The sequence below is a fragment of the Bradyrhizobium sp. A5 genome, from assembly GCF_042076515.1.
Taxonomy (GTDB): Bacteria; Pseudomonadota; Alphaproteobacteria; order Rhizobiales; family Xanthobacteraceae; genus Bradyrhizobium; species Bradyrhizobium cosmicum.
The window spans coordinates 5817303-5929060 of record NZ_CP148990.1 but is presented as its reverse complement, the minus strand read 5'-3'; the positions used below and the strand labels follow the sequence as shown (position 1 = coordinate 5929060).

Sequence of the window (111758 nt, the reverse complement as noted above, 5' to 3'; positions counted from 1 at the left end):
CGCACCGGGCGTCGCGGCCATGTTCACCGTCTCGATATCTTCGTCGTTGGTGCCGACATTGCCGATATGCGGGAAGGTGAAGGTGATGAGCTGCCCGGCATAGGAGGGGTCGGTGAGAATCTCCTCATAGCCGGTCATCGCCGTGTTGAAGCAGACTTCACCCACGGCATGGCCTTCGGCGCCAAGACCGAAGCCTTCGAGCACCGTGCCATCGGCGAGCACGAGGAGCGCGGTCGGTTTATGGTCCGGCCAGGCGGTATCGTTTTCATGTTGTGTCATGAGCCCGCTTCATAGTCTCCGCGAGCGCCGCCGTCAAAGCGCAGATGCGCCGATTCACATGCGTTTTTGCATATTTGACAGGTGGTCTCAGGCACTTAAGCTCGGCCGGAATAATTTCCGGCAAATCCTGGGGCTTGCGAGGCAATAATGGACCAGACCGTCCCCATCCTGCTGGTTCCGGGGCTGGCGTCCTCGGCCCGGATTTATGCCCCGGTGATCCCGGCGTTGTGGCGGTTCGGCCCAGTGATGGTCGCCAACCATATCCGCGACGACAGCATGGCGGCGATCGCCCGCCGGGTCCTGAGCGAGGCGCCGCCGCGCTTCGCGCTCGCCGGCCATTCCATGGGCGGCTACATCGCGTTCGAGATCATGCGCCAGGCGCCCGAGCGGGTCGTCAAGCTCGCGCTCATCAACACCCAGGCGCGGCCTGACACGCCTGAGGCGACCGCGCGCCGCCGCGGCCTGATGGAGCGGGCGAGACGCGGTGAGCTGCGCGCGGCACGCGAGGAGATGTTTCCCGAACTGGTGCATCACTCGCGCCGCGACGATTCCGGCATTCGCCGGCTCGTGGATGAGCAGGGCGAGGATGTCGGCGTGGAAGGCTATTTGCGCCAGCAGACCGCGATCATCGCGCGGGTGGATTCGCGGCCCACGCTGGCGACGATCAAATGCCCGACGCTGGTGCTGACTGGCGATCAGGACAACACCATTCCCAATGCGTTCTCTAAGGAGATGGCGGAGGGCATTGTCGGCGCGAGGCTGGTGATCCTCGAGTGTTGCGGACATCTGCCGCAGCCGGAACAGCCCGAGGCGACGGCGCGAGCGCTGGCCGAATGGCTTCAAACCCAGGTTGTCTCGGGGGCGCGAACGGCCTAGATCAGGCCTCGGATATACGAAGGGATCACGATCATGCTGCGCGACGACATCAACAATGCGGTCAAGGAGGCCATGAAGGCCAAGGACGAGCGCAAGCTGTCCACGCTGCGCATGGTCAACTCGACCATCAAGAACGCCGACATCGAAGCCCGCGGCAACGGCAAGCCCCCGCTCTCCGATGCCGACCTGCTTGGCGTCTTTCAGAAGATGATCAAGCAGCGCCAGGAGTCGGTCGAGCTCTACGAAAAGGGCGGCCGCGCCGAGCTCGCCGCGCAGGAGCGCGAGGAGATCGCGGTGATCTCGGCGTACCTGCCGAAGCAGATGTCGGACGATGAGGTCAAGAAGGCGATCGCAGACGCGATCGCCGAGACGGGCGCTGCCGGCATGAAGGACATGGGTAAGGTGATCGCAATGTTGCGGGCGAAATACGCTGGCCAGATGGATTTCGGCAAGGCCAGCGGCTTGGTGAAGGCCGCGCTGACGGGCTAGGCCGTCATTCCGGGGCACGCGAAGCGTGAACTATGATGCGCAATTGCGCATCAGAGAATCCATCGTGCCGCCGGGCTCTGTTGCGAAATGGATTCCGGGCTCGCGCCAAGCGGCGCGCCCCGGAATGACAAAAAGAACATGGGGATGCAACCGATGACCGCCATCAAGCCGTTCCGCATCGCCGTCAGCGAGGACGTCCTCACCGACCTCAAATCGCGCTTGGCCCGCACACGCTGGCCGGAGGCTGAGCTGGTCGATGACTGGAGTCAGGGCGCGCCGCTGAAATGGATTCAGGATATCTGCGCCTACTGGGTTGATGGTTACGACTGGCGCGCCCGCGAGGCCAAGCTCAACCGCTTCGAGCAGTTCACCACCGAGATCGACGGGCTCGACATCCACTTCCTGCATGCGCGCTCGAAGGAGCCTTCGGCGCTGCCGCTGATCATCACCCATGGCTGGCCCGGCTCAATCGTGGAATTCCAGAAGGTGATCGCGCCGCTGGTCGATCCCGCCGCACATGGCGGCGATACCGCGGATGCCTTCCACGTTGTCTGTCCGTCGCTGCCGGGTTTCGGGTTCTCCGCCAAGCCCAAGACCACCGGCTGGGGCGTCGATCGCATCGCTGCAACCTGGGCCGGGCTGATGGACCGTCTCGGCTACGCGCGTTACGGCGCGCAAGGTGGCGACTGGGGCTCGGCGGTGACGACCTCGCTCGGCATGCAGGATCCCGACCACTGCGCCGGCATCCACATCACGCTCGCCTTCAACGCCGCGCCGAAGGTCGAGGGCGAGCCGACGCCGGAGGAGAAGCGCGCGCTCGCCGGCCTCAAGCACTATGTCGATCTCGACTCCGGCTATTCAAAGCAGCAATCGACGCGGCCGCAGACACTTGGCTATGGCCTGACGGATTCGCCGAGCGGGCAGGCGGCCTGGATCCTGGAAAAATTCTGGGCCTGGACCGATTGCGACGGCCATCCCGAGAACATCTTCAGCAAGGACGAACTGCTCGACAACGTCATGCTCTATTGGACGACCGAGACGGCGACGTCATCGGCGCGGCTGTATTGGGAGAGCTTTGGCAAGCGCCGGACGACGCCAAAGGTCAACGTGCCCACAGGCGTTGCAGTGTTCCCCAAGGAGATCATCACGCCGGTGCGGCGCTGGATGGAGCCGAACTTCTCCAGCATCACGCATTGGAGCGAGATGGGGAAGGGCGGTCATTTCGCCGCATTCGAGCAGCCGGAGCTGTTCGTGCGCGATGTCAGGAAGTTCTTCGCGACGGTGCGGTGAAACGCTCTCTTCGTCATGCCCGGGCTTGTCCCGGGCGTCCACGCCCTTAAACTCAGGGCCAAACAAGAACGTGGATGGCCGGGACAAGCCCGGCCATGACGCCGCTGCCGGGAAACGACCATGCTCACCGAAGCCGCCACCTACGACGAACTCTACCGCAATTTCCGCTGGGACGTCCCGGCGCGCTTCAACATGGCGGAGGCGTGCTGCGACCGCCATGCCGACGGGACCGGCCGCCTCGCGCTGGTCTATGTCGACGAGAACGGCGCTACCACGCGCACTTCCTTCGACGAGGTCGCGGAGATGTCGCGCCGCTTCGCCAATGTGCTGAAGGCCGACGGCCTCGCGCGCGGCGACCGCGTTGCGGTGTTCCTGTCGCAATCGCTGGAATTGCCGGTCGCGCACATGGCGGCGTTCCGTTCGGCGATGATCTCGATCCCGCTGTTCGCATTGTTCGGTGAGGACGCGCTGGAATTCCGTCTGTCGAACTCGCAGGCCAAGGCGATCGTCACCGACGAAGCGGGCTGGGAGAAGCTGGCAAAAATCCGCGATCGCCTGCCGGACCTGAAGAACGTCTATGTCGTCGGTGAAAGCGCGCCGGCTGGTACGAAATCATTTTGGAATGCAGTCAAGGCCGCATCGCCCGACTTCGCGCGGGTCGACACCTCGGCCGACGATCCCGCACTGATCATTTACACCTCGGGCACGACAGGCAATCCGAAGGGCGCGCTGCACGCGCACCGCGTCGTGCTCGGTCATCTGCCGAACGTCGAGATGTGTCACAACTTTTTGCCGCGCCCCGGCGATCTCATGTGGACGCCGGCGGACTGGGCCTGGATCGGCGGCCTCGTCAACGGGCTGTTCGCGTTCTGGTATCACGGCATTCCGCTGGTCGGTCATCGCGCGCGAAAATTCGAGCCGCAGGCGGCGATGCAGATGATGGCCGATCTCGGCGTCCGCAACGTCTTCCTGCCGCCGACCGCGCTCAAGCTGATGCGGCAGGCCGGCGTGAAGCATTCCGGTGTCAGGCTGCGCAGCATCTTTACCGGCGGCGAGTCCCTCGGCGGCGAACTGCTCGGCTGGGTGCGCGAGACCTTCGGCATCGATGCGCATGAAGTGTTCGGCCAGACCGAATGCAACCTCGTGATCGGCAGCAACTCGAACCTCTTTCCGATCCGCCCCGGCTCGATGGGCAAGGCGACGCCGGGCTTCGACGTCCGCATCGTCAACGACAAGGGCGAGGAACAGCCACGCGGCCAGCGCGGCATCATTGGAGTGCGCCAGCCATGCCCCTGTACGATGATCGAATACTGGCGCAATCCCGAGGCGACGGCGAAGAAATATGCCGGCGAGTTCCTGCTGACGGGCGATCTCGGCGTGCAGGATGAGGACGGCTATTTCTGGTACGTCAGCCGCGAAGACGACGTCATCACCACCGCCGGCTATCGTGTCGGCCCGTCCGAGATCGAGCACACGCTGATGAAGCATCCGTCGGTTGCGATGGCTGCGGTGGTCGGCATTCCCGATCCGATCCGCACCGAATCGATCAAGGCCTGGATCGTGCTGCGCCCCGGCTTTACGCCTGGCGACAAGCTCGCGCGCGAGATCCAGGAGTTCGTCAAGGTGCAGCTCGCCGCGCACGAATATCCGCGCTTCGTGGAGTTCGCCGAGACGCTGCCGATGACGGCGACGGGGAAGGTGCTGCGGCGCGAGCTGCGGGCCAAGGGGTAAGAAAGGGCAGGGGCGTCGTTCATCGCGGCGGCGCCGACAGGGCGGACCGCAGCATCGCGGCAAGATCCTGCCGCTTGAACGGCTTTGTCAGAATGCGGGCATCGACCCCGTCAGGCGTCTTGACGGAATTCTGGCTGTTGCCGGAGGTGAACAGCACCTTGAGAGCGGGCCGCAGGACGATGGCTTGTTTTGCAAGCTCCGGCCCGAACATGCCGCCGGGCATCACGACGTCGGTGAACAGCAGATGGATGTCTCCGGGCTGGCGCAGCACGTCCAGCGCCGCGGGCCCGTTCGATGTCGCGATGACACGGTAGCCGAGCATCTTCAGCTCGCTCGCGACATAGGCTCGGACCATGTCGTCGTCCTCGACCAGGAGAACGGTTTCGCTTCCATCGGGGATGGTGAGCCGCTCCGCTCGTGGCGGATCCTCGCTCAGCGTCGCTGCAATGCGAGGAAAGAACAGCCTGACGACGCTGCCTTGCCCCGGTTCGGACTGCAACTGCACGAGCCCGCCGGATTGTTGCGCAAACCCGTAGACCATGCTCAAGCCGAGGCCGGTACCCTTGCCGACCTCCTTGGTGGTGAAGAACGGCTCGAACGCGCGGCTTGCCACCTCGCCGGTCATGCCGCTGCCGGTATCGGTCACGGCCACCATGACGTAGTCGCCTGGCCGCGGCTCGCCGTTGACGTCGAGGTCGGATGCACTGAGCGAGTTGTTGCGGACCTCGACCGTCAGCTTGCCGCCGTCGGGCATCGCGTCGCGCGCGTTGAGCACGAGGTTGAGCAGGGCCGTTGCCAGCTGGCCGGGATCGACGCTGGTCAACCACAGATCTGGTCCGAACACGAAGCTGCACTCGATGTGCTCGCCCAGCGAGCGGCGCAACAACTGCTCCATGCCGACGACCTTCTCGGCGATGTCGATCTCTCGCGGTCGCAGCGGCTGCTTGCGCGCGAAGGCCAGCAGGCTCCGTGTCAGGTCGGCCCCGCGCTCGGCGGCGGTCGCGATGTCGCTGGCGATCCGGTGCAGTTCCTTGTTTCCCGCCAGCCTGTCGGCAAGATGCTCCGAATTACCGAGGATGACGGTCAGCAGATTATTGAAATCGTGCGCCACGCCGCCGGTGAGCTGGCCCATCGCTTCCATCTTCTGGGACTGGCTGAGCTTGTGGCTGAGGTCGGCAATGGCGGCACGTTGCTGCTCGAGCGACTCGGCGGTGCCGTTGAGCAGGGTCATCAATCCGCCGAGCTCGCCGCGCGGATAAGGAGGCGGAATTCGTGCGCTGAGATCGCCGCGCCCGAGCCTTTTCGCCATCGTGGCGAGCCGTCCGACCTGGCGCCCGACGCTCATGGTCGCAAGGATCCAGACTCCGGCCAAAAGCAACAGCGAGGCGACGGCGAGGATCGCCATGTCCTCGTAAAGCCGGCGGTTGCCGGCCGCGACCAGTCCGTCCTTGGAGCGCCCGACCATGATGGCGAGGCCGGCGTTGCGGATCGAAGGCGAGCGGGCGACGGCCCAGACCTGGGTGCGGCCCTCGCGATCGGTCACCTCCCGAAACCCCTCGCGATCGGGGTTTGCGGCGAACCGGAACAGGTCGGTCCCTGCGATCGAGGCGCCGACGGGCTCGCTCCAGCCGCCTCCCTTGGGGGCGACCAGAACAGTCCCCTTGCTGTCCGTGAGCAGGATCTCCTTATCGGTGAGCAGTCGCTTGTGGTGGTATTCCGCGAATTTGTTGAGGTTGAAGGAAGCAAGCAGGACGAATTTCAGCGCACCCGCCTCCGATCGCACCGGGTATGCGATCTGGAGCACCGATATCCCGGTCAGGCGGCCGAACACCGGCTCAAGCGCGACGACGCCGTGCAAGCCCTGGACCTGCTTGAAATAGGCGCGATCCCTCAGATCGAGGGTGCGGTCGGTCCGCAGCGAGTCGCAGAACAGGCTGCCGTCCGGATCGATGGTCAGGATTCCCGTGAACTGCGGGTATTCTTCGCGCACGTCCGACAGAAACGCCGAGCACGCCGCCTTGTCGCGCGTGTCGAGGTCGCGTGCACGGGCGAGACCATAGTGAAGCTGGGCGGTGCCCTGGATCTTCTCCTCCAGATCGCCGGCGATGTCGTCGGCCGTCGCAGCCAGATTGGCCAGGGCCGCGTTGATCTCGCTGCTCCTGTTCTGCACGAAGCGCAGCCCGACCAGGCTCGCCGGCACCAGCATGGCCGCGATCACGAGTATCAGTAGCCGGGTACGCAAGCTCATCGGTCGGGTGGTCCGCTCTGGTCATCGCGCGTGCTGGTCGGAACGGACAATCTGCGGCACCATCCTCTGCTCAGTCCATAGGCATCGTGCCGAAACGCCCCCCATGGGGAAAGATTCTGAAGTCGCGCGCGGCGCCCGAGGGCGCTACTATCGAGTTCGAACCGCGTGCGACGAAGATCGCACCGGAAGAGGAGGAGGGAGCCGATGTCCATCTCGGGCAAGGTCGATCCGGTGGTGCGCGCCGTTGCGACGACCGACATTGCCGAGGCGCTGGTCGAGGGCCTGCGCGATTTCCAGGCGGTGCCGCTTTACGGGCTCTGCTTCGGTGGGCTCTACGCGGCCGGCGGTATCGCCATCATGCTCTGCCTCACCGCCTTCGGCATGGTCTATCTGGTCTACCCCCTCGCGGCGGGTTTCGCGCTGATCGGCCCGTTCGTGGCGATCGGCCTCTACGAAGTCAGCCGCCGGCGCGAGCGCGGCGAGCCGGTCTCGTTTGCTGCGATCTGGTCGGCGATACGCTCACGCAGCGAGATCGGCTGGATGGCGTTCGTCACGCTGTTCGTGTTCGTGATCTGGATGTACCAGGTGCGGCTCCTGATCGCGCTGCTGCTCGGCCTGCACGCCTCGTTCTCGAGCCTCCAGGAATTCATGACGGTGGTTCTGACGACCAACGAGGGCCTGCTGTTCCTCGCGATCGGCAATGCCGTCGGCGCGGCGCTGTCGCTGATTTTGTTTTCGCTGACCGTGGTCTCGTTTCCGCTGCTGCTCGACCGCGAGGTCGATTTCGTCACCGCCATGGTCACGAGCGTGCGCGCAGTGGTGACGAGCCCGCTGCCGATGATCGGCTGGGCCGCCGTGATCGTGATCCTGCTGATCGTCTCGGCGCTGCCGTATTTCCTGGGGCTGATCGTGACGCTGCCGGTGCTCGGGCATGCGACGTGGCATCTCTATCGGCGGCTGGTGGCGCCGATGGCTTAGAGGGAGCCGGACGCATCGGCAGCGAGCTATTTGCCCCTGGGCGAGAAAACGATAGCTAATTGCCGTGATTGCGCGCACGGTGTGCCAATGTCGGAAAGAGCGGTCGTCTCCGCGCCCACGTGGCGCCACGATTACACGCGCGCGACGTGAAATGGCGCAATCCCCGCACCTCGTGCCCGGATGCCTGAAAGATCCCCCGCGGTTCGATATGAGATCGAACGCCAACCGAAAGCACCTGATGCAAGCTCAACCGATGCAAGCTCTCTCCCCACGGCACGTCAAGACAGACGAAGCGCTCCGGCTCGGCGTGGAGTCAGGCTGGTACGCGATCAAGGTCAGCGGGACCTTCGTCTCGGGCCCGCACGATTCGGAAGGGGATTGCCGCAACAAGATCGACGAGATTCAGCCGCCGGTGAAGAAGAAGCGATGAAGGCGCGGGTTCCAATCGCTACGGCGTCCTGATCCCCATCGCCTTCAACGCCGCCAGCATCTGCGCTGGCGGCGCCATCTTTATCTGCGGCGCCTTCCCCGTCTCGAGCAGGCTCTTGAGCCCGGACAGGATCGCCGGCCAGCCCGTGCGGCCGCCGGAAAGGATATCGTCGCTCAGCGGACGGTCGTGGCGCTCGCTCATGGTGAGGCGGACGGCTTCGCCGGCTTGCTCGATCTCGTAGGTGACGAGCGTGGTGCCGAGCTTTGCGACGAGGTCGGGCCAGTTGACGTCCCAGGTTACCGTCAATTTATTTGGCGGGTCGTATTCGAACACCTCGCCGGAGATGTGCTCGGAACCGTCGGGCGCGCGCACGATGAAGCTGCCGCCGAGCTTCGGCTCCATCTCCACCGCAAAGCCGGAAAAGTATCTGCGGCTGAACTCGGCCGATGTCAGCGCCTCCCATACCTCTTCCGGCGTCGAGGCGATGTAGATGGTGTAGACCGTCAGCGGCTTGAACTGTTCGAGATTCATGTTGCGTCGAATCCCTTGTTGAGGGCTGCTCGCGGGATGGCGAGCACTTGGCCCCTCTCAAGCAAGCTCTTGAGCCCGGACAGGATCGCCGGCCAGCCATTGGATACGGCGCCGAGGTATTTGCCGCCCTCGACAAAGCCGTCATGCAGCACGGTCAAACGCACGAGCGAGCCGAACGGTTCGATGGTGAAGACGACGCGCGAGATCGGCTCGCCGCGGAGCTCTTCGAACTTCTGGTGCTTGAAGCTGTAGGACAGGCGCCGCGGCGGATCGGCCTCGAGGATTTCGCCGGAATCGGTGATCTCGCCATCGAGCGTCAGCGCGAAGGGGGAGCCGGCCTTCCAGTCGGACCGGACCTCGGCCCCGAACCAGTATTGCTTTGTGAACTCGCTCGACGTCAGCGCTTCCCACAGTTTTTCCGGCGTGGTTTCGATATAGCTCACATAGACGAATTGCGGCTTACTCATCGCGCTTCTCCAACTGGCGTTTCAACTCGCCGAGCGCGGCGAGCTTGCTGCGCTCGAATTTCCTGATCCAGCGTTCGCCGATCTGATGGATCGGCACCGGGTTGAGATAGTGCAGCTTCTCGCGGCCGTGCCTGATCGTCGTGACCAGGTTGGCCTCTTCCAGAACGACAAGGTGTTTGGTCACCGCCTGGCGCGTCATCGCGAGGCCCTCGCAGAGTTCGTTCAGCGTCTGGCCGTTCCTGGCGTGAAGCCTGTCGAGCAGCGACCGTCGTGACGCATCGGCGAGCGCTTTGAAGACCTCATCCATGGCAGCGATAATAGGCAACCAAAAGGTTGCATGTCAAGTGCGAGGTCGTGACTTCCGTTCCCGCCTTCGCCATGCATTAATGTCCCCGAACCGCCCTCAGCGAGTCCTTCTCATGATGTCCATGCAAGCCTATCTCGCCTTCGTCGCCGCCTGCGTTGCGCTGGCGCTGCTGCCGGGGCCGATCGTGACCCTCGTCATCGCCAACGGCCTGCGCCACGGTACGCGCGCGGCGCTGACCAATGTCGCGGGCGCGCAGGCGGGCCTTGCCATCGTCATTGGCATCGTCGCGGTCGGCCTGACCTCGCTGATGGCGACCATGGGCTACTGGTTCGACTGGGTGCGCTTCGCAGGCGCGGCCTACCTGATCTGGCTCGGAATCAGGCTGATCTGGGCGCCGGTCGAAGGGCTCAATGTCGATCAGCCGCCGGCGCCGCCGCGCGGCGGGTTCTTCCTGCAAGGCTTTCTGGTGCTGCTGTCGAACCCGAAGGTCCTGATTTTCTTCGGCGCCTTCATTCCGCAGTTCATGGACATGAACCGCGACCACTTCCCGCAGGTCGCGCTGCTGGGCGCTACCTTCATGGTCACTGCGGCGATGACCGATGCGCTCTACGCCATCGCGGCCGGGCGTGCGCGAAAGTTCTTCTCCGCCCGCCGCACCCGTCTGATGTCGCGCGTCTCCGGCGGCTTCATGATCGGCGGCGGTATCTGGCTGGCGCTGACCAGGGCGAAGTAGTCCGCTTTCGAGCTTGTCCGGCTTGAACCTTTGTCGGCGGCGATGCGTCCAATCGGGCATTGCCGCCGACGAAGGATTTTGCCGTGCCCGATCTGCCCTGGTTCGTCTATGCGATGTTGCTTGCACCGCTCGGACTCATCCTGGTCGCCGCAATCGTCAAGACCTGGCAGGTGCGCGAGGCGCGAAGCTGGCTGCAAGCGCCGGGCAAGGTCGTCACCTCGGTCGCCGAGATGCGCGACGTCAAAGTGCTCGACGACGATCGCGAGGGCGGCTCTCGCCTCGAGAGCCGTAATTTTGCGAATGTGACTTACGAGTATTCGGTGGGTGGGAGGAAGCTGCGCAACAACCGCATCTCCATCGGCGAGGACCTCGGCAATTTCCAGATCGCCGAAAAACTCGCGAAATATCCGGCAGGCAGCATCGTCACGGTCTATTACAATCCCCGCCATCCCGATCAGGCCGTGCTGGAACGCGATATGCCCAAGGGTCTGTGGGGCTGTCTCGGCATCGGCACGGTGATCGTGTTTGCCATCGTGTTCGGCTCGGCGTTCGGGTTCAATCAGGGCTATGCTTATCTCGCGCACCATATCGGACGGCCTGATCTCGCGGGCCTCGTCGTCGGCTTCGGCGCATTCGGTCTCGTCATCGCGCTGATGGGGTTTGCCGTGCGAAAGCAGGCATCGATGGCGACGCGCTGGCCGGTGGTGCCGGGCACGGTCAAGCTGTCGGGAATCGAGGAATATCATGCGGCCAGCGAGCCTGGTGAGGCGCGCGGCGTCGAGATGTTCGGCAAACGCGTGACCTATACCTACCTCTATCAGAACGTCAGCTACACCAATGAATGCGCGCGGGCCGCGGCCGGAACGCCGTCGGCGTCCGACGAGATGCTGCGGAAGCTGATGTCGCGCTATCAGGACGGCGCGACCGTCGAGGTCCATGTCAATCCCGACAACCCGGCCGAGGCGACGCTGGATGCCCGCGGCGACGGCCGCATGGCCTGGGTACTGTGGGGCCTCGCCGCGATCTTCGCCACGCTGGCGCTGTTCGTCGCGACGCGCGGCGGCTAGTCGACCACTCTCTCCGCCCTCAGCTCCACCTCGATCTCCGCGAAGATCCGCGCCAGCCGCTCGGCCCATTGCTGCTCGCCGGACTGATCCGCGATCAGATCCTGGCGGATCTCGATGCCGGTGTTGACGAGGCCGCGGGCTTCGCCGTGCACGGGGATGGTGTAGTCGGTGAGGTCGTTCACCGCATAAGGCTCGTTGTCGCCGACGACGAGATCGCTCTCGGCGCGGAGATGTTTCAGCAGAAGGTGCGGCAGCACCGTGTCGCGGTTGTAGAGCGTGCCGATGTGCCAGGGCCGCTCCACCCCGGCATAGACCGGCGTGAAGCTGTGGAGCGACACCAGCACCGTCGGTCGCTTGTCGTGCAGCCGGCCGTCGATGACGGCGTTGATGCGGTGATGATAGGGCTCGAAAATCTCGCGCCGCCGCGCCCCGCGCTCGTGCTCCGAAATGTCCTCGTTGCGCGGGATTGCCGTTGCCTCCGAAATGACCGGAATCGAACTCGCTGCGCCCGGCGGGCGGTTGCAGTCGATCACGAGTCGCGAATAGCGCTGCGCGATCAGATGTGCGTCGAGCATCCTTGCCAGCCGTTCGGCGACACCGGCGATGCCGATGTCCCAGGCGATGTGCCGCGTCAGCTCGGCCTCGGCGACGCCGAGATCGCCGAGCGCACCTGGCAGAACCCGCCCGTAGTGGTCCGAGGTGAGCAGAAAGGGTGATGCTCCCCCGGCATTCACCTCATGCACCGGCGGAATGTCGCCCTCATCCAGCAGTTGATCGGTCGCGTCAGCCGTGTCTAAAGCCATCCAGATTGCCTATGGAAAGAGCAGTCACCCTCACAATTGGGCAGAATCGCTATAGATTGATCCCCCCAATATCACCATGATTGCCTCACGATGCCGCTGCTGACGATTCATCACAAGACCGAATATCGCTACAACCGCCCCGTGGCGTTCGGCGAACACCGTATCATGCTGCGTCCGCGCGACGGGCACGATCTGCGTGTGCTCGACTCCAGGCTCGATATCTCGCCCACGCCGATGTCGCTGCACTGGATTCACGACGTGTTCGGCAACTCGGTCGCGATCGCCAATTTCGACGAACGGGCGGAGACGCTGAGCTTCGAGTGGCATGTCACCGTCGAGCACAACCCGGTCGAGGAATTCGCGCTGACGCCGGACGATACCGCCTATTTCTACCCCTTCGTCTACGACGACGAGGAATTCCCCGATCTCGTCCAGTACATCACGCCGCAATACACCGATCCCGACGGCGAGATAGCGGAATGGGCACGGGGCTTCCTCGACGAGGACGCGCCGACGCCGACTTTCAAGATCCTGAGCGGCATGACGCACGGCATCCGCAAGCAGTTCAAATACCGCAAGCGCCACGAGCTCGGCACGCAGCATCCGCTCGATACTTTGCAGTCGGGCACGGGAACTTGTCGGGACTATGCGCTGTTTATGATCGAAGCTTTGCGCCACCTCGGCATCGCCGCGCGATTTGTCTCCGGCTACATCTTCGTGCCGGAGGATATCGAGCAGCGTCACGTCGGCGGCGGATCGACCCACGCATGGGTGCAGGTCTATCTGCCGAGTGCGGGCTGGATCGAGTTCGATCCGACCAACGGCATCGTCGGCACCCGCGATCTCATTCGCGTCGCGGTCGCCCGCGATCCGCGCCAGGCGATCCCGTTGCACGGCGTCTATATCGGCGCCGGGAATGCCTTCGAGGCCATGGACGTGAACATCAGGGTGGTCTCGGACGACCAGCAGAGCGACGAAGAGATGGAGGCAGAAGTCTCATAGATGGAAATCAGTGTCGGCTTCGAGATCACCTACGCGGCAGAGCAGCCGACACCGATGGTGATCATGCTCAACATCCACCCCTCGCGGCAGGCCGACATCATCGGCAAGGAGACGGTGGTCGCTGAGCCCGACGTTCCGATCCGCTTCTATCACGATAGCTTCGGCAACGTCTGCGGCCGCCTCGTCGCTCCCGCCGGCGGCGTGGCCCTGAAGGGCCGCGCGCTGGTGCGTGACACCGGCCTGCCCGACGAGGTGATGCCGACCGCGCAGCAATTCCCCATCGAGCAATTGCCGAACGAGCTGATGCTCTATCTGATGCCGAGTCGCTATTGCGAGACCGACAAGCTCACCGACATCGCCTGGTCGCTGTTCGCCAAGACCCAACCTGGCTGGGCGCGTGTCTGCGCGATCACCGAGTTCGTGCACAAGCACGTCACGTTCGGCTACGAGCACGCCCATCACATGAAATCGGCGCACGACGTCTATGAGCAGAAGACCGGCGTCTGCCGCGACTTCGCCCATCTCGCGCTGGCCTTCTGCCGTTGCATGGGCATCCCCGCGCGCTACTGCACCGGCTATATGGGCGACATCGGCATCCCGCCGGATCCGGCCCCGATGGATTTTTCCGGCTGGTTTCAGGTCTGGCTGTCAGGCAAATGGTTCACCTTCGACGCCCGCCACAACATTCCCCGCAGGGGCCGGATCCTGATGGCCACGGGCCGCGACGCCGCCGACGTCGCGCTGTCGACCAGCTTTGGCCGGATGGAGTTGAAGAAGTTCGTGGTGGTGAGTGATGAGGTTGTGAAGGCGGGGTGAGCCGTTGCTGCAGGTTCGTCGCAACGGCTCCTCGCAATGACGGTGGCGAGAGGTTATAGAGCCTCATGACCTCTGATCGTCTCTTCGTCTACGGCACCCTGATGCGCGGTTTCGACCATCCGATGGCGCGGCTACTCGCGGGCCACGCGGATTTCCTTGGCGAGGCGACCTGTCGCGGCCGGCTCGTTCTGGTGAAGCATTATCCGGGATTGCTGTTGTCGGACGCCAACGCCGAGGTCGTCCATGGCGAGCTGTTTCGCCTCCACGTGCCGGAGGAATTGCTGCGCGAACTCGACATGTACGAAGCCTGCGGCGAGGGCTTTGCGGAGCCGACGGAATATCTGCGCAAGCTGATCGACGTGACAGGCGCGGACGGCGTTGCGGAGAAGGCCTGGACCTATATCTATAATTGGCCCGTCACCGATCTGCCCCACATCGAGTCAGGCCGCTTCCTCGATCATTAAGCCGACAGCACTTCCTTGACCACGCGAACGTCGACCTCGCGCTCGACGTAAGTCCACTCTTCGGTTCGCCTCAGCAGCCCCACCAGCTCCTCAAACAGCGAGGCGTGCGCGGGGGCGAATTCGAACCAGGTGAGAAAATCGAAGGGCTCGCCGAGGTCGCGGCAATGATAGAGCTGCCGCGCGATTGCGGGAAGGAAGCGCAGGCTGCCGGCGATGTGGTGCGACTTGTCCTCGAAGATCCTGCGCCGTTCTTCCTGTGTCAGCTCCCACCAGGCCTGCGATTTGCGGATCGGGATCAGCGCCGCGGAGGTCGCCTCCAGCCGGCCGAGTCCGGCCTGCACCGCGGTGAGCTGCTGCTTCTCGGCGCGCTCGGTATAGCGGAGCGAGCTCGGCGCGCCGACCAGCCGCCACGCATTGCGCGAGGGCACCAGCGGCAATGAGATGGCCTCGCTGTCGGTGACTGACAGCGCCGGCATGAAGGGCAGGGGCTCGCCCGTCACGGGCGAAATCGAGATCACGCGCCAGCCCCCGCTCTGGCCGCCTCGAAACGTCCTGAACATGGCGGTATGGAAGCGTGGAACTGGGCGCGGTTCAAGGGGCTCTGTCCACCGTCATTCCGTGCCCATCCGCTCCGTCATCCCGAGGTGCGAGTGGCGCGATGCAAAGCATCGCGCCGGGAGCCTCGAAGGATGAACGGCCGGGAGCGGCTGCCAGCCGGGCCGTCGCCCTTCGAGGCCCGCCGAAGAGGCGCGCGCCTCAGGGCGACGGGATAGGCGGCTCGGCATGACGGGAGGCCCTGTGCATAGGTCGAATAACTCGGATAACCCGCCTAAACCTAACTTCTGGGCAGGCCGCACCTATATCCCTGATCCTTCGCCCGACTCACCCTGGTTCGCGCTAGACACAGCCCATGCGCTTCACGCCCCAATTCCTCGACGAGCTTCGTGCCCGGCTTTCGGTCTCCGAAGTCGTGGGCAAGCGCGTCAAGCTGAAGAAGGCGGGGCGGGAGTGGAAGGGGCTGTCGCCGTTCCAGCAGGAGAAGACGCCGTCCTTCTACGTCAACGACCAGAAGGGTTTTTACCACGACTTCTCCTCCGGCAAGCACGGCGACATCATCACCTTCGTGATGGAGACCGACGGCCTGCCGTTCGCCGAGGCGGTCGAGCGGCTCGCCAGCATCGCGGGCCTGCCGCTGCCGGCGGTGACGCCGGACGCGGCGCGGCACGAGCAGCGGCGTCGGACGCTGCACGACGTCATGGATCTCGCCGCGAAATATTTCGCGGAAACGCTGGCCTCGCGCGTCGGCGCCAAGGCGCGCGGCTATCTCGCCGACCGCGCGATCTCGCCGGCGACGCAAGTGCAGTTTCGCCTCGGCTATGCCTCGCCCGATCGCTTCGCGCTGAAGGAGCATCTCGGCAAGCTCGGCATCTCCGTCGACGACATGGTCGAGACCGGCTTGCTCGTTGCCGGCAACGACATTCCCGTGCCCTATGACCGCTTCCGCGACCGCGTGATGTTTCCGATCACGGACTTGCGCGGCCGCGTCATCGCCTTCGGCGGACGCGCGCTGGAGAAGGACGTTCCGGCCAAATATCTCAACTCGCCGGAGACGCCGCTCTTCCACAAGGGCGACAATCTCTACAATCACCAGACCGCGCGCGCTGCCGCGCATAACGGTGCTTCGCTGATTGTGGTCGAAGGTTATGTCGACGTCATCGCCATGGTTACCGCGGGCTTTGCGGGCAGCGTGGCGCCGCTCGGCACTGCGCTGACCGAAAACCAGCTTCAACTGCTCTGGAAGATGGCGGACGAGCCGATCCTCTGCTTCGACGGCGACAAGGCCGGGCAGAAGGCGGCCTATCGCGCCGCTGATCTCGCGCTGCCCTTCCTCGCGCCGGGCAAGAGCCTGCGCTTTGCGTTGCTGCCGGAAGGGCAGGACCCCGACGATCTCGTGCGCTCCGGCGGCCGCGGGGCGGTCGAGGAGGTGATCGCGGCGGCGCGGCCGCTTGCCGACATGCTTTGGTCGCGCGAGCTCGAAGGCGGCAATTTTGCCACCCCCGAGCGCCGCGCCGCGCTGGAGGCACGCATCAAGGAGCTCGCGGGCGGTATCCGTGACGAGGTGGTACGGCGCTATTATCGCCAGGATCTCGCCGAGCGGCTTCAGCGCACCTTTGCGCCGGAGAGCGGCCGCGGCGGCTTTGCCGGCCGCGGCAATTTCCGCCCAGGTGGCGGCGGCCGCCCGTTCCAGCCCCGCGGCGGGGGGCAGGCGAATCGATTCGGCGGCCAGGGATTCGGTAGTCAGGGACGTCGCGGCCCGCCCGGTCCCGTCATGCTGCCCTCCGGCCCCTACCAGGCGGCCAGCCCCCAGCTGGCGGCCAGCCCGATCATGCAGGGTCAGCGCAGCGCCATTTCCCGGCGCGAGGCGCTGATCCTGCAAATTCTGATCAACCACCCCTGGCTGCTGCACGAGCACCTCGAGGAGGCCGCAGCCCTGGAGTTCATCCACTCCGACGTCCACAAGCTCCGGGCCGGCATCATCGCCGCCTTCGCCAACGACCATCACCACAGCCCGGACCCCTCCGAGCAGGCCGAGAAGATGCGCGACGATCTCGAGAAGGGCGGATTTTCACAGCTTATTCAAAAGGTTGAGGGGCGTATCACGACCCAGGCGGTATGGGGCGCCCGCGAGGGCGCTGCGCAGGACGACGTTCTCGCCACCTGGCACCAGCTCGTTGCCTTGCATCGGCAGTACCATTCACTACTTAGAGAATTGAAGGACGCCGAGCTGGCCTTAGGGGAGGATCCCAGCGAGGCCAATATGGCGTGGCTTCGTGACGTGAAGGCTCGGTTGGCCGAAGTTGACGGCACCGAGGCCCTGATCGAGGGTTTTGGCGAGCTGTCGGGCCGGTTCCAGAAGAGCGTGTGATGAAAGAATCATGCGGACGGCCGGGGCCGGAACCGCTAAAAGACTCGCCAAATCCAAGGTTTGGCGGCAAAAACAGGGTTAATCGAGGCTTAACGGTCTTGTAGCACTTTGGCCCCCAGGCGGCCGCAGGCAGAACAGACGCGTCAGGAATGAATCCGCGCAATAGCTGTTGGCACTTCACCTGCATCCGCTGTGACAAAGAGGCTCACGAAGCGTTAGGCAAATCCGGCGAGAGAAAGGTCGGGGTGGCGAGAGACATGCGCGCCGCCCTTTCCGTGTCGAGATCTGGCGAAGCGAGAGCGTCGAGCAACAGGTTCAAGTGATTTCACGCGGGCGGGCCGATGTGCCTTCCGCATGAAGCGCGTTTAGGAGCAATGGATGGCCACCAAGGCAAAGACGCTGCAGGCGAAGGACAAGGAAAAAGACGACAAGGCAGCGGACGCTCCGGAGAAGGATTCCCAGGACGCGCCGTCGCCGTTGCTCGATCTGTCCGACGCGGCAGTGAAGAAGATGATCAAGCAGGCCAAGAAGCGCGGCTTCGTGACCTTCGATCAGCTCAACGAAGTTTTGCCGTCCGACCAGACCTCCCCCGAGCAGATCGAGGACATCATGTCCATGCTCTCCGACATGGGCATCAACGTCACCGAAGCCGACGATAGCGAAGGCGAAGAGGACAAGGACGAGGGCGGCGAGGACGAGACCGACAACGAACTCGTCGAGGTCACGCAAAAGGCCGTCACCGAGGTCAAGAAGAGCGAGCCGGGCGAGCGCACCGACGATCCCGTCCGCATGTATCTGCGCGAGATGGGCACGGTCGAGCTCTTGTCCCGCGAAGGCGAAATCGCGATCGCCAAGCGCATCGAGGCCGGTCGCGAGGCGATGATCGCGGGACTGTGCGAAAGCCCGCTGACCTTCCAGGCCATCATCATCTGGCGCGACGAGCTCAACGAAGGCAAGATCTTCCTCCGCGACATCATCGATCTCGAAGCGACCTATGCCGGCCCCGATGCCAAGGCCGGCATGAACACCGCGATGATCGCCGGTCCCAACGGCGAAGCGTCGGCCGAAGGCGGCCAGGCCGCCGCGGCCGTGGGCGCGCATGTCGCGCCGCCCGCCGCACCGCCGGCGCCGACCCCGTTCCGCGCCGCGCCTGCGCCGGGCAATGCCGGCGAAGCCGAGAAGGATCCGGGCGAGGCCGCCGCCGAAGCCGACATGGACGATGACGACGAGTTCGAGAACCAGATGTCGCTTGCGGCAATCGAGGCCGAGCTCAAGCCGAAGGTCGTCGAGATCTTCGACAAGATCGCCGAGAGCTACAAGAAGCTGCGCAAGCTGCAAGAGCAGGACATCCAGAACCAGCTCGAGAGCACCTCGCATGGTCCCTCGCTCTCCCCGCACCAGGAGCGCAAGTACCGCAAGCTCAAGGACGAGATCATCGTCGAGGTGAAGTCGCTGCGCCTGAACCAGGCGCGTATCGACAGCCTCGTCGAGCAGCTCTACGACATCAACAAGCGCCTCGTCTCGCACGAGGGCCGCCTGATGCGCCTGGCCGACAGTCACGGCGTCGCGCGCGAAGACTTCCTGCGCAACTACACCGGCTCGGAGCTTGATCCGCGCTGGCTCAACCGTGTCTCGAAGCTCTCGGCCAAGGGCTGGAAGAATTTCGTCCACCACGAGAAGGACCGCATCAAGGACCTGCGCCACGAGGTGCATCAACTCGCTGCGCTCACGGGCCTCGAGATCGTCGAGTTCCGCAAGATCGTGCACTCGGTGCAGAAGGGCGAGCGCGAAGCCCGTCAGGCCAAGAAGGAGATGGTGGAAGCCAACCTCCGTCTCGTGATCTCGATCGCAAAGAAATACACCAACCGCGGCCTGCAGTTCCTCGACCTGATCCAGGAAGGCAACATCGGCCTGATGAAGGCGGTCGACAAGTTCGAGTACCGCCGCGGCTACAAGTTCTCGACCTACGCCACGTGGTGGATTCGGCAGGCGATCACCCGCTCGATCGCCGACCAGGCGCGCACCATCCGCATCCCCGTGCACATGATCGAGACGATCAACAAGATCGTGCGCACCTCGCGCCAGATGCTCAACGAGATCGGCCGCGAGCCGACCCCGGAAGAGCTCGCCGAAAAGCTCGGCATGCCCTTGGAGAAGGTCCGCAAGGTCCTCAAGATCGCCAAGGAGCCGCTCTCGCTCGAAACCCCCGTCGGTGACGAAGAGGATTCACACCTCGGCGATTTCATCGAGGACAAGAACGCGATCCTGCCGATCGACGCCGCGATCCAGTCGAACCTGCGCGAGACCACCACGCGCGTGCTCGCCTCGCTCACCCCGCGCGAGGAACGCGTGCTGCGCATGCGCTTCGGCATCGGCATGAACACCGACCACACGCTGGAAGAAGTCGGCCAGCAGTTCAGCGTGACGCGTGAGCGTATTCGCCAGATCGAGGCCAAGGCGCTGCGCAAGCTGAAGCATCCGTCAAGGAGCCGGAAGCTGCGGAGCTTCCTGGACAACTAGTTCAGGCGTGCCGGGACTCGATCCGGCATCCATCCAAACGAAAACGGCGGGTCGAAAGCCCGCCGTTTTTCTTTTGGGATGATGTCGCGTGGCCGGCGCGCGGCGCCTATTTCTTCTTCGCGCCGACCCGCTCCAGGTCCTTGATGGCCAGCGGCGGGCGGCCGGATTTTTCAGCGATCTCGCGGTCCTGCTCCATGATGAAGGCACGGGCTGGCTCGTCGCCGTCGAGGCCTCCGAGCAATTCCGAAGGCACGCGGCGGTTGGAGCGCTGGGAGCCGTCTTCATAGAAGACGTTGAAAAAGGCGAATTCGCCTTTGGGATTGGTTCCGGGTTTTTTGGCCATGGCGGGCTTGTCGTCGATCAGGGCGCCATAGTCAAATGACTTTGGCGGGTTTCCGGTAGTCAGCCACGGCCTTTGCGGCGCCGGAACCGGTTGCGGGATCGAGCGACGACGTCCGTTGGCAATTCGGGCAGGATGGAAGCGTCCAGCGCTTCGCAAAATCCGATGCTTCCGGTTGACGCGGCCCCGACCTCAATAAACGGCGGGCCGCAAAGCCCGCCGTTTATTTTTGGTCTTCAGCGTCGCCCGGGGCTGGTAGGGCAACAACCTAAAATAGAAGGCTAATAGCATCGCCTTGCCATGGCAAGGCAAATCATGACGGCATTGATGTCGCAGCGTGCGCATCAGATATGCGTCGATGGCGAGCGCCGCCTCCACGAATTTTCGAAGCAGATGATTGGATAGTCAAAACACTTTGTTCAGCACTTCGCCCTCGCGATGCAGCGAGAACTCGCGCGGGATGTGTTGAAACGCGTAGAGCTGCATCTTTTCCGAATGCATGCGGAGGGCTCTCGTTCCCTGCACGCGAACGTATTCCAACTCGCAGTGCACATCTCAGCGCGTGTGCGCACGCTGCGTCAGTTCCTGTACGGCGAGCCGCGATCCGTGTCCGCCGCCGCGCTGGCCGTCATCCTCTTTATCTTCCTTGCGTCCCTGCAGCATAATCGCGCTGCCCATCGCGGCGGAGCCGAAAGTGATGAGGAAGGAGCCGAGCAGGACGAGAAGCGCAATGCCGGGGGCGCGGTCGGCGAAGATCAGCTCACGCAGATGACCGGGGTTGAGCCAGAGCAGCCCGCCGACGAGCAGTGCCGCGGCGCAGGCGCCGATCGCAAGGTTGATGGCGAGCAGGCGAAACAGGGGGATGCGGAGCAGGGCGGGGCGTGGTGGAAGAGAATGCTGATTGTCGGGCATGGCGTTTCGCCTCCTGCGCAAGCATCGACATCATAGCAGCAGCGTCCGGGAATGACGAGCAAGGCCTCACGGCGCCACCAGTTCCACCCGCCGGTTCAGCGCGCGGCCGCTATCGCTTGCATTCGAGCCGACCGGGGCCAGCAATCCGACGCCGGCGGTGCGCAGCCGTGTTTGGGCGATGCGAAAGTTCTTCACCAGCTCTGCGGCGACCGCGTCGGCGCGGCGCTTCGAGAGGTCGAGATTGTACTCATAGGCGCCCTGGCTGTCGGTGTGGCCGACGATGAAGACGTTGAGCTGGGGCTGGCTGGCCAGCAGCTTGGCGATCTGCTCCAGCGTCGGGCGGCTCTCGCGTTTCAGCACGGCCTTGTCGGTGTCGAAATAGATGCCGTAGAGCGCGATGTGGCCGGTCTCGCCGAGGCCCTTGGCCATCGCGGCGGCATCGACCATCTTGTTCGCGATCGCCCCCAGCTCCGCGACGGTGACCTGCGCATAGATTTCCTGGTTGTTCTGGCTGACGAGGACGCTGGCCCAAATCTCGCGCCCGCCCTCGGTCTTGCGGCCGGCAACATAGCGGTAGCTGAAGCCGTCGACCCACATTTGGGGGATCGGCAGCGTGTCGATGCTTTCCGTGAACGGAATCGCGCCGCAGGCGTCGGTGTCGCAGGCCAGCAAGGTCTCGAAGCCGGCCTTGGCAAGCTGCATCTCGAAATTGCGCGACACTTCCAGAATCGAAGGGCCTGGATTGGTGCGGTAGGCGATGCGGACGATGCGGCCCTCGAGCCGCCGCGCGTCGGTCGGCTGGCCGTCCTTGAAGCTTGCCGCCTGCATCCGCGCCGCGTCAAAATCGTTCACGACATAGCCGGTGATGGCACTGCCGCTGAACCGGCCGATGCCGGGATAATCTCGGCTGCCGGCAACGTCACGCGTCTGTGCCGAGACGGTGACCGTGTGAAAGGAGAGCAGGGCGAGGACAGCGAACATCCGGCAGGGAATGGGCATGGTCATCTCGATCGGGTGGGACGGGGGGAGCGCTGCTCGTTAGTCGCGCACACGGCCGGATCGGTTCTGGCGAGATTTTGCCGCTTTGACGTGAATCCTGTTCCCGGGCATGATCGCGCGTGGCATCCCACGCACATTGTTCAAAGGATTTTCCCGCATGCTGAGACACGCCCTGATGTTTGGACGAGGCTTGGCCACCGCCTTTATCGTCTGTCTGGCCGGCGGCTCGGCCGAGGCCGCGCGCTGCGGCGGCGACTTCAACAGCTTCGTCGCCAGCATGGCCTCGGAGGCGCAGGCGGCCGGTGTCTCGGCGAGCGTGACCAATGCGGCGCTCAGCGGCGTGCAGCAGGACGGCGCGGTGCTCGCCTTCGACCGGCGCCAGCGCCACACCTTCAACAAGAGTTTTGAGCAGTACGTCTCGACCCGCGTTGGCCCCGGCCGCATCAATGGCGGCAAGGCGCTGTTGCAGCGTCACGCCGCGCTGCTCTCGCGCATCGAGCAGCAGTTCGGCGTGCCTCGCACTATCCTGGTTGCGATCTGGGGCCTGGAGAGCGATTTCGGCAAGGGCGACATTGGCAAGATGCCGGTGGTCCGCACGCTGGCGACGCTCGCGCATGACTGCCGCCGCACCGAGCTATTCCAGGGCGAGCTGCTCGCAGCCCTCAAGATCGTGCAGCGCGGCGATCTGCCGCTGCGCGACCTGATCGGCGCCTTTGCCGGTGAGATCGGCCAGACCCAGTTCCTGCCGTCGTCCTACATCAAGTACGGTGTCGATTTCGACGGCGACGGCCACGTCGACCTCCGCCACAGCGTCCCCGACGTGCTCGCCTCGACCGCGAACCTGCTCCACAGCAACGGCTTCAAGATGGGTCAGCCCTATGGCGAAGGCACCGCCAATTTCGAGGCGATGCGGGAGTGGAACCGGGCCGTGATCTACCGCAAGACGATCGGGTATTTTGCGGATCGGCTGGCGGGGCAGTGAGAGGCGGCATCGTTCTTGTAGGGTGGGCAAAGGCGCGCAGCGCCGTGCCCACCATCCTTTGCGTTGTCAGAAGTGGTGGGCACGCTTCGCTTTGCCCACCCTACGAATTCACTTCCCCTTCGCCATCTTCTCCAGCTTCCGCTGCAGCGGCCCCCAATAGGTCCCCGGGCGAAAACGCTGCAGCAGGTCCATGAAGCGGGCGTCGTTGCCGATCAGGATGCGCGGCTCGTTTCTCTCGATGCCCCCGATGATGCGCAGCGCGGCTTGCTTTGGTGTCGTCCTCGCCGCCGTCTCGAACCGTTCGATCGATTGCGCGCGGCGGGCGTTGTCGGTGACGCCGACCCCGGTGCGCGAGTTGCGCGCGATGGCGGTGGCGACGCCGCCGGGATGCACGACCGAGAGCCTCACCGGGCTGCCCGCGACTGCAAGCTCATGGCGCACGCTCTCGGAAAAACCACGCACCGCGAACTTGGCCGCCGCATAGGCCGACTGTCCCGGCGGCGCGATGATGCCGAAGATCGAGGAGAGGTTGACGATGTGCGCCTCGCCTCGCGTCTTCAAATGTGGCAGGAAGGCGCGCGTGCCGTGCACGACGCCCCAGAAATTGATGTCGAACAGCCACTCCATCTGCGCCTGGTCGATCTCCTCGAACGATCCCATCAGCGCCACCCCGGCATTGTTGATGACGATGCCGAGCGTGGGATGTGCCGCGATCGCATCGGCGGCGAACTGCGCGATGTCGCCGGCTTCGCCGACATCGACGCGATGCACGCTGATCTTGTGATCCCGTCCGATCTCGGCGGCGAGCGTCTTCAGCCCAGCCTCGTCGCGATCGGCGAGCGCAAGGTCGCAGCCGCGGCTTGCGAGTTCGAAGGCGAGGGCGCGACCGATGCCGCTGGCCGCTCCCGTGATGGCGGCCGCGCCGCGAATCGTCGTCATGGTTGGCTCCGTCAATCGCGAGATGGGAACTTCTATCGACACATTTTTCAGTCTGGAACCGAACCATATCGCGTCTCGTCCCCTTAACCCACGCCACTTGAGCGGAGGCGAGCATTTTGGGAGCAGTCAAATGGGACAGGCGCAGCCATATCAAGCGACCGCGTTGATCGTTGAGGACGACGCCATGCAGCGGGAGATGCTGAGTCTCCTGCTGGAAGAGAGCGGCTACCTGGTCATCCAGTGCGAAAGCGCGGAGGCTGCCGAACGCGTGCTGGACAAGAACGCCGGCGCGCTGTGCCTGATGCTCACCGACGTGCAGCTCGCGGGCCGCATGACCGGGGTCGAGTTGGCGCACGTCGCCAAGGGCCGCAATCCCAGGCTCGATGTCGTCGTCACCTCCGGTCGCCCGCTGATGCAGCGCTTGCCCGATGGCGCCAAATTCTGGGCCAAGCCATGGGCGCCGCTGGACGTCCTGCGCGAGGCCGAGATCGCCCAGTTGAATTAGCGCAGCGCCACCCCGCGGTCGGTCGATCCACGCCGGCCCGCTGACCGGGTCGTGATTTCCCGGTCAGCCTCGGGGGTGGTAGCGACGAGACCATGTCCTGGTCGTTCCTGCTCACCTCGCTCATCGTCGTCGCTTCGCCCGGCACCGGCGTGCTCTACACGCTGGCTGCGGCGCTTACGCGCGGCTCGCGTGCCAGCGTCGCGGCGGCGTTCGGCTGCACTCTCGGGATCGTGCCGCACATGATCGCGGCGATGCTGGGCCTCGCCGCCGTGCTGCACACCAGCGCGCTCGCCTTTGCAGCGTTGAAATGGGGCGGGGTGCTCTATCTGCTCTATATGTCCTGGCAGGCGCTGCGCGAGACCGGCGCGCTTTCGGTCGAGGGTGCGATCAAGGAACGCTCCAGCGGCCGGGTCATCGTGACCGGCTTCCTGATCAACATCCTCAACCCGAAGCTCTCGATCTTCTTCCTCGCCTTCCTGCCGCAATTCGTCGCGGTGGACGAGGCCCATGTGCTGGCGCGGATGCTGGAATTGAGCGGCGCCTTCATGGCGATGACCTTTGCCGTGTTCGTCGTCTACGGCCTCTGTGCTGCCTCCGTGCGCGAACGTGTCATCTCGCGGCCCCGCGTCATGGCGTGGCTGCGCCGTAGCTTTGCCGCGGGCTTTGCCGCCCTCGGCGCCAAGCTGGCGTTCGCGGAGCGGTAGGCTCTCTCACCCTTGATATCGAAAGGTCGTCGTGCCCGGGACAAGCCCGGCCATGAGGCTGTGGAGCGTTCGTGTCTCCACCACTCAGGCAACAAAAAAGCGGGCCTCGGGCCCGCCATCTTCAAACTCGCTTACCCGACGCCCGGGCGGAGCGAGACTCCACCCGGGCAAAGAACATGCTGGCTACTTCTTCTTCGCGGCCTTCTTGGCCTTCTTCTTCGTCGCCTTCTTCGCCTTCTTCGCTTTCTTAGCCATAGTATCCTCTCAAGGGTTCATGGTTAAACGCGACACGAGGGATGCTCGGCGGAGGGCCAGCCTCGCAACATCCTCGACGACAAGCTCAGCAGATTCGCAGGTCTCTGCCCCGCACTGTCACATCTGTGTCATTACGTTATCCACAGTTCAGATGCATTTTCGGGTGATTTTTGCCCGTGAATCCGCCTCGCAGCGCGCTCGCGGCGGGCCAGGCGACATGGCTAACGATCCGGCAATCACCGCGCGCCGTTCATGAATCCAAAACCAAGGGCGGACTTTCGCAGATCGCAGTGAGGTTCCGTTAAGTGCAACCCGCGCATTCTTTGCCGCAAGAAAACGGGGACGGGTCATGGACGAACGGCTGCCAGAGACGGGGGGCGCGACGCTGCGCGGGCTGCGGTCGCCATGCTGAACTTGCCGACACTCTGGACCGTCTTCGTCGTCAACTTCCTGGCGCTCGGCCTGATCTGGGCCTACGTGACGCGCTCCTATCCGAAATTCGCGGCTGCGCGGTTCTGGATGGCATCGTGCTTCGTCGGCGCGACGGGTGCGATGACGGCACTGGTCCGCCTGTTCGTCGACTCCCCCCTGCCGCTTCTGATTGGCGCTGCCGGTGTCATTGCGGCGAGTTGCCTCGCCGCCATGGGCATTCAGCGGTTCTACGATCGGCCGGTCTCATGGCGAGTCCTGACCGCAACGGGATGCGCGAGCCTCGCCGGCGTCGCGGTCTTCATGGTCGGCTTCGAACAGATGCAGCTGCGCATGCTCAGCTACACGCTCGGTCAGGCGCTGCCGCTGGTGCTGGCGCTGGGTCTGCTGTTGTCGCCGCCGAAGGGCCGCGTCAGTCCGGGCGCCCGGCTGTCCGGCATCGTGATCCTCATCATGATCGCGATCTTCGCGGCGCGTTCAGTCGGCAACCTGCTCGGCGGCGACTTCTCCTCGGTGGCCGGCGGCCAGGCCCATGCCGTGATGGTGCTGGGGCTCCTGTTCCTGTCGATGACGCTCAATTTCGGCTTCCTGCTGATGGCGATGGACCGGCTGCGCAACGAGGTCGCCGACCTCGCGCTGCTCGACGACCTCACCGGTGTCGCCAACCGGCGGCATCTGCTGCAGCGCCTGTCCGAGGAATGCGCCCGCTCGGAGCGCAGCGGCGAGCCGTTCTCGCTGCTGGTGATCGACCTCGACGGCTTCAAGACCATCAACGACACCCACGGCCACGCCGCCGGCGACGACTGCCTCCGGCACTTCACCCTGATGGCGCAGACGCGGCTGCGGCCGGGCGACATGCTCGCCCGCACCGGCGGTGACGAGTTCTGCATCGTGCTGCCGTCATCGTCCTTGCGCGAGGCCGCAATGATCGCCCGCCGCGTGCTCGAGGTCTGCCGTCAGGATGCCGTGGCTTGCGCCGGCAAGGACATCGCGATCGCGATCTCGATCGGCGCCGCCGAATGGGACCGCGGCATCGGCCAATTCCCGGACCGGCTCATCGCGCACGCCGACCATGCCCTCTATGCCGCCAAGAAGAACGGCAAGAACGACTTTGCCGTGTACGATCCGGCACCCCCGCTTTCGCCCGAGCCGCCCGGGCTCGGCGAGGCCGCACGCAAATTCGCGTAGAGCCGTGCTAGGCTCGGTCCGTGATTGGACCCGCATGATGATGTCTCGCCTGCGTCTCGCGGCTGTTCTCGCTGCATTCGCCCTGGTCGTTCCCGCAGCCGCAACCGACGCCGGGCTCGTAAAGCTCGCGCGCAGCCCCGGCACGCCCGATATTCCCGGGCTGAAAATCGTCTGGCTTGCGTCGTGGGGCGATCTTCAGAACGCCCACCCCTGGCGCAACATCATCGTGCACCAGACCGAGGGACCGGCAGGCTCGGCGCGCGGCGGCGCGCAGCAGCAGTCCAAGAATCCGACGCGGCGCGGCGTCACGGTGTGGGTCGAGACCGACGGCACGGTCTATTGGGCGGTCGCGGAGAATCTGGTGCCGACCCATGGCGACGGCGCCAATCGCAACGACAACAAATATATCGACAACAAGCCGACCTACCGCCAGGTCGTGCGCGGCAATTCGATCGGCGTCGAGTTCGCGGGTAACTATCCCGATGTCACCGCCGGTCCGACCGAGGCGCAGGTCGCGGCGTGGAAGATCCTCGTCGAGGTCCTGCGCGCGCGCTACGGCATCCCGCTCGACCACGTCTATGCGCACAACTGGATCGACTACAAGGACGCGCGCTATTGCGAAGGCTGCTCGCTCGCGACCTTGGCGAGGACCTGGGGGGAGTGAAGGTTAAACCGGCTCCGACATCCAGCCGAACAACCGCCGGATCAATCCCGGTCGCCGCGGCACTTCCGGCGGTCCGTCCGCCGCCAGCACGCGCTTGAAGAAGTAGTCCAGGAACACCATGTCGTTCGGCTCGGTGACGGTGAATGTCTCCTCGCCGAAAAACACGCTGTAGTTGAAGAAGAACGGACCCATGATCGGGATCGTCGCCGTGCTCGCATAGTCCTTCGAGATCACGAACTCCGCGGGGTCGAGCCCGTGCTCGCGCATCGCCTGCTCGACCAGCGGCAGCTTGCGCATGAACTGGGCGGAGAAGCCGCCGACGGTGGATTGCAGGATGATCGACACGATGGTGTCCGTTCGATTGATGCGGATCGCTCATTTGGGTCGGTTGACCGGACGCGAGGGTTCAAGGCAAGCTCGGTTCCGAATGATGTTGGGTGAGGTTGATCACCCAAGCCGGCAGCAGATCGGCAGGCTCGACTCGATATAGGCATCAGGGATGGGAACACCGACATTCGAAGAAAGCGCTGTGGAATATCAGTGGGCCAGCGATATAGATTTCGACGGTATCCGATTGGAAGTTCTTTCGAGCGGAGGGGATGTGATCTTCGACGTTAGCGTGCCGGACGGAGGTCCGATCACGGTCAACACGTTCGGCAAGGATGTCGCCGCAAACCTGCTGATGGTAGCGATCGAGTTTGCACAACGTCCGCGATAGTCACCCCCGCCGCGCCAGGAGCGGACGGGCGCTAACACCATATCCGGCGATCGCCCGGAAATCTGCGCGTCTGCCACTCAACAAAAAAGCCGGCGTCACCGCCGGCTTTTCCGTCTCATTCGATCCGCCAATCTCTGGTGCCGAAGCCTCGCTTAGTGCGCGGCTTCCAGCGCGGCCTGTTCGGCCTTTGCGATCGTGCCCTTAACCGCGGCCTGCACCTTTTCGAAGGCGCGGACCTCGATCTGGCGGACGCGCTCGCGCGACACGCCGAACTCGGCGGCAAGGTCTTCCAGCGTCATCGGATCATCGGCGAGGCGGCGGGCCTCGAAGATGCGGCGTTCGCGCGGGTTGAGCACGCTCATGGCGCCGTTCAGGGCGTCGCGGCGTTCGTCATATTCCTCGTGCTCGGCCAGCATGGCTTCCTGGTTGGGCGTATTGTCGACCAGCCAGTCCTGCCATTCGCCGGCTTCGCCGTCGTCGCGGATCGGCGCGTTGAGCGACGCGTCGCCACCGAGGCGGCGGTTCATGTCGATCACGTCCTGATCGGTGACGCCGAGGCGCTTGGCGATGATCTTCACCTGGTCGGGGCGGAGATCGCCTTCGTCCAGCGCGTTGATCTTGCTCTTCGCCTTGCGCAGGTTGAAGAACAGCTTCTTCTGGTTCGCGGTGGTGCCCATCTTCACGAGCGACCAGGAACGCAGGATGTACTCTTGAATCGACGCCTTGATCCACCACATCGCGTAGGTAGCGAGACGGAACCCCTTCTCGGGTTCGAAACGCTTCACTGCCTGCATCAGGCCGACATTGCCTTCCGAGACGACCTCGGAGATCGGCAGGCCGTAGCCGCGATAGCCCATGGCGATCTTGGCCACGAGGCGGAGATGGCTGGTGACGAGTTGGTGCGCCGCGTCGCGATCGTCATGCTCGCGCCAACGCTTGGCGAGCATGTATTCCTGCTGGGGTTCCAGCATCGGGAACTTGCGGATCTCGGCGAGGTAGCGAGAGAGGCCGGATTCTCCATTGAGCACCGGCAAAGCAGCGGTACGGGCCATAGGCGAGCCCTCCAAAGGTTCAGGCCCCCGATAGCGGCGGGCCAGGCAGACGACCGCTTTGTTAAAGCCGGCCGTAGCTGCGATGTTCCGCGTTGGTCATTTCCAACGCAGGCGCAATATACCCCATCGGGGGGCAAAAAGGGAAGGATTGCTGACGTCACGTCCCCGTGTGGCAGCTATAACTTTTTGTAATGTAACGCTTTTCCAAAGGGGGCTGCGTCATAGCGCCGCTTTCAGGGCTCCCTGCAAGAGAAGCAAATCCTCCGGCAGAGCCGCCTCCCAGTGAAGAAGTTCTCCGGTCCTCGGGTGCTCCAATACCAGAAGATAGGCGTGCAGGGCCTGCCGTCCAAGGCTGTCCAGGGCGGCCTGCGATTCCGGCCCGAGCTGGTTCGCCTTGGTCTTGAAATGCGGGCCATAGATCGCGTCGCCCATCAGAGGGTGCCCGATATGAGCGAGGTGAACGCGGATCTGGTGGGTGCGGCCGGTCTCGAGCTCGCAGGCGAGCAGCGTCGCGATCGGCTTTCCGTCGCGCCCGGCAAAGCTCTCGAGGATCTCCCAATGGGTCACCGCCTCGCGGCCGCTCTGGCGCACCGCCATCTTCTCGCGCGCATATGGGTGGCGGTCGATCGGTGCATCGACGGTGCCGCGGTGCCGGCCGGGCACGCCCCAGGCAAAGGCCATGTAGCCGCGCCGCATCGGTCCGGTGCGGCCGTGATCGGCGAATTGCGCGGTGAGCGAGGCATGGGCGAGGTCGTTCTTGGCGACCACCATCAGCCCCGTCGTGTCCTTGTCCAGCCGGTGCACGATGCCGGGCCGGCGCACCCCGCCGATGCCCGACAGCGACGTTCCGCAATGGGCGATCAGCGCATTCACCAGCGTGCCGGTTTCGTGGCCGGCCGCGGGGTGCACCACCAGCCCCTTCGGCTTGTTGAGGACCACGATGTCGTCGTCCTCGAACACGATATCGAGCGCGATATCCTCACCCTTGGGCTCGGCGGGCGCTGCCTCCGGCACGTCGATTATGATCGTATCGCCGGAACTGACGTGATAAGCGGGGTCGCGGATCGCTGAGGCCTTGAGGGTCACCGCTCCCGCCAGAATCAGGGCTTTCAGCCTCGATCGCGACAGCTCGGTGAGATGCACCGCCAGCACGCGGTCGAGCCGGGTCGAGCCCTCGGAGCCTTCGACGACAACCTCCAACCTTTGCGCAGAGCCTGAGTTTTCCATGACGACGTCTGATACCGCTGTTCCCGAACCGAGCCCCGAGCAAGCCGCGCTGTTTGCGCGGGTGCGGCGGATGATGCTGATCGCGGGGTTGACCACGGCGCTGGCAATCTGCGCCGTCCTGATCGCGGTGGGCTACCGCCTTTTCAAGTCCGAGGGAAGGGCGCCCGAGCCGGTGGGCGACGTCACCGCCACCCTGCCGAAGGGCGCCAGGATCGTCTCGACCGGGGTTGCCGGCGACCGCCTCGTCGTTACCCTCGATGTCGGCGGGGTCATCGAGATCCGCACCTTCGACGCCCACACCCTGAAGCCGGCTGGAAAGCTGAAATTTGCCAATGAGCCGTAAAAGGCCCGCCCGGGTCCTTGCGGCGGACAAATTTCGAGGTTATTGGCTAGCCCGCACGCTCCCTTCGTCTAGCGGTTAGGACGCGGCCCTCTCAAGGCTGAAACAGGGGTTCGATTCCCCTAGGGAGCGCCATCCGGCTCCATCGAGCGTTGAACTTTCCGCTGTCCGCCGGTCCCAGCCTCTCGCCACAAAACGCGATCTAGGTCGTGGACTCATAAGCTCGGAGCCAAAGTCTCGTTGATGCCAGCAGAACGGCGGCGAGGAAGTTTCTAGCGAGTTTGTCGAAGCGCGTAGCGACGCGGCGGAAGTGTTTGAGTTTGCAGAAGAAGCGCTCGATCATATTGCGCTGGCGATAAAGACCCGGATCGACCGAGCGCTGAACTTTACGGTCCCGCTGGGTCGGGATGTGCGCCTCGCTGCCGCGCTGGCGAACCAGTTCGACGATGGCCTGAGCGTCGTAGCCGCGATCGGCAATGAGCGCGCGGGCCGGCGGCAGTCCCTCAAGCAGGGCTGCCACGGCGGCCTTGTCAGATGCCTGTCCGGCGGAGAGCACGATCCGCAATGGAAGGCCATTCTCATCCACGACGGCGTTGATCTTGGTGCTCAGTCCTCCACGAGAACGGCCAATGGCGTGATCCGGGCCCCCTTTTTACCGCCGGCTGCATGCTGGTGAGCGCGAATGATCGAAGAGTCTATGAGGTGCAGGGATCCGGGTGATTGCGCCGCAAGTGTCTCGAAAATCCGCAGCCAGACGCCAGCCTTCGACCAGCGGTTATAGCGATTATAGGCGGTCGTATAAGGCCCGTAGCGACTGGGCAGATCGCGCCAGGGCGAGCCCGTCCTCAAAACATAAAAGATCGCATTGATGATGCGTCGGTCGTCCACCCGTGCCACGCCCCGCGGTTTGTTGGGCAGCAGCGGTGCGATCAAACGCCACTCGGTCTCCGAAACATCGTACCGGGCCATGATCAAGGTCCTCCTGGGACCTTGAATCACGACAAACCCAAACGCTCAATGGTTATGGGTACAGAACCTAATCCCTGGGAGCCCACCGCAGCCGGTCGTCTCGAAGCAGGGCCGCAGCCGGGCTTCAGCCCCGCTTGTCTTCCTCTGCGATCACCAGCCTCGTCGCCCCGCGACGTGAGCGACAATTTTTTGCCTGTCGCGACCGAGGTGATCGCCGTCACAGCTGTCATCTGGCGTGCGCGCGCATCCTGCGCGTGCTTGCGGGATGGCCCGCATCACCAACTGGAGACGCCAATGAAAAATCCTGACGACGCCGGTTTTGAGAACCGCGAACTGTCCATCGAAGAACTCGACGCCATTGCCGGAGGCGGCGTCTGGGGCTGGATCAAGCATGAAGTTCATTCGGCTGCGAAGTGGGTCGGCGAACAATGGGGCAAAGGCATCGAAGCCCTGGGCAGTCTCGGCGGCGGCGGCCACATCAACATCACCGTCCACCGGCAGAACTGAGCGGACGGCTTGTCCGGCATGCGACCTCCGGGCCTTCGGGTCCGGAGGCTTGGACTGCTTGGTCAATCAACCGACGATTTCGATCTCATTCAGCGCACACCAGTCGCGCAACGCTTGCTCCGTGGCTTTCGCCTCGAACACATGCCAGCGATCGATCGCACCTCGTCTGGCGAGCAGCGCCTTGAATTTCGGATAGGCGCCCCGCTTGCTGAAGAAATAGCGGGCGTCGTCAAAATCGTTCGGCAGGAATTCGCGGGCAAAGTCGAGCACCAGCGGCTTGCCCAGGCCGAGTTCACGCTTGTCCGGGAGCGGAATGTACTTGTCCTCGTCGTCAATGTCCTCGGGCAGTTCGTCCTTCAACTCAGAGCCGTCAATGAAATCGGTTTGATAATGGATATTTCCGGTCTGCCTGCAGACGAACGCGCGAAATTCTCCCATGTCGCCATTGGTGTTGGCGAATTCGAAGGCTTAGGTGATGTCTCCGAAACTCACTGGCATGGGATCGTCGGTATTCGCGATTGCGTTGCTCTCAAACCGCTTCGTAAGTTGCAATCTTCCTGATCTGCGGCGCAAGCACATCTTCCGCCATTTCGAGGTCGAAGCGCGTCTGAATGTTCATCCAGAACGCTGCGCCGGTCTTGAAAAACTTGCCGAGCCGTAGCGCGGTGTCGGCTGTAACGGGCTTTTCCTCGCGCGCAATGCGTTCGATCCGGGTGCGCGGCACGTTCAGGGCGGCCGCGACCGCATAGGGCGTCAGCTTGAGCGGAACGAGAAATTCTTCGCGCAGGATTTCGCCAGGGTGAATCGGCGGAAGTTTCTTTGTCATCTGCAAACTCCTTTCAGTCGGTGGCGGTCGTCCGAGCTAGTGATAGTCCAGGATCTCGACGTCTTCGGGGCCTGTATCGGTCCATTTGAACACGATCCGCCATTGATCGTTGATCCGGATCGAGTACTTGCCCGCCAAATCTCCCTTGAGAGCTTCAAGACGATTGCCGGGAGGCGATTTCAGGGCATCGAGAACATCGGCGGCGTCCACCATGATCAGCTTTCGGCGTGCAACCTTCGCGATGGCTGCCGGGAAGCACTTAAGGATCGTATCGGGGGGACGAGAGGCACGTGACTCGGGCAGATCCTGCCGCGAGACTGCCGGTGTGGTCGCGCCTGCGCGCGTCGATCGTACCATGCCGATCAACAGAGGGTCCCACGATGGGCCCGACGCCCACCCGAAACAGAATCTCAACCCAAACCGCCTAGGCTGTCACGTCCTCATTCAACGGTTCTTTTGCATGAAATTGGTTCGATGCTTCTCGCTGCTGCTTCTTGTCCAGCTCTTCCCGGGATTTTCGGCCCGGGCGCAGGACAGCCAGATCGTCAAATTGTCGGCAAACATCGAATACCAGCGCATCGGCCGCTGGGATGCCGCTCAGCTGAACAAGATCCTCCAGGTCGATACCCCGGCCTTCGCCGGTATCACCGTAACCTATAGCCCGGCGCGAAATGCCGTCAGCCTCTATCGCGTGACCTACGCGTCCGTGGTGCCGGAGCGTGGCAACAAGCCGACGGTCACGTCCGGACTGGTGGCCGTTCCCGACGTCGAGGGGACGTCGTTTCCCATGGTGACGTACCAGCACGGCACGGTTTACGGGAAGCAGGAAGTCCCGTCGTTTCCCGAACAGTCACCGGAGACGCAACTGATGATCGCGCAGTTCGCAGGCCAGGGATATGTCGTGATCGGCGCCGACTATTTCGGGCTTGGCACGTCGACCGAGCCGGAAGGCTATATGGTCAAGGCGAGCCACCAGCAGGCGACCTACGACATGCTGATCGCAAGCCGCGCCGTGCTCGATCACCTCAAGCTCACCACGACAAAACTGTTTCTCGCCGGCTGGTCGCAAGGCGGGTTCGTGACCATGGCCATGCTCGAGAAGCTCGAGCAATCCGGCATCAAGGTCGACGCCGCCGCAACCGCGAGCGCGCCGGTCGACGCGTTCGTGGCGCTGAACGGCTTTCTCAGCTTCCCGCGCAAGAACGATGCGAGCTGGGTGAATTCGCTGTTCATACTGACGGCGTTCTCCTTCGAGAATTATTACGGCGTGCCAGGGCTCGCGCGCTCGCTGATCGCGGATGCCTATTACGACGTGTCGCGCAAGGCCTACATGCGCGAGCCTTTCAACGCCGCGGACGTGCCGACCGATCTGCACAAGCTGATCCGTGCCGACTATTTCGATCCGCAGTTCTTCGCAACTTCGGCCTACGGGCGGCTCGTCGCGCAGACACAGGCGTATCGCTGGCTCGTCAAGAGCCCGGTGCGCAACTATTACGGAGAGACCGACGAAGCGATCAGCGTCGGGCTCGGCCAGCTCGCCATGACCTACCAGCGCGCGATCGGCAGCGGCAACCCGGCCGTCGAAGCCGTCTCGACCGGTAGTACGAGCCATCGCGGCACCTTTGCGACGGCGGTGCCGAAATGGAAATCGTGGTTTGACGGGCTCTGACCGCGCGCGCGATTCCGCATGATGCGTCGGCATCAACGGCGGTAGTCGTTCCCCCCAAAATCTGCATCTATGCGCGCCGGGACGGTGCGCGATGCGGCCGGTCTCCGCTTCCAAAGCTGCTGCCGGGCCTTTGGAGGTTTTGGCAATAGCTTTTCGGAGTGACGATATGAGCGGTTTGGTGATCAGCGGCGGCCGGGTGGTGGATCCCGCGAGCGGGATGGACGCCGTTGGCGATGTGGCGGTGGTGGACGGCAGGATCGCTGCCGTCGGCACGGGCCTCGGCGGCGCCGAGCGGGTGATCGACGCGACCGGCCTCGTGGTCGCCCCTGGTTTCATCGATTTGCATGCCCACGGCCAGTCGATCCCGGCCGATCGCATGCAGGCGTTCGACGGCGTGACGACGACGCTCGATCTCGAGGCCGGCGTGCTGCCGGTCGGGTCGTGGTATGAGCGGCAGGCCAGGAAAGGCCGTGTGCTGAACTATGGGGCCGCCACCAACTGGGCCTTTGCGCGCATCGGCGCGATGACGGGCTCCAATGCGGAGAGCTCGCTGGAGGCGTTCGGCAACGCCATGCGCGACCGGCGCTGGATCGACAACGTGGCGAGTGATGCGGAGGTCGCCGGCATTCTCGAACGTCTCGAGCGCGGCCTGAACGAGGGCGGCATCGGCATCGGCATTTTGAACGCCTACGCGCCGGGCGCCGGCGTGCAGGAATTGACCGCGGTCTGCCAGCTCGCCGCAAAGCAGGACGTGCCGACCTTCACCCACGTCGCCTACATGTCGCGCGTCGACCCCGAGAGCGCGGCCGAAGCCTATATCCGCCTGATCGGCTATGCCGGCGCCACCGGCGCGCACATGCACATCTGCCATTTCAATTCGTCGAGCAAGACCGACATCGAGCGTTGCCGGGTGCTGATCGCGAAGGCGCAGGCGCAGGGCCTGCCCATCACGGTCGAGGCTTATCCTTACGGCACCGGCTCGACCGTGCTGGCCGCGGCCTTCTTCAGCGATCCTGAATTCGTCGAGCGCAACGGTACCGGCTATGATTCAGTGCAGCGCGTGACCGACGGCTACCGTTTCCACGACCGCGAAGAGCTGCTCAAGGCGCAGGCCGAGGAGCCGTCCTCGCTGGTGCTCTGGCACATCCTCGACACCGAGAACAACGCGCATCACCGCGACCTCCTCGACATGTCGGTGCTGTATCCCGGCGGGGCCATCGCCTCCGACGCGATGCCGTGGACCACGTCGGACGGCAAGACCTACACCGGTGACGCCTGGCCGCTGCCCGATGACGCCACGTCGCACCCGCGCTCGGCCGGCTGCTTCACGAAATTCATTCGCGAATGGGTGCGCGAGCGCAAGACCGTGTCGCTGCTGGAAGGCGTGCGCAAATGCGCGCTGATCCCGGCGGAGATCCTGTCGCAGAGCACGCCGGCGATGCGCGCCAAGGGAAGGCTCACGAAGGACGCCGATGCCGACATCGTCGTGTTCGACTACGAGAAGCTCAGCGACTGCGCGACCTTCACGGCGATGAACCGTCCGTCGGCGGGCGTGCGGCATCTGGTGGTCAGCGGCCAGCCGTTGATCAGCGACGGCATCCTCGATGTCGCGGCGCGGCCCGGAAAGCCCGTCCGCCGTCCCGTCGTCGAGGGTTGAGACATGCCGGTCCCCGTTGTCCTGGTGACGGGCTTTCTGGGGGCCGGCAAGACCACGGTCGTGAACCATCTGCTGGCGCATGCGGAAGGCCGCCGCATCGCCGCAATCGTCAACGACTTCGGTGCGATCAACATCGATGCGGAGCTGGTCGCGGGCGCCAGCGACGGCGTGGTGAGCCTTGCCAATGGCTGCATCTGCTGCTCTCTCGAAGGCGATCTGCTCCGCACGCTCTCGACGCTGCTGCGGCGCGATCCGAAGCCGGAATATATCGTCATCGAGACCAGCGGCGTCGCCGATCCCGCCGACATCGTCCGCAACCTGATGGACCCGGTGATCCTGCGCGAGGCGCCGCTGGAAACCGTGCTCTGCGTGATGGACGCGGGCACGCCGCCGGCCGCCCTGGACGACGCGCTGATGCGCTCGCAATTGCGCGTCGCCGACATCGTGGCGCTGAGCAAGCTGGATCTGGCGGAGGAGGGCGCGGGTGGGCGGCTGCGTGAAGCCATCCGCGCCCTGCGCGTCCCCGCCGTGGTGGTGGATGCGAAACACGGCGAGATCCCATCCGCGCTGCTGTTCCCTGCGACCGTCGATCGCGCGCCGACGCCGCGGGAGCCGGGGCCGAAACGCCCGGCGGAGGAGCGCTTCGAGACGCTGAGCTGGACCTCGGACCAGCCGCTCTCGTTGCCGCGCCTGCAGCAGGCCATCGGTCGGCTTGCGCCCAAGCTTGCGCGCGCGAAGGGCCTGTTCGAGACCGTCGAGCAGCCGGGACGCCTGATGGTGTTTCAATTCGCCGGCGGCCGCGCCACGCTCGCGCCCGGCGATGCGCCCGCCCCTGGCGTGCCGCGCGCGAGGATCGTCTTTATCGCCGAGCTCGGCGTGCTGTCGAAGGCCGAGCTCGACGGGGTCATGGAGACGTGCGTTGCAGGCTAAATCGACAGCGCGCGTCGCCTCATGCGAATTGCGCGATGCCGTGGCCGACGGACCAGTTCTCCGCGGGGGCGTCGAGCACGTTCACGAACACGTCTTCGGGGCGGATGCCCGGGTTTTCGCCGAGCAGGTCCGCGATCCGGCGGTATAGCGCCTTCTTCTGCTGCGCGGTGCGCGTCGCGAACACCGTGATCTGGATCAGCACGGCGTCCTCGCTGCGCTTGACGCCATAGGCATTGCCGCAACGGAAGTTTGCAGGCGAAAGCTCGCTGATGGTCATGAACTCGTCGCCTTCAGGCACGTTCAGCGCCTCGCGCATGGCGCGATAGAGGCCGTCGAGGATCGCCTGCCGGTAGGCTTCCGGCCTCCCGGCGCGCATCGAGATGTGAAGGAGAGGCATCGCGAGACCCTTTGCATGCTGTCCGGCCGGACAAGGCAAATCGCCCGCGCCGGCGGTTCAACCCATTGACGAAACGGGCTATCAAGCCCAATTAGTTTTTGACAGGATGTCTAGAAACCACGTTCTTGACGTCGTGTCAAATACTGCGAGCCAAAACCCTTCAAGCCAGGAAACGACATTGAGACCGCGCGAATTCGACCACGACGACGTCCTGCGCATCGCGTTCGAGCAGTTCTGGCGCAAGGGCGTGCGCGGCAGCTCGCTGTCGGATATCGCGCGCGACGCCGGTGTCCAACGCGGCAGCCTCTACAATGCCTTTGGCAGCAAGGAGGCGCTGTTCCTCCAGGCCTATGAACGCTACGCGGACGATTATCTCCTCGCCCTGCGAAAAGCGCTCGGTGCCGGCAGCTTGCGAAAACGTCTCACCGCGTTCTTCGACCTGACCATCACCAATTTTCGCTCCGGCACGCCACCCCGGGGATGTCCGACCACGCGCGGCCTGATGGAGCTCGGTGCGGTCGAAGGCGAGGGGCTGGACGAAGAGGCGCGTCGGACCTTCGCGAACCTGATCTCGCGCATCACCGCCCTGGTTCAGGACACGTTGTCGGCAGGCGCCGAACGCGGCGAATTCAGCGGCAACGCCGCAGCCGCAGCACTGCACATCATCACGGTGACGCGGGGCCTTGGGGTGCTCGAACGTGCCTATGGCGACGAGCCGCAGCTGCGCAAGATTGCCGCGCACACGATCGATCTCGTGCTCGGCAAGAAGGGTGGCTAGCAGACCGCGAGCGCGTTGACCGCCCGCGTCGTCGCAATCTCGTTCTCGTTGCCGACGAATTGGCAGACGACAGATTCGAGTTCACCCGGCTGCTTGCCGCGGGCGACCGCGAGCAGTCGCATCAATTCCGCCTCGTCCTTCGACAGGCGCCGGCAGGACGGCGGCATGAAGCAGAGATCGCATGGCCGGCCGCTGCGCAGGATCCTGACAAGCGCGGCCGCCCGCGCGACCAGCAGCGGGCTGTCGGCAATGCCGGGCGCCTCGTCGGCAAAGCGATAGGCCGCTTCCCAGCAATCGGAGGCGCCGGTCGCATAGGCGGCGCCGATGAAGCGGAACAGCGACAGCGCAACGCGGCAAAAATCATCGTAGTTCTCGACGCAGGGGCGCGTCGCAAGCGCGGCCTGGAGCGGACAGAGCCGCGACTTGCCGTCGTCTGGGACTGGCACAAAGCCGCACGCATCCTGCGTCATGAAGGATCTCGTCAGTGCAGGGTGGGGCTTCCGACCAGCCAGCTCTTCATCGCCATCGTCCGGCCATGGTCGAAAGACGGAACCTGCCGCTCGGGCAGGATGAGACCGGCCATGCGGAAGATCGTTGCAAGACCCCGGACCGGCGCCAGCGCCCAGTCGACGCCGACAGGCGGTAGCCAGCTCTCGAATTGCGCGCGCGCAACATCGATGCGGTCCTGCTGTGCCGCGGCGATGGCGTGCAGGATTCCGTGCTCGCTGTCCGACATCTTCGGACAGGTCGGGCAATGAACCTCGATGGCCGTATGCCCCGTGCAGGCAAAGATCTCGATGATGGAATCCAGTGAAGGCACGGCATCGCCGACGCGAAAATAATCATACACCTCCTGGATGTCGGCCGCCGTCGGAGCGGCGCCTCCGCTGCGGGCCTTCGCCCGAAATCCCCAGATGAACAATCGCTCCGCGGCGCTCAGCGCGGGGAGGTCGAGGGATTTGGCGTATGTCGATTGGTGCATGGAGCCTCTGCTCGCTGGCTGCGCTCACGACCCTGCTGGCGCAAAATTTCTGCGCCGATCGTTCCGCCAGAGGCTGATGCAAGTCAACGCTGGGAAGGCCGATATCGAGGTCTTCTAGATTTGGCAGCCACGTGAATGTCGACGAATTCTAAAGCCCGACGTGCAGCGCGGAGCGTCCGAGACGGGCGCGGGTCGTCGCAGGTTCTGTCGGCGGCCCGATCGCTGGCGGCCGACAGCGTCAGCCTGAAGCAGAAGGTGAGCGCGTTCATGACCACGTCCGCGCGGCCTGACGAGGCTGGACTTCCGCTCCGGAGCGCTGCATGAGAGCTGGGGCACGCCGGCCAAGGGAGCGCGCCGTCGCGAAGGTGGGTCTTGAATGTCATCGAACAGCGCCGCATCCTCCTGATCAATTCGAACAGTCTCGATGCGACCACCGCGATGATGGTCGCCATCGCGAAGTCCGTCGTTGCGGACGGCTTCGACGTCGTCGGCGCAACGGCGACGCGCGCGCCGAAGATGATCGTGTCGGCAGAGGCGCTGGAGGCGGCTGCACCTGAGGTCGAAGAGATTGCGCTGGCCCGCAGTGCCGGGTGCGACGGCATCATCGTTGCCGCGTTCGGCGATCCCGGTCTCGCCGGGATCAAGGCGGCATTGAGCTTGCCCGCGGTCGGCATCGGAGAGTCCGCAATGCTCGCGGCTGCGGAAGATGGCCGCCGCTTTGGCGTCGCGACCACGACGCCGCTGCTGGAAGCCAAGATCGATGCGCTGCCGGAAGCGCTGGGATTGCGATCGCGTTACACCGGCACGCGCTTTGCCGAGGGCGATGCGCAAGAGCTGATGCGCGATCCGGCGCGGCTGTGCGGAGCCCTCGCCGGTGCGGTTGAGGCCTGCATCGCGCAAGATGGCGCCGAGGCCGTCATCATCGGCGGTGGGCCGCTCGGCGAGGCCGCGCGCGAGCTGCAGCCGATGTTCACAGTCCCCGTCATCGCGCCGATCACGTCTGCCGTGGCGCGGATTATTCGCCTCATCAGGGCGCGCGAGGCCGTCTGATATTCCGGCCGACGGGAGCGGTCATCGCGTCCGGTATTCCCTCTCTTGACGGCTGCAGCCAAAGCGAAGATGCAGGACCATCGAACCTGCCACCCCCGTTCGGCTGCGGGCATGGAGATCGCTGCATGTCGTTCAAGAAACTCCTGATCGCCAACCGTGGCGAGATCGCCATCCGCATCGCACGCGCGGCGGCCGATGCAGGCATCGCGACGGTTGCGGTCCACCCCGCGGATGACGCGCTGTCGCTGCATGCTCGTGTTGCCGACGAGGCGGTCGAAATCCCCGGCCGCGGTGCGCGGGCCTATCTCGACATCGAGGCGGTGGTGAAGGCGGCCGGGAGTGCCGGCTGCGATGCCCTGCATCCCGGCTACGGCTTCCTCAGCGAGAACGCGGCATTCGCCAACGCCTGCGCGGAGGCGCGCATCGCCTTCGTCGGGCCGAAGGTGACGGCGCTCGAGCTGTTCGGCGACAAGGTCGCGGCGCGGCAATTGGCAAAGCGCTGCGGCGTGCCGATCATCGCCGGCACCAGCGGCCCGTCGAGCCTCGAGGAGATCACCGCATTCTTCGAATCCCTGGGCAAGGGCGCCGCGATCGTGATCAAGGCGATCGCCGGCGGCGGTGGCCGCGGCATGCGTGTCGTGGAGAACGTGGCCAATCTCGCCGAAGCCTATGCGCGCTGCCAGTCCGAAGCCAAGGCGGCATTCGGCTTCGACGGCGTCTATGCCGAGCGGCTGATCCGGCAGGCGCGCCACATCGAGGTGCAAATCATCGGCGACCGTCATGGCGCGATCTCCCATCTCTGGGAGCGTGAATGCACCATCCAGCGCCGGCACCAGAAGCTGATCGAGGTGGCGCCGAGCCCGTCCCTGAGCGAGTCCTTGCGCGGCCGCATCATCGAGGCGGCGAAGCAGCTCGCGGCTGCGGCGTCGTATGACAATCTCGGCACGTTTGAGTTCCTGGTCGACGGCACGGCCGAGGACAGCTTTGCGTTCATCGAGGCCAATCCCCGGCTCCAGGTCGAGCATACCGTGACGGAAGAAGTGCTTGGACTCGACCTCGTCCGTGCCCAGCTCGCGGTCGCATCAGGCGCGACGCTGGCCTCGCTCGGCCTCGCGCAGGGATCGATTCCGAAGCCGCGCGGCTATGCCATGCAGCTCCGCGTCAACATGGAGACGCTGGACGCTACGGGCGCGACGCATCCGACCGGTGGCGTGCTCGCATTGTTCGAGCCGCCATCGGGACCCGGCGTCCGCGTCGATAGTTTTGGCTATGCCGGCTACAAGACCAGCGCGGCGTTCGACTCGCTGCTGGCCAAGGTCGTCGTTCATACGCCGGGCGAGGCCTGGCATGACGTCGTAGCGAAAGCCTCGCGCGCCCTTCGCGAGTTCCGGATCGACGGCGTCGTCACCAACATTGCTTTCCTCCAGGCGGTGCTCGCGCATCCCGATTTCAGGACCAACCGCATCGCGACCGACTTCATCGATCGCAACATCGCAAAGCTCGTCGAGGCCGCCGATGGCGCGGCCAAGCCGCTGTATTTTGCCGCAACTGAGCGCAGCAGCGCTCACGTCACTGAGGCACACGTCGCGCAGGTGGTGCCGGAAGGCGCACTGATGGTCGCGGCGCCCTTGCAGGGGACCATCGTCACCATCCAGGTCAAGGAGGGCGAGATCGTGCGCCCCGGCCAGCAGCTCGCCGTGATCGAGTCCATGAAGATGGAGCATCTCGTCACGGCCGAGCAGGGCGGCCGCGTCATGAAGCTCGTCGCCGGCGACGGCGTCACCTTGATGCATGGCGAGCCGATCCTGTATCTGGAGCCGCTCGACGTCGCGGCCGACGCGTCGGCGGCGGAGGCAGAGATCGATCTCGACCACATCCGTCCTGATCTGGCTGAGCTGATCGCGCGCCAGGCCAATACGCTCGATGCCAATCGGCCGGCCTCGGTCGAGCGCCGCCGCAACACGAACCAGCGCACCGCGCGCGAAAATGTCGCCCAGCTCGTCGACGATGGCTCGTTCATGGAATATGGCAGCCTCGCCATCGCGGCGCAGCGCCGCCGGCGCAAGGTCGACGATCTCGTCAAGAACACGCCGGCCGATGGTCTCGTCATGGGCGTTGCCACGGTGAATGCCGATAAGTTTGGCGCTGAAAGCGGCCGCTGCATCGTCGTGGCCTATGACTACACCGTGCTCGCGGGCACGCAGGGCCACATGAACCACAAGAAGATCGACCGCATGCTGACGCTGGCGGAAGACTGGCGCGTGCCGCTGGTGTTTTATGCTGAGGGTGGTGGCGGCCGGCCCGGTGACACCGACCGGCTCGGCATGACCGGCCTCGACGGTCCGTCCTTCGTGCAGTTCGCACGGCTCTCCGGCCTGGTGCCTGTGATCGGTGTGGTCTCCGGCTATTGCTTTGCCGGCAACGCCGCGATGCTCGGCTGCTGCGACGTCATCATCGCCACCAGGAACGCCTCGATCGGCATGGGCGGCCCGGCGATGATCGAAGGCGGCGGGCTCGGCGTCTACCATCCAGCCGAGGTCGGCCCGGTCTCCTTCCAGTCGCCCAACGGCGTCATCGACATCCTCGTCGAGGATGAGGCGGAGGCGACGTCCGTCGCGCAAAAATATCTGTCCTATTTCCAGGGCGCGGTGACGGAGTGGCAGGCCGCCGACCAGCGCCTGCTTCGCCGCGCGATCCCCGAGAACCGTCTGCGCGTCTACGACATCCGCAGCGTGATCGACCTCCTCGCGGACAAGGACAGCGTGCTGGAGCTGCGCCGGGAGTTCGGCGTCGGCATGGTCACTGCGCTGATCCGGATCGAGGGCAGGCCGTTCGGCCTGATCGCCAACAATCCGCGCCATCTCGGCGGCGCGATCGATGCCGATGCCGGCGACAAGGCCGCGCGCTTCCTGCAGCTCTGCGACGCCTTCGACCTGCCCATCGTCTCGCTCTGCGACACGCCCGGCTTCATGGTCGGTCCCGAAGCCGAGAAGACCGCGATCGTGCGCCACGTCTCGCGCATGTTCGTCACCGGTGCGAGCCTTACCGTGCCGCTGTTCGGCATCGTGCTGCGCAAGGGCTATGGTCTCGGCGCGCAGTCGATGATCGGCGGCGGCTTCCACGCCTCGTTCTTCACCGCGGCCTGGCCGACCGGCGAGTTCGGTGGCATGGGCCTGGAGGGTTATGTCCGGCTCGGCTTCCGCAAGGAGATGGAGGCGATCGCCGACCCCGAGGAGCGTGAGACCTACTACCGCAACAAGGTCGCCGAGCTCTACGCGAACGGCAAGGCGGTCTCGATCGCCTCGGTGTTCGAGATCGACAATGTCATCGACCCCTCCGAGACGCGGCGCTGGATCATGGCGGGGCTGCGCTCCGTGCCGAAGCCACCGGCGCGGACGGAGAAGAAGCGGCCCTGTATCGATACTTGGTGAGGCAGGTCAGGCGCTGACGACCGTGCCGGCCTGAGCGAGGCTCTCAGCATAGGCGGACAGTTGCTTGGCATAGGCCGACGCTGCTGCGTCGCCGGATGGGGCGTTGCCGTCCTGATGGGTCGCGGCGGCGCCGAGGCCACTTAGCAGCTTGCTGAGTTCCTCTGCGGCGCTGAGCAGGCTCTTCAGCGCGTCGTCGCTGCTTTCGCCATCGCTCGGCGTGTGACTGAGATCGAACTTGGCGCCATTCGGCAATTCGACGTGAATGAAGTCGATGGCCACGCGCTTGCCGGATTCGCTCGTGGTTCCCGTCGTCGGGGCCGGGCTGGCGTGGCTGTCGGCCGGAGGGGTTGGCGCTGATGAGGACGAGTCGGACGAGGCCGTATCGGTGAGCGCAGTCAGGGTCGAAGCGTCGAGCAGATCGTGTCCCGCCCCCCGGATGCGCTGGTTGAAGGCTACGCCTCGATCATTTGTTGCGGTGGCGCCGTCCTTCGACTGCTGATCCGAGGTCCTGGCAATGTCTCCAGCCATCGGCCGGGGCGATGGACCGACAACACTCAGGGGCGAGGGGGTGTGACTGGCGATGCCGATACTCATGACGAAACTCCTGCTCTGGAGGCATTCCGAACCGCCTGAAGGGCGATGCGGCGCAATGGAAGCAAGCCCCAGGCCATTTCCATGATGATCGTCATTTCAAAGAGTTGCAGGGCGTTTCGGGACGTCTCCGGACCGCACCAGGGTGAGATTCTGCCGGGGTGGCCGGCAGATCCTGCCGAGGGCGTCGGCCGCAGGCGGGGCCCTGACCGCTTCCCGATTGACATCCCCGCCCGTGGTGCCAGACTTTGCACAATAATACAGGGTGGAGACGTCCGCGATGGCCAGCCTTTCGGCCTCGAACCATGTCGCCCGTGTCTTGTCGGTCGCCAATCGGGTTACAGACCGCTTGGCCGACGTCGATGCCACGTCGCGCATCGCCAATTCCTGGCGGCGGTGCGTCATCAGCCACAAGCTCGATCCCGCCCGCCAGGGCCCGCCACAGACGTTGACTGAGGCCGAAATCCGCCATGTCGCCGAGCCCATGGAGGAGACGATCAGGTTCGTCACGCCCGAGCTCGATGATCTCGCCCGCGTGCTGCGCGACGCCGGCTATTGCGTCAATCTGGCTGATGCGAACGCGACCATGCTGTTCAGCCGTCTGCCGGGCGAGGCCGACGCGAGACTGTTCATGGACTGGAAGATCTACACCGGCTCGAACTTCGCCGAGGCTTTCGAAGGCACCAACGGGCTAGGCACCGCGCTGGCCGAGCAGAAGCCGATCCTGGTGCATCGCGACGAGCATTTTCGCGCGCAGTGGCACATGTTCTCCTGCGCCGTGGCGCCGCTGTTCGACCAGGCGGGCCGGCTCGCCGGCGCCGTCAACATCACTTCATGCCGCGAGGATCTCGAACGTACCGCGCACCAGCTCGCGCTCGCGGTGACCATGGAGGCGACCCGGCGGATGGAGGGCGCGATCTTCCGCGGTCATTTCCGTAACGCCTGGATCGCCACCGTACCGGGGGATGGCGGCAGTGGCCTGCTCGCCTATGACGACGACCGCCGCATCGTCGGCGCCTGCCGCTCGGCGCGGGCGCTCCTGGGCCTCACTGACGGCCTGATCGCATCCGGCATCGATCTGTCGCGCTACGTCAAGTTCGACCATCACGCCGCGCGTGGCGCGGACGAGACTGTCGAGCTGCGCCGTGCCGATGGCCGCGCATTGGGGCGGGGACATGTCGCGCCGCCGCTGCGCGCAAGATCACCTGCGCCGCGTCGTGACGCGCCTGTCGATCGCTACGACGCGATGCACCGGCTTGCCGGCCGCGATCCCGGCCTGGTCAAAAGCGTCAAACGGCTGCGAAGCATCGGCGATCACAATCTGCCGGTGCTGCTGCACGGCGAGACCGGCGTCGGCAAGGACGTATTCGCACGCGCCATTCACGCCGCCAGCAGCCGCGCCCGCAACAACTACGTCGCGCTGAACTGCGCAGCGATGCCGGAGAGCCTGATCGACGCCGAGCTGTTCGGCTACGAGGCGGGCGCCTTCACCGGCGCGCGGCGCGACGGTTCGAAGGGCCTGATCGTGCAGGCCGACGGCGGCACGCTGTTCCTTGACGAGATCGGCGACATGCCGATCGCGCTGCAGACGCGTCTCTTGCGCGTACTGGAGAACCGCGAGGTCTGGCCGCTCGGTGCGCTCAAGCCGGTGCCTGTGGACATCCGCCTGATCAGCGCCACCCACCGCGATCTCGGTCGCATGGCCGAAGAGGGCGCTTTCCGCGCCGACCTCTATTTTCGTCTGCGCGGCATGGAGGTACGATTGCCGAGCTTGCGCGAGCGCGCCGATCGCGACGACATCATTCGCCAGATCGCGCGCGAGGAGGCGCCGGACTGCCGCCTGTCTAACGAGGCGTGGGTGTTGCTCTCGGCCTATCCCTATCCCGGCAATATGCGCCAGCTCCGCCATGTGCTGCGGCTTGCCGGCTGCACGGCGGAGGGCGGCGTCATCGTGGATGCAGATCTTGATCTACCACCATTCGGCGGCCGAACGCCGGAGCCGGATCTCGCTGCAGCCGAGCGCGCGACGATCGTCGAGGCGCTGCGCAAGCATGGCGGCCGGGTGACGGAAGCGGCGCGTGCGTTGAAGCTCAGCCGCGCGACGCTGTATCGGAAGATCAAGCAACTGAAGATCGAGACGACGCAGTAGGCGCTCTTTCTTTCGCCTCTCCCCGCGTGCGGGGAGAGGGAACGTACCGCCGCCGCTCCTTACGAAAAATCGCTCCAGCTCAGATGCCGCGAATCGCGGTCGCCGACCGTCACGGTGCCGCGGATTTCGTGGGGGACGTGGAAGCTGCTGCGCAGATACACGAGCGGCGAAGCCCCGTCGAAATGCGACACGCCGCGAACCTCGCCGACGAAGATCGAATGTGTCCTGGTCTCAAACTCCTGCGCCAGCGCGCAGTCGAATGCCGCCACCGCATCCGTCAACACCGGCGCGCCGGTCGCGCCGCGCGTCCATTGGCCGAAAGCAAAACGGTCATCGCCGTTGACGCCTTTCTGGCCGCTGAAGGTCAGCGCCAGCGCCGCGTGGTCCTCGTGCAGGAAGTTGATCGCAAACGCTCCTTCCTCGCGGATGCGCGCATGCGCGCTGGCGTTGCGGTTGACGCAGACGATCAGCGACGGCGGATTGTCCGACAGCGAACAGGCCGACGTGACCGTCAGTCCCGTGCGCTTGCCGTGTTCGGCGCCCACCGTGACCAGTGCGACCGCGCCGGCGCATTGGCGCATCGCCTGCTTGAATTCCTTCGCGTCCACGCTCACGCCAAAAATCTCCGAAATGAATGCGGGTGCGGCACGATCGCGCCGCACCCGCTGTCGGTCAAGCTGCCTTCTTCGCGGAGCCGAGATGCTTCAGGCGCGGCATCACTTCGTTCTTGAGCAGCGAGAGCGAGTGGTGCCAGGCTTCCGGCTTGTGCTTGTAGTCGAAGCCGAACACGCAGAGCACGCCGAAGCCGCCGACCTCGTCGTAGATCTTCTCGATCTTCTCGGCGACGGTTGCCGGCGAGCCGACGATCCAGTTCCGTTTGGCGCAATATTCGACGGTGACGTCGCTATCGGGCACGTCGGGCGCGTGCTTCAGATAGTCCTTGAAGCCGAAATGGCCCAGCAGCGGCAGGAAATACTCGCCCATCATCCGGCCCATCATGTCCCCGGTCGAGAGCTTCCAGGCCTCCTCGTCGGTGTCGGCCACGAACACCTCGCGCACCAGGCGCCAATCCGCGCGGTTCGGCTTGCGCCCGGTCTTGGCGGCGCCGATCTCGACCGAGTCCCAATGGCTGCCGACATAGGCCGGGTTGAGGTTGAGGCTCATCGGGATGAAGCCGCGCTCGCCGGCAAGCTTCAGCGTGTCCGAGTTCTTCGACAGGCCGGCGACGCCGATCGGCGGATGTGGTGTCTGCAATGGCTTGATGTGCGGCTTGAGGAAGTCGAACATCGTGTCCGGCTTGGAGACCGTCCAGAACTTGCCCTTGTAGGTCCAGGGCGCGGGATCGCTCCACATCTTCAGGATGATCTCCAGTGCCTCGCGGGTCATGTCGCGGTTCTGCCCGCTCATGCCGTCGACGTTGAACATCGCCCAGTCGCTCGGCAGGCCGGATGCGGCGACGCCGAAATTGAGCCGGCCTTCGGAGAGGTGGTCGAGCATGGCGACGCGGTTGGCGAGCTCGGCCGGGTGATGGTAGGGCAGCAGGAACCCGCCCGGCCCGATGCGGATATTCTTGGTCTGCATCAGCGCCTGCGCGATCAGCAGGTCGGGGGTGGGATTGGGTTCCCAGGGCGCGGTGTGGTGCTCGCCGATCCAGGCTTCCTGATAGCCGAGCTCGTCGAGCCAGCGCAGGACCTGCAGGTCCCAGTCGTGTCCTTCCTTCAGGCCGCACTCCGGCGGATGCGAAGGCATCGTGAAATAGCCGATCTCCATGGGTTTCCTCATCTGATGTTGACGCGTCTTGCTGCGCGGTTCACGGACGTGAGCGGAGGCAATTCAGCAAGCGCTGTGCCAGCGCGGCGGGCGGCTCAGACCTGCGAGAAAGCGCTGGTTTGCGGCGGCAATTGCCGATATTCCGGGGCGGATTTGCAAGACGCCGTCTCATTGTCGCGAGACGGCGTCTTGCCGGTGAGACGAGGACACACGTCGAGATGACCGAACCCGCCTATGTCGCGGTGGACTGGGGCACCAGCAGCTTTCGGCTGTGGCTGGTCGATCGCGCCGGCCAGGTGCTGGCGGCGCGACGCAGCGACGAAGGCATGCTGGCCGCGGCCAAGGTGGGTTTTGCCGGCGTGCTGCAGTCGCATCTGGCGGCCGTCGAGGCTCCCGTCGGGCTGCCGGTTCTCATCTGCGGCATGGCCGGCGCCAAGACCGGCTGGGTCGAGGCCGGCTATGTCGACACGCCGGCGCCGCTCGCTGCGGTCCTGAAGCAGGCCGCGCGCGTGCCCGGCGAGGCGCGCGAAATCCGCATCCTGCCTGGCATCGCGCAGCGCGACGCCAACGCACCTGACGTGATGCGCGGCGAGGAGACGCAACTGCTCGGTGCGCTCGGTCTCGATGCCGCCGGCGAAGCGCTGGTCTGCATGCCCGGCACGCATTCGAAATGGGTGCGGGTGAAGGACGGCACCGTCGAGCATTTCTCCACCTTCATGACCGGCGAGCTCTTCAGCGTGGTCTCGCGCGAGACGATCCTGTCGCTCGCGGTCGCCGGCGCCGATGACGCCGAGGATGTCTCGAGCTTCAAGGCGGCGGTGAGAGCCGCGTATGATGCGCCGGCCTTCGCGGCCAACCTGTTGTTCGGCGCGCGATCGCGGCAGCTCCTGTTCGGCGGCACCCCGGCCGCCGCGCGCGAAACGCTGTCAGGCACGTTGATCGGTGTCGAGCTGGCGGCGGGGCTTTCGGGCACGGTGCCGAAAGCCGGCATCACCCTGATTGCATCGGGGCGGCTTGCGGCGTTGTACCGGCTCGCCTTCGACGCGGTGTCGGTGGCCGTGAATCCGATCGATGCTGATGAAGCCGTCCGCCGCGGCCTGTCGATGGCGGCGGCCGCGATCTGGACGACATAGAAGGACACCGAAGATGAGCGTTCCCTTTCCGCCGATGAAGCGACCGCTGGTCGCGATCCTGCGCGGCGTCAAGCCAGATGAGACCGAGGCCATCGTCGGCGTGCTGATCGAGGCCGGCATGACCGCGATCGAGATTCCCCTGAACTCGCCCGATCCGTTCCGCTCGATTGCGACCGCCGTGAGGCTGGCGCCATCAGGCGTGCTGATCGGCGCAGGCACCGTGCTGACCACCTCGGATGTCGATCGCCTCAATGACGTCGGCGGCAAGCTGATGGTCTCGCCGAATGTGGATACGCAGGTGCTGACGCGGGCACATCAATACGCCATGGTGACGTTGCCGGGCGTGTTCTCGCCGACCGAAGCGCTGCTCGCGGCGCGCTCCGGCGCCTCTGGCCTGAAGTTCTTCCCGGCCAGCGTGCTCGGCGCCTCGGGCATCGCCGCGATCCGCGCCGTGCTGCCACCAGGCGTGCTGATCGCCGCCGTCGGCGGCGTCTCCGACCAGAATTTTGCGGAGTACATCAAGGGCGGCGTGACTGCGTTCGGGCTGGGCTCCAGTCTCTACAAGCCCGGCATGTCGGCCGCCGATGTCGCGGCGCGCGCCAGGGTGACGATCGCGGCCTACGATCGGGCGATTGCGAAAGACTGAGCCGGCAATAAACAAGATGCAGTCACGGTCGCGCGTTATCCTATCTTGGGTGACTCGTGGAATCAGGAGACCGACATGGCGATCAACAACGTGGCCGAACTGTTCGTGGCAACGCTCGAACAGGCCGGCGTCAAGCGCATCTACGGCATCGTCGGTGACAGTCTGAACGCGTTCACCGAGGCGCTGCGCCGCCGCGGCACCATCGAATGGATCCATGTCCGGCACGAGGAGGTCGCGGCGTTCGCGGCCGCCGGCGAAGCCGAGATGACCGGAAGCCTCGCGGTCTGCGCGGGTTCCTGCGGGCCCGGCAATCTGCATCTGATCAACGGCCTGTTCGACGCGCATCGCAGCCGCGTTCCCGTGCTGGCGATTGCGGCGCAGATCCCGTCGGCCGAGATCGGTGGCGGCTACTTTCAGGAAACCCATCCGCAAAACCTGTTCCGCGAATGCAGCCATTATTGCGAGTTGGTCTCGGACCCGAGCCAGCTGCCGTACGTTATTGAGAATGCGATCCGCGCGGCCGTGGGTCTGCGCGGCGTCGCGGTCATTGCCATGCCCGGCGATGTCGCCTTCCGCGACCCGCCGAAGCGTGCGCTGTCCACGACGCGCGGGCTTGCGCTGACGCCGCCGAAGGTCGTGCCGCAGGCCGATGAGCTGACGGCGCTGGCGGATCTCCTCAACGGCGCCGAGCGGATCACGCTATTCTGCGGCCGTGGCTGTGCCGGTGCGCATGCGCCGCTGATGCAGCTGGCGGAGGCCTTGAAGAGCCCGATCGTGCATGCGCTTGGCGGCAAGGAGCATGTCGAGTACGACAATCCCTATGACGTCGGCATGACCGGCTTCATCGGCTTCTCCTCGGGCTATGCTGCCATGCACGCCTGCGACGCGCTGGTGATGCTCGGCACTGATTTCCCCTACAAACAGTTCTTCCCGACCGACTGCCAGGTCGCGCAGATCGACATTCGCCCTGAAAATCTGGGACGGCGCTGCAAGATCGATCTCGATCTCGTCGGCGACGTCAAGCCCACCATCGAGGCGCTGCTGCCGCTGCTCAAGGCCAAGACGCAGCGCAAGCATCTCGACGATGCGATCGCGCACTACAAGAAGGCGCGCGAAGGCCTCGATTCGCTCGCCAAGGGTACGCCGGGATCAAAGCCGATCCATCCGCAATATCTGGCAAAAGTCATCAGCGACCACGCCTCCGATGATGCCGTGTTCACCGCCGATGTCGGCACGCCGACGGTGTGGGCCGCACGCTATCTCGACATGAACGGCCGGCGCCGGCTGATCGGCTCCTTCGTGCACGGCTCGATGGCCAATGCCATGCCGCAGGCGATCGGTGCGCAGGCCTCGCAGCCTGGCCGTCAGGTGATCTCGCTGTCGGGCGACGGCGGCTTCACCATGCTGATGGGCGATCTGATCACGCTGACGCAGATGAAGCTGCCCGTGAAGGTGGTGATCTTCAACAACGGCGTGCTCGGCTTCGTCGCGCTGGAGATGAAGGCGGCGGGCTTCGTCGATACCAATGTCGACCTGGAGAATCCCGATTTCGCGGCGATGGCGCGCGCGATGGGCATCTTCGCCAGGCGCGTCGAGGACCCCGGCGAACTCCCGGGCGCGGTGAAGGAGGTGCTGGCCCACGACGGACCGGCGCTGCTCGACGTCGTCACCGCCAAGCAGGAGCTGTCGATGCCGCCGACCATCACGGCCGAGCAGGTCAAGGGTTTCAGCCTGTGGGTGCTGCGCGCCGTGATGAGCGGCCGCGGCGACGAGGTCATTGATCTCGCCAAGACCAATCTGCTATCGCGCTAGCCGCGCTTCACCGACGGTACCGTCAGTCGCTCGTGGCGGCGCTGGAAACGTTGCCAGTGCAGCACGAGGCCGATCAGCAGAGCCGGCACGAAGCCGAGCGCGATCAGGAAATGCGGCAACTGCGTCGGCGAGATGAAGGCGATGGCGATGTCGGAGATCAGCCAGAGCGCTGCGAACATCACTGCGAAATCCGTGCGCGGGCAGCGCAGGTAATAGAACACGGCGGTGATGACGATGGCGGGCCCGATCGCGATGCCGATCATTACCGCCGTCAGTTCCTTCGGCGTCAGCGCATCGAGCACCATCGATGCCAGCAGCCAGAGCGCGGCGAACATGGCGATGATGTCGAGCGGATGCCGCAACCCAATACCTCTCGCAGAAAGCGCGCTATCGTTGTGGCCCGGTCCCCGGCCGTCAAGGGAAAATAGCCTATTCCTCGTCGTTTCCGGGCGTCGGCCGCAGCATGAAATGACCGAAGGCGGAGGCGATCGGCTTGTTCGCATTGTCTTGCCAGGCCCGCGCCTCGAAGGCGACGATGCGCCGGCCCTGCTTCACGATCGAGACGTTCGCGAAGGTGTCGAGTGCCCGGCCGGAGCGGAGATAGTTGACGGTCAGCCCGATCGGCTTGGGCAGCGCGGCGATGCCGAGCTCGCGCCTCACGCCGAAAATCGCGGTGGTTTCGAGGAAGGCGCCGGTCATGCCGCCATGGATCGCGGGCAGGATCGGATTGCCGATGATCTGGGGCGAGAACGGCATCGTCAGCGTGCCGTCGTCGTTGACGCGAATGCCGAGGGCGCGCGCGAACGGGCTGCTCGCGAACGGGCCGTCCGGATCGTCCGGCGCCTCCAGCGTCGGGATGCTGCGTGCATCCATCCTGCGGTCGGCCAGCATGTTGGTGCGGTTGGCGCCGATCATGAAGCAGGCGGTCGCGGTGGCGACCGGATCGTCCTCGGACTCCTGATAGGCGGTGGATCGCACGAAGGCGATCGAGCGGGTGGTGCGGTAGCAGACCGAATGCGCCTTGATGTCGAGACCGGGCGTGGCCGGCTTCTGGTAATCGATGCGCAGATCGAGGGTTGCGATCGCGCTCGTGCCGTCGAGCGCGAGTTGCACCGCCATGCCGCAGCTCTCGTCCAGCATCGCGGTGACGACGCCGCCATGCAGCACGCCGGTCTCGGTGTCGCCGACGAACACCGGACGGTAGGGGAGGCTGGACCAGGCCTCGGCCGGCGCGAAGCGGTCGAGCTGGAGCCCGCTGATATGGCCGTAATCGGAGCGGCGGCCCTTGATGGCTTCGGCAAGTTCCTCGAACGGGAGTGTGGCCGGAGCCTTGGACGTCGATGAGCTGGACATGCCAACGTTCTAGACCAGTGTCGGGCGTCGCGCAAAACCCCGAACAGGCCTCGACAGGGCGGGCCGAAGCAACGATGGTGGGCGTTTCGTCCGTCGACCAGCCCCAAGGAGTGCCCATGGCCGATCCCGAAACGCCCGCCACCAGCCAGGGGCCTGTCACCATTTCGAGCTCCAGCGCCGAGCGGGCGCCGATCATCTATTTCGACGGCGCCTCCTGCTTCGGCCATCACAACGGCGCGATCCAGATCGAGCTCGCCGCGAACTTGCTGATGCCGGTCGGCGCCGCCGTCAGGGTCGATGTGGTCCAGACCGCGCACTTACGTTGCAGCGTGGCGGCCGCGCTTGCCCTGCGCGAAGCGCTGGACAAGGCGCTGGCGATGTATAGGCAGGGGCAGCAGCAGCCGACGGCGGAGGAAATTCCGATGGTGAAGAACTGAACGGCAATTGACTCGACGCGCTGTTTGCGCCAATTTTCGCACAGGTTGATACGACCTGCCGGTTGCCCCCTCCGTGGAATGGTGAACGTATCGAGCCCTTGATCGGCTCCCTTTGCCCGAGCGACCGGGTCAGCAACGCAACCACCTGACACATCTGGATCGCTCATGCAGAGGACGAACCGATGCGCGATTTTCGCGATGCCAAGGCTATGGCGCAGACCCTGCGCGAATCCCTGACCAACAAGGCCGTCACCATCAGTCACAGCGAGAGCCTCGAACTGGTGTCGAGGATGCTCGGTGTTGCCGACTGGAACACGCTGTCGGCGCTGCTTCACGCCGAGCGCCGTGACACGATTGCGCCGATTACGAACCTCAAGACGACAACGGCGTTCTATCCGGCCATTCCGTTGCGCGATCTCGTTCCATTTCCGAACGCGACCTACCCGTTGTTCGTGGGCCGCGAGAGGACCGTCCAGGCCTTGAACCAGGCGTTTGAAGGAGGGCGGGAGATCGTCGTGGCGATTCAGCGAGAGGCAGCCGTCGATGATCCCCAATTTTCCGATGTCTACGAGATCGGCCTCCTGGCCCAACTGCTTGAGCTCGAAACGCTCGGCGATGGCACGCTCAGGGTGTTGACGCGCGGGCTTCGGCGTGTCGCGCTACGCAGCTTTGCCGCTGAATCAGCCGCGTATCAGGCCGAGGTGGCTGACGTCAGCGAAGGGGCGACCCGCGATGCGCGGGATCTGATCCGACGGATCTATCAGCGCTTCCAGGATTACACCGCGACGCTGGGGATTCTGGTGCCGGACATCTGGCTGTTCTTCGATCAAACCCGTGATCCCGGACAGATCGCTGATACCGTCGCCACGCGGATGAAGCTGTCCATCAGCGACAAATACGAACTGCTGGCGACGCTCGATCCCATGAAGCGGCTTGAGCGGATCGACGCGCTACTTGACGTGCCACAGCGTCCGGTGTCGGCAAATTACGCGGCCACGAAACGGCAGGCGCTCGATCACGCCGGGCGACGGCGCCATCAATACGCGACGCTCGAGCATTTTCTGCTCGCCCTGATTGAAGATGCGGAAGCCTCGGCGGTGATGCGAGCGTGCGATGCCGATCTCGCCAGCCTGAGGCAGGGTCTCGCGCAATATCTCGACAACGAGCTCAAGCATACCGTGACCGAGGTCGGGAGTGCCGAGCCCACGGCGGCGTTCAGGCGCGTCGATCAGCGCGCCGCGCTCCACGCCCAAGAGGTGGGTTACGCCGCGGTGACCGGCGCCAATGCGCTTGTTGCCTTGTTTGCCGAAACGCGAAGCCCCGCGGCGCGGCTGCTCGCGGATCATGGCGTCTCGCGCGGGCGCGCCGACAAGACGATCGGGCGGGGCGTTGGCTAGGGAGAAGGGCTAAGCAGTCCGTGGCGACTGTTTACGCCTTCGTCACATGCACCTTCGGCGTCCTGCCATCGTTCCACTTGCCGTCGAACGCGCGCTCGATCTGGGCGGCGAGTTGCAGCAGGAGGCCGTCATTGGCCTGCTTGGCGATCGCCTGGATACCGAGCGGCAGGCCGTGATCCTGCGTCGCCATCGGCATCGAGATCGCGGGCATGCCGCAGAGGTTGGCGAGCGGGGTGAAGGCGAAGAAGCGCCAGAGGTTGCCGAACCAGTCGAGCACGTCGGGATTGTCGGAGATGGTGAGATATTCCCTGGTGCCGACCTTCGGCGTCGGCAGCGCCGTGATCGGGGTCAGGATCACGTCCCATTGTTCGAAGAACGCGCCGAAGCCGCGCGAGGTCGTGTTGAACACACCCTGCATCCTCGCCCGCTCCGCGAAGGTGGTGTGGCGGCCGGCTTCCCAGATCCGGATGTTCATGGGCTCGATCAGATCTTCCGGCGGCTTGTCCAGTCCGCGCGCGGCGAGCATGTTGGAGATCACCACGGCGAAGTTCGAAATGTAGCACATCGTCTGCGCTTCGAACGCAGCGCGGAAGTCGAGCTCGGGCAGCGCGTCGTCGACATGATGGCCGAGACCTTCGAGGAAACGGCCGGTCTTCTCCAGCTCGGCGGCGATCTCAGGTGTCGCGGTGTAGTCGCCCCAGGTATGCGACAGCGCGATGCGCAGCTTCGACGGATCGCGCTTGATCATCTCCGAATAGGGCTGCGCCGTGGTCCAGAACGGCATGAACTCGCCGGGCGCGGGTCCGCGGGCGTGATCGACGAAGGCGGCGGTGTCGCGCACCGAGCGCGACTGGCAGCCCTGGATCGAGACGAGGCCGGTGAGATCGGACATGTGCGGGGCGAGCGAGAACACGCCGCGCGACACTTTCAGGCCGATATTGCCGTTGACGCCCGCGGGAATGCGGATCGAGCCGCCGCCGTCGGTCGCATGCGCGATCGGCACCACGCCGGCCGCGACCATCGCGGCGCTCCCCGCTGACGAGCCACAGGTGGTGTAGTCGGTGTTCCAGGGATTGCGCGTGACGTACACGGCGGGATTGTCGGCCGAAGAGCACACACCGAATTCCGGCGTCGTGGTGCGGCCGATCAAATTGAGGCCGGCCTGGCGGAATTTACCGGTCAGGAACGTGTCGGCGGCGGCGCGATTGCCGCGCATCAGCAGCGAGCCCATCTCCTGGAGGCGGCCCTTCATGGTCGGCCCGAGGTCCTTCATCAGGAAGGGCAGGCCGGCGAACGGGCCGCCGAGATTGGCGCCGTCCTTGGCCGGATCGGCGATCACGTCCTCGAACAGCTCGACCACGCCCGACAGCGCCGGATTGACCTTGGCCACGCCTGCGGCGGCCTGGCGCGCCAATTCCTTCGCCGTCAGCTCACCCTTGCGGACGCGCGCCGCCAGCCCAACGCCATCGTGCTGCGCCCATTCGTTCCAGCTCATCGGCAAAGTCATGAAGTTATAATCCCTTGAGGTGCGGCATCACCTTTTTCGCAAGGGCCCGCGTGAATCAACTGAGCCGGCGCGAGGGGCAGGGTTGCGCCGGGCGGAGAGGTCTGCGTCAGTAGGCCAGTCGGACGATCACCGCAACCGGCCCGCCGCCCGCCGGACCCTGATGCTCGGCGCCGCCGGAAACATAAATCGCGCCGGTGCCGGCAAGGCCCGCGATCAGGCCGCCGACCGCCGCGCGGGCATGGCGTGTCGAACTGATGTCGGTATCTTCCAGCATGGTGTGGCGGAAGCCGCGCACGCTGCCATCAGGCGACGCCTCGGCCTTGGCGAAGATGTTGACGAACTCGCGGCCCGGCTGCGGATCCGCACCGAGCCCGACGCTCTGCAATGCCGCCACCACCGCCGTGGCGTCGATCGCATCGTCCATCACGTCATGCCCGATCTCGAACGCGCTCGCGGAAGATGTGGAGTTACCGAGCACGATGATGACGCTGTGCATCAGCTCGATCCCGGACGAGGTCGAGGCGACCTTCGAGAACAGATCAGTGCGGCGCAGAACGTCGTCATCGCCGACGTCGGAGGCGATCTCGCCGAGCGCGACCGCAACCCCGAGCGCGGAAGCACCCCGCGAATAGGCCATCGAGCTGTAGGCGCTTGTCGTTGCGGTCTTGTTGCCGCGCGCGTTCGCCGCCGCGACGCGGTCGCTGGTGAGCAGCGGGCACTTGATCTGCACGAAATGGACGTCGGCCGGGTCAGAAATGCCGGCATCCGCCATGGCGGTCTTCACGGCTTTCGCCGTCTCCGCGATCTGTGCCGCGCGGCCGAGCTCTTCGGGCAGGAAGTCGCGGGTGTGGGCCATGCCGATGCTCAGGCGCTTGCCGGACAGACCCGCTGGTGGCTGATCGATCTCTTGCCGCGTGAACACGGTGATATGCGGGCTGAGCACGCCCTCGGTGCCGCCCGACATCACGAAGGCAATGCGCTGCTCGACCTCGTGCGCGGAAAGGCCGAGCTGCGGCGCCAGCGCCGTGCACAGCGCGGCCACCGCATACTCCCGGGTAAAGTCGTTGACGCCACCATTGCCCTCGGTCTTGCCGAGGATCGCCAGGATCGATGTCGCGTCGATCGCGCCGGAGCCGATCATGGCCATGAGGCCGGAAACGTCGCCGGGGCCCCTGGTAGCGATCTTGAAGACGCCGACCGATGTGGCTGGCATGACTGGTCCTCAGAGTGGTCCGGCGGGATCAAAAAGGCGTGGAACGGAGGCGTCTGTCAAGTGCAACAGTCTGCGTCATTCCGGGCTCGCGCCAAGGGGCGCGCCCCGGAATGACAGCAGAGATGATGGTCGCTGTCGCCCTGTTTCGCCAAAGAGTCAAGCTGCGCCCTGAAAAATATTCCGATTTACCGAAATTCGGAAATATCGTATGTGTCGCCCATCCCGGCTCATCCTTGAGGGGCGATCGTACGTCGTCACGATATGCGAGCCGGGCCTGCGGTGGACGCGGCAGCGTCGTGCGCAAGAGGTCGAGGGCAGGGCGGGTAGTCCCTGTGAGCCCGCGGCCATGTGCGGACGAGCGGCGCTGATGCGTACGGCAAAACCGTGTGGTCCTGGCCGTCGTTGCTACGGTCAAGCCTTGAGCGGAGATGTGCGCGAGCCCAACCGGGCGGACGGCATCGTCAATTCGCAGGGCGAGGGAGGCCAGAAGGAAAGTTCGGCTCCCGGGAGAGCGCGGCATAAGCCGTCCGACCATCGCGCAGGGAAGGCCGAGTGATCGGCGACACCTGTATGCTGCTGTGCGGTCTCTTTGCGTGTGCCTTTCGCGCAGCGGACCGCGGGTGCCCGCCGGCACCCGGTCTTCCCTGCGCCCTCTTGGATTGGAGGGTATAGAGAAGAAGCAAAGCTCGGGCGAAATGCGCCGCGAGAATGAGAAGGCGTGTCTGAGATTCAAAGTGCGAACCGAAAGAGCGGCGCCATTGCCTCATACTCCGTCATTGCGAGCGCGCGTCACATTCCGCTCCCGCGCCCCGGACGCAGCGCAGCGCCCCCGGCGATGCGAAGCATCGTCCGGTGCGGTGCGTTGCAGCGCGTCCGGGACACGTACATCATGCCGACGCAGCGACATCCCCACGATTGTGGCGAGATCGCATCGGTTCGGCAAAAAAATCCCCTGTCGACGGTTGCGCGCCGCACCTTGATGAATCATCCTTGGTTGGTCCATAAGCGGCGTCCCGCTGCCGGTGGTTCGCCGCCGCCTTGCGTGCTTGGAATAGAGGGATTCTCGCGTGGCAAATATCAACCAGAAAATTGCGCAGGAGCTTGGGGTACGGGCGGAGCAGGTCGAGGCGACCGTGACGCTGCTCGACGGTGGCGCCACGGTTCCCTTCATCGCGCGCTACCGTAAGGAAGCGACCGGTGCGCTCGACGACGCGCAATTGCGCACCCTGGAGGAGCGCCTGGGTTACCTGCGCGAGCTGGAAGACCGCCGCAAGGCCATCCTCGAATCGGTCCGCGAGCAGGGCAAGCTCGATGCCGCGCTGGAGGCCTCCATTCTCGCCGCCGACAGCAAGGCGCGTCTGGAAGACATCTATCTGCCGTTCAAGCCGAAGCGCCGCACCAAGGCCGAGATCGCCAAGGAAGCCGGCCTCGAGCCGCTCGCCAATCAGCTCATGGCGGAGCCCGGCAACGATCCGAAAGTCGTGGCCGAAGCCTTCGTCAATGCCGAGAAGGGCGTCGCGGATGCCGCCGCCGCACTCGATGGCGCCCGTGCCATCCTGGTCGAGCGCTTCGACGAGGACGCCGACCTGATCGGCGCATTGCGCGAAGACGTCTGGACCAATGCGCGCATGGCCTCCAAGGTGCGCGAGGGCAAGAAGACCGAGGGCGAAAAATTCGCCGACTATTTCGAATTCTCCGAGCCGCTGACCAAGCTACCTTCGCACCGCATCCTCGCGATGTTCCGCGGCGAGAAGGAAGAAATCCTCGATCTGCAAATTCAGGCCGAAGAACCGCCGCCGCCGGGCGTGCCGGGAGTCTACGAGCTGAAGATCATGAAGCGGTTCGGCATCGCCGACCTCAAGCGCGCCGGCGACCGCTGGATGGTCGACACCGTGCGCTGGGCCTGGCGCACCAAGATTCAGGTGCATCTCAACATCGATCTTCGCATGCGGCTGTGGAACGCGGCCGAGACCGAGGCGGTGCGCGTATTCGCGTCGAATTTGCGCGACCTGCTGCTGGCCGCGCCGGCCGGCACCCGCGTCACCATGGGGCTCGATCCCGGCTTCCGCACCGGCGTCAAGGTCGCCGTCACCGACGCGACCGGCAAGGTGGTCGATACCGCCGTGATCTATCCGCACGAGCCGCAGCGGCAGTGGAACGAGGCGCTCGCGATCCTCGGCAAGCTGGCGCTGAAGCATCGCGTCGAGCTGATCGCGATCGGCAACGGCACAGCCTCGCGCGAGACCGACAAGCTCGCTGGCGATCTCGTCAAGGGCCTCGCCGAGCTGAAGATGACCAAGATCGTGGTGTCGGAAGCCGGTGCGTCGGTGTATTCGGCCTCGGCTTTCGCCTCGGAGGAACTGCCCGGTCTCGACGTCACCCTGCGCGGCGCGGTCTCGATCGCGCGGCGCCTGCAGGATCCGCTCGCCGAACTCGTCAAGATCGAGCCGAAGGCGATCGGCGTCGGCCAGTATCAGCACGACCTCGGCCAGGCCAAGCTTGCAAAATCGCTCGATGCGGTGGTGGAAGACTGCGTGAACGCGGTCGGCGTCGACGTCAACACCGCGTCCGCGCCGCTGCTGGCGCGCGTGTCGGGCGTCGGCTCCGGTCTCGCGCAGAGCATCGTGGCGCACCGTGATGCCAACGGCCCGTTCAAGTCGCGCAAGGCGCTGAAGGAGGTGCCACGGCTCGGACCGAAGGCGTTCGAGCAGTGCGCCGGCTTCCTGCGCATCCTCGGCGGCGAGGACCCGCTCGATGCGTCTGGCGTGCATCCGGAAGCCTATCCGGTGGTGCGCCGGATCCTCGCGGCCACCAAGAGCGACATCAAGGCGCTGATCGGCAGCAGCGAGATCGTGCGCACGCTGAAGCCGAAGGATTTCGTCGACGAGACTTTTGGTTTGCCGACCGTCACCGACATCCTGCGCGAGCTGGAAAAGCCCGGCCGCGACCCGCGTCCGGCGTTCAAGGCCGCGGTGTTCAAGGAGGGCGTCGAGGAGATCAAGCATCTCCAGAAGGGCATGATCCTCGAGGGCACCGTGACCAACGTCGCCGCCTTCGGCGCCTTCGTCGACATCGGCGTGCATCAGGACGGCCTCGTGCACATCTCCGCGATGTCGAAGACCTACATCAAGGATCCGCGCGAGGTGGTGAAGCCCGGTGACATCGTCAAGGTCAAGGTGCTGGATTTCGAGGTCGCCCGCAAGCGCATCTCCTTGACGCTGCGGCTCGACGACGAGGTCGGCGCCAAGAAGGACGCGCCCGGCATGCAGCGCGACAACAGCACGCGCAATCCCGCCCGCATGACGTCGTCGGCGCCGCGCAAGCAGGAGTCCTCCGGCGGCGGCGGCGCGCTCGCCGAGGCGCTGCGCCGCGCGGCCGAGAAGAACGGCGGCAAGCGCGCGTGAGGCGCGCTGCCTAGAGCTCGATCACGCCGCGGCGCGCCGCATGTGCCACCGCGTCGGTGCGGCCGGTCGCGTCCAGCTTGTCGAGCAGCGAGCCGACGTGGAATTTCACCGTGTGCACGGAGATGCCGAGCTGGCGTGCGATCATCTTGTTCGAGGCGCCCTCGGCCATCAATGCGAGCACGTCGAGCTCGCGCTGGGTCAGTGCGATATCATCGGGCATGCTGACCGGATCGCGGGCGACAACCGTCGCCGCGGCCTGCTCGCCGGGCGCGGCGAGGCGAAGCCCGGTCACGTTGCCGAGCAGAGCTGCCAGGCGATCGGCGAGAATGGGATCGTCGATCTCCAGCGACAGCACGATCTCCGGCGTTGTATCGCCGCTCACGCCTCCGGCCTCTCGCCGACCGTGACCTTGAAGCTGACCGGCTCGCCGCCGCGGCGTGCGGCGACATCGACCACGGCGCCGACGCTTGCGGGGCCCAGCATCCGTGACAGCGCGCGCACGCCGGACAGCTTCTGATCGTTGACCGCGATGATGACGTCACCCTGGCGAATGCCGGCGGTGGCGGACGGCCCGGCCTGGTCGACATTCATCACCATCGCGCCCATGCCGTCGTCGAGCCGCACCGGCTGCAGCCCGAGGCCGAGATAGCCGCGCGCGATACGGCCGCGCGTCTCGAGCTGCGCCGCAACCCGTGCGATCGTCGCCGTCGGAATCACCAGCACCCGCCGCGGTCCGAGCACGGCCATGCCGAAGGCTTCGCCCGATGCGTCGAGCGCGAGCCCGCCTTGCTGGCCGAAGCGCAGGCGCAGGTCGAGCTCGATGCGGGCATCGATGTCGCCGCCACGCAAGGAGCGCCAGCCCTTGCCGGATGCCGACACCATGCCAAGCGCCGCGCTTGGAGCGTCGCGATCGGTGGCAACCACGACCGACAGCGCGCCGAGCGGAGGAACGGAGGCAGCCAGCCTGACCGGGGCGATGCCGGTATCGGCGCGCAGCAGCGCGATGTCGGTGGTGTGGTCGCGGCCGGCGATTGTCGCGGCGACCGCGCTGCCGTCGGCAAGGCCGATCCGGACCTCGCCCTCGTCGGCCAGCGCCTCGTCGGCGGTGACGATCAGGCCAGGCTTCCAGACGAAGCCGGTGGCGCGGCTACGATGCGAATGCACGGAGACGACGGACGGCGCGGCGTGCGCCACGACATCCGCGAGCGCGGACGACAGTGAAGACGGAGGCGTGGAATCGGTCATGGCGGGCTCCTGTAAGCTGTCTTCAATCTGGGATGTCGCGGCTGATTGCGAAACTGCCCGTGTGGCCAGTCCTCCGGTGGAGCACGGCCGACGAACATGTGATTGGGAGGCGCTCACGGGAACGTGTAGCAATTCCGGGATCGCGCCAAATGGCCTCCAACGAGCCCTGATTGATGACCATCGACTTCACCCGCCGCACCCTGCTTCAACTTGCCGGCGCCAGCTCGCTTGCGATGGCGGCCGCGGCTGCGGCGCGCGCCGAGGGCACGCCGCAGGGCGGCGGGCCGACCTATGCCAGCCGAACGCCGATGCGGGTCGGCATGGTGACGCTGCGGGTGAAGGATCTCGACAAGGTCGCCGATTATTACCGTGACGTGATCGGCCTCACCGTGATGGAGCGCTCCGCCAGCGCGGCCAGGCTCGGCGCAGGTGGTATTGCGCTGGTGGTGCTGGAAGCCCGCCCCGATGCGATGATCGAGCCGCGCAACGCCGCCGGCCTCTATCACACCGCCTTCCTGATGCCGACGCGAAGGGACCTCGCGCGCTGGCTGGTAGCAGCCGCCTCGCATCGCGTGCCGCTGTCGGGCTTTGCCGATCACCTCGTCAGCGAGTCCGTCTATCTCGACGATCCCGAGGGTAACGGCATCGAAGTCTATGCCGACCGCGATCCCTCGCAATGGCAGTGGAGCGAGGGCAGCGTGAAGATGGCGACCGACGAGCTCAATATCCCCGACCTGCTGTCGCTGACCAATACGCGCGTCGCCGACTATGCCAGGGCGCCGGAGGGCTTGCGCGTCGGCCACATGCATCTGCGCGTCGGCGATCTCGCGCTGGCCGAGAGCTTCTATCACGGCACGATCGGCCTCGACCCCACCTGCAAGCGCAACGGCGCCGCGTTCCTGTCGTCGGGCCGCTATCATCATCACCTCGGCATGAATGTCTGGCAGAGCCAGGGCGCCGGCCCGCGCGACGATGCCACTACCGGCCTTGCCTGGTTCTCGCTGGTGACGGCGAAGCAGGACATCCTCGCCGCGCAGGAGGAACGCCTGCGCAAGGGCGGTGCGCGGATCACGGCGCTCGCGGACGGTGTGGAGGCGATCGATCCCTGGGGCACGCGGGTGCGGCTGCTCAGGGTTTGATCGCAGGCTCGGGCATTGCTAGGAACCGCAAGGCGCAAACCTGCTTTCCGGGAGCCACAGCCGACATGTCCGAATTCCACGGTGTCTTCCCTTATCTCGTCTCGCCCGTCGATGCCGACGGCGCGGTCCGCACGAAGGTGCTGGCGAAACTCTGCGACGACCTGATCGGCGCCGGCGTGCACGGGCTGACGCCGCTGGGCTCGACCGGCGAGTTCGCCTATCTCAACGCCGCGCAGCGCACGGCGGTCGTGCAGACCACCATCGAGGCCGCGAAGGGCCGCGTGCCCGTGGTGGCCGGCGTCGCTTCCACGTCGACGGCTGATGCGGTGGCGCAGGCGAAGGCGTATCAGAAGCTCGGGGCCGACGGCATTCTGGCGATCCTGGAGGCGTATTTTCCGCTCGCGGACGCGCAGGTGGAATCCTATTTTCGCAGCATCGCCGACGCGGTGGATATTCCCGTCGTCATCTACACCAATCCGCAATTCCAGCGTTCCGACCTGACTCTCGACGTCATCGCGCGCCTCGCCGCGCATCCGCGCATCGGCTACATCAAGGACGCCTCGACCAATACCGGCCGGCTGCTCTCGATCATGAACCGTTGCGGCGATGCCTTGCGTGTGTTCTCGGCCTCCGCCCATATCCCGGCCGCGGTGATGCTGATCGGCGGGCTCGGCTGGATGGCGGGCCCGGCCTGCATCATCCCGCGCCAGAGCGTCGCGCTGTACGAGCTCTGCAAGGCCGGCCGCTGGGACGAGGCCATGGCTCTGCAGCGCAGGCTGTGGCGTATCAACGAGGCCTTCGCGCGCTTCAATCTCGCCGCCTGCATCAAGGCCGGGCTCGCGAGCCAGGGCTATGACGTCGGCGATCCTGTCCCGCCGCAGGCCCCGCTGACGGACGACGCGCGCAAGATCGTGGAAGCGGCGCTCAGGGAGCTAGGTTAGACCCCCAGGGCATGACGAATCCACGGTCCCGCCGCCCAAAACCGCGGCTGGTCTCGCCTGCCCCGATCCGCTAAAAGGCTGCCGCATTTCAAGAGACCCTGAGGACCCAGCGGAATGAACATTCTTCCCGGCAATTTGCGTTTCGGAGCGGGCCAGCCCGTCAAGCGTTTGGAAGACCAGCGGCTGCTCACCGGGAAGGGGCAGTTCATCGACGACAAGCCGGAGGAGGGCGCGCTGTGGTTGCATGTGCTGCGCTCGCCGCACGCCCACGCGAAGCTCGTCTCGATCGACACCAGCGCCGCCGCCGCGATGCCCGGCGTCGTCGCGATCTACACCGGCGCCGACCTCGTCAAGGACGACATCGGCACCATCCCGACCTTGAGCATCTTCAAGCGTCCCGACGGCAAGCCGATGACGGTGCCGCCGCGCCGCCTGCTCGCCCATGAAATCGTGCGCTATGCCGGCGAAGCCGTGGCCGCCGTGGTCGCATCCTCGCGCAGCGAGGCGCAGAGCGCGGCTGAAGCCATCGTGGTCGAGTATGACGTGCAGCCTGCGGTGGTCGATCCCGTCGAAGCCGTCAAGCCGGGCGCGCCCGTGGTATGGCCGGAGGCGCCCGACAACATCGTCGGCGCGATGAGCTATGGCGACGCCGCCAAGGCGGATGAAGCCTTCGCCAAGGCTGCGCATACGGTCGAGCTCGACATCGTCAGCCAGCGTCTCGTGCCCTCCGCGATGGAGCCGCGCTCGACCATTGCCGAGATCGACAAGAAGACCGGCCGTCTCCTGCTGCATGTGCAGTCGCAGACCCCGGCCTCGACCCGCGACGTGCTGGCGGAAGCCGTGCTGAAGCGACCCAAGGACAGCGTCCGCGTGCTGGTCGGCGACATCGGCGGCGGCTTCGGTCAGAAGACCAATCTCTATCCCGAAGACGGCATTGTCGCCTACGCCGCGACGAAGCTGAGCAAGAAGATCCGTTGGCGCGGCGACCGCACCGACGAATTCGTCGGCGGCACCCACGGCCGCGATCTGACCTCGACCGCCTCCTTCGCGCTGGACGAGAAGGGCAAGGTGCTGGCCTATCGCGTCAAGTCGATCGGCTGCACCGGCGCTTATTCCTCGGGTGCCGCGAACATCATTCCGCTGGTGCTCGGCCCGTTCGTGCAGACCGGCGTCTACGATCTGCCGCTGGTGCATTTCGAGGTGAAGTCGGTGATGACCCACACTGCGCCCGTCGGCGCCTATCGCGGCGCGGGCCGCCCTGAGGCGGTCTTCATCGTCGAGCGCCTGTTCGACGCCGCCGCGCGCAAGATCGGCATGGATCCGCGTGCGATCCGCAAGGCCAACTACATCAAGCCGGCGCAGCTGCCCTACACCAACGCGGCCGGACAGGTCTACGATTCCGGCGCGTTCGCGCACATGCTCGATCGTGCCGTGAAGCTCGCCGACTGGGACGGCTTTGCCGCGCGCAAGAAGGCCGCGAAGAAGAAGGGCCTGCTCTACGGCCGCGGGCTCACCTCCTATATCGAATGGACCGGTGGCCGCGCCCACACCGAGAAGGTCAGCCTGCACGCGACCTCGGAGGGCCGCGTCATCCTGCATTCCGGTACCATGGCAATGGGGCAGGGGCTGCAGACCACCTACACCCAGATGATCTCGGATACGCTCGGCATTGCCATGGACAAGATCGACGTCGTCCAGGGCGACACCGATCTCGCCACGGGCTTCGGCAGCGTTGGTTCGCGCTCGCTGTTCGTCGGCGGCACGGCGGTCGCGGTCTCGTCGAACGATTTGATCCAGAAGGCGCGCGAGAAGGCGGCGAACGTGCTGGAAACCTCGGTCGAGGACATCGAGTACCAGGGCGGCATGCTGACCGTGGTCGGCACCGACCGTCGCATCAGCCTGTTCGACCTCGCTGAGAAGGAAGGCGGCGCCAAGCTCAGCGTCGATTCCGAAGGTGAGGTCGACGGTCCGAGCTGGCCGAACGGCACCCACATTTGCGAGGTCGAGATCGATCCGGAGACCGGCGTGTCCAAGGTTGTGCGCTACACCACCGTCGACGACGTCGGCGTGGCCGTGAACCCGATGCTGGTCACCGGCCAGATCCATGGCGGCGTCGCGCAGGGCATCGGCCAGGCGCTGTACGAAGGCGTGTCCTACGATGCCGACGGCCAGCTCCTGACCGCGAGCTACCAGGACTACTGCATCCCGCGCGCCGACGACGTTCCGCCGATCGTGGTGACGCTGGATGATTCCGCGCCATGCCGCACCAATCCGCTGGGCGCCAAGGGCTGTGGCGAATCCGGCGCCATCGGCGGCCCGCCCTGCGTCACCAACGGCGTGATGGACGCGCTCGCCGAACTCGGCATCACCCAGCTCAACACGCCCCTGACGCCGCAGAAGATCTGGAAGGCGATCCGGGACGCGAAGGCGGCGCGCTAGAGCATGTTGTTTTTTACCGGAATCGGGATTCCCAGGGGAGCCGATTTCTGATTCAAAGTTCATGCTGGAGGACGGAGGCCAGCATGGATGACGCGACCCTATTCGGAAGACCTTCGTGAACGGGCTCTGGCGCGGGCTGACGCAGGGGAGACGGTTCGCTCGATTGCAGAGGCGCTTGAGATCAGCCCGTCCTGTGTAACGAAGTGGAAGAATCTGAGGCGGGAGACTGGAGGCGTTTCGCCTGGCAAGATTGGTGGTCACAAGAGGCCGGTTCTATCCGGTGCCCATGCCGACTGGCTACGCAAGCGCGTTCTCTCTGGGCCATTCACCTTACGGAAGCTGACACAGGAGTTGGCAGCACGCGGGATCAAGACAGATGTGCGGGCCGTGTGGACGTTTGTGCATGCCGAAGGGCTGAGCTTCAAAAAAAACGATCCTGCCGGCCGAACAAGATCGCCCCGATATCGCTCGTAAACGAACGCGCTGGAAGGCCCATCAAGGCAAGATTGACGCTTCACGCCTGATCTTTATCGATGAGACCTGGATCAAGACCAACATGGCACCACTGCGCGGCTGGGGTCCGAGTGGACAGCGGCTCCAGGCATCCGCGCCTTTCGGTCATTGGAAGACCATGACTTTCATTGCAGCGCTGCGGCACGACCAGATCAGCGCACCTTGGGTCATCGACGGCCCCATCAATGGGGAACTCTTCACCCTCTATGTCGAGAAGGTTCTGGTGCCAACGCTGGCAAAAGGCGAGGTCGTCATCCTCGATAATCTCGGCAGTCACAAAGGCAAGTCCGCCCGCAATGCCATCCGCGCCGCCGGAGCGCATCTGCTCTTCCTGCCGCCCTACAGTCCCGACCTCAATCCGATCGAACAGGTCTTCGCCAAGCTCAAACATCTGATGCGAGCTGCAGAGCCGCGTGACGTCGAGGCAACCTGGCGCAAGGTCGGTGAACTGCTCGACCTCTTCTCCGCGCAGGAATGCGCCAACTATCTCAAAAATTCAGGCTATGTTTCCGTATAAAAACAGCACGCTCTAAGAGAAGCGCGTTGTTGCGCGAACTGCTGCCTCAAACTCACCTGTCGTCCCGGGGCGCGCAAAGCGCGAGCCCGGGACCCATAACCACAGGACATGGTTGTGGCACGAACCCGTAACTCCGAGTCTTCGCAATCACGTCCGCCTGTGGATATGGGTCCCCGCCTTCGCGGGGACGACAGCGAGTTTGTTGAGGCTACGAGCGCTAAATCCCCAGCATCATCTTCGCGATGATGTCGCGCTGGATCTCCGAGGTGCCGCCGAAGATCGTATAGGCCCGGCCGTTGAGATATTCCGGCACGACGGTCAGCATGTCCTCGGGTGTCGGCGGCTCGTGGTTGAGCTTGTAGAGCGGGCGCATCGGCTCGACGGCGAGCGCGTCGTGGCCGATCACGTCGACCCCCAACCGTGTCACGGCCTGGCGGATTTCGCTGTTGCGCAGCTTCAGGATCGACGACACCGCTCCGGGATTTTGGCCAGTCTGGAGCGCCGAGAGTACCCGCAGCTCGGTCATCTCCAGCGTGTCGATGTCGACCTCGACCTCCGAGATGCGCGCCGCGATATCGGGACTGTCGATCGCGCGTCCCGTCAGGTCCGACTCGGCAAGGTCCGCGATCGCCTTCAGCCCCTCGCGCAGCTTCGCCGAGGCGATCCCCGAGCCGCGCTCGAACTCGAGCAGATATTTGCCGTAGGTCCAGCCCTTGCCTTCCTCGCCAACGCGGTTGGCGACGGGCACGCGCACGTCGTCGAAGAACACCTGGTTGACCTCGTGATCGCCGCCGATGGTCAGGATCGGCCGCGTGGTGATGCCTGGCGTCTTCATGTCGATCAGGATGAAGCTGATGCCGTCCTGCTGTCGCGGCCCGTCGCTGGTGCGCACCAGCGCGAACATGCGGTTGGCATGATGGGCATGTGTGGTCCAGATCTTGGTGCCGTTGATGATGTAGTCGTCGCCGTCGCGCACGGCGCGCGTCTTCAGCGAGGACAGATCGGAGCCGGAGCCCGGCTCGGAATAGCCCTGGCACCAATAGTCTTCGCCGGAGAGAATCCGCGGCAGGTAGAAATTCTTCTGCTCCGGCGAACCGAAGCCGATGATGACGGGCCCGACCATCTTCACGCCCATCACGTTGACGTTCGGCACGCCGGCCCGTGCGGATTCCGTCTCGAAAATCCAGCGCTGCGCCGGCGTCCAGTCCGGGCCGCCGTATTCGACCGGCCAGCCCGGCGCACCCCAGCCGCGGCTGTGCAGTACGCGCTGCCAGGCCATGCCGATGTCGGGGTCGGAGAACACCGAGGGCGTCAGCGCGGTGGCGCGCTTCATCTCCTCGGTGAGATTTCTGGCGATGAAGCCGCGCACCTCGTCCTGGAAGGCGCGCTCCTCGGCATTGAACGACAGGTCCATGATGCGCTCCTTGTGTCAGGCGGGGACGATGGTGCGGCCAAGCCGGGCGTGGCGGCCATAGTGATGCGCGCTGCCGCCGAACAGGGTGTCGAAGGCGACCAGCCGCTTGAAATAGGCGCCGACCTCGAGCTCCTCGGTGACGCCCATGCCGCCGTGGAGCTGGATCGACTGCTCGCCGATGAAGCGCGCGCATTTGCCGATCTTCGCCTTCGCGCCCGAAGCCGCCCGTGCGCGCTCGACCGGCGGACTGTCAACCTTCAGCGCGGCGCGCAATGCTATCGAGCGTGACTCGTCGACCTGCATCGCCATGTCGGCGAGCCGGTGACGGATCACCTGGTTGGCGGAGAGCGGCCGGCCGAACTGCTTGCGGATTTTTGTGTATTCCAGCGTGGTGTCGAGCAGCACCTGCATGATGCCGACCGCCTCTGCGTCGAGCGCGGCCATGGCGCGATCGACGGCCCATTCGATCGCCGGCAGTGCGTCGTGCCCATCGCCGAGCAGCGCATCCTCCGGCAGATGCACGTCGGACAGTTCGATGTTGCAGGCGCGCCCGCCGCCGAGGCGCTCGTAGTCGCTGACGGCTACACCCGGCGCCGTTGCCGTTACCAGGAACAGTCCGATCCGTCCCGATGGCCCCTTGTGATCGTGAATATGCGCGGAGACGATGATCTCGTCGGCGGCGTGGCCGTCGAGCACGGCGATCTTGCTGCCGGACAGACGCCAGCCTTGCGCCGTCTTGCTGGCAGCGGTCGCGACCTTGGCGAGGTCGAACCGCGCCGCGCGCTCGGAATGGGCGAAGGCGAGCTTCAATGATCCGCCCGAGATCTCAGGCAGGATTGCCTGCTTCTGAGCCGCGCTGCCGCATCGGTCGATCAGTCCGGCTCCGAGCACCACCGTCGCGACATAAGGCTCGGACACCAGCCCGCGGCCGAAGGCTTCCATCAAAATGCCGATCTCGACCGCGCCGCCGCCGAGTCCGCCAAACTCCTCCGGGATCGGCAGCGCCAGCCAGCCGAGCTCGGCGAACTGCTTCCACACCGCAGGGCTGAAGCCGAGCGGATCGCTCGCCGTCTTGCGACGGTGATCGGCATCGTAGCTTTCGGCTACGAAGCGTTCCGCGCTCTCGCGAAGCAGGCGTTGCTCGTCACTGAGATTGAGGTCCATGTCGCTACTCCGCGGCCGCCGGCGGCTTGCGCACGGAGGGATGCAGTCCGGATGGATCGACCACCATGCCGAACTCCTGAAGATTGTGAGCGTGACAGAGCTGATGCAGCGCAAAGGCCTGGTCGATCGCAGCCGGCTGGCCCATCACATCGACCGAGCGGTTGACGGCTTCCTTGGTCAGCTTCAGCGCAAACGACGGCTTTGATGCGATCCGGCGCGCCAGATCCAGCACCCGCGACGACAACTCCGCGCGCGGCACGACCTGGTTCACCATACCGAGCTGATGCGCCTCCTGCGCACTCCAGCTGTCGGCGGTGAACAGGAATTCCTTGGCTTTGCGCGGGCCGAGCTCCCAGGGATGCACGAACCATTCGACACCGCAGACGCCCATGGTGACGACGGGATCGCAGAACTGCGCATCGTCGCTGGCGACGATGAGGTCGCAGGCCCATGCCAGCATCAGGCCGCCGGCGATGCACTTGCCGTGCACCTCGGCAATGGTCGGCTTGGCAAGGTTGCGCCAGCGCCGGGTGATCTGGAGATAAATTTCCTGCTCGCGCGCGAAACGGCCATGGGCGTTGGGCTCGGCAAAGCCGCCCCAATTTCCTACCGGTGGAAAATCGACGCCCGCGGCATTCTTGCCACCGGGGCGGAGGTCGTGGCCGGAGGAGAAGTGCGGCCCGTTGCCGGCGAGGATGATGACCTTGACCGCTTCGTCCTGCACCGCCTCGTCGAAAGCGGCGTTGAGGTCGTAGGTCATTTGCAGGTTCTGCGCGTTGCGCGCATCGGGCCGGTTCATCACGATCCGGGCAATCGCCGGCTCCGGCCGTTCCACGAGGATGGTCTCGAACGAGGACATCGCGTTCCCCCTCAGCGTTTCCAGTCTGTCTTATTGTTCCGTCAAGTTGACTATGTCGGCCAGAGATAGGCAAGGGGATCGGCAAGAGGCTTGCGTAAATCGGCTGCTTTTCGTGCCCAATCTGCTAGGTTGCCCCCGATTCCACCGGGAGAAATTTGATGCGCAAGATCCTCACCGTGCTGGCGGCGCTCGCCTCGCTCAGCCTGACCAATTGCGGCTACAACGCGATCCAGAGCGAGGACGAGCAGATCAAGGCCAACTGGTCCGAGGTCGTGAACCAGTATCAGCGCCGCGCCGATCTCGTGCCCAATCTCGTCAACTCGGTAAAGGGCTTTGCCCAGCAGGAGAAGGACGTGCTGCTCGGCGTCACCAATGCGCGCGCCAAGGTCGGCAGCATCCAGGCGACGCCGGAGGTGCTGAACGACCCCGCAGCCTTCCAGAAATTCCAGGCCGCCCAGGGCGAACTCTCCAGCGCACTGTCGCGGCTGTTGGTCGTCACCGAGAATTACCCTCAGCTGAAGTCAGATGCCCTGTTCAAGGACCTGATGTCGCAGCTCGAGGGCACCGAGAACCGCATCACGGTGGCGCGCAACCGCTACATCAAGGCGGTGCAGGAGTATAACGTCACCATCCGCTCCTTCCCGAGCAACCTCACCGCGATGATCTTCGGCTACAAGGAGAAGCCGAATTTCTCGGTCGAGAACGAGAAGGAAATATCGACCGCGCCGAAGGTTGATTTCAACCCGGCCCCCGCGCCGTCGAAGTAGCACCGTAAGCTGAAAATGGGCGCCATCCCAACCACTGTCATTCCCCGCGAAGGCGGGGAATCCAGTACGCTGCGGCCTCTCGGTCATCCGCTGGTGTCTCTGGAATACTGGATCGCCCGGTCGAGCCGGGCGATGACAGCGAGGTTGCGGCGAGCCGTCTGGGCCTTCTCGCCGCTAGCTCTCGTATTCACACTCCTCCTCACCTTCGCCTTCGTCCTCCCCGCCGCGGCCGACGTCGCCGTCCCGCAACTCACCGGCCGCGTCGTCGATCAGACCGGCACGCTCTCCAGCAGCGACGTCGCCGCGCTCACGCAAAAGCTGCGTGACTTCGAGACACGCAAGGGCAGCCAGGTCGCCGTCCTGATCGTGCCGACGACGCAGCCGGAGACGATCGAGCAATTTTCGATCCGCGTTGCCGAGGCATGGAAGATAGGCCGCAAGAAGGTCGACGACGGCGCGATCCTCGTCGTTGCCAAGAACGACCGGCATTTGCGCATCGAGGTCGGCTACGGCCTCGAAGGCGTGCTCACCGACGTGACCTCGCGGCGCATCATCGACGAGATCATCACCCCCAAATTCAGGAGCGGCGATTTCGCCGGCGGCATCTCCGATGGCGTCGATCGCATGATCCGCGTGATCGACGGCGAACCGTTGCCGGTCCCTTCGCCCAGCGTGAATTTCGGCAATCTGGACGATCTCGCACCGCTCTTCATTGTGACGCTGTTCGCCTCTCTGGGCGTGGGCGGGTTCTTCCGTGCCATGCTGGGGCGGTTACTTGGATCGTTGGCGACCGGCGGCGTCATCGCCGTGCTGACCTGGTTCATTCTCGGCTCCTTCGCGCTCGCCCTCGGTCTCGGCGCGCTCGGTTTCGTCATCGGGTTCATTGCCGATCTGTTTGCAGCGATGGGCCCAACCGCGGGACCCTCGCGCCGCGGCTCGTGGTCGAGCGGTTCTTCGGGAGGCGGCTGGAGCAGCGGCTCGTCGAGCAGCGGCGGCTTCAGCGGCGGCGGTGGCAGTTTTGGCGGCGGCGGCGCCTCGGGGAGCTGGTAGCGGTCATGAGCATCAAGCGTATTGCCAGACATCTCGTGCAGCATCATTGGCGAGCGAAGCAGATCTTTTCGCAGGCCGTGCTCGCCCGTATCGAGCAGGCGATCAGGCAGGGCGAGGCCACCCATTCCGGCCAGGTCCGCTTCGTCGTCGAAGGCGCGCTGGATGGCGCGCCACTGTTCCGCAATCAGCCGGCCCGCGAGCGTGCGCTCGACGTGTTCTCGCATCTGCGCATCTGGGACACCGCGCACAACAACGGTGTCCTCATCTATCTCCTGCTCGCCGACCGCGACGTCGAGATCGTGGCCGACCGCGGCATTCACGCAAAGGTCGGCGGCGAGGGTTGGGAGAGCATCTGTCGCGCGATGGAGGCCGAGTTCGCCTCCGGCCAGTTCGAGCGCGGCGTGATCGGCGGCATCGCGGCGGTATCGCGCGAGCTGTCGCGGCATTTTCCTCCGCAGGGCCCGCATGTGAACGAGCTGCCGGATGCGCCGGTCGTGATGTGACGGAAGAGACGCGGGCGTCTCGTTGCGCGGCCGTTCATCTTGCCCCGGTTACAAATTGTTTCACGCTCGCCACACCGGTTCCACTTTCCCGGCCCAATTCGGCCCCGGAAGACTTCCTAAAATTTCGGTAAGCGGGTCCCGAGGTAAGGATTTCGCAAGCAATGAAAGTTACCAAAAGGTCAATCCAGAGTGGAGTATTTTAGCCGTGAGCGAACCTATGGCTGAGCAGGCTGCCCAACGGACCGGTGAGCAGACCAGCGTCGACGAAGCTGCGAGCGCGCCGCAGGGTTTCGAAGCTGCCGGGATCGAGGCCCCCTCGATCGCCCCTGACCATGAGGCGCCGCCCAAGCCGGATCCCGTCAAGGTCGAGCCGCCAAAGTTCGAGGCCAAGGTTGAAGCGAAGGCTGAGACCAAACCCGAGCCGAAGCTTGGCAAGCTCATCGTCATGGCGCCGTCCGAGCGTTCCTGGGATCGCGAGGAGTTTGCCCCGCATGTGAAGGCGGACGCACCGCGCGAGACTGGCGGCAAGCGCCGCCTGTCGGCGATGGCTGCGGTGGTGGCGATCGCCGCGGGCGTCGGCGCGATCAGCGGTGCGCTTGCGACCGCCGGCATGATGCACTTCGCAGCCCCTGCGCCGACGCAGGTCGCCGACAACGGCGCGCTGGATGCTTCTGTCGCCCGGATTGATGCCGATCTCGTCGCGCTGAAGGCCAATGTCGAGCACACCTCCAAGACCGGCCTCGGTCAATTCAACCGGACCAACGACCGCCTCGACAAGCTCGAGAAGGCTCAGGCCGAGCCGATGGCCAAGATCGCAAAGCTGTCCGAGACCGTCGACAAGCTGCGTGCCGCGCCGCCGGCCGCCCCTGTGCAGGCCGCCGCGGCACCCGCCAGGGAGACCACCGGCTCGATCGCGCCGACCCAGGTTGCGACCGCAGCGGCCGCACCGGCCCCTGTTCCCGCCGCGCCCAAGACCGAGGTCGGCCGTCTGCCGACGGTCGGAGGATGGGTGCTGCGCGACGTCTCCAATGGCGGCGCGCTGATCGAAGGCCGCGGAGGCCTCTACGAAGTTTATGCCGGCGACCCCATTCCCGGCGTGGGCCGCGTCGATGCAATCCGCCGCCAGGACGGCCGCTGGGTGGTCGTCACCAGCAAGGGCCTGATCGTCGCGCGCTGAGCGTTCGATATCCGATCTCTAGAGGGGCGCTTCACCACCATGTGAAGCGCCTTTTTGCTTGAATAGGCTGGCACGCGCGGTGTTATTGGAAGCATGAGCCGCGCGTTGCGAATTCTCGTTGCTGCCGTCGTCGTGTTGGGCGGCGCTATTTCGCTCTCGGCCGCGGAGAACGCATCGTACACGCGCGGCACGGCGATCACCGATCCCGATCTCCTTCGCAAGCTCGATCAGGGCGACACACTCACGATCTCGCGGCTGCTGTGGCCGGAGCGGAACGCGAATTCTCCGCTCACGACCGACTTGCTGTTCGCGTCGCTGCCACAGCTGAAGGACATTCCCCCAGCAATCGATGCCGAGTTCGAGCGCTATATCACCCGGCAGACAGCGGCCTATCCGACCGAGACCATCGGTGTCGGCGAAGGCTTCGACCTCCAGCTGTTCGACCGCGCCAACCTGAAATCCGCCAACACGCGTTTCGTGCTCGCCGGTATCGTCAATCGCATGGACCGCGCTTACGTGTCGGAAGAGTCCTGCGGCGAGACCCGGCTGATCTACCGTCTCACGCGCTTTGACGCCGGATCGGATGGGACCAGGACAGCAACGCGTCTGCCGATGACGTTCAATCTGGTGCTGAAGGCGCGCGATCCCCGCCAGGTCGCTTCGAACGGCAAACCCGTGAGTTGCGCCGAGGTCGCGCGGCGCTGGCTCGACAATAATGGCGACTGGCAGGGGCTGATCGGCAGCAGCTTCCATCCCTCCGACGCTATGCTCGACCGCATCGAGACCAATATCCAGATCTCGATCGCGCCGAAATCGGCGCTGCACGATTTTCGTTCGGACTATCTGCTGAAGGTCTTCAAGTACAACGCCGCCACGAAGACGTTCGAGGAATCGACGCTGGAGAACCAGATCGACCGCGACCGGATTTTGGTCGACAATGACCTCCGGCTCGATTTCAGGGATTGGCTGTTCGCGCCCGATCATCTGCGCGCATTCGATCGCGGCACGTTGCTGATCCCCGAAAAGTTTCTGGCCAGGGCCGTGGTCGTGCCGACGCCCGCCGGCCTCGATGCCTCCGCGCTGCAGCCGGAGTTCGGCATGATGCAGGGGGAAGGCAAAGGCGAGCCCGTCTTCACCGACAGCGACGTCGTCAGCGCGCTGAAGCAGGCCGCGGCGCGCGGGGACATGCAGAACATCCGTTCGGTCGCGGGCTTCCAGCGTCGTCTCAACGACGTCACCTGTGCCGGCTGCCACCAGACCCGCGGCATCGGCGGCTTCCATTTTCCGGGCGTCGACTGGCTGGCGGACAAACCGTCCAATTCCGCCATCGTGCCGGCCTCGCCGCATTTTGTCGGCGACCAGCTCCGTCGCCGCGACATCCTGATCGCGTTCGCCGCGGGCAAACGCCCTGATTTCTCACGCGGATTTGCCAGCCGGCCGCAAACGCGCGGCAGCCGGGAGCTCGCCGGCACCGAATATCAGGACGGCTGGGGCGCGCATTGTTCTTTGCCAGATGCGGGATCGGAATCGGGCGACAGGAGTTTTACGTCATGGAGCTGTGCTAAAGGTCTCGCGTGTCAGGCTGCCGCGGCCTCGAGCCGCATTGGCATGTGCTTCATCAAGACGCGTTAGCCAAAGCACCGGTTTGGATGACCCATGACGGATACCAGCGACGCCAACAAGGAGCGTAATCTCGAGATTGCGCGCAATGAGGAAGCCAAGCAGGTCGCTGGCAGCGTTCGCATCAGCGCCTCTGCCATCGTAGCGGTCGTCATCGTCGGCGGGATCTTGTTCACGCTCGGCTGGCTGGCGTTGAGGTAGCCCCTTCACTTCGCGTAATTCGTCATCCGCTTGCCGGGCAGCAACTCATACGCCGGCTTCCAGCCGGGGAGTGCGGCCATGCGACCGAGCCAGGCGTGGATGGCGGGATAACTCGCCGCGAAATCAAAACCGTGCTCGTCGCTCGGATAGTGCAGATAGGCCATCATCGAGATGTCGGCGACCGTCGGCCGCGCGCCGATCGCGAAGGCGTTGTGCTGGAGGTGTCCGTCGAGAATGCCGAGGAAGTCCTCGAGCCGTCGGCGGAAATGCTTCAGCACCTGCGGATCGTTTTTCTCGGTGAAGGCCCGCATGAAGCGGTACGTCGCCATGTAGCCGGTGAGCTTGTGGTTGTCCCAGAACAGCCAGCGCAGCAGCTCGAATTTTTCCTCCACCGTCTCGGCGCCGAAGCGGCCATATTGCTCGGCAAGCTGCAGCAGAAGTGGCGCGGTCTGCGTCATCTTCACGCCGTCGATCTCGAGCACGGGAATTTCGCCCATCTCGTTGACGGCCTTGCGCCACTCCGCCGTGCGCGTGACGCCGCCGCCGAAATCGGTCCACACCGGTTCGAACGTCTCGCCGCAAAGCGTCAGCATCAGCGCCAGCTTGTAGCTGTTGCCGGATTCGGGAAAGTAGTGCAGGCGGTAGCTGGGCATGGGACCTCACGAGGCGTGCGTTGTCGTGAGGTTATAGCGAGATCGTTCGGCACCGTCATTGCGAGCGCAGCGAAGCAATCCAGCAATGCATCTCCGCCGTCGTCCGGGCGAGCGAAGCGAAGATCCGGGACCCATAATCACAGGGAGACGTTTGGCGAAGATTCGGAGTTATCAGTCGCGCCCTACAACCACTCCCTGTGGTTATGGATCCCGGGTTCGCGCTATGCGCGCCCCGGGACGACAGCGGAGTGTGAGGCGCTCCTAACCAACCGCCCCCGAACCCCGCAGCTGCTTGATCGCGGCTTCGTCGTATCCCGCCCCGCGCAAAATCTCGTCACTGTGCTCGCCGACGGCGGGCGGCTTGCGCGGCTGGACCTTCCTGGCGCCGTCGATCCAGATCGGGCTGGAGATGGTGAGCATGGTGTCGTTCTCGAACGGCACCAGCACCTCGTTGTCGAGCATCTGCTTGTCGTTCGGGATGTCGTCCAAAATGCCGACGATGCCGAACACGAGGCCGTTGCCGTCGAGGATCTTGCGCCATTCGGCGAGATCCCTGGTCGCAAAGGTCTCGTCGAAGATCTTGATCAGCTCGACCGAGCGGGCGTGACGATCGGCTTTGGTGGCGAAACGGGGATCGGTGATGAGGTCTTCGCGGCCAAGGCACCTGGCCAGCGTGGGAAACTGCTTCTCCTCGCTCAGCAGCGACAGGATCAGCCAGCGGCCGTCCTTGCACTGATAGTGGTTGGCGACCGCGTTGAGCGCACGCTCGCGAGGCCGCCGCTCGGCGAACGTGGCGCCACACAGCTTTGCCTGCGCCAGCACGCTCGCGGCCCACACCCCGTTCGCCATCAAATTGGAGGCAACATGCGAGCCCTTGCCGGTCTTCTCGCGCTGATAGAGCGCGGTGACGATGGCGCCGTAGAACGCCATGGCGCAGGGATGATCACCCATGCCGGCAACCGAGCGGGCCGGCGTGGTGTGGGTGTCGGCGCGGACGAGGTCCATCAGGCCGGAGCGCGCCCAATAGGCGTTGCTGTCGAAGCCGGGCTTGTTGGCCTCCTCGCCCTTTTCGCCGTAGCCGGTAAAGGAGGCGTAGATCAGCCGGTCGTTGAGATGGGCGAGGTGGTCATAGGTGATGCCGAGCTTGGCGCGCACCGGCGGCGGCATGTTGGTGATGAAGACGTCGGCCTCTTCCACCAGCTTGTAGAGCACGGCCTGCGCCTCGGGCTTCGCGAGGTCGAGCGCGATGCTCTTCTTGTTGCGGGCCTCCAGCAGCCAGGCGAAATTGTGCTCGCTGCTCGGATAGCCTGGAATGTTGGGCAGATTGCGGTAGGGATCGCCGGCGCCGGGCGGCTCGATCTTGACGACATCGGCGCCGAAATCCGACAGCACGGTCGCGGCCGCGGGCGCAGCGATGAAGCTCGCGCAGTCCAGAACCTTCAGGCCTGCAAAAATGCCCTTTTCCATCGCGGCGTAGCTCCCTCGCTCTTGTTGTTTCCCGCGCGCTGGAATTGGCGCGGGCCAGATCATGGCAGCATTAGACCGATGTTTTGCCGGGATGCAACGGCGTCAGGCGCAGGGCTTCACGCCTCCCCCGCAAGCAGAGCGGCGTTGCCGCCGGCGGCTGCGGTGTTGATCGTCACGGTCTGTTCCGTGGCGAAGCGCGATAGATAGTGCGGTCCGCCGGCCTTGGGGCCGGTTCCCGACAGGCCGTTGCCGCCGAATGGCTGCACGCCGACCACAGCGCCGATCATGTTGCGGTTGACATAGATGTTGCCGACCTGGACCCGGTCGATGATCGCCTCGACCGTGTCGTCGATGCGGGAGTGGATGCCGAGCGTGAGCCCGTAGCCGGTGCGCTCGATCGCGGTCAGGACGCGCTCGAGATTTTCGGCGCGGTAGCGCACGACATGCAGGATCGGGCCAAAGACTTCCTCGGTCAGCTGGCCGGCGTCCTTGAGTTCGAAGATGTGCGGCGCGACGAAGCAGCCTTCCGGCGCGGTGCCGGCAAAGTGCAGCTTCGCCTCGGCCGTCATTCGCGCGATATGCGCATCAAGCCGCTGCTTGGCTTCCATGTCGATCACCGGGCCGACATGGGTTGCGACATGGCCGGGATCGCCAATCCTGAGTTCGCGCGCAGCGCCGGCGATCATCTCGATCATGCGGTCGGCGACATCTTCCTGCACGAACAGCAGCCGCAGCGCCGAGCAGCGCTGGCCGGCCGAGCGGAACGCCGATGTGACGACGTCGTCGGCGACCTGCTCGGGCAGCGCTGTGGCATCCGCGATCATGGCGTTGATGCCGCCGGTCTCCGCGATCAGCGGCACGATCGGTCCGTCCTTGGCGGCGAGCGTCCGGTTGATGGCGCGCGCCACCTCGGTCGAGCCGGTGAAGACGACGCCGGCGATGTCGGCATGCGCGGTCAAGCCAGCGCCGATGCGGCCGTCGCCGGTGACGAGATGCAGCGCGCTCGTGGGGATGCCGGCCTCGTGCAGCAGGGCGACGGCCTCGCGCGCGATGCGCGGGGTCTGCTCGGCGGGTTTTGCCACGACGCTGTTGCCGGCCATCAGCGCCGCTGTGACCTGCCCGAGGAAGATCGCCAGCGGGAAATTCCACGGCGAGATCGCCACGAAGACGCCGCGGCCGCGCAAGGCGAGCGCATTGCTTTCGCCGGTCGGGCCCGGCATCGCCGTCTCGCTGCCGAACAGCTTGCGGCCCCGCGCGGCATAGTAGCGGCAGAAATCGACGGCCTCGCGCAGCTCCGAGAGCGCGTCGTCGAGCGTCTTGCCGCCTTCGGCTTGCAGCAGCGCGATGAAATGCGCGCCGCGGCTCTCCAGCAAATGCGCAGCCTGCTCCAGCGCGGCCGCGCGCGCGCCCGCCGGCGTCCGGCTCCAGGCGGCAAAGCCCGCGCGCGCAGCAGTCACCGCTGCGTTGGCCTGATCCGGCGTTACATCGGCGATCGGCTTGAGGTCGGCCGTCTCCGCCTTGACTTCCGTCAGCAACTGGTCGAGCGCGGCGCGCGCGCCGAACTCGACGCCGCGCGAATTGCGCCGCTCTGGCGCGAACAGATCGGCCGGCAATGGAATTTTCGGATGCGTTGCCGCTTGCGGCTGGACGATGGCATCCGCGGGACGCTGCAACAGCGCCGGTACAGGCACGCGTTCATCGGCGGCCTGCGCCACAAAGGAGGAGTTGGCGCCGTTCTCCAAGAGCCGCCGCACCAGATAGGCGAGCAGGTCGCGATGGCTGCCGACCGGCGCATAAGTGCGGTAGGCAATATCAGGGTGATCCTTGGCAAGCTGCTCGTAGAGCGCTTCGCCCATGCCGTGCAGGCGCTGGAATTCGAAGCAGCCAATGTCCCCGGCGAGTTCCAGTACGGTCGCGACCGTCAGCGCGTTGTGGGTGGCGAATTGCGGGAAGATGCGCGGCCGCAGGGCGAGCAGCTTCGCAGCGCAGCCGACGTAGTTCAGATCCGTCATCGCCTTGCGCGTGAACACGGGATAGCCGTCGAGCCCGCGCTCCTGCGCGCGCTTGATCTCGGTGTCCCAATAGGCGCCCTTGACCAGCCGCACCATGAGCTTGCGATCGTGGGCGCGGGCGAGCGCATCGACATAGTCGATCACGGCGCTGGCGCGCTTCTGATAGGCCTGGATCGCCAGGCCAAATCCGTCCCAACCGCTGAGCGAGGAATCGGCGAGCGTTGCCCCGATCACGTCGAGCGACAGCTCCAGCCGGTCGGCTTCCTCGGCATCGATGGTGAAATTCAGGTCATGCGCCTTGGCGCGCTGCGCGAGGTCCAGCAGTTGCGGCACCAGCTCGCGCATCACGCGGGCGTGGCTGATCGCCTCGAAGCGCGGATGCAGCGCCGAGAGCTTGACGGAAATACCGGGCCGGTCGGGCAGGGGCTGGCTGCCCGCGGCCTTGCCGATGGTCTGAATCGCGCTCGCATAGGCGTCGAAATAGCGCGTGGCGTCTGCCGCCGTGCGTGCGCCTTCGCCGAGCATGTCGAAGGAGTAGCGCGACTGGCCGGAGCGCGGCCGGCCCCGCTCCAGTGCCTGCGCGATGGTCTCGCCCAGCACGAAATGATTGCCCATCAGCCGCATCGCCTGGCGCGTCGCGGTGCGCACCGCCGGTGCGCCCAGCCGCTTCACCAGCCGGCCGATGGTGCCGTCCGGCGTCTCGCCCGGCTGGATCACCCGCGCCGACAGGCCGAGCGCCCAGGCCGAGGCGTTGACCAGGAAGGCGGTGGACCTGGTCTCGTGGTGGATGAAATCGCCCTCGCCGAGCTTGTCCTCGATGAACTGATCGGCGGTGCGCGCGTCGGGCACGCGCAGCAGCGCCTCCGCCAGCACCATCAGGGCGAGGCCCTCCTTGGTCGAGAGTGCGAACTCCCGCAGCATGTCCTCGACCCCGCCAAGCCGGTCGTCGCGCTTGCGGATCGCCTCGATCAGCCGCGTCGCGGTGCGGTCGATCCGCGCCTCCTGCGGCGGGCTGAGATGCGACGCCGGCAAGAGGCGCGCGGCGATCTCGGCGTCATCGGGGGCGTACGGGGCGGTGAAGGGAGGCGGGATGTTCGGCATGGCGTGTCCTGTCGTCCAAGTTCAGGATAAAGCCGGCTTGACCGTAGTTCGATAGACAAATTAGGGAGTTTGCCTTAGGAAATTAAGGCAAACTAATAATTGACTGTAGAAAATATGGAACTTGATCGAACCGACCGCAAGATCCTCGCGATTTTGCAGCAGGACGGGCGAATCGCCAATGTCGAGCTCGCCGAGCGCATCGGGCTGTCGCCGACGTCGATCGGCGAGCGGCTGAAGCGCCTGCAGCGTGAGGGCTTTGTCGAGGGTTATGGGGCGCGGCTCAATCCGCACCGGCTCGGCCTCGGCTTGCTCGTGTTCGTCGAGGTGCTGCTCGACAAGACCACGCCCGACAATTTCGACCGGTTCGCCCGCGCGGTGAAACTCGCGCCCGAGGTGCTGGAATGTCACATGGTTGCAGGCGGCTTCGACTATCTTGTGAAGGCGCGGCTTGCGGACATGACCGCCTATCGACGCTTTCTCGGCGAGACCCTGCTGTCGATGCCAGGGGTGCGCGAGACGCGGACCTATGCGGTGATGGAAGAGATCAAGCGCGACGCACCGTTGCCGGTGGAGTAACGAAATGCTGTCGCGATTGTCATTGCTGCGGCGTTGAACGAGCGGTCTTCAAAGGCAAAATAGCTATCCTCGTGCAGTCGCAACGCCCGTCGTCGAATGCACTGGCCGTCTTCTGAAATTTTCTTGGCCCGCTCCCGGTTCAATGCGGGAGGCAGCATAGGCTGCCGGGCTTATACTTTGAGGTTCTCTGCGGAGGTCTTGCCCCGGTTTGCGATCTCTTCGTATTCCACCGTCTGTCCTTCGTTGAGCGAGGACAGGCCGGCTTTCTGCACTGCCGAGATATGCACGAACACATCCTTGCCGCCCGACGCAGGCTGGATAAATCCATAACCCTTCGTCGGGTTGAACCACTTGACCGTACCTTTAGCCATCACGACTTCTCCGCGGGTCTTCCTCCGAGATCTCGAACCGCCAGTCCCCGCCAACCGGCCGGTTCGGTCCTAATAAGATACGCGGAATGTTGCGGGCTTCATAGATCAAACCACATTGGGCTTTCGCCGAATTCCGCTCAACTTCGCGGCGTTTTTGCCTATTTTGCCCGTTTCGCGGTCAATCGGCCCGCGCGCCGCAAGCCAGCCGTTAATACGTCGCGGCCAGATAATCGACGATCTTGCCGACATCGGCATCGTCGATCGGCGCGCCATAGACCTTGATCATCTTGGTCACCTCGGCTTGCCAGAAGCCTTTCCTGTCTTTCATCGGCGGCTGCGTCGCGATGTAGTCGGCCGAGTGGCATGCGGCGCAATTGCCCTGCACGATTTCGAGATTGGGGCCGGGCTTGAAGGCGGCGACCTCGTCGGGTGTCTTGTAATTGACCGGTGCGGCAAGTGCCGAACCCACGACGGCGGCGAAGGCGAGTGAGATCGCGAGGAGAACGGTGCGCTGCATGATCATTCTCCTTCAGGCCACGCTGACGCGGACGGTTTCGACGACGTTGCGTAAATAACCCGCGGGATTCCAGCGCGGCGTATCCGGCTGCGTCTCGCCGCCATTGCCGGTGGCGCGGACCTTGAGCTCGTAGGCGCCGGCAGCGAGCTTCACCGGCAGCTTCCATTCGCGGAACGAGTATTTGCCGAGGTCCTTGCCGAGCCTGGCGCTGGTCCAGGTCTTGCCGCCGTCGGTGGAGACCGCGACATCCCTGATGCCCTTGCCGCCGTCGAAGGCGATGCCGCGTAGCGTCGTGCGTCCCGCCTTCAGCTTGGTGCCGTCACTGAGGTTGGTGATGAAGGAGCGGATGGTGAAGCGATTGATCGGGATGGTCGCCTTTGGCGCCGTGCCGGGCTCGATCGCATTGTTCGGCGTGTCCGGAATGCGATAGGCTGATTTCATCCAGAAACCGTCGAAGACGTTGTCTACGACGGTAATCTCGTTGAGGTGCTTGACCCAGTAGGTGCCGTAATAGCCGGGCACGATCAGGCGCAGCGGGAAGCCGTTGAGGAACGGCAAATCCTCGCCGTTCATGCCATAGGCCAGCATGACCTCACCGTCGGTGGCGTGATCGAGATCGAGCGCCTTGACGAAATCAGGCGTCTTGTCGCTGACCGGGCCGTCCATGCCGTTGAAGGTGACCTGTTTGGCGCCGCTCTGCACGCCCGCCATCTCCAGCACCGCCTTGAGCGGCACGCCGCGCCAGCGCGCATTGCCCATTGCACCATTGGCGAGCTGACCGCCGGCGACGCGCGGCTCGACGAAGCCGCGGCTGTTGCCGGAGCACTGGTTGACGGCGACGATCTCCGTCGCCTTCATCTTCCGGATGTCCTTCAGCGACAGCTTCAGCGGCCTGTCGACCTTGCCCTTGACTTGAAGCGTGAACGTGTCGGGGTCGAGATTGTAGGGCAGGTCGGAGAGGTGATAGCGCACGAAGAACGCGTTGTTCGGCGTGATCGGGCCGTCGTTGAACACCGCGAACGGCGTCTCGAGCTGCGGCGGGCGGCTGGTCAGGCCGATCATCGGTCGCTTCTGCGGATATTTCACCAGCGGCCGCTCGCCATTGGCGAACGGGAGCGTGACGGTGTCGAGTGCCAGCGCTTTGGTGGAATTCAGTGTGGCCGCAAGCGCGGCAAGCCCCGCTCCTTTGAGCAGGTCGCGTCGATCGAACATTCTGGTCTCCTCCCGGAGCTTTTCGTTGGATCGCGGTCATCACCGCAATCCTGCGCTCATCTGTCGCAATGATCAGGATGAAGTCAATTCGTGCTTTCGCAGCAGCCCCATGCCGCTGCGTTGCAACAAGCCGGTGTTACGGTTGTCATGCAATGGAGTCGAGTCGCAGACGCGCAAGCGGTGCGCCCCCTCGCCCCGCCTGCGGGGAGAGGGCTGGGGTGAGGGGGAGTCTCCGCGAGGGAGGTGAGAGTTAGACTCGCGGAGAGTCCCCCTCACCCGGATTGCATCTGCGATGCAATCCGACCTCTCCCCGCAAGCGGGGCGAGGTGAAGAATCACGCGGCAACGCGCGCGCCGCGATCGACCAGCGCCGACAACTCTCTCGCATCCGCAACCAACCGCACGGCCATCGGTTCGTCGCGGCCGCGGATCGCGACGTCCTGCTGCGGCAGCGAATCGTCCGCAAGGCCGGCGGTGCGGCGGACCTCGTCCGAGACGATGGCTTCACAGGCCAGCGTCTTGGTCATGTCCTGGAGGCGGGCGGCGACGTTGACGGCATCGCCGAGCGCGGTGAAGACGATGTGATCGCGATAGCCGATGTCGCCGATGATGACTTCGCCGCCGTGAATGCCAATGCCGAAACGGATCGGCTGGTGCAGATCATGGCTCAGGAGCTGGTTCAACTCGTCGATGTTCGCTGCGATGCCGCTGGCCGCCTTCAGCGCCTGCCGGCAGGCTTCCTGCGGATCGGCCGACAGCCCGAACAGCGCCAGCATGCCGTCGCCGACGAACTGGTTCGGCTGACCGCCATTTTCGATCACCGCCTGCGACACCGCGCCGAGGAAGCGGTTGACGATGAAGACCGTGTCGAACGGCAGCCGCTTCTCGGCGAGCTGCGTCGAGCCGCGCATGTCCACGAACAGGCTGACGAGATAGCGCTCCTGGCCGATTCTGGTGGGCGCCGAAGCATGCGCGTTGGCCGACAATGCGTGCGGCATGAAGAGCTGGAAGAAGGAGAGGTCGGTCTCCGGCCGCAGCTGGCAGGCGAGCCGGATCGAGGGATCGGCGGTGCCGACCCGCGCGAGCACGAAAGCTTCGCGCTGTGACGGCTCGGGCAGGGCGGCATGATCGCCGATGATGCGGATACGGCAGGTCGAGCAGCGGGCGCGGCCGCCGCAGACGCTGGCATGCGGCAGATTGTGGCGCAGGCTTGCTTCCAGCACGGAGAGGCCCTTGGGCACGCGCACCGTCTTGCCGTTGCCGTAGGACAGCGCGATCATGCCGCCGCGGCGTTCGCGCAAGGCGCGCACGCCGCGCGCCGCGAGCGCGAGGACGAGCAGGCCGAGATAGCCGATGGTGAGACCGCCGGAGATGCGGTCGAGCGTGTCGGCCTCGGCGACCGTTCCGACCTGGCGGCGGGTCAGATTGTGCGTGCGCCACTCCCCATCGTCGGCTTCGATCGCGATGCTGCGGCCGCCCTGGTAGATGCCGAGCAGCGCCAGCGTCGGGATCAGCACGGCCGCCGCCAGCAGGTAGGGCGCAGCGCGGGCGAACAACGGTTTCAGGCGAAGCCAGAAATAGATGCCGATGCAGCCATGGATCCAGGCGATGATGAGCAGGGTCGTCATCAGCCAGAGCCGGCCGGGCGCCGCGACGAAGAAGAGATAAAGCTCCTGCGGATAAAGCTTCTCGTGTCCGTACAGCGTCTGACCGAGCCGCACCCCGATCACATGCGCCACGACGAGGGCGGGTATGCTCAGCCCCAGCACGAGCTGGAGCGGCTCGATCGTCCGCCAGCGGAACTGCCGGCGCTGATACAGCGCGTAGATGCCCAGACCCATATGGGTGAGCGCGGCGGTGTAGAACACGAGCGCTACGGGGAGGAACTGCCAGAACAGGGTATGGTAGACGACCCCGACCTCCATGGCATCGATCGAGATATTGCCGAGCGCATGGTTGATGAAATGGCTGACCACGTAGGAGAACAGGATGATCCCGCAGACCAGCCGCACCTGGCGCGCGCTGGTCGCACGGAGGAGTTCGGACAATCGTGCAGGAGCGGTGGTGGCCATGATTCGGTTGTATCAGTTCATGAAGGAGAACAGCCAGCCCGGCGTTTCATTCCCGGGGGCGCATGCCAGCGCGATCACAAGCGCGCAAAGCCCCGCTGTCATCCCGGACAAGCGCGCCCTTAGGCGCGCGCAGATCCGGGATCCATAGCCACAGGGAGGAGTTTGACGACGACTCGTCGTTACCAGCTTGTAATATAACCTCGCCCTGTGGTTATGGGTCCCGGGCTCGCGACTACGTCGCGCCCCGGGACGATAGTGGCCCGCATTGACTCCCCCTCCCAGGTTGGCGAAAAGCGCGGCCGTGACGACAGCTTCCGACATCACCACGCCCCCCGGCGGCGCCGCGCGCCGTCTCCTCGTCATGGCCGTGCTCGTGATCGTGGCGATGACCGTGCTCCGCATCGTCTACGCCTCCGCGATCGAGCTGCGCACCGACGAGGCCTATTACTGGACCTGGTCGAAAGAGACCGCGCTCGGCTTCCTCGATCATCCTCCCATGATCGCCTGGTTCATCCGCGTGGGCACCGCGATCTTCGGCGACACCACGCTCGGTGTGCGCTTTGGAGGCATCGTCGCGATGCTGGTGACGCAACTGTTGCTCGCCGACATCGTCCGCCGCCTCACCCATGATGCGCGCGCGATCATGTTCGCGGTGCTGATGCCGGAGGCCGCGCTTTATTACGGCCTGCTGATGGCCAAGGTCGCGCCCGACGTCGCCATGATCCCGTTTGCGATGGCGATGATGTGGTCGCTGGTCCGGCTGGCGCAGAGTGGCGACGGCCGCTGGTGGCTGGCGGCCGGATTGTTCGCGGGCCTGTCGATGCTGTCGAAATTCACCGCGATCATGTTCGCGCCGGCGGTCGCCGCCTTCCTGCTGGTGCCGGATTGGCGCTGGCGCTGGCTGCGCAGCCCCTATCCTTACCTCGCGGTCCTGGTCGCCATCGCGGTGTTCTCGCCGGTGCTGATCTGGAACGCGCAGCACGACTGGGCCTCGTTCCGTTTCCAGGGCGTGCGCGCCACCGCCAATTACGGCATCTCGCTGCGGACGATCGGCGATTACATCGGCCTGCAATTCGGCCTGGTCGGCTTCGTGATGCTGCCGGTGGTGTTGACCGGGCTGGTGACGACGGCATGGCGCGGCTATCGCACACGCGAGCCGGTCGCAATCCTGCTGTCGACCGCGGTGCTGGTGCCGTTCCTCTATTTCCTTGCCAAATCGACGACGCTGAGGGTCGGCGACACCTGGCCGATGTTCATGTGGCCGGTCGGCTTCGCCGCGGCCGCGGTGAACCTCGTGATGCTGTCGCGTGAAAAGCGGTCGGCGCGGTTGATCCGGTCGAGCCTGTTCTGGCTCAACACGGCGGTCGTCTCGGGCATCGCGTTCGTCGTCATCGTGTTCCTCTACTACGTCGCCGCGCCATGGAATTTGCTCGGCAAGATCGATCCGATCGGCGCCGAGGCCGGCTACGAGCAGGTCGCGGCGCGCGCGCAGGCCGCGCTCGACGAGACCGGCGCGACCTGGATCGCCACCACGGACTACCGCACCTTTGCGATGATGCGCTGGCTGTTCCGGGGCCGCGTTCCCGTGATCGAGATCAACGAGCGCGGCCGCTTCCAGGATTTCCGCGATCCCGGCCTGGACCGGATCAGGGGCCGCGCCGGCATCTATGTCGGCCGCGAGCCGGACAATCGCGCCCCGGTGTGGGACGCGATCCCTGCTAAGCGCGAGCAGCTGGGCCAGGTCGAGCGCCGCTGGCGCGGCCTCGTGATCGACACGTATGCGATCGAAAAACTGAGCGGCTGGACCCCGGAGCTGTCACCGCCGAAGGATTCGCCGCTGTTTTGGTGGAGGGTGCTGGCGGGGGCTTACCCTCCCCTGGAGGGGGAGGGTCGATCGCGCGAAGCGCGAGCGGGGTGGGGTGATCCTTCCACGCGGGCAGTGTTGGAGGTGGAGAGACCGTCACCCCACCCCGCTACGCATTGCGCTTCGCTCCATGCGCAGCGCCCCTCCCCCTCCAGGGTAGGGCTATCGCATATGGGTAAGGGCGCGGAGAAGGAAATCGTTATTCCATCTGGCTTCGAGCATTTTGTGGCTTGTGCGCACAGGGCCTGGTGTCGCCTGCAATGTGTTGATGGCGAGTTTGCGGATAGCTGCGAGGTTCTCGGCAGCATGGCCCTTGCGGCTACGGCATGCGTCCTCATCGAACAGAACGTCGAGAACCCAGTGCAAGTTGTTCTCGATGCCCCAATGGGCGCGCACGACCTCAAGCAGCTTCTTGGCCGGGAGCGGACGCGATGCCAGAAAGTATCGTGCCGTGTGCTTGGCGGCTTTGCCGGTATTGGCTCTCCAACTGTCGATGCGGCCAACGGCGGCGATGGCGGGGAAGCCGAATTGCTCCGCCAATTGCGGTGCCGGGGTAACGATGGCCTGCCGGCGCTCCGTGCGGCCGTGGGCGGATGTCCTCCGCTGGCTCGCTCGCGTGGGCTTTCGGGCGGTGTCGATGAGCGCCTTCGCGGCTTTGAAGAGCCGACCGCGATTGCTCTTGATGGCCAACACGTAGTGGCCCTTCCGCTTGCGTATGGCCTGCGCCGTGTCGGGCCGGCAATGCAAGGCGTCGGCGGTGACAAGAGCGCCGTCCAGATCGAGCAGAGCGAGGACTTTGAGAACGCCGGCAACCTCGTTGCGATTGGGGGCCTTGCTCTGAGCCAGCGCCATGCGTGTGCCTGCCGCCCAGACATTGACCATATGCAGCGGCATGGCCCGCCGGCCACGTGTGAAGGCTCCTCGCAAGGCCTTCCCGTCAATACTGACCACGCCCTTGATGCCGAAGCCCTTGCTGAACTTACGCAAAACCGCTTCCAGCCCCTTCGGGTCCAGCGCGCGGAAAACCGTGCTGAACGTATCGTGGCTGGGAATGCCGTGTCGAAGCTCCAGGAACCCTCGCAACAGCTCCTCTCGGCCTCTGCCGAAGAACTCGAACTCGGTACAGGTCTTGGCGCCAGCCAGCGTTGCCGCCAAAGCGATGATGAGAATCTCGGCCAGATCGTGCCGTGTGTTGTCGGCGCGAGGATCCTTAAGCGGTCGAAGCAGGCGCCTGAGTTTGCGCATTCCGGTCTCCCTCGGGAAGCGAGAGACACCCAAAGAATCCAGTTCCAACCCCTTTGCAACACGCCGTTAGCGTCATATGCGATTCCCCTACCCTCCAGGGGAGGGTAAGCGAGCCGCTTACTCCTCGTCGTCTTTCTTCCGCAACAGATCCGTCGCCAGATCCGACAGCTTCGGCGGCGGCAGCGCCGCAAATGGCAGCGGCCTTGTGACGTCGATCGCGGCCAGGCCCAGCCGCGCCGTCAGCAGTCCGTTGAGTATCCCTTCTCCAAGCCGCTGCGATAGCTTCGCCGCGATGCCGTGGCCGAGCATCTGCTGTACCAGGCTGTCGCTCGCGGCCATGCCGCCGGTGATGGCGAGATGGGCGATGACGTGGCGGAGCAGGCGGATCATGCCGAGCGCGCCGGGGCGGCCGCCATAGAGATAGGCGAGCTGGCGGATCAGCCGCAGCGCGGCGACGAACACGAACATCACGTCGATCGCCGCGCGCGGGCTCACGGCCGTGACGATCGAGACTTTCTGCGCGGCTGACGACACTAGCCGACGCGCCTCCGCATCCAGCGGTGACATCAATTCGCGTTCGGCGAGCCGGATCATGTCGGCGCCGTCGATGATCTCGCCGGTATGGCTCTCCAGCGTGGCGCGGGCGCGCGCTAGCTGCGGGTTCTGGTGCGCGAGCTTGAGCAGGTCCTGCACGATGACGCGACTCTCCTTGCGGTCGTCGCTGGCAAGCACCGCGGCCGCGCGCGCATGCAGCTTCTCGATGGTCGCGAGGCGCGCGAGCCCGAACGCCTCGCGCCCGATCACGACCGCGAGCGCAAGTGCAGCGACGAACGCAAAGGCAACGCCGACGAAGCCGAGCGTTTCGCTGCGTGCGAACAAATCCTCGATCAGATGGACCACGCCGAGCCCGGTGCCGAGCAGCGTCAGCCCGGCGAGCCCGGACCAGAACAGTGCGCCCCAGGGAAAACCGCGCCGCGCCGGCAGCGCGGCTTCGATCGGCACCGGCAGCGCCTGAGGATCGTGCTCCGGCGTGATCTGGATCGTGGTGCGGCCAAGTCGCGCCGCTTCGTCGGCCTCGGTGACGACGACGCCGGGATCGTCGAGCCGGAACGTCGCCGGGCGCCGTGGCTTGGATCGGTCGTTCATGACAGCTTGTCTCCGATCAGGAACTGCAAGGCCCGGTCGAGGCGGATGTGAGGCAGCGTCGGTTCGTCCGCGCCCACGCGTTCGAGCTTGGGCGGACGGAAGCGCAGGAAGCGGAAGTCGCTTGTCCCGGCGGTTTCCGTCGACAGACCGCGGAACGCATCGGTGCCGTTGAACAGCCCCTCGGGATCCAGCGGCAGATCGCCCGGAAAGGTCGCGACCTCCGTGTTGCCGTCGAAAAACTCGCCGCCGGTGCTTTCGCCCGCGGCCGGCGTTCCCAGGATCGACGGCAATTTGTCGCGGCCATGCGCGACCTGCGCTTCGCGCGTGGCGCGCACGGCGGCGAGCGCCACGACGTCGATCGCCGCGCCGGTATCTTCCGCGCGCGCCACGGCGCGGCTGACCGCGCGCCGCAGCACGGCTTCGAGCCGGTCGTGGCTGGAATGATGCAGATGATCCGCCTTGGTCGCCGCGAACAGGATGCGGTCGATGCGCGGGCGGAACAGGCTGGAGAGGATCGTGCTGCGGCCGATGTTGAAGCAGTCGAGAATGCCGGCAAGCGCGGCTTCGAGATCGTGCAGCGCCTCGGGTCCCGCGTTGAACGCGGCGAGCGCATCGGCCAGCACGATCTGGCGATCCAGCCGCGCGAAGTGATCACGGAAGAACGGCCGCACCACGACGTCCTTGTAAGCCTCGTAGCGGCGCACCATCATCGCCCACAGCGAGCCTTCCGGCGCCTGCCCGTCGATCGGGACGTCGAGTGGCGCGAAGGTCAGCGCCGGCGAGCCTGCGAGATTGCCGGGCATCAGGAAGCGGCCGGGCGGCAGCAGGCTCATCGCGAAGCGCTCGTCGCGGCAGGCGCGCAGATAATCGGTGAACAGCTTTGCCGCTGTGAGCGTGGCCTGCTCGTCCTCGCGTGCCTCGGGCTTGAGCGTTGCAAGATGCGCGTGCCATTCGGCGGCGACGTGCGCGCGCGGCGCCTCGCGCGACAGCGCCAGGCTCTCAGTGGACCATTGCTCAAAGCTCTTCTGGAGCAGGGGCAGGTCGAGCAGCCATTCGCCGGGATAGTCGACGATGTCGAGCGTCAGGGTGCGGTCGGCGCCGTTCGGGCGCTGGTAGTCGATCACGAGGCGCAACTCGCTGATGTCGACGGTCGAGCTCGGCCAGTGCCGTTCCTCGATCAGTGCGTGCAGATGGCTTTCATAGGCGAAGCGCGGCACGGCATCGTCGGGCTGTGGCGCCAGATTGGCCCGCGCGATCCGGCCCGAAGCATAGGCCTCGAACACCGGAAACCGGCCGCCGCGGGTCAGACCGTGGATCAGCGCGGTGATGAACACGGTTTTACCGGCCCGCGACAGACCGGTGACGCCGAGCCGCACCGTGGGATTGAAGAAATGCTCGCCATAGTCGATCAGCGCCCGGGCCGACAGGCGTGCTTCCTCGACCATATCCTGAAAGGTAAATGCCATATGAACGCTGGAAATCCCGGGCGGGGAACTGTGAGACTGTTCACAAAAGTGGCAATTGCATTGGGAAAATCAAGCTTCATACTTCCACCGCCATTGTCTGCAATCAGCCGATTGAACGACGCGCGGGTGCCAAAAGACCCATAGTAGAGGGCATTATCTTTAGCCTTTACGGATTGCCATGACCGTCTTCCAACTGAAACAGTTCGCCTCCACCTCCGTCCACGCCGCGGCCGACGCGATCGGCTGGCACTACGATCGTGCCGAGCTGATTGCCGACGGAATCATCCATGCGATCGGTGTACTGTCGGGGATCATCGCCGCGACGGTCCTGGTGGTGCTTGCGGTGGTCTATGCCGACGCCACCAACATCGTCGGCGTCTCGATCTATGTCGCCGGCCTGCTCTCGATGCTGGTGCTGTCGGCGACCTATAATCTCTGGCCGGTCTCGCCGGTCAAATGGCTGCTGCGGCGGTTCGATCATTCCGCGATCTATCTTCTGATCGCCTCCACCTACACGCCGTTCATCCTGGAGTTGAAGGACAGCGTGTTTGCGCTGGTGCTGCTGGTCTGCGTCTGGTGTGTCGCGATATCAGGCATCGTGTTGAAGCTTCGCTTTCCCGGCCGGTTCGACCGCGTCGCGGTCGGCATCTATCTCGCGATGGGATGGAGCGGCATCATGCTGTACGACGCCGTGGTCAAGGCGCTGCCCGCACTGGTGCTGGGCTTCATCCTTGCAGGCGGGCTGCTCTACAGCTTTGGCGTGATTTTCCACGCCTGGCGGCGGCTGCGCTTCCAGAATGCGATCTGGCACGGCTTTGTCTTGGCCGGCGCGGCATGCCATTATACCGCGGTGCTCGACCTCGTGTTGAGCTGAGCCCATCCGCGAAGCAGTACAAGAGAAATAAGAAGAGGAGACGTCGCATGCAGGTGACCGGCAAGGTCGTGGTCGTCACGGGCGGCGCAAACGGTATCGGCAAGGCGCTGTGCGTGGCCTTTCACGCGGCGGGGGCGGCCAAGGTCGTCGTTGCCGACATGGATGCCGCCAATGCAAGGGCAGTCGCGGCCACGGTGGACGGCGCGGCGTTCAAATGCGACGTCGCGCAGGAAAAGGATATTTCGCACGTCATCGAAGAGACCGAGCGGCAGTTCGGCCCGATCGAGCTGTTCTGCTCCAACGCCGGCATCGGCGGCGGTTTTGATCCGATGTCGCAAAATGCCGGCGGCGCTTCGGACGAGCCGTGGCAGCGGAGCTGGGCGATCCACGTCATGGCCCACGTCTATGCCGCGCGGCATCTCATCCCCCGCATGAAGACGCGCGGCGGCGGCTATTTCCTCAACACGATCTCCGCCGCGGGCCTGCTCTCGCAGGTCGGCAGCCCGGCTTATTCCACCACCAAGCACGCCGCGGTCGGCTTTGCCGAAAATCTCGCGATCTCGCACAGGGCTGACAACATCAAGGTCTCGATCCTCTGCCCGCAGGGCGTCGACACCAACATGCTGCGCTCGATCCCCAAGGGCCCGCAATCCGGCGACGGCGATCTGACGCCCGAGCAGGTCGCAAAGGACGTGCTCGCTGGCCTCGACCAGGAGACGTTCCTGATCCTGCCGCACCCCCAGGTGCTCGGTTACATGCGCAAGAAGACCGAGAATTACGACCGCTGGATCGGCGGCATGGCCAAGATCCAGGCCAGGATGCGGGAAGAGTTCGGGAAGTAGACAAGACAGGCGCAAAAAACTCGGAGTCGTCCCCGCGAATGCGGGGGACCCATAACCACAGGGAGAAGTTTGGCGAAGACTGGTAGTGCTCCCGCGGTACTGACACTTCCGCTTTGCCGATAGATCACGCGGTATGGGTCCCCTCATCCGCGGGGACGACAGCGGTGGCTACGCCACCGACTTCACCCCTTCATCCACCCGACTCTGCCGCAACGCCTGCGCATAGAGCATCATCCCCTCGCGCACTTTGCGTTGTTCGGCTTCCGTCAGCACCGCCAGCGCGCCGCTCACCTGCTGTCGCCCGAACGCGTGCAGCGCCGCCATGGTGCGCCGGCCTTTCGCCGTCAGCGACAGCCGCTTGCTGCGTGCATCAAGCTCGTCCGGCGTCTCCCTGAGCTCGCCGCAATCGATCAGCTTGCGCACCAGGCGGCTGACGCTGGATTTCTCCAGCCGCAGGAAATCGCCGAGCTCGCCTGAAGTCATCGGCCCGCGGATTCCGATCTCCAGAATGGTGTGCACGGCCGAGGGCGGATAATCCGACGCCGCCACCGTCGCATCCATGAAACCGAGCTCGCGCACCATCAGGCGCGAGGCGGCACGGATGTCGTCGATCAGCGAAAGTCCGGCCATCTTGACTCCCTGAGTATAGTTGTATCATACAACTATATGTGCGCAGCGGCGCGCGCAAGCGTTTTGGAGTGAGCCATGAGCGAGACCTTGCCGGCCGGAATGCGGATGAGAGGCAAGGTCTGCCTCGTCACGGGCGGCGGCAGCGGCATCGGCCGCGCCACGGCCCTGCGGATGGCGGCCGAAGGCGCGGAGGCGATCTTCGTTGCGGGCCGGCGTGAGGCCGAGATCGACGCCACCGCCGCGGCATGCCGCGAGCACGGTGCGAACGCGATCGCGATCCAGACCGATCTCACGCGAGAGGACGACGTGGCCCGCCTCGTCGGCACGGCGATCGAGCGTTGCGGCCGGCTCGACGTCGCCTTCAACAATGCCGGCTTCCAGGAGCGCCGCGCGCCGCTGGAACAGCAGGGCATGGAGATCTACGACAGCGTGTTCGACACCAATGTCCGCGCCCTGTTCCTGTGCCTGCGTCATCAACTGCCCGTGATGCTCGCGCAAGGCCGTGGCAGCATCGTCGTCAACGCTTCCGTCAGCGGCGTGCGCAATCCCAATCCCGGCTTTTCGCTCTATTCGGCCTCGAAGGCCGCCGCGATCTCGCTGACCCGCTCGGCCGCGATGGAGAACGCCCCGCGCGGCATCCGCATCAACGCCATCGCACCGGGCCGCGTCGTCACCGACATGATGCTCCGCGCGGGCGTCGGCGACATCGCAACCGTCAGTGCGGGCCTGCCGCTGCGGCGGATGGGCAGCCCGGAGGAGGTTGCGGAGGCGGTGGTGTGGCTGTCGTCCGACGCGTCGTCATACGTCGTCGGGCATGTGCTGGCGGCGGACGGGGGATTTCTGGCGTCGTAGTTGGCGGCACTCGCGCAACAAGCTCAGTGTCGTCCCCGCGCAGGCGGGGACCCATAACCACAGGAAGAAGTTTGGCGAAGACCGGCAGTGTCCTGCGGCACCAACACCTGCGCCATCAACGATAGATCACGCGGTATCGGTCCCTGCGTTCGCAGGGACGACACCGTCAATGCTTCTGCCCATACAGCACGGGCACCGCCGAATCCACGACGACTTCCACCAGGCTCGTGCCCTCATGCGCCATCCCGCGCTTGAGCGCTTCGCCCAGCTCGCCCGCCCTGCTCACCCGCACCGCATGGCAGCCCATGCCTTCAGCCAGCCGCACGAAATCGATCCCCGGCAGCTCCAGCCCGGGCACGTTGCGCACCTGCATCACCTGGCTGAACGAGCGCATCGCGCCGTAGCCGGAATTGTTGATGACGACGACGGTGAGCGGCAGCTTGCGCTGCGCAGCAGTCCATAGCGCCTGGATCGAATACATCGCCGAGCCGTCGCCGATCAGGCAGACGGTGCGGCTGTTCGGCTTGCCGAACGCCATGCCGACGGCGGCGGGGAGCGAATAGCCGAGGCCGCCGCTTGCCATGGTGTAAAAGGAATCCTGGCCGCGCATCGGCATGAATTTTTGCATCGCCGGCCGGTGCGAGGGCACTTCCTCGACCAGTGAGGCGCCATCGGGCATTGCCTGCGACAATGCATGCAGCAAGAACTCCACCGGCAGCGGATCGGCCGCTTGCGGCGTCGGCGGCAGCGTGCGCCCCTTCGGCGTCGCGCGCTTGCTCTCCGGCAGCAAGTCGAGCAGCAGGCTCAGCGCGGGCTTCATCGTCGCGATGATGCTGGTGCCGACCGGCGTCACCGCCGCCGCATCCGGGTCGTCCGTGATCTGAAAGATGGCCGCGCCGCCGTCGAAGATCGCGGCATGGCCCTCGACATGGAAGGTGAACACCGGTGCGCCGACCACGACGACGAGGTCGTGCTCGCGCAGCGCATCGGAGAGCTGTGTGGGCGAGGCGTGCAGGAAGCCCGCGAATTGCGGATGGCGTTCGGGGAACGAGCACCGCGCCGAGAACGGGCTGACCCAGACGCTGGCCTTGGCCTTCTCGGCCACGCGCACCATCAGATCGACAGCGCCGGAGCGATCGACGCCGGGGCCAACGACGAGGGCAGGGTGCTTGGCAGAGCCGAGCGCCGCAACCAGCGCCCTCATCGCGTCAGGCTCGGGTCCGATCTCGCGGCTGACCTTGCGCGCCTCGACCGGCGCACAGGCATGTGCCCAATCGTCGACCGGGATCGACACGAAGGTCGGCCCGCACGGCGGCTGCATCGCGGTGTAATAGGCGCGCGCAATCGCGGCCGGCACGTCCTCGGGCCGCGCCGGCTCGACGCTGTACTTGACGTAAGGTCGCGGAAACTCGGAGGCGCGCTCGGCATAGAGAAACGCCTGCAAGGGGAGGATCGAGCGTGCCTGCTGGCCCGCGGTGATCACCAGCGGCGTCTGGTTGCGATGCGCGGTGTAGATGTTGCCGAGCGCGTTGCCGACGCCGGCCGCCGAATGCAGATTGACGAAGCCGGCATTGCGCGTCGCCTGCGCATAGCCGTCGGCCATGCCGACGGCGGAGGCTTCCTGCAGCGCCAGCACGTAGTCGATGTCATCAGGCCAGTCGCTCAGGAATGGCAGCTCGGTCGAGCCGGGATTGCCGAAGACTTTCCTGATGCCGAAGGAGCGCAGCAGGTCGAGCGTTGCCTGCTTGACGGTGACGGATTTGGTGCCGTTCTTGCCGTTTTTTGACATCGTTTCCGTCCCTTCTTCTCCTCATCCTGAGGAGCGCGGAACGCGCGTCTCGAAGGATGAAGGCCCGGCTGGTGGCCTCGCCCTTCGAGACGCGCGCGAAGGCGCGCTCCTCAGGGGGAGGGTCTAACAGCGGCGCGTCACCACACCGCCGTGCCCTTCATCGTCGGCTGCCCTTCGGCATTCGCGGTCCACAGCTCCATGCCCGCCTCGGTCTCGTTGGCGTTGATGGAGAACTCCGTGCCCTCGAACAGCGGCTGAAGGCCGCGATAGGTGAATTTCCTGGGTGCCTTGCCGCCGCGCAGCTTCGCCGCCAGCTCGACGATGAACGCCGCCTGCAACGGCCCGTGGAAGATCAGGCCCGGATAGCCCTCGACCTTGGTGGCGTAGTCGCGGTCGTAATGGATGCGGTGGCCGTTGAAGGTGAGCGCGGAATAGCGGAACAGCAGCACGGGATCGGAGACATGGGTCTCGCGGTGCTGGGCCTCCGGCGGCGGAGGCGGGGCCTTGGCCGACGCGGGCGCGCTGCTCGTCATCTCGCGGTAGACGATGTCCTGCCGCTCGCGGATGGCTGTGCCGCGTGGGCAAGAGATGCTGTGCTCGACCGAGACGAAGCACAGCGTACCAGTCGATCCCGTCTTCACCTGCACATCGGCAATGCGCGAGGTCCGCGTCGATTCATCGCCAACCTGCAGCGGCTGCAGGAACTCGATCTCGCCGCCGGCCCACATCCGGCGCGGCAGCGGCACCGGCGGCAGGAAACCGCCGCGGGTCGGGTGGCCGTCGGGCCCGAGCATCGACATCGGGAACACCGGCTGCGCCAAACACCAGTGCACCGTGAACGGCGCGGCGTCGCCCTTTTTGGGCTCGCCCACCTCCTGGAACAGCGTCGCGCGCAGGCCCATGACGAGCTGCGCGGTGACGATGTCGGTCGCCTCGGTGCTGCGGCCGATCCATTGCCGCAGGTGATCGATGTCGAGCTTTTCGGTCATGACGCCTCGCTCTTGTTATGACTTATTTGTTGGTTTCTCGCCAATCGCGGGCACAGCGCCGTAAGCCCGCGTCTCGCCGACGATGATCGGCGCCGGCGCGGGATAGCTGACACGACCGTTCGGCGTGTCGACCTCGATGCGGCGCAGATGCGGATGGTTGGTGAGGTCGGCCATGGTGTTGACCTCGGCAAAGGCGATGTCGGCAGCGGAGAGCCGCTTGAGCAGCTCGTCGCGCGTCAGGCTGCCGAAGGCATCGGCCACCGTCTTGTCGGTGAAGTCGCGGTTGCGCACGCGCTCGACGCCATTGGCGACGCGCGGATCGTTCGGCAGGTCGGGCTGATCCAGCACCTTTGCGCACAGCGTCTTCCACTCGCGCTCGCTCTGGATCGAGATCAGGATGTCCTTGCCGTCCTTCGAGGTGAACACGCCATAGGGCGCGATCGAGGGATGACGCAGACCCATGCGCTTGGGCGGATTACCGGCCTCGGAGTTGAGCAGCGGCACGGTGCACCAGTCGGCCATCACGTCGAACATTGAGATGCGGATATCGGCGCCCTTGCCGGTGCGCCCGCGTCCGATCAGCGCTTCCAGGATCGCCGCATGCGCGGTTGCGCCGGTCGCGACGTCGACGATCGACATGCCGACGCGCGAGGCGCCATCGGGGTTGCCGGTAATCGAGGCAAGCCCGCTCTCGGCCTGGATCAACAGGTCATAGGCCTTGCGCTGCGCGTAGGGGCCTTCGTCGCCATAGCCCGTGATGGTGCAGGAGATCAGCCTCGGGTAATCCTTCAGCAGCCGCTCGCGCGAAAAGCCGAGCTTGTCCATCGAGCCGGGCTTGAGGTTCTGGATCAGCACGTCGGCGCCGGCGATCAGCTTCTCGAGCTCGGCGCAGCCTTCCCTGGTGGCGAGATCGACCACCGTCGACTGCTTGCCGCGGTTGAGCCACACAAAGTAGCTGCTCTGGCCCTTGGCCGCCGCGTCATAGCCACGGGCGAAATCGCCCTCCGGCCGCTCGATCTTGATGACCTCCGCGCCGGCATCCGCGAGGCGCGACGAGCAGAACGGCGCCGCCACCGCCTGCTCGACCGCAATCACCCTGATCCCGTCCAATGCGCCCATGATTCCTGCCTCAGTACGAGCGCGGCATGCCGAGCACGTGCTCGGCGATGAAGGACAGCACGAGGTTGGTCGAGATCGGCGCGACCTGATAGAGCCGCGTCTCGCGGAATTTGCGCTCGACGTCGTATTCCTCGGCGAAGCCGAAGCCTCCATGGGTCTGGACGCAGGCGTTCGCCGCTTCCCACGATGCATCGGCCGCCAGCATCTTGGCCATGTTGGCTTCCGCGCCGCAATCGAGTCCGGCCTCGTATTTGCGCGTAGCTTCCTTCACCATCAGCTCGGCCGCGCGCATCGCGGCGTAGGCCTTGGCGATCGGGAACTGGATGCCCTGGTTCTGGCCGATCGGCCGGCCGAACACGCTGCGCTCCTTGGCGTAGTTCGTGGCCTTGGCGATGAACCATTTGGCGTCGCCGACGCATTCGGCGGCGATCAAAATGCGCTCGGCATTCATGCCGGAGAGGATGTAGCGGAAGCCCTTGCCTTCCTCGCCGATCAGATTCTCCGCCGGCACTTTCATGTCGGTGAAGAACACTTCGGTGGTGGCGTGGTTCATCATGGTGCGGATCGGGCGAATCTCGAGGCCCTTGTTCTTGGCCTCGCGCATGTCGACGATGAACACGGAGAGACCGTCGGTGCGCTTCTTGACCTCGTCCTTCGGCGTGGTCCGCGCCAGCAGCAGCATCAGGTCGGAATGCTCGGCGCGGCTGGTCCAGATCTTCTGGCCGTTGACGATGTAGCCGGCATTGCCGTCCTTGCGCGCGAAGGTCTTCAGCGAGGTCGTGTCGGTGCCGCTGGTCGGCTCGGTGACGCCGAAGGCCTGCAGCCGCAATTCGCCGCTCGCGACCTTCGGCAGATATTTCGCCTTCTGCTCGTCGCTGCCGTGCCGCAGCACCGTGCCCATCGTGTACATCTGGGCATGGCAGCCGCCGCCGTTGCAGCCCGCGCGCTGGATCTCTTCGAGGATCGCCACCGCCGCGGACAGCTTCAGCCCCGCGCCGCCATATTCCTCGGGGATCAGCACCGAGAGATAGCCGGCCTGCGTCAGCGCGTCGACGAAGGCCTTCGGATAGGCCATCTCGCGATCGAGCTTGCGCCAGTATTCGCCCGGAAACTGCGCGCACAGCTTTGCGACGGCTTCGCGGATGTCGGCGTGATCTTCGGTGTGGTGGTCTTCACTCATGGCGTTTCCCAATGGTAGCGGCAGTCAAGATAACGCCGGCCGATCCCCTGGCGTTGTGAAAACAATGCCAGCCCCCTATGCTCATTTGCTATAGCGTATGGAGTAGCCTTCCAGGATTGGCAAGCATGGATTTCCGTCAGCTCAGGACCTTCAGTTGCGTGGCGGAGCTCGGCAGCCTCTCCAAGGCCTCCGATACGCTGCGCGTGGCGCAGCCCGCGCTCAGCCGGCAGATCAAGCTGCTGGAGCACGAGCTTCGCGTCGAGCTGTTCACGCGCAACGGCCGCGGCATGGTGCTGACCGAGGCCGGCCGGCTGCTGCTGGCGCGCACCTCCGGCATCGTGCGCCAGATCGACCAGATCCGCGACGATATCCAGTCGGCCAAGGGGCCGCCCTCGGGCCAGGTGGTGCTCGGTCTCGTGCCGACCGTGAGCTGCGTGCTGTCGGCGCGCTTTGCGCGGCGCTGCGTCGAAACATTTCCCGGCATTTCGCTGCGCATCGTCGAAAGCTACAGCGGCCATCTGGTCGAATGGCTGCATCGCGGCGAGATGGACCTCGCCATCCTCTACGGCCGCTCCGCCGACCTGCATCTCAACGTCGAGAGCCTTGGCCGCGACAACATCGTCGCGGTCGGCCCGCGCGGCTGTGGCCTTGCGCGCAAGAAGAGCGTCGAGATCGGTTGGCTGCTGCGGCAGCGGCTGGTGCTGCCCAGTCATTCCCATGGCCTCCGCGCGCTGATCGAGCACGCAGCCGCCCAGCGCAAGATCAAGCTCAACGTCCAGCTGGAAGCAGATTCGTTTCGCGTGCTGACCAGCCTGGTCGAGGAGGGCCTTGGCTTTGCGTTGCTGCCGCCGTCGTCGGTGCACGGCGAGGTCGCCGACGGGCGGCTGGAAACCGCTGTCGTGTCCAGGCCGATGACGCGCGAGCTCATTTTCGCCTCTCCGATCGACCGTCCGGCCTCGACGGCCTCGCTCGCCATCACAGCCCTCCTGCGCGACGAGGTCGCCGCCTGCCGCAAGGAAGGGTTGTGGGACATCAAGCTGGCTTGAGTGCCGGCGCTTTCTTCGCCTATCCCCGCGTGCGGGGCGAGGGAGCGAAGTGAGCGCTCGGTGAATGCTTAGGACACAAGCCCGCCGTCGGCCCTTCGCATTCTTCGCGACCTGTCATGCCGGAATTTTATAGCTGCGCTCGCAATGACGGAGGGGAGAGCCTACCCCGGTATCCGCACCGGCAGCGACTCATAGCCCTTGATGAAGCTCGAATAGATCCGCTTCGGCTCGCCGACCACCTCGATCCGGTCGAACCGCTTCAGCATCTCCTCCCAGACGATTCTGAGCTGCAGCTCGGCAAGGCGCATGCCGACGCAGCGGTGGATGCCGAAGCCGAAGGAGAGGTGGGTGCGCGGCCGCGGGCGGTCGATGATGAACTCGTTCGGCTTTTCGAACATCTCCTCGTCGCGGTTGCCGGAGACGTACCACATCACGACGCGGTCGCCCTTCTTGATCTGCTTGCCGCCGATTTCAGTGTCGGCAAGCGCGGTGCGGCGCATATGCGCTAGCGGCGTCTGCCAGCGGATCACCTCCGGCACCATGGAATCGATCAGCTCCGGATTGGCGCGGAGCTTGTCGTACTGCTCGGGATTCTCGTTCAGCGCCAGCACCGAGCCGGTCATGGTGTTGCGCGTGGTGTCGTTGCCGCCGACGATGAGCAGGATGATGTTGCCCATGAGGTTGTCGGGGTCCATGAAGCGCGTGGCGTCGTTGTGCGCCATCAGCGACAACAGGTCGTTGCGCGGCGCGGAGTTGACGCGCTCGTTCCAGAGCTTCGACATGTAGGCGTAGCACTCGTCCATCTCGCGGCGGCGCTCTTCGGCCGAGGCGACGATGCCGCTCTTGGGCAGCGCGGTCGCGACGTCCGACCAGCGCGTCAGCTTGCGCCGCTCTTCCCAGGGGAAGTCGAACAGGGTCGCCAGCATCTGCGTCGTCAGCTCGATCGAGACCCGCTCGACGAAGTTGAAGGTCTCGTTGCGCGGCAAATTGTCTAGCACGGTCTGCGAGCGCTGGCGGATCAGTTTTGCCAGCTCGTCCAGATGCGCCGGCGTGAACATCGGCGACACCGTCTTGCGCTGCGACGAATGACGTGGCTGGTCCATCGCGATGAAGCTCGGCCAGTCATAGCCCTGCGGCACGTCGCGGATCCCGATGCCGCCGAGCGTCGAGTCGGATGAGAAGATGCCGTGATTGGTGTCGACATGCATGATGTCGTCGTACTTCACCACCGACCAGTACGGCTCGATCGGTGCGTTGGTGCAGTAATGCACCGGCTCTTCCTTGCGTAGCCGTTCGAACCACGGCCACAGCGTGTCGTCCTGGAATAGCCTGGGCGCGCCGGGGTGAAACTGCGCCAGCGGCGTCGCATAGGCCTCCTCGCGGGCCCTGCGCATGCGTTCGGCCTTGTCGGTCTTGACCGGAGTCTGGATGTTCATGTCGGTAGCTCCAGTGTTTGTTCTTTCGCCTCTCCCCGCGTGCGGGGAGAGGCCGGAATTCGAGCGAAGCTTGAATTCCGGGTGAGGGGGACTCTCCGCGAATCCAATTCTCTCCGTCCCCGTGGAGACCCCCCCTCACCCCGACCCTCTCCCCGCAGGCGGGGAGAGGGAGCTAACTCATGCCGCAATCTTCACCGGCAGGGTTTCAAGACCCTTTACGAAACTCGAATAGACCCGCTTGGGTTCACCGACCACGTCGATATGGTCGAAACGCCTCAGGATCTCTTCCCAGATAATCTTGAGCTGGAGTTCGGCAAGCCGCAAGCCGACGCAGCGGTGGATGCCGAAGCCGAAGGACAGATGCGTGCGCGGGCGGGCGCGATCGATGATGAAGTCGTAGGGCTTCTCGATCACCTCCTCGTCGCGGTTGCCCGAGACGTACCACATCACGACCTTGTCACCTTTCCTGATCTGCTTGCCGCGGAACTCGAAATCGGCGAGCGCGGTGCGGCGCATATGCGCCAGCGGCGTCTGCCAGCGGATCACCTCCGGCACGAAACTGTCGAGCAGCGCGGGATTGTCGCGCAGCTTGCGATACTGCTCCGGATGCTGGCTCAGCGCGTGGAGCGAGCCTGACATGGTATTGCGGGTGGTGTCATTGCCGCCGACGATCAAAAGAATGAGATTGCCGAGGAAATTCTTCGCATCCATGTCGCGCGTGGCGGCGCCATGCGCCATCATCGAGAGCAGGTCGCTTTTCGGCGGCTGCGCGATGCGCTCCTTCCACAGCCGGGCGAAATAGCCGGCGCATTCCGCGAGCTCGGCCTGCCGCTCGTCTTCGGTGGCGACGAGGCCGTCGGGGCCGGGAATGGTGGTGGCGATATCGGACCAGCGCGTCAGCTTGCGGCGGTCCTCCCAGGGGAAATCGAACAGCACCGCGAGCATCTGGGTGGTGAGCTCGATCGAGACGCGATCGACCCAGTCGAACACTTCACCGCGCGGTAGATTGTCGAGGCACTCCGCCGAGCGCTTGCGGATGTTGAGGGCGAGATTGTCCAGATGCGTCGGCGTGAACATCGGCGCCACGGTCTTGCGCTGCGCGGCATGGCGCGGCGGGTCCATCGAGATGAAACTCTCGCGGCGCAAATCCGGGTCGATGTCGCGGATGGTGATGCCGCCAAGCGAGGAGGCCGAGGAGAACACCGAATGGTTGGTCTCGATCTCCATGATGTCGTTGTAGCGCGTCACCGACCAGTACGGCCCGAACATCGAGTCCTTGCAGTAGTGCACGGGATCTTCCCGGCGCAGGCGGTCGAAATAGGGCCAGAACGTATCGGTCCTGAACAATTCAGGATCGCCGGGATCGAATTGCTCCAGCGGCAGTGATGAGGCACGCTCGCGCAATGCGTCGAGCTTGGCCGCGCTCTCGATGGTCCCATGCATGACCGGTCTCCCTGACATTTCCCCGCGCGCCTTTTTTTGAATTCTGCGCTGCGGTATTTGATTTGCAATTACAACCCGTTGTCGGCGCCGGAGCAAGGGAGAGTTTTGCCACATCCAACCTTTGCGAGAGGGTTGGATGGCCGTCACGTCGGTCTGTCAACGTGATCTCCCGCACGCCGTCGCCCGTGGAATCATGCAAGAAGCCGACGGAAATCGAGCCAAATCGAACCCGCCCGTCTTGGGGTCCGACTAATCTCTGATCTATAGTTTGACCGCAACAGATCCTCATCCCGAGGTTGCCGCCGTGAACGACATGCAATGGGCCCCGATCGGCTCCGAACCCTTACCCCCGCCGCTGCCGCCCACGCGGGTCGATTTCACCGGCAACCGCTCCGAATTCCGCAAATTGGTCACCAAGGGTGCCTTGCTGGAGCTCGTCACTTTCGGCTTCTACCGATTCTGGCTCGTCACCGACATTCGCCGTCATCTGTGGTCGAACACTGCGATCGAAGGTGACGCCGCCGAATACACCGGACGGGCCAAGGAGCTTTTGATCGGCTTCCTGTTCGCGCTCGCGATCCTGGTGCCGATTTATCTCGCTTATTTTCTCGTCGGTATCGAGTTCGAGCGCTGGCAGGGCTTTGCCTCGACGCCGCTGTTCATCAGCTTCTACGCCTTCGGCCAGTTCGCGGTCTTTCGCGCGCGGCGCTATCGGCTGACGCGCACGGTCTGGCGCGGCGTGCGGTTCTGGATGGACGGCTCGGGCTGGGCCTATTCGTTCCGCGCCATGGCGTGGGGCTTGCTGGTGTTCCTCACCCTCGGCCTGGCGCTGCCCTGGCGCGAGGCCTCGCTCGAGCGCTACAAGATGCGGCACACCCATTACGGCGATCTCTCCGGCGATTTCGAGGGCGACGGCTGGACATTCTTCAAGCGTGCGTGGTGGCTATGGCTGCTGAGCCCGATCGCGCTCTTCATCTTCCCGCTCGCGCCGTTCTTCTATGCCGAGTTCAGGGCGCGCGAATGGCGCTGGTGGCTCGACGGCATCCGCATCGGCGGCGTCAGCCTGTCCTCGCAATTGCCGCATGACGCGTTCTACGGCCTGTACTGGAAAGTGATCGGCTGGTGGATGCTGCTCACGACCGTGTTCGCCGCCTATATGGGCGGCGCCGCCTTGCTCGTCGTCCAGCTGAGCGGCGTTCCGGCCGATCAAATGTTCGAAGCCGGCAATACCGCCAGGAGCATCCCGATGGTGGTGATGATGGTCATCGGCTATTTTGCCCTCGCGCTCGCGATCAACATCGTCATGCGGGTCTATCTGCAGCGTGATATCTGGGCCAAGGTGCTGGAGACCGTCGAGGTGCACAACATCGGAGCCGCGGCGGACGTGCGCGGCAGCGGCGAGCTTGCCAGCGCGCTCGGCGAAGGTTTTGCCGACGGGCTCGATGTCGCGGGATTTTGATCTGTGAGTGAGTTGTCACCTGAGTCCCCCACGCACTCCGCCAGGCCGACGATCTTCTTCGATGGCGTGTCGAGCCGCAGGCGGCAGGTGACGCTGGCGCTCGGCGATGCGCTCGAGATTGTCGAGGAGGGCGGGGCGCCCGCGAGCTGGGCCTATGCCGACATTCGCCGCGCCGACAGTCCGGCAGGAATCTTGCGCCTTGCCTGCACCTCCGCGCCGTCCCTGGCGCGGCTCGAAATCCGCGACGCCGCGCTGGCCGCCGACGTCACCGCCCGCTGCATGCGTCTCGACGAGCACCAGACCTCGCGTCGCGGCGTCGCAAAAATCGTCGGCTGGTCGGTGGCGGCCGCCGTCTCCATCGTCTGTGTCGTGCTGTTCGGCGTGCCGCTCGCCGCGGACCGTCTCGCGCCGCTGGTGCCGAAACCGATCGAGCGGCGAATCGGCGATGCGTCGGAGGTCCAGGTCAAGACCGTCTTCGGCGGCAAAGCATGCGAGGATCCGGCCGGGAAAGCCGCCTTCGTCAAGCTCGTCAACCGCCTGCGCGATGCCGCCGGTCTCGACGACGATGCCATGACGGCGGGCGTGCTGCCGACCTCGGTGCCGAACGCGTTCGCGCTGCCCGGCGGCAAGGTCTACGTGCTGAAGGGCCTGCTCGACAAGGCGGAAAACCCGGACGAGATCGCCGGCATCCTTGCCCATGAGCTCGGCCATCTCAAGCATTACGACAACATGCGCGGCCTGATCTACAACGGCGGCACCTCGTTCCTGATCGGCCTGCTGTTCGGCGACGTCACCGGTTCCTCCGCCGTGATCTTCGCCTCGCGCAGCGTGGTCGAGGCCTCCTATTCGCGCGAGGCCGAGACCGCTGCGGATACGTTCTCGATCGAGATCATGCACAAGCTCGGCCGCTCGCCGAAGCCCGCGGCCGAGCTGATGTTCCGCATCACCGGCAAGGAAGGCGGCGGCCTCACGTCGATTCTGGCGAGCCATCCGCTCACCGAGGACCGGCTCGCCCGCATGACGAAAGAAGACCGCCCCGCCAGCGGCCCGCCGCTGCTGACGGACAAGGAGTGGCAGGCGTTGAAGCTGATTTGCGGCAGCGGGAAGATCTGAGGCGGCGGAAGCGCCCCTGCGGCCATCCTTCGAGACGCCCGCCTCCGGCGGGCCCTCAGGATGAGGTTGGAGTGTTCAGGAGCATGTTCAACGAAAAGCCTCATCCTGAGGAGACCGCTGAAAGCGGTCGTCTCGAAGGACGAGGCGCTTGCTCGGGCCTCGCCACGATGGATGCCTACCGTGTCCCGTAGGCGCGGTCGCCGGCGTCGCCGAGGCCCGGCAAAATAAAACCGTTCTCGTCGAGACCCTCGTCGACCGCGGCCGTCCAGATCGGCACGTCCGGATGAAATCCGCGCAGCCGCTCGAGCCCTTCGGGCGCGGCGATCAAACAGGCCAGGCGAATGTCCTTGGCGCCGCGTTCCTTCAGCCGGTCGATTGCGGCCACGGCCGTGTTGGCGGTGGCGACCACCGGCGTCACCACGATCGCCAGGCGCTCGCTGAGATCGGATGGCGATTTGAAGAAATACTCGACCGCCGCAAAGCTGTGCGGCTCGCGGTAAAGCCCGATATGCGCGACCCGTGCGGTCGGCACCAAATCCATCATCCCGTCGACGAAGGTCGTGCCGGCACGCAGCATCGGAACGAACACCAGCTTCTTGCCGGCGATCTTGGCCGAGTGCATCGTCGCCAGCGGCGTCTCGATCACGGTGTCAGTGAGCGGCAGGTCGCGCGTCACCTCGTAGCACAGCAGCATGCCGATCTCCTTGATCAGCTCGCGGAATGACTTGGTCGAGATGGACTTGTCCCGCACCAGCGTCAGCTTGTGCTGCACCAGCGGATGATCGACGATCGTGACGCCTTCCATGATCGAATGCCTTTCTTCCTTCTCGCCTTGCGGGAGAAGGTGGCGCGAAGCGCCGGGGAGAGGGTTTAGAAAACCGTGCCGTCGCTGATCACCTTGAGCGGCGGCGAACCATCGGGACGGCGCGCAAAGGCAATGGCGCGGCCAGCGGCCCAGGTGCCGCCTTCCAGGATGCTGGCGAGCGGCAACGACTCCGGTGTGCGGCCGAGTTTTGCGCGAACGAGTTTAGCCAGCCGGTCGAGCAGCGCCACAGTCAGTGCACGCCACTCGACGACGAGCAGCGAGTCCACCGCATGCGCGCGCCCGGCGTCAGCGGGATCGCGCAGGCGCAGCACCGCGTGATCGACGAACAGGCCGCCGTTGCGATATTCGGCAAGCCCCGTCAGGCCGTCGATATCGGTGACGTCGAAGCCGGCGCGCTGGAGCGGCTCGATCAGCGAATAGCTCAGCCATTGCGACAGCTTGTGCAGCGGCACGAGGCCGGTGGTCGCATCATCCGTCTGAAGCGCGGGATGGCGCCAGCAATCGCCGAGCGGAATCCCGGCGAGTTCGAGCCGCGACGGCCAGATCGGCCCAAGCTGGTTCAATACCGCGGCAAGGATCGCGGGCGCGGCGATGGCGCCGTCCTTGGCTTGCGCTACGATGTAATCGAACAAGCCACCCGGCCGTGGGCTGTCGTGCAGGCCGAAAACCTCTGGACGCCCGGCAACCAGCTTGCCCAGCCGCTGCAACAGATCGGTTCGGCCTTCGAGGCCGAGCAGGGGATTGGCGTCCGTCACCTGAAACGCGGATGTCAGGGCGGCGAGCGGCAGCTTTCCAAGGACACCCGCATCGACCCTGAACGGCGCGCGCGGATCGCCGGAAAACAGGCCGCTTGCGAACATATCGAGGCTCGCGATCGCCAGCCCCTCGGACCGGCCGATGCCTTGTCCCGTCACCGCGTCGCGATAGCGCCATGCAGCACCCGCGCCGGCATCGAGCAGCACGCTGACGATGGCGAGGTCGAACTCCGCGCGCGCCCGCGCGGCGCGATCCGGCCACGATGCGGCATCCTCCAGCCGCGCCCAGCGGTCGATACCGCCGAGCACGAAATGCCGCCACCGCGCGTGGAACGGAATCTCCAGCGTCGGGTAGGCCTTTCGCGTCACCGCGAGCACGGCCTCCGCGACGGCGTCCATGTGATGGAGATCGACGGTGAAATGCGTGAGCCCGCCGTTCAGGCCGATCTCGAGCATGTCGCCGGCCCGCGCGCGAACCGCTTCTGCACTTAGCAGCGAGCGGGCCTGCAGTTCCAGAGCGTCGGTCATCGCTTGATCAGTATTTTTCCAGCGACCGCCCGACCACGCCATTGACATCCTTCTCGGGCGCGATGTCGGTCGAGTAGTAGCCGGCCGCCTTCTTCGCGGCGATCTCGACATGGGCGTCGGCCGGGATCAGCTCCAGCGGAATCGGCACGCGCTCGACGATCTCGATGCCCTGCGATGTCAGCGCGTCGTGCTTCATGTCGCTCATCGACAGGAAGCGGTCGATGCGCTTCAGGCCGAGCCAGTGGATGGTGTCGGGCATCAATTGCTGGAAGCGCGCGTCCTGGACGCCGGCGACGCATTCGGTGCGCTCGAAATAGGCGGCGGCCGCATCGCCGTCCTCCTGGCGCTTGCGGGCGTTGTAGACCAGGAATTTCGTGACCTCGCCGAGCGCGCGGCCTTCCTTGCGGTTGTAGATGACGAGTCCGAGCCCGCCTTCCTGCGCGCCGCGCGCGGATTCCTCGATGCCGTGGATGAGATAGGGGCGGCAGGTGCAGATGTCGGAGCCGAACACGTCGGAGCCATTGCACTCGTCATGCACGCGGCAGGTGATCTTGGCGCGATGGTCGGGCAGTTTCGTCACATCGCCGAACATGTAGACCGTGGTGCCGCCGATCGGCGGCAGGAACACCTTCATGTCCGGCCGGGTCACGAGCTCGGGGAACATGCCGGCGGTCTGCTCGAACAGGGTGCGACGCAACTCGGTCTCGTTGGTCTTGAACCGCTCGGCGAGGCCGGGCAGGTACCAGACCGGATCGATCGCGATCTTGACCACCGAGACGCTGCCATTGGCATGCACGACATCACCGTCGGCGCGCAGCCGTTTTGCCGCCAGCGCCTCGCGGATCTCCGGCAGGTCCAGCCGCGCGCGGGTCACCGCGATGCTCGGACGGATGTCGATTCCCTCGGCGATGTCCTTGCCGAAATTCTCCGCGACCAGATGCCCCCAGGGATCGAGCGCGACGATCTTGGCGGGATCGCGCCATTGCTCGAACGGGCCGATGGTCGCTGCCGGAAACGTGTTGGTGAGGTCAGGGCGCCGGATCGGATCGAGTGCGCCGGCGGAAACGGCGAGCGCGCGGTACATCGCGTAGGAGCCGCCATGGCTGCCGATCACGTTGCGATCCCCGGCGCGCGACACCGTGCCGATGATCGGCCCGCGGGCACGCGCGTCGGCGGCACCCCAATGGATCGGGAAGGCGGCCTTCCGGCCCGGCTCCGGATGGGAGGTCAGGCGGATGTGGTCGGTACGGTTCGCGCGGCTCATGACCAAACTCCCAAAAAGCCAACGGCCCGCCGCTCGGACGGGCCTGGCTCGGTCGCGCCGCCACCGGCGGCGCAAGATCAATCCAACATATTGTAGCGGCGAGCCGCGACAGACAAGTTAATGGTGTCGCATGACAGCGCCGTCTCATCGTCGATGCCGTTCATGTGAGCATCGCCATGCCGACCCCGAAGGGCGCGCCGACACCGGCCATGGCCCCCAAGATGGCACCATTATATATATGAATTTGTTCGCGTTTTTTAAGGGGCCGGCCGGGTGGCTAGGCCAATTCCCGCTCACCCCAGGGCGTCCGGATCACCGCGCGAAACGACGGTTTCGGGTCGGGGCGGAAGCGGATCCGGGGGGCGTCCAGAACGCCCGAAAGCGCCGCCCGGATCGTGTCCGCCTCGGGGTGCCGGATCTCGAACGCCACCAGCGCGCAGCCGAGGTCAGGCATGCGCGAAGCAGGATGCGGGCCTTCCGGCCATTCGATCACGGTCGGAAACGCGCCACCGAACGGCATCGAGCCGTCGGGCGGAACGGAGAT

Annotated in this window: 105 protein-coding genes, 1 tRNA gene and 1 pseudogene (2 of these 107 cut by a window edge); 53 read left to right on the top strand and 54 right to left on the bottom strand. The window is 65.2% G+C overall.

Going from position 1 to position 111758, the window contains the following annotated elements:
- A protein-coding gene (gene carA, locus WHZ77_RS28155) for a glutamine-hydrolyzing carbamoyl-phosphate synthase small subunit (protein ID WP_375310937.1) crosses the window boundary here: on the bottom strand, window positions 1-279 show its start. The gene continues 912 nt to the left of window position 1, outside the view; the window shows 279 of its 1191 coding nt (coding positions 1-279); its start codon is at window positions 277-279; the stop codon falls past the left edge of the window.
- Window positions 280-426: 147 nt separating this feature from the next.
- Here carA and WHZ77_RS28150 point away from each other — a divergent pair, with 147 nt between their 5' ends.
- The 4 genes from WHZ77_RS28150 (at window position 427) to WHZ77_RS28135 (ending at window position 4665) form a co-directional block, all read left to right on the top strand.
- Window positions 427-1155, top strand: coding sequence for an alpha/beta fold hydrolase (locus WHZ77_RS28150; RefSeq protein ID WP_375310936.1), 729 nt, complete (start codon window positions 427-429; stop codon window positions 1153-1155).
- 33 nt (window positions 1156-1188) lie between these two features.
- Window positions 1189-1644 carry a GatB/YqeY domain-containing protein gene (locus WHZ77_RS28145; RefSeq protein ID WP_375310935.1) on the top strand — a complete coding sequence of 152 codons (456 nt, stop codon included), beginning with the start codon at window positions 1189-1191 and terminating at the stop codon, window positions 1642-1644.
- A 153-nt stretch (window positions 1645-1797) separates the two neighbouring features.
- On the top strand, window positions 1798-2934 hold the full coding sequence (locus tag WHZ77_RS28140; protein ID WP_375310934.1) for an epoxide hydrolase family protein: 1137 nt from the start codon (window positions 1798-1800) through the stop codon (window positions 2932-2934).
- Between the two features lie 120 nt (window positions 2935-3054).
- Complete coding sequence (locus WHZ77_RS28135) at window positions 3055-4665, top strand: acyl-CoA synthetase (protein WP_375310933.1); 1611 nt, start codon at window positions 3055-3057, stop codon at window positions 4663-4665.
- Between the two features lie 19 nt (window positions 4666-4684).
- On the opposite strand, the gene WHZ77_RS28130 is transcribed toward WHZ77_RS28135, so the two are convergent.
- On the bottom strand, window positions 4685-6913 hold the full coding sequence (locus WHZ77_RS28130) for an ATP-binding protein (protein WP_375310932.1): 2229 nt from the start codon (window positions 6911-6913) through the stop codon (window positions 4685-4687).
- A gap of 204 nt (window positions 6914-7117) precedes the next feature.
- On the opposite strand from WHZ77_RS28130, the gene WHZ77_RS28125 reads away from it, so the two are divergent.
- Together WHZ77_RS28125 and WHZ77_RS28120 are read left to right on the top strand one after the other, a co-directional pair.
- On the top strand, window positions 7118-7891 hold the full coding sequence (locus tag WHZ77_RS28125) for a DUF2189 domain-containing protein (protein WP_375310931.1): 774 nt from the start codon (window positions 7118-7120) through the stop codon (window positions 7889-7891).
- A 253-nt stretch (window positions 7892-8144) separates the two neighbouring features.
- The gene (locus WHZ77_RS28120; RefSeq protein WP_375310930.1) at window positions 8145-8321 is read left to right on the top strand and encodes a hypothetical protein; all 177 of its coding nucleotides are present in this window, start codon (window positions 8145-8147) and stop codon (window positions 8319-8321) included.
- Window positions 8322-8339: 18 nt separating this feature from the next.
- On the opposite strand, the gene WHZ77_RS28115 is transcribed toward WHZ77_RS28120, so the two are convergent.
- Genes WHZ77_RS28115 through WHZ77_RS28105 form a run of 3 tightly spaced genes read right to left on the bottom strand, consistent with a single transcriptional unit; the run spans window position 8340 to window position 9626 of the window.
- A complete protein-coding gene (locus WHZ77_RS28115; protein WP_375310929.1) occupies window positions 8340-8852 on the bottom strand; it encodes an SRPBCC family protein in 513 nt (170 codons plus the stop codon).
- Window positions 8849-9319, bottom strand: a complete 471-nt coding sequence (locus tag WHZ77_RS28110) for an SRPBCC family protein (RefSeq protein WP_375310928.1) — start codon at window positions 9317-9319, stop codon at window positions 8849-8851. The genes WHZ77_RS28115 and WHZ77_RS28110 overlap by 4 nt, the downstream gene beginning before the upstream one ends.
- Complete coding sequence (locus WHZ77_RS28105) at window positions 9312-9626, bottom strand: ArsR/SmtB family transcription factor (protein WP_375310927.1); 315 nt, start codon at window positions 9624-9626, stop codon at window positions 9312-9314. Before WHZ77_RS28105 ends, WHZ77_RS28110 begins: the two co-directional genes overlap by 8 nt.
- A gap of 112 nt (window positions 9627-9738) precedes the next feature.
- Between WHZ77_RS28105 and WHZ77_RS28100 the strand changes: the two genes are divergently transcribed.
- On the top strand, window positions 9739-10359 hold the full coding sequence (locus WHZ77_RS28100) for a LysE family translocator (RefSeq protein ID WP_375310926.1): 621 nt from the start codon (window positions 9739-9741) through the stop codon (window positions 10357-10359).
- 83 nt (window positions 10360-10442) lie between these two features.
- Window positions 10443-11426, top strand: a complete 984-nt coding sequence (locus WHZ77_RS28095; protein WP_375310925.1) for a DUF3592 domain-containing protein — start codon at window positions 10443-10445, stop codon at window positions 11424-11426.
- Here WHZ77_RS28095 and WHZ77_RS28090 read toward each other — a convergent pair.
- Window positions 11423-12229 carry an N-formylglutamate amidohydrolase gene (locus WHZ77_RS28090; protein ID WP_375310924.1) on the bottom strand — a complete coding sequence of 269 codons (807 nt, stop codon included), beginning with the start codon at window positions 12227-12229 and terminating at the stop codon, window positions 11423-11425. The genes WHZ77_RS28095 and WHZ77_RS28090 overlap by 4 nt on opposite strands.
- A gap of 90 nt (window positions 12230-12319) precedes the next feature.
- Between WHZ77_RS28090 and WHZ77_RS28085 the strand changes: the two genes are divergently transcribed.
- The 3 genes from WHZ77_RS28085 to WHZ77_RS28075 all read left to right on the top strand — a co-directional run bounded on the left by WHZ77_RS28085 (window position 12320) and on the right by WHZ77_RS28075 (window position 14511).
- Window positions 12320-13231, top strand: a complete 912-nt coding sequence (locus WHZ77_RS28085) for a transglutaminase N-terminal domain-containing protein (protein ID WP_375310923.1) — start codon at window positions 12320-12322, stop codon at window positions 13229-13231.
- Window positions 13232-14047, top strand: a complete 816-nt coding sequence (locus tag WHZ77_RS28080; protein ID WP_375310922.1) for a transglutaminase family protein — start codon at window positions 13232-13234, stop codon at window positions 14045-14047.
- A gap of 65 nt (window positions 14048-14112) precedes the next feature.
- Window positions 14113-14511, top strand: coding sequence for a gamma-glutamylcyclotransferase (locus WHZ77_RS28075; protein WP_375310921.1), 399 nt, complete (start codon window positions 14113-14115; stop codon window positions 14509-14511).
- On the opposite strand, the gene WHZ77_RS28070 is transcribed toward WHZ77_RS28075, so the two are convergent.
- Window positions 14508-15071 carry a chlorite dismutase family protein gene (locus WHZ77_RS28070; protein ID WP_375310920.1) on the bottom strand — a complete coding sequence of 188 codons (564 nt, stop codon included), beginning with the start codon at window positions 15069-15071 and terminating at the stop codon, window positions 14508-14510. The two genes, WHZ77_RS28075 and WHZ77_RS28070, sit on opposite strands and share 4 nt — an antisense overlap.
- A gap of 350 nt (window positions 15072-15421) precedes the next feature.
- Between WHZ77_RS28070 and dnaG the strand changes: the two genes are divergently transcribed.
- The gene (gene dnaG / locus WHZ77_RS28065; protein ID WP_375310919.1) at window positions 15422-17437 is read left to right on the top strand and encodes a DNA primase; all 2016 of its coding nucleotides are present in this window, start codon (window positions 15422-15424) and stop codon (window positions 17435-17437) included.
- A 378-nt stretch (window positions 17438-17815) separates the two neighbouring features.
- Complete coding sequence (gene rpoD, locus WHZ77_RS28060; RefSeq protein ID WP_375310918.1) at window positions 17816-19957, top strand: RNA polymerase sigma factor RpoD; 2142 nt, start codon at window positions 17816-17818, stop codon at window positions 19955-19957.
- A 106-nt stretch (window positions 19958-20063) separates the two neighbouring features.
- Here rpoD and WHZ77_RS28055 read toward each other — a convergent pair whose 3' ends face one another.
- From WHZ77_RS28055 to WHZ77_RS28045, 3 genes are all read right to left on the bottom strand, one after another.
- On the bottom strand, window positions 20064-20300 hold the full coding sequence (locus WHZ77_RS28055; RefSeq protein WP_375314830.1) for a hypothetical protein: 237 nt from the start codon (window positions 20298-20300) through the stop codon (window positions 20064-20066).
- Between the two features lie 552 nt (window positions 20301-20852).
- Complete coding sequence (locus tag WHZ77_RS28050) at window positions 20853-21209, bottom strand: hypothetical protein (protein ID WP_375310917.1); 357 nt, start codon at window positions 21207-21209, stop codon at window positions 20853-20855.
- Between the two features lie 66 nt (window positions 21210-21275).
- Window positions 21276-22208, bottom strand: a complete 933-nt coding sequence (locus tag WHZ77_RS28045; RefSeq protein ID WP_375310916.1) for an OmpA family protein — start codon at window positions 22206-22208, stop codon at window positions 21276-21278.
- A gap of 175 nt (window positions 22209-22383) precedes the next feature.
- Here WHZ77_RS28045 and WHZ77_RS28040 point away from each other — a divergent pair, with 175 nt between their 5' ends.
- Window positions 22384-23190: a lytic murein transglycosylase gene (locus WHZ77_RS28040; RefSeq protein WP_375314829.1), complete on the top strand. Its 807-nt coding sequence runs from the start codon at window positions 22384-22386 to the stop codon at window positions 23188-23190.
- Between the two features lie 108 nt (window positions 23191-23298).
- Here the strand turns inward: WHZ77_RS28040 and WHZ77_RS28035 are convergent, their stop codons facing one another.
- Window positions 23299-24129, bottom strand: coding sequence for an SDR family NAD(P)-dependent oxidoreductase (locus WHZ77_RS28035; RefSeq protein WP_375310915.1), 831 nt, complete (start codon window positions 24127-24129; stop codon window positions 23299-23301).
- A gap of 130 nt (window positions 24130-24259) precedes the next feature.
- On the opposite strand from WHZ77_RS28035, the gene WHZ77_RS28030 reads away from it, so the two are divergent.
- The 4 genes from WHZ77_RS28030 (at window position 24260) to WHZ77_RS28015 (ending at window position 27874) form a co-directional block, all read left to right on the top strand.
- Complete coding sequence (locus WHZ77_RS28030; RefSeq protein WP_375310914.1) at window positions 24260-24634, top strand: response regulator; 375 nt, start codon at window positions 24260-24262, stop codon at window positions 24632-24634.
- A 92-nt stretch (window positions 24635-24726) separates the two neighbouring features.
- Window positions 24727-25338 carry a LysE family translocator gene (locus WHZ77_RS28025; protein WP_375310913.1) on the top strand — a complete coding sequence of 204 codons (612 nt, stop codon included), beginning with the start codon at window positions 24727-24729 and terminating at the stop codon, window positions 25336-25338.
- Between the two features lie 660 nt (window positions 25339-25998).
- Window positions 25999-27210 carry a GGDEF domain-containing protein gene (locus WHZ77_RS28020; protein WP_375310912.1) on the top strand — a complete coding sequence of 404 codons (1212 nt, stop codon included), beginning with the start codon at window positions 25999-26001 and terminating at the stop codon, window positions 27208-27210.
- A 34-nt stretch (window positions 27211-27244) separates the two neighbouring features.
- Window positions 27245-27874, top strand: a complete 630-nt coding sequence (locus tag WHZ77_RS28015; protein ID WP_375310911.1) for an N-acetylmuramoyl-L-alanine amidase — start codon at window positions 27245-27247, stop codon at window positions 27872-27874.
- A gap of 3 nt (window positions 27875-27877) precedes the next feature.
- Here the strand turns inward: WHZ77_RS28015 and WHZ77_RS28010 are convergent, their stop codons facing one another.
- Window positions 27878-28219 carry a hypothetical protein gene (locus WHZ77_RS28010; protein ID WP_375310910.1) on the bottom strand — a complete coding sequence of 114 codons (342 nt, stop codon included), beginning with the start codon at window positions 28217-28219 and terminating at the stop codon, window positions 27878-27880.
- A gap of 154 nt (window positions 28220-28373) precedes the next feature.
- Here WHZ77_RS28010 and WHZ77_RS28005 point away from each other — a divergent pair, with 154 nt between their 5' ends.
- Window positions 28374-28592, top strand: a complete 219-nt coding sequence (locus tag WHZ77_RS28005; RefSeq protein WP_375310909.1) for a hypothetical protein — start codon at window positions 28374-28376, stop codon at window positions 28590-28592.
- A gap of 152 nt (window positions 28593-28744) precedes the next feature.
- Here the strand turns inward: WHZ77_RS28005 and rpoH are convergent, their stop codons facing one another.
- On the bottom strand, window positions 28745-29644 hold the full coding sequence (gene rpoH / locus WHZ77_RS28000) for an RNA polymerase sigma factor RpoH (protein WP_015688393.1): 900 nt from the start codon (window positions 29642-29644) through the stop codon (window positions 28745-28747).
- A 219-nt stretch (window positions 29645-29863) separates the two neighbouring features.
- Complete coding sequence (locus WHZ77_RS27995; RefSeq protein WP_375310908.1) at window positions 29864-30871, bottom strand: RluA family pseudouridine synthase; 1008 nt, start codon at window positions 30869-30871, stop codon at window positions 29864-29866.
- Between WHZ77_RS27995 and WHZ77_RS27990 the strand changes: the two genes are divergently transcribed.
- Together WHZ77_RS27990 and WHZ77_RS27985 are read left to right on the top strand one after the other, a co-directional pair.
- Complete coding sequence (locus WHZ77_RS27990; protein WP_375310907.1) at window positions 30870-31214, top strand: hypothetical protein; 345 nt, start codon at window positions 30870-30872, stop codon at window positions 31212-31214. The genes WHZ77_RS27995 and WHZ77_RS27990 overlap by 2 nt on opposite strands.
- A 57-nt stretch (window positions 31215-31271) precedes the next feature.
- Window positions 31272-31346 (top strand) — tRNA-Glu (locus WHZ77_RS27985).
- 67 nt (window positions 31347-31413) lie between these two features.
- Here WHZ77_RS27985 and WHZ77_RS27980 read toward each other — a convergent pair.
- A protein-coding gene (locus WHZ77_RS27980; RefSeq protein ID WP_339026611.1) for an IS5 family transposase occupies window positions 31414-32180 on the bottom strand; the annotation gives its coding sequence in 2 pieces (ribosomal slippage) (window positions 31414-31856 and window positions 31856-32180; 768 coding nt in all).
- 294 nt (window positions 32181-32474) lie between these two features.
- Between WHZ77_RS27980 and WHZ77_RS27975 the strand changes: the two genes are divergently transcribed.
- A complete protein-coding gene (locus tag WHZ77_RS27975; protein ID WP_375310906.1) occupies window positions 32475-32687 on the top strand; it encodes a hypothetical protein in 213 nt (70 codons plus the stop codon).
- A 66-nt stretch (window positions 32688-32753) separates the two neighbouring features.
- On the opposite strand, the gene WHZ77_RS27970 is transcribed toward WHZ77_RS27975, so the two are convergent.
- The 3 genes from WHZ77_RS27970 to WHZ77_RS27960 all read right to left on the bottom strand — a co-directional run bounded on the left by WHZ77_RS27970 (window position 32754) and on the right by WHZ77_RS27960 (window position 33870).
- Window positions 32754-33125: a hypothetical protein gene (locus WHZ77_RS27970; protein ID WP_375310905.1), complete on the bottom strand. Its 372-nt coding sequence runs from the start codon at window positions 33123-33125 to the stop codon at window positions 32754-32756.
- Window positions 33126-33216: 91 nt separating this feature from the next.
- A complete protein-coding gene (locus WHZ77_RS27965; protein ID WP_375310904.1) occupies window positions 33217-33513 on the bottom strand; it encodes a HigA family addiction module antitoxin in 297 nt (98 codons plus the stop codon).
- A gap of 36 nt (window positions 33514-33549) precedes the next feature.
- On the bottom strand, window positions 33550-33870 hold the full coding sequence (locus tag WHZ77_RS27960) for a type II toxin-antitoxin system RelE/ParE family toxin (protein WP_375314828.1): 321 nt from the start codon (window positions 33868-33870) through the stop codon (window positions 33550-33552).
- A 103-nt stretch (window positions 33871-33973) separates the two neighbouring features.
- Here WHZ77_RS27960 and WHZ77_RS27955 point away from each other — a divergent pair, with 103 nt between their 5' ends.
- The 3 genes from WHZ77_RS27955 to WHZ77_RS27945 all read left to right on the top strand — a co-directional run bounded on the left by WHZ77_RS27955 (window position 33974) and on the right by WHZ77_RS27945 (window position 37769).
- A complete protein-coding gene (locus WHZ77_RS27955; protein ID WP_375310903.1) occupies window positions 33974-35182 on the top strand; it encodes an alpha/beta hydrolase family protein in 1209 nt (402 codons plus the stop codon).
- Between the two features lie 166 nt (window positions 35183-35348).
- Complete coding sequence (locus WHZ77_RS27950; RefSeq protein ID WP_375310902.1) at window positions 35349-36839, top strand: amidohydrolase family protein; 1491 nt, start codon at window positions 35349-35351, stop codon at window positions 36837-36839.
- 3 nt (window positions 36840-36842) lie between these two features.
- Window positions 36843-37769 (top strand): CobW family GTP-binding protein, encoded by a 927-nt coding sequence (locus tag WHZ77_RS27945; RefSeq protein WP_375310901.1) that lies wholly within the window; start codon window positions 36843-36845, stop codon window positions 37767-37769.
- Between the two features lie 19 nt (window positions 37770-37788).
- On the opposite strand, the gene WHZ77_RS27940 is transcribed toward WHZ77_RS27945, so the two are convergent.
- The gene (locus tag WHZ77_RS27940) at window positions 37789-38166 is read right to left on the bottom strand and encodes a tautomerase family protein (protein ID WP_375310900.1); all 378 of its coding nucleotides are present in this window, start codon (window positions 38164-38166) and stop codon (window positions 37789-37791) included.
- A gap of 178 nt (window positions 38167-38344) precedes the next feature.
- Here WHZ77_RS27940 and WHZ77_RS27935 point away from each other — a divergent pair, with 178 nt between their 5' ends.
- Entirely contained in the window at window positions 38345-38944 is a 600-nt protein-coding gene (locus tag WHZ77_RS27935; RefSeq protein ID WP_375310899.1) for a TetR/AcrR family transcriptional regulator, read from the top strand.
- Here WHZ77_RS27935 and WHZ77_RS27930 read toward each other — a convergent pair.
- A complete protein-coding gene (locus WHZ77_RS27930) occupies window positions 38941-39414 on the bottom strand; it encodes a hypothetical protein (protein ID WP_375310898.1) in 474 nt (157 codons plus the stop codon). The genes WHZ77_RS27935 and WHZ77_RS27930 overlap by 4 nt on opposite strands.
- A gap of 11 nt (window positions 39415-39425) precedes the next feature.
- Complete coding sequence (locus WHZ77_RS27925; RefSeq protein ID WP_375310897.1) at window positions 39426-39926, bottom strand: hypothetical protein; 501 nt, start codon at window positions 39924-39926, stop codon at window positions 39426-39428.
- A gap of 438 nt (window positions 39927-40364) precedes the next feature.
- Here WHZ77_RS27925 and WHZ77_RS27920 point away from each other — a divergent pair, with 438 nt between their 5' ends.
- Both WHZ77_RS27920 and WHZ77_RS27915 read left to right on the top strand, forming a co-directional pair.
- Window positions 40365-40976, top strand: a complete 612-nt coding sequence (locus WHZ77_RS27920; RefSeq protein ID WP_375314827.1) for an aspartate/glutamate racemase family protein — start codon at window positions 40365-40367, stop codon at window positions 40974-40976.
- A gap of 125 nt (window positions 40977-41101) precedes the next feature.
- A complete protein-coding gene (locus WHZ77_RS27915; RefSeq protein WP_375310896.1) occupies window positions 41102-44407 on the top strand; it encodes a carboxyl transferase domain-containing protein in 3306 nt (1101 codons plus the stop codon).
- Window positions 44408-44413: 6 nt separating this feature from the next.
- On the opposite strand, the gene WHZ77_RS27910 is transcribed toward WHZ77_RS27915, so the two are convergent.
- The gene (locus WHZ77_RS27910) at window positions 44414-45001 is read right to left on the bottom strand and encodes a hypothetical protein (RefSeq protein WP_375310895.1); all 588 of its coding nucleotides are present in this window, start codon (window positions 44999-45001) and stop codon (window positions 44414-44416) included.
- 277 nt (window positions 45002-45278) lie between these two features.
- Here WHZ77_RS27910 and WHZ77_RS27905 point away from each other — a divergent pair, with 277 nt between their 5' ends.
- On the top strand, window positions 45279-47147 hold the full coding sequence (locus WHZ77_RS27905) for a sigma-54-dependent Fis family transcriptional regulator (protein ID WP_375310894.1): 1869 nt from the start codon (window positions 45279-45281) through the stop codon (window positions 47145-47147).
- A gap of 59 nt (window positions 47148-47206) precedes the next feature.
- On the opposite strand, the gene WHZ77_RS27900 is transcribed toward WHZ77_RS27905, so the two are convergent.
- Together WHZ77_RS27900 and WHZ77_RS27895 are read right to left on the bottom strand one after the other, a co-directional pair.
- Complete coding sequence (locus WHZ77_RS27900) at window positions 47207-47761, bottom strand: flavin reductase family protein (protein ID WP_375310893.1); 555 nt, start codon at window positions 47759-47761, stop codon at window positions 47207-47209.
- Window positions 47762-47819: 58 nt separating this feature from the next.
- The gene (locus WHZ77_RS27895; RefSeq protein ID WP_375314826.1) at window positions 47820-48917 is read right to left on the bottom strand and encodes an LLM class flavin-dependent oxidoreductase; all 1098 of its coding nucleotides are present in this window, start codon (window positions 48915-48917) and stop codon (window positions 47820-47822) included.
- Window positions 48918-49135: 218 nt separating this feature from the next.
- On the opposite strand from WHZ77_RS27895, the gene WHZ77_RS27890 reads away from it, so the two are divergent.
- The 3 genes from WHZ77_RS27890 to poxB all read left to right on the top strand — a co-directional run bounded on the left by WHZ77_RS27890 (window position 49136) and on the right by poxB (window position 52508).
- The gene (locus WHZ77_RS27890) at window positions 49136-50050 is read left to right on the top strand and encodes a 2-dehydro-3-deoxygalactonokinase (RefSeq protein WP_375310892.1); all 915 of its coding nucleotides are present in this window, start codon (window positions 49136-49138) and stop codon (window positions 50048-50050) included.
- Between the two features lie 13 nt (window positions 50051-50063).
- Complete coding sequence (locus WHZ77_RS27885; protein WP_375310891.1) at window positions 50064-50696, top strand: 2-dehydro-3-deoxy-6-phosphogalactonate aldolase; 633 nt, start codon at window positions 50064-50066, stop codon at window positions 50694-50696.
- A 75-nt stretch (window positions 50697-50771) separates the two neighbouring features.
- Window positions 50772-52508 (top strand): ubiquinone-dependent pyruvate dehydrogenase, encoded by a 1737-nt coding sequence (gene poxB / locus WHZ77_RS27880; protein ID WP_375310890.1) that lies wholly within the window; start codon window positions 50772-50774, stop codon window positions 52506-52508.
- Here poxB and WHZ77_RS27875 read toward each other — a convergent pair.
- Window positions 52505-52870 carry a hypothetical protein gene (locus WHZ77_RS27875; protein ID WP_375310889.1) on the bottom strand — a complete coding sequence of 122 codons (366 nt, stop codon included), beginning with the start codon at window positions 52868-52870 and terminating at the stop codon, window positions 52505-52507. The two genes, poxB and WHZ77_RS27875, sit on opposite strands and share 4 nt — an antisense overlap.
- A 67-nt stretch (window positions 52871-52937) precedes the next feature.
- Window positions 52938-53861 carry a PaaI family thioesterase gene (locus WHZ77_RS27870; RefSeq protein WP_375310888.1) on the bottom strand — a complete coding sequence of 308 codons (924 nt, stop codon included), beginning with the start codon at window positions 53859-53861 and terminating at the stop codon, window positions 52938-52940.
- Between the two features lie 116 nt (window positions 53862-53977).
- Here WHZ77_RS27870 and WHZ77_RS27865 point away from each other — a divergent pair, with 116 nt between their 5' ends.
- Window positions 53978-54298, top strand: coding sequence for a hypothetical protein (locus tag WHZ77_RS27865; protein ID WP_375310887.1), 321 nt, complete (start codon window positions 53978-53980; stop codon window positions 54296-54298).
- Between the two features lie 182 nt (window positions 54299-54480).
- Complete coding sequence (locus WHZ77_RS27860; protein ID WP_375310886.1) at window positions 54481-55695, top strand: LON peptidase substrate-binding domain-containing protein; 1215 nt, start codon at window positions 54481-54483, stop codon at window positions 55693-55695.
- Between the two features lie 31 nt (window positions 55696-55726).
- Here WHZ77_RS27860 and WHZ77_RS27855 read toward each other — a convergent pair whose 3' ends face one another.
- Both WHZ77_RS27855 and WHZ77_RS27850 read right to left on the bottom strand, forming a co-directional pair.
- Window positions 55727-57202, bottom strand: a complete 1476-nt coding sequence (locus WHZ77_RS27855) for an amidase (RefSeq protein ID WP_375310885.1) — start codon at window positions 57200-57202, stop codon at window positions 55727-55729.
- Between the two features lie 106 nt (window positions 57203-57308).
- Window positions 57309-58415, bottom strand: coding sequence for a ring-opening amidohydrolase (locus WHZ77_RS27850; RefSeq protein WP_375310884.1), 1107 nt, complete (start codon window positions 58413-58415; stop codon window positions 57309-57311).
- Between the two features lie 1067 nt (window positions 58416-59482).
- Between WHZ77_RS27850 and WHZ77_RS27845 the strand changes: the two genes are divergently transcribed.
- Window positions 59483-61819: a Tex family protein gene (locus WHZ77_RS27845; RefSeq protein WP_375310883.1), complete on the top strand. Its 2337-nt coding sequence runs from the start codon at window positions 59483-59485 to the stop codon at window positions 61817-61819.
- A 10-nt stretch (window positions 61820-61829) separates the two neighbouring features.
- Here WHZ77_RS27845 and WHZ77_RS27840 read toward each other — a convergent pair whose 3' ends face one another.
- Window positions 61830-62201: a response regulator transcription factor gene (locus WHZ77_RS27840; protein WP_375310882.1), complete on the bottom strand. Its 372-nt coding sequence runs from the start codon at window positions 62199-62201 to the stop codon at window positions 61830-61832.
- The gene (locus tag WHZ77_RS27835; RefSeq protein ID WP_375310881.1) at window positions 62198-63064 is read right to left on the bottom strand and encodes a S1C family serine protease; all 867 of its coding nucleotides are present in this window, start codon (window positions 63062-63064) and stop codon (window positions 62198-62200) included. The genes WHZ77_RS27840 and WHZ77_RS27835 overlap by 4 nt, the downstream gene beginning before the upstream one ends.
- Window positions 63065-63237: 173 nt before the next feature.
- Between WHZ77_RS27835 and WHZ77_RS27830 the strand changes: the two genes are divergently transcribed.
- The 4 genes from WHZ77_RS27830 (at window position 63238) to WHZ77_RS27815 (ending at window position 68613) form a co-directional block, all read left to right on the top strand.
- Window positions 63238-64203, top strand: coding sequence for a VOC family protein (locus WHZ77_RS27830; RefSeq protein WP_375310880.1), 966 nt, complete (start codon window positions 63238-63240; stop codon window positions 64201-64203).
- Between the two features lie 65 nt (window positions 64204-64268).
- Window positions 64269-65144 carry a dihydrodipicolinate synthase family protein gene (locus tag WHZ77_RS27825; RefSeq protein WP_375310879.1) on the top strand — a complete coding sequence of 292 codons (876 nt, stop codon included), beginning with the start codon at window positions 64269-64271 and terminating at the stop codon, window positions 65142-65144.
- 114 nt (window positions 65145-65258) lie between these two features.
- Window positions 65259-67583 carry a xanthine dehydrogenase family protein molybdopterin-binding subunit gene (locus tag WHZ77_RS27820; protein ID WP_375310878.1) on the top strand — a complete coding sequence of 775 codons (2325 nt, stop codon included), beginning with the start codon at window positions 65259-65261 and terminating at the stop codon, window positions 67581-67583.
- 87 nt (window positions 67584-67670) lie between these two features.
- A protein-coding gene (locus tag WHZ77_RS27815; protein WP_375310877.1) for an IS630 family transposase occupies window positions 67671-68613 on the top strand; the annotation gives its coding sequence in 2 pieces (ribosomal slippage) (window positions 67671-68006 and window positions 68008-68613; 942 coding nt in all).
- 217 nt (window positions 68614-68830) lie between these two features.
- Here WHZ77_RS27815 and WHZ77_RS27810 read toward each other — a convergent pair.
- Genes WHZ77_RS27810 through WHZ77_RS27800 form a run of 3 tightly spaced genes read right to left on the bottom strand, consistent with a single transcriptional unit; the run spans window position 68831 to window position 72050 of the window.
- The gene (locus tag WHZ77_RS27810) at window positions 68831-70027 is read right to left on the bottom strand and encodes an acyl-CoA dehydrogenase family protein (RefSeq protein ID WP_375310876.1); all 1197 of its coding nucleotides are present in this window, start codon (window positions 70025-70027) and stop codon (window positions 68831-68833) included.
- Window positions 70028-70042: 15 nt separating this feature from the next.
- Entirely contained in the window at window positions 70043-71191 is a 1149-nt protein-coding gene (locus WHZ77_RS27805) for an acyl-CoA dehydrogenase family protein (RefSeq protein ID WP_375310875.1), read from the bottom strand.
- Between the two features lie 4 nt (window positions 71192-71195).
- Window positions 71196-72050 (bottom strand): enoyl-CoA hydratase, encoded by an 855-nt coding sequence (locus WHZ77_RS27800; protein ID WP_375310874.1) that lies wholly within the window; start codon window positions 72048-72050, stop codon window positions 71196-71198.
- Between the two features lie 158 nt (window positions 72051-72208).
- Between WHZ77_RS27800 and WHZ77_RS27795 the strand changes: the two genes are divergently transcribed.
- From WHZ77_RS27795 to WHZ77_RS27770, 6 genes are all read left to right on the top strand, one after another.
- Window positions 72209-72817: a LemA family protein gene (locus WHZ77_RS27795; protein WP_375310873.1), complete on the top strand. Its 609-nt coding sequence runs from the start codon at window positions 72209-72211 to the stop codon at window positions 72815-72817.
- 132 nt (window positions 72818-72949) lie between these two features.
- Window positions 72950-73867: a TPM domain-containing protein gene (locus WHZ77_RS27790; protein ID WP_375310872.1), complete on the top strand. Its 918-nt coding sequence runs from the start codon at window positions 72950-72952 to the stop codon at window positions 73865-73867.
- A 5-nt stretch (window positions 73868-73872) separates the two neighbouring features.
- Window positions 73873-74370, top strand: a complete 498-nt coding sequence (locus tag WHZ77_RS27785; RefSeq protein WP_375310871.1) for a TPM domain-containing protein — start codon at window positions 73873-73875, stop codon at window positions 74368-74370.
- A gap of 217 nt (window positions 74371-74587) precedes the next feature.
- The gene (locus WHZ77_RS27780) at window positions 74588-75547 is read left to right on the top strand and encodes a hypothetical protein (protein ID WP_375314825.1); all 960 of its coding nucleotides are present in this window, start codon (window positions 74588-74590) and stop codon (window positions 75545-75547) included.
- A gap of 93 nt (window positions 75548-75640) precedes the next feature.
- A complete protein-coding gene (locus tag WHZ77_RS27775) occupies window positions 75641-77179 on the top strand; it encodes a hypothetical protein (protein ID WP_375310870.1) in 1539 nt (512 codons plus the stop codon).
- Window positions 77180-77203: 24 nt separating this feature from the next.
- Entirely contained in the window at window positions 77204-77368 is a 165-nt protein-coding gene (locus tag WHZ77_RS27770) for a hypothetical protein (RefSeq protein ID WP_375310869.1), read from the top strand.
- A 5-nt stretch (window positions 77369-77373) separates the two neighbouring features.
- Here the strand turns inward: WHZ77_RS27770 and WHZ77_RS27765 are convergent, their stop codons facing one another.
- The 3 genes from WHZ77_RS27765 to putA form a co-directional block, all read right to left on the bottom strand.
- Window positions 77374-78021, bottom strand: a complete 648-nt coding sequence (locus WHZ77_RS27765) for a glutathione S-transferase family protein (RefSeq protein ID WP_375310868.1) — start codon at window positions 78019-78021, stop codon at window positions 77374-77376.
- Window positions 78022-78282: 261 nt separating this feature from the next.
- Window positions 78283-79488, bottom strand: coding sequence for a CaiB/BaiF CoA transferase family protein (locus tag WHZ77_RS27760; protein WP_375310867.1), 1206 nt, complete (start codon window positions 79486-79488; stop codon window positions 78283-78285).
- Window positions 79489-79604: 116 nt separating this feature from the next.
- The gene (gene putA / locus WHZ77_RS27755) at window positions 79605-82601 is read right to left on the bottom strand and encodes a bifunctional proline dehydrogenase/L-glutamate gamma-semialdehyde dehydrogenase PutA (protein ID WP_375310866.1); all 2997 of its coding nucleotides are present in this window, start codon (window positions 82599-82601) and stop codon (window positions 79605-79607) included.
- A gap of 114 nt (window positions 82602-82715) precedes the next feature.
- Between putA and WHZ77_RS27750 the strand changes: the two genes are divergently transcribed.
- Window positions 82716-83177, top strand: a complete 462-nt coding sequence (locus tag WHZ77_RS27750) for an Lrp/AsnC ligand binding domain-containing protein (RefSeq protein ID WP_151643884.1) — start codon at window positions 82716-82718, stop codon at window positions 83175-83177.
- Window positions 83178-83347: 170 nt separating this feature from the next.
- Here WHZ77_RS27750 and WHZ77_RS27745 read toward each other — a convergent pair whose 3' ends face one another.
- The 4 genes from WHZ77_RS27745 to WHZ77_RS27730 form a co-directional block, all read right to left on the bottom strand.
- Window positions 83348-83548 carry a cold-shock protein gene (locus WHZ77_RS27745; protein ID WP_008134691.1) on the bottom strand — a complete coding sequence of 67 codons (201 nt, stop codon included), beginning with the start codon at window positions 83546-83548 and terminating at the stop codon, window positions 83348-83350.
- 208 nt (window positions 83549-83756) lie between these two features.
- Complete coding sequence (locus WHZ77_RS27740) at window positions 83757-84065, bottom strand: cytochrome c (RefSeq protein ID WP_375310865.1); 309 nt, start codon at window positions 84063-84065, stop codon at window positions 83757-83759.
- Between the two features lie 12 nt (window positions 84066-84077).
- Entirely contained in the window at window positions 84078-85277 is a 1200-nt protein-coding gene (locus tag WHZ77_RS27735) for a molybdopterin-dependent oxidoreductase (protein ID WP_375310864.1), read from the bottom strand.
- Window positions 85278-85611: 334 nt separating this feature from the next.
- Entirely contained in the window at window positions 85612-87348 is a 1737-nt protein-coding gene (locus WHZ77_RS27730; RefSeq protein WP_375310863.1) for an adenylate/guanylate cyclase domain-containing protein, read from the bottom strand.
- Between the two features lie 361 nt (window positions 87349-87709).
- Between WHZ77_RS27730 and WHZ77_RS27725 the strand changes: the two are divergent.
- Window positions 87710-89218, top strand: a pseudogene (locus WHZ77_RS27725) (glycosyltransferase family 39 protein); the annotation flags it as partial.
- Between the two features lie 156 nt (window positions 89219-89374).
- Here WHZ77_RS27725 and WHZ77_RS27720 read toward each other — a convergent pair.
- The 3 genes from WHZ77_RS27720 to WHZ77_RS27710 form a co-directional block, all read right to left on the bottom strand.
- Window positions 89375-90457 carry an ISAs1 family transposase gene (locus tag WHZ77_RS27720; protein WP_375312099.1) on the bottom strand — a complete coding sequence of 361 codons (1083 nt, stop codon included), beginning with the start codon at window positions 90455-90457 and terminating at the stop codon, window positions 89375-89377.
- Window positions 90458-90574: 117 nt separating this feature from the next.
- Window positions 90575-91603 carry a YcjF family protein gene (locus WHZ77_RS27715; RefSeq protein WP_375310862.1) on the bottom strand — a complete coding sequence of 343 codons (1029 nt, stop codon included), beginning with the start codon at window positions 91601-91603 and terminating at the stop codon, window positions 90575-90577.
- Window positions 91600-93069 carry a YcjX family protein gene (locus WHZ77_RS27710; RefSeq protein ID WP_375310861.1) on the bottom strand — a complete coding sequence of 490 codons (1470 nt, stop codon included), beginning with the start codon at window positions 93067-93069 and terminating at the stop codon, window positions 91600-91602. The genes WHZ77_RS27715 and WHZ77_RS27710 overlap by 4 nt, the downstream gene beginning before the upstream one ends.
- A gap of 178 nt (window positions 93070-93247) precedes the next feature.
- On the opposite strand from WHZ77_RS27710, the gene WHZ77_RS27705 reads away from it, so the two are divergent.
- Together WHZ77_RS27705 and WHZ77_RS27700 are read left to right on the top strand one after the other, a co-directional pair.
- Complete coding sequence (locus WHZ77_RS27705; RefSeq protein ID WP_375310860.1) at window positions 93248-93943, top strand: hemolysin III family protein; 696 nt, start codon at window positions 93248-93250, stop codon at window positions 93941-93943.
- Window positions 93944-93990: 47 nt separating this feature from the next.
- A complete protein-coding gene (locus WHZ77_RS27700; RefSeq protein ID WP_375310859.1) occupies window positions 93991-94785 on the top strand; it encodes an SDR family oxidoreductase in 795 nt (264 codons plus the stop codon).
- Window positions 94786-94953: 168 nt separating this feature from the next.
- On the opposite strand, the gene WHZ77_RS27695 is transcribed toward WHZ77_RS27700, so the two are convergent.
- Window positions 94954-95415 carry a MarR family winged helix-turn-helix transcriptional regulator gene (locus WHZ77_RS27695; RefSeq protein WP_375310858.1) on the bottom strand — a complete coding sequence of 154 codons (462 nt, stop codon included), beginning with the start codon at window positions 95413-95415 and terminating at the stop codon, window positions 94954-94956.
- 75 nt (window positions 95416-95490) lie between these two features.
- Here WHZ77_RS27695 and WHZ77_RS27690 point away from each other — a divergent pair, with 75 nt between their 5' ends.
- Complete coding sequence (locus tag WHZ77_RS27690) at window positions 95491-96267, top strand: SDR family NAD(P)-dependent oxidoreductase (RefSeq protein ID WP_375310857.1); 777 nt, start codon at window positions 95491-95493, stop codon at window positions 96265-96267.
- Window positions 96268-96433: 166 nt separating this feature from the next.
- On the opposite strand, the gene mdlC is transcribed toward WHZ77_RS27690, so the two are convergent.
- From mdlC to WHZ77_RS27670, 4 genes are all read right to left on the bottom strand, one after another.
- A complete protein-coding gene (gene mdlC / locus WHZ77_RS27685; protein ID WP_375310856.1) occupies window positions 96434-98056 on the bottom strand; it encodes a benzoylformate decarboxylase in 1623 nt (540 codons plus the stop codon).
- Between the two features lie 137 nt (window positions 98057-98193).
- A complete protein-coding gene (locus WHZ77_RS27680; protein WP_375310855.1) occupies window positions 98194-99045 on the bottom strand; it encodes a MaoC family dehydratase N-terminal domain-containing protein in 852 nt (283 codons plus the stop codon).
- Between the two features lie 15 nt (window positions 99046-99060).
- A complete protein-coding gene (locus tag WHZ77_RS27675) occupies window positions 99061-100164 on the bottom strand; it encodes a CaiB/BaiF CoA transferase family protein (RefSeq protein WP_375310854.1) in 1104 nt (367 codons plus the stop codon).
- A 10-nt stretch (window positions 100165-100174) separates the two neighbouring features.
- Window positions 100175-101344, bottom strand: a complete 1170-nt coding sequence (locus WHZ77_RS27670; protein WP_375310853.1) for an acyl-CoA dehydrogenase family protein — start codon at window positions 101342-101344, stop codon at window positions 100175-100177.
- A gap of 125 nt (window positions 101345-101469) precedes the next feature.
- Here WHZ77_RS27670 and WHZ77_RS27665 point away from each other — a divergent pair, with 125 nt between their 5' ends.
- Window positions 101470-102390 carry a LysR substrate-binding domain-containing protein gene (locus WHZ77_RS27665; protein ID WP_375310852.1) on the top strand — a complete coding sequence of 307 codons (921 nt, stop codon included), beginning with the start codon at window positions 101470-101472 and terminating at the stop codon, window positions 102388-102390.
- 161 nt (window positions 102391-102551) lie between these two features.
- Here the strand turns inward: WHZ77_RS27665 and WHZ77_RS27660 are convergent, their stop codons facing one another.
- Both WHZ77_RS27660 and WHZ77_RS27655 read right to left on the bottom strand, forming a co-directional pair.
- Complete coding sequence (locus tag WHZ77_RS27660) at window positions 102552-103826, bottom strand: cytochrome P450 (RefSeq protein ID WP_375310851.1); 1275 nt, start codon at window positions 103824-103826, stop codon at window positions 102552-102554.
- Between the two features lie 177 nt (window positions 103827-104003).
- Complete coding sequence (locus WHZ77_RS27655) at window positions 104004-105269, bottom strand: cytochrome P450 (protein ID WP_375310850.1); 1266 nt, start codon at window positions 105267-105269, stop codon at window positions 104004-104006.
- A gap of 313 nt (window positions 105270-105582) precedes the next feature.
- Here WHZ77_RS27655 and WHZ77_RS27650 point away from each other — a divergent pair, with 313 nt between their 5' ends.
- Window positions 105583-106728, top strand: a complete 1146-nt coding sequence (locus WHZ77_RS27650) for a YjgN family protein (protein ID WP_375314824.1) — start codon at window positions 105583-105585, stop codon at window positions 106726-106728.
- A gap of 3 nt (window positions 106729-106731) precedes the next feature.
- Window positions 106732-107841 (top strand): M48 family metallopeptidase, encoded by a 1110-nt coding sequence (locus WHZ77_RS27645; protein ID WP_375310849.1) that lies wholly within the window; start codon window positions 106732-106734, stop codon window positions 107839-107841.
- 175 nt (window positions 107842-108016) lie between these two features.
- Here the strand turns inward: WHZ77_RS27645 and upp are convergent, their stop codons facing one another.
- The 4 genes from upp to WHZ77_RS27625 form a co-directional block, all read right to left on the bottom strand.
- Window positions 108017-108646 (bottom strand): uracil phosphoribosyltransferase, encoded by a 630-nt coding sequence (gene upp / locus WHZ77_RS27640; protein WP_015688322.1) that lies wholly within the window; start codon window positions 108644-108646, stop codon window positions 108017-108019.
- Window positions 108647-108711: 65 nt separating this feature from the next.
- Window positions 108712-109950: a URC4/urg3 family protein gene (locus WHZ77_RS27635; RefSeq protein ID WP_375310848.1), complete on the bottom strand. Its 1239-nt coding sequence runs from the start codon at window positions 109948-109950 to the stop codon at window positions 108712-108714.
- A 7-nt stretch (window positions 109951-109957) separates the two neighbouring features.
- Window positions 109958-111214, bottom strand: a complete 1257-nt coding sequence (locus WHZ77_RS27630; RefSeq protein WP_375310847.1) for a GTP cyclohydrolase II — start codon at window positions 111212-111214, stop codon at window positions 109958-109960.
- Between the two features lie 277 nt (window positions 111215-111491).
- On the bottom strand, window positions 111492-111758 hold the 3' end of the coding sequence (locus tag WHZ77_RS27625) for a VOC family protein (protein WP_375310846.1). 369 nt of this gene lie beyond the right edge of the window; the window shows 267 of its 636 coding nt (coding positions 370-636); its start codon lies beyond the right edge, outside the window; the stop codon is at window positions 111492-111494.

Bases quoted from the DNA above. Each gene is read 5' to 3' on its own strand.
- WHZ77_RS28150 (WP_375310936.1), top strand. From the start codon at position 427: ATGGACCAGACCGTCCCCATCCTGCTGGTTCCGGGGCTGGCGTCCTCG.
- WHZ77_RS28145 (WP_375310935.1), top strand. From the start codon at position 1,189: ATGCTGCGCGACGACATCAACAATGCGGTCAAGGAGGCCATGAAGGCC.
- WHZ77_RS28140 (WP_375310934.1), top strand. From the start codon at position 1,798: ATGACCGCCATCAAGCCGTTCCGCATCGCCGTCAGCGAGGACGTCCTC.
- WHZ77_RS28135 (WP_375310933.1), top strand. From the start codon at position 3,055: ATGCTCACCGAAGCCGCCACCTACGACGAACTCTACCGCAATTTCCGC.
- WHZ77_RS28130 (WP_375310932.1), bottom strand. From the start codon at position 6,913: ATGAGCTTGCGTACCCGGCTACTGATACTCGTGATCGCGGCCATGCTG.
- WHZ77_RS28125 (WP_375310931.1), top strand. From the start codon at position 7,118: ATGTCCATCTCGGGCAAGGTCGATCCGGTGGTGCGCGCCGTTGCGACG.
- WHZ77_RS28120 (WP_375310930.1), top strand. From the start codon at position 8,145: ATGCAAGCTCTCTCCCCACGGCACGTCAAGACAGACGAAGCGCTCCGG.
- WHZ77_RS28115 (WP_375310929.1), bottom strand. From the start codon at position 8,852: ATGAATCTCGAACAGTTCAAGCCGCTGACGGTCTACACCATCTACATC.
- WHZ77_RS28110 (WP_375310928.1), bottom strand. From the start codon at position 9,319: ATGAGTAAGCCGCAATTCGTCTATGTGAGCTATATCGAAACCACGCCG.
- WHZ77_RS28105 (WP_375310927.1), bottom strand. From the start codon at position 9,626: ATGGATGAGGTCTTCAAAGCGCTCGCCGATGCGTCACGACGGTCGCTG.
- WHZ77_RS28100 (WP_375310926.1), top strand. From the start codon at position 9,739: ATGATGTCCATGCAAGCCTATCTCGCCTTCGTCGCCGCCTGCGTTGCG.
- WHZ77_RS28090 (WP_375310924.1), bottom strand. From the start codon at position 12,229: ATGGCTTTAGACACGGCTGACGCGACCGATCAACTGCTGGATGAGGGC.
- WHZ77_RS28085 (WP_375310923.1), top strand. From the start codon at position 12,320: ATGCCGCTGCTGACGATTCATCACAAGACCGAATATCGCTACAACCGC.
- WHZ77_RS28080 (WP_375310922.1), top strand. From the start codon at position 13,232: ATGGAAATCAGTGTCGGCTTCGAGATCACCTACGCGGCAGAGCAGCCG.
- WHZ77_RS28075 (WP_375310921.1), top strand. From the start codon at position 14,113: ATGACCTCTGATCGTCTCTTCGTCTACGGCACCCTGATGCGCGGTTTC.
- WHZ77_RS28070 (WP_375310920.1), bottom strand. From the start codon at position 15,071: ATGTTCAGGACGTTTCGAGGCGGCCAGAGCGGGGGCTGGCGCGTGATC.
- dnaG (WP_375310919.1), top strand. From the start codon at position 15,422: ATGCGCTTCACGCCCCAATTCCTCGACGAGCTTCGTGCCCGGCTTTCG.
- rpoD (WP_375310918.1), top strand. From the start codon at position 17,816: ATGGCCACCAAGGCAAAGACGCTGCAGGCGAAGGACAAGGAAAAAGAC.
- WHZ77_RS28055 (WP_375314830.1), bottom strand. From the start codon at position 20,300: ATGGCCAAAAAACCCGGAACCAATCCCAAAGGCGAATTCGCCTTTTTC.
- WHZ77_RS28050 (WP_375310917.1), bottom strand. From the start codon at position 21,209: ATGCCCGACAATCAGCATTCTCTTCCACCACGCCCCGCCCTGCTCCGC.
- WHZ77_RS28045 (WP_375310916.1), bottom strand. From the start codon at position 22,208: ATGCCCATTCCCTGCCGGATGTTCGCTGTCCTCGCCCTGCTCTCCTTT.
- WHZ77_RS28040 (WP_375314829.1), top strand. From the start codon at position 22,384: ATGTTTGGACGAGGCTTGGCCACCGCCTTTATCGTCTGTCTGGCCGGC.
- WHZ77_RS28035 (WP_375310915.1), bottom strand. From the start codon at position 24,129: ATGACGACGATTCGCGGCGCGGCCGCCATCACGGGAGCGGCCAGCGGC.
- WHZ77_RS28030 (WP_375310914.1), top strand. From the start codon at position 24,260: ATGGGACAGGCGCAGCCATATCAAGCGACCGCGTTGATCGTTGAGGAC.
- WHZ77_RS28025 (WP_375310913.1), top strand. From the start codon at position 24,727: ATGTCCTGGTCGTTCCTGCTCACCTCGCTCATCGTCGTCGCTTCGCCC.
- WHZ77_RS28020 (WP_375310912.1), top strand. From the start codon at position 25,999: ATGCTGAACTTGCCGACACTCTGGACCGTCTTCGTCGTCAACTTCCTG.
- WHZ77_RS28015 (WP_375310911.1), top strand. From the start codon at position 27,245: ATGATGATGTCTCGCCTGCGTCTCGCGGCTGTTCTCGCTGCATTCGCC.
- WHZ77_RS28005 (WP_375310909.1), top strand. From the start codon at position 28,374: ATGGGAACACCGACATTCGAAGAAAGCGCTGTGGAATATCAGTGGGCC.
- rpoH (WP_015688393.1), bottom strand. From the start codon at position 29,644: ATGGCCCGTACCGCTGCTTTGCCGGTGCTCAATGGAGAATCCGGCCTC.
- WHZ77_RS27990 (WP_375310907.1), top strand. From the start codon at position 30,870: ATGACGACGTCTGATACCGCTGTTCCCGAACCGAGCCCCGAGCAAGCC.
- WHZ77_RS27995 (WP_375310908.1), bottom strand. From the start codon at position 30,871: ATGGAAAACTCAGGCTCTGCGCAAAGGTTGGAGGTTGTCGTCGAAGGC.
- WHZ77_RS27975 (WP_375310906.1), top strand. From the start codon at position 32,475: ATGAAAAATCCTGACGACGCCGGTTTTGAGAACCGCGAACTGTCCATC.
- WHZ77_RS27970 (WP_375310905.1), bottom strand. From the start codon at position 33,125: ATGGGAGAATTTCGCGCGTTCGTCTGCAGGCAGACCGGAAATATCCAT.
- WHZ77_RS27965 (WP_375310904.1), bottom strand. From the start codon at position 33,513: ATGACAAAGAAACTTCCGCCGATTCACCCTGGCGAAATCCTGCGCGAA.
- WHZ77_RS27960 (WP_375314828.1), bottom strand. From the start codon at position 33,870: ATGGTACGATCGACGCGCGCAGGCGCGACCACACCGGCAGTCTCGCGG.
- WHZ77_RS27955 (WP_375310903.1), top strand. From the start codon at position 33,974: ATGAAATTGGTTCGATGCTTCTCGCTGCTGCTTCTTGTCCAGCTCTTC.
- WHZ77_RS27950 (WP_375310902.1), top strand. From the start codon at position 35,349: ATGAGCGGTTTGGTGATCAGCGGCGGCCGGGTGGTGGATCCCGCGAGC.
- WHZ77_RS27945 (WP_375310901.1), top strand. From the start codon at position 36,843: ATGCCGGTCCCCGTTGTCCTGGTGACGGGCTTTCTGGGGGCCGGCAAG.
- WHZ77_RS27940 (WP_375310900.1), bottom strand. From the start codon at position 38,166: ATGCCTCTCCTTCACATCTCGATGCGCGCCGGGAGGCCGGAAGCCTAC.
- WHZ77_RS27930 (WP_375310898.1), bottom strand. From the start codon at position 39,414: ATGACGCAGGATGCGTGCGGCTTTGTGCCAGTCCCAGACGACGGCAAG.
- WHZ77_RS27925 (WP_375310897.1), bottom strand. From the start codon at position 39,926: ATGCACCAATCGACATACGCCAAATCCCTCGACCTCCCCGCGCTGAGC.
- WHZ77_RS27920 (WP_375314827.1), top strand. From the start codon at position 40,365: ATGATGGTCGCCATCGCGAAGTCCGTCGTTGCGGACGGCTTCGACGTC.
- WHZ77_RS27915 (WP_375310896.1), top strand. From the start codon at position 41,102: ATGTCGTTCAAGAAACTCCTGATCGCCAACCGTGGCGAGATCGCCATC.
- WHZ77_RS27910 (WP_375310895.1), bottom strand. From the start codon at position 45,001: ATGAGTATCGGCATCGCCAGTCACACCCCCTCGCCCCTGAGTGTTGTC.
- WHZ77_RS27905 (WP_375310894.1), top strand. From the start codon at position 45,279: ATGGCCAGCCTTTCGGCCTCGAACCATGTCGCCCGTGTCTTGTCGGTC.
- WHZ77_RS27895 (WP_375314826.1), bottom strand. From the start codon at position 48,917: ATGGAGATCGGCTATTTCACGATGCCTTCGCATCCGCCGGAGTGCGGC.
- WHZ77_RS27890 (WP_375310892.1), top strand. From the start codon at position 49,136: ATGACCGAACCCGCCTATGTCGCGGTGGACTGGGGCACCAGCAGCTTT.
- WHZ77_RS27885 (WP_375310891.1), top strand. From the start codon at position 50,064: ATGAGCGTTCCCTTTCCGCCGATGAAGCGACCGCTGGTCGCGATCCTG.
- poxB (WP_375310890.1), top strand. From the start codon at position 50,772: ATGGCGATCAACAACGTGGCCGAACTGTTCGTGGCAACGCTCGAACAG.
- WHZ77_RS27870 (WP_375310888.1), bottom strand. From the start codon at position 53,861: ATGTCCAGCTCATCGACGTCCAAGGCTCCGGCCACACTCCCGTTCGAG.
- WHZ77_RS27865 (WP_375310887.1), top strand. From the start codon at position 53,978: ATGGCCGATCCCGAAACGCCCGCCACCAGCCAGGGGCCTGTCACCATT.
- WHZ77_RS27860 (WP_375310886.1), top strand. From the start codon at position 54,481: ATGCGCGATTTTCGCGATGCCAAGGCTATGGCGCAGACCCTGCGCGAA.
- WHZ77_RS27855 (WP_375310885.1), bottom strand. From the start codon at position 57,202: ATGACTTTGCCGATGAGCTGGAACGAATGGGCGCAGCACGATGGCGTT.
- WHZ77_RS27850 (WP_375310884.1), bottom strand. From the start codon at position 58,415: ATGCCAGCCACATCGGTCGGCGTCTTCAAGATCGCTACCAGGGGCCCC.
- WHZ77_RS27835 (WP_375310881.1), bottom strand. From the start codon at position 63,064: ATGACCGATTCCACGCCTCCGTCTTCACTGTCGTCCGCGCTCGCGGAT.
- WHZ77_RS27830 (WP_375310880.1), top strand. From the start codon at position 63,238: ATGACCATCGACTTCACCCGCCGCACCCTGCTTCAACTTGCCGGCGCC.
- WHZ77_RS27825 (WP_375310879.1), top strand. From the start codon at position 64,269: ATGTCCGAATTCCACGGTGTCTTCCCTTATCTCGTCTCGCCCGTCGAT.
- WHZ77_RS27820 (WP_375310878.1), top strand. From the start codon at position 65,259: ATGAACATTCTTCCCGGCAATTTGCGTTTCGGAGCGGGCCAGCCCGTC.
- WHZ77_RS27810 (WP_375310876.1), bottom strand. From the start codon at position 70,027: ATGGACCTGTCGTTCAATGCCGAGGAGCGCGCCTTCCAGGACGAGGTG.
- WHZ77_RS27805 (WP_375310875.1), bottom strand. From the start codon at position 71,191: ATGGACCTCAATCTCAGTGACGAGCAACGCCTGCTTCGCGAGAGCGCG.
- WHZ77_RS27800 (WP_375310874.1), bottom strand. From the start codon at position 72,050: ATGTCCTCGTTCGAGACCATCCTCGTGGAACGGCCGGAGCCGGCGATT.
- WHZ77_RS27795 (WP_375310873.1), top strand. From the start codon at position 72,209: ATGCGCAAGATCCTCACCGTGCTGGCGGCGCTCGCCTCGCTCAGCCTG.
- WHZ77_RS27790 (WP_375310872.1), top strand. From the start codon at position 72,950: ATGACAGCGAGGTTGCGGCGAGCCGTCTGGGCCTTCTCGCCGCTAGCT.
- WHZ77_RS27785 (WP_375310871.1), top strand. From the start codon at position 73,873: ATGAGCATCAAGCGTATTGCCAGACATCTCGTGCAGCATCATTGGCGA.
- WHZ77_RS27780 (WP_375314825.1), top strand. From the start codon at position 74,588: ATGGCTGAGCAGGCTGCCCAACGGACCGGTGAGCAGACCAGCGTCGAC.
- WHZ77_RS27775 (WP_375310870.1), top strand. From the start codon at position 75,641: ATGAGCCGCGCGTTGCGAATTCTCGTTGCTGCCGTCGTCGTGTTGGGC.
- WHZ77_RS27770 (WP_375310869.1), top strand. From the start codon at position 77,204: ATGACGGATACCAGCGACGCCAACAAGGAGCGTAATCTCGAGATTGCG.
- WHZ77_RS27765 (WP_375310868.1), bottom strand. From the start codon at position 78,021: ATGCCCAGCTACCGCCTGCACTACTTTCCCGAATCCGGCAACAGCTAC.
- WHZ77_RS27760 (WP_375310867.1), bottom strand. From the start codon at position 79,488: ATGGAAAAGGGCATTTTTGCAGGCCTGAAGGTTCTGGACTGCGCGAGC.
- putA (WP_375310866.1), bottom strand. From the start codon at position 82,601: ATGCCGAACATCCCGCCTCCCTTCACCGCCCCGTACGCCCCCGATGAC.
- WHZ77_RS27750 (WP_151643884.1), top strand. From the start codon at position 82,716: ATGGAACTTGATCGAACCGACCGCAAGATCCTCGCGATTTTGCAGCAG.
- WHZ77_RS27745 (WP_008134691.1), bottom strand. From the start codon at position 83,548: ATGGCTAAAGGTACGGTCAAGTGGTTCAACCCGACGAAGGGTTATGGA.
- WHZ77_RS27740 (WP_375310865.1), bottom strand. From the start codon at position 84,065: ATGCAGCGCACCGTTCTCCTCGCGATCTCACTCGCCTTCGCCGCCGTC.
- WHZ77_RS27735 (WP_375310864.1), bottom strand. From the start codon at position 85,277: ATGTTCGATCGACGCGACCTGCTCAAAGGAGCGGGGCTTGCCGCGCTT.
- WHZ77_RS27730 (WP_375310863.1), bottom strand. From the start codon at position 87,348: ATGGCCACCACCGCTCCTGCACGATTGTCCGAACTCCTCCGTGCGACC.
- WHZ77_RS27720 (WP_375312099.1), bottom strand. From the start codon at position 90,457: ATGCGCAAACTCAGGCGCCTGCTTCGACCGCTTAAGGATCCTCGCGCC.
- WHZ77_RS27715 (WP_375310862.1), bottom strand. From the start codon at position 91,603: ATGAACGACCGATCCAAGCCACGGCGCCCGGCGACGTTCCGGCTCGAC.
- WHZ77_RS27710 (WP_375310861.1), bottom strand. From the start codon at position 93,069: ATGGCATTTACCTTTCAGGATATGGTCGAGGAAGCACGCCTGTCGGCC.
- WHZ77_RS27705 (WP_375310860.1), top strand. From the start codon at position 93,248: ATGACCGTCTTCCAACTGAAACAGTTCGCCTCCACCTCCGTCCACGCC.
- WHZ77_RS27700 (WP_375310859.1), top strand. From the start codon at position 93,991: ATGCAGGTGACCGGCAAGGTCGTGGTCGTCACGGGCGGCGCAAACGGT.
- WHZ77_RS27695 (WP_375310858.1), bottom strand. From the start codon at position 95,415: ATGGCCGGACTTTCGCTGATCGACGACATCCGTGCCGCCTCGCGCCTG.
- WHZ77_RS27690 (WP_375310857.1), top strand. From the start codon at position 95,491: ATGAGCGAGACCTTGCCGGCCGGAATGCGGATGAGAGGCAAGGTCTGC.
- mdlC (WP_375310856.1), bottom strand. From the start codon at position 98,056: ATGTCAAAAAACGGCAAGAACGGCACCAAATCCGTCACCGTCAAGCAG.
- WHZ77_RS27680 (WP_375310855.1), bottom strand. From the start codon at position 99,045: ATGACCGAAAAGCTCGACATCGATCACCTGCGGCAATGGATCGGCCGC.
- WHZ77_RS27675 (WP_375310854.1), bottom strand. From the start codon at position 100,164: ATGGGCGCATTGGACGGGATCAGGGTGATTGCGGTCGAGCAGGCGGTG.
- WHZ77_RS27670 (WP_375310853.1), bottom strand. From the start codon at position 101,344: ATGAGTGAAGACCACCACACCGAAGATCACGCCGACATCCGCGAAGCC.
- WHZ77_RS27665 (WP_375310852.1), top strand. From the start codon at position 101,470: ATGGATTTCCGTCAGCTCAGGACCTTCAGTTGCGTGGCGGAGCTCGGC.
- WHZ77_RS27660 (WP_375310851.1), bottom strand. From the start codon at position 103,826: ATGAACATCCAGACTCCGGTCAAGACCGACAAGGCCGAACGCATGCGC.
- WHZ77_RS27655 (WP_375310850.1), bottom strand. From the start codon at position 105,269: ATGCATGGGACCATCGAGAGCGCGGCCAAGCTCGACGCATTGCGCGAG.
- WHZ77_RS27650 (WP_375314824.1), top strand. From the start codon at position 105,583: ATGCAATGGGCCCCGATCGGCTCCGAACCCTTACCCCCGCCGCTGCCG.
- upp (WP_015688322.1), bottom strand. From the start codon at position 108,646: ATGGAAGGCGTCACGATCGTCGATCATCCGCTGGTGCAGCACAAGCTG.
- WHZ77_RS27635 (WP_375310848.1), bottom strand. From the start codon at position 109,950: ATGACCGACGCTCTGGAACTGCAGGCCCGCTCGCTGCTAAGTGCAGAA.
- WHZ77_RS27630 (WP_375310847.1), bottom strand. From the start codon at position 111,214: ATGAGCCGCGCGAACCGTACCGACCACATCCGCCTGACCTCCCATCCG.